This window comes from Fulvivirga lutea, from assembly GCF_017068455.1.
GTDB classification, from domain to species: domain Bacteria; phylum Bacteroidota; class Bacteroidia; order Cytophagales; family Cyclobacteriaceae; genus Fulvivirga; species Fulvivirga lutea.
The window spans coordinates 3,250,726-3,366,068 of the sequence record NZ_CP070608.1 but is presented as its reverse complement, the minus strand read 5'-3'; the positions used below and the strand labels follow the sequence as shown (position 1 = coordinate 3,366,068).

Genomic DNA, 115,343 nt, shown 5'->3' with positions numbered 1-115,343 from the left:
CCAAATATCATACCGTTGCATTACCATGAATACAAAACCTGAGTTTGACGATATATATATGGAATTAGCTGTAAATCTGGCTAAAAGATCCCATTGTATCAAACGTCATGTTGGGGCAGTGCTTACAAAAGATACACGAATCATCTCCATTGGTTATAACGGGCCACCTTCAGGCACGCACAATTGTGATATTGAGTGGCCAGAGCAGGGTTGTCCTAGAGATTCGAAAGGAGGTTGTTCATTAGCGATACATGCCGAACAAAATGCATTGTTGTATGCAGTAAAGAATAAAACAGAAGTAACAGGGGCTACCATGTATGTCACTTTAGCTCCGTGTCTGGCATGCTCAAGAATAATTTATACTATGGGTGTGAAAAAGGTTATTTACCTTAAGTCATATGCAGAATACAAAGGCATTAAAAGCGATGAAGGTGTGGATTTTCTTCTAAAATTTGGTGTGCAAGTTGAGCGCTACAAAGGGGAGTTATCCAATGTCACGCACATGATTTAGATAAAGTTCACTTCAGGCATTAGGTGTATGCCAAATTTGCTAATAACCGATTCTCTAATATCTATGGCTAATTGTTTAATCTCATCACCGCTGCCATTACCATAGTTCACTAACACAAGCGCCTGGTTTTTATGAACGCCAATATTACCGCGTTTCTCTCCTTTCCAGCCGCATTTTTCAATTAACCAACCGGCAGGAACTTTTACTTCATTTTCAGATACAACATATCCGGGTATATCCTGGTATTCAAGCTTTAACATTTCATAATCTAGCTTATCAATCGTTGGATTTTTAAAGAAGCTACCGGCATTACCTATTTTTTTAGGATCAGGCAACTTGCTTTGTCTTATTTGAATTACAGCATCACTCACATCTTTGATAGTGGGGTGGCTAATTCCATTTTGGTTTAGAATCTCTTTTATAGCACCATAACTGGTGTTTAAAGTATGTTCCTTTTTTGTGAGTTTAAAAGTAACTGATGTGATGATGTACTGCCCTTTAGCAGTATGTTTGAAAACACTTTCTCTATAACCAAACTCACATTCATCTTTTAGAAAAACTTTTTTGTCAAGTGTTTTGATATGGATAGCTTCTAGCGATTCAAATACTTCTTTTATCTCCACACCGTATGCACCTATATTTTGCATGGGGGCTGCACCCACTGTGCCTGGTATCAAAGATAGGTTCTCAATTCCACCCCAATTTTTTTCAATAGCATAGAGCACAAAATCATGCCAGATGACGCCTGCACCTACTTTAACTATCACATAATCATCAGACTCTTTAATGACATCAATACCTTCAATACTATTTTTTAAAACTAGCCCATCAAAATCTTTGGTAAGAAGTATGTTGCTACCACCGCCAAGTATGAGTAATTCTTCTTGATTATTTTGGAGGACATTTTTCAACGCTTCTTCTGATTTTACTTCTTGGAAGAATTTGGCTTTGGCCTCTAATCCAAATGTATTGTATGACTTAAGAGATGCTTCTTTAATAATTTCCACGAATACGAATTAACGAAAATGGCAACAGTTATCCTCAATAATTTCTTAAGATAAACACTATTTAATAGTTTAGGCTATGGATAAGAAAGAATGCCCTTCTTGCGCTATGGAAATTGATAAGCGTGCCAAAGAATGCCCAATTTGTGGGTATGAATTCCCTCAAACAGATCTTTGGCTGAAAATCACAGCAATACTTTTAATACTGCTATTTTTATACTTCATGATATTTTAAAAATTGTCAACTGGCATAATATCGATAAGGTTTTTTTCTAAATCTAACGGGCGATAACAATAATCAATTATTTTAGCGGCTATGCATTTTAAGTCAGCACAATTAGCCATACTGTCATTGGCTTTTTTTCTCTTTACATCAGTTAATATCTCTGCTCAGGATGTTATGGACACCAACCCGGCATCTACCAAGTGGAAACAAATTAAAACAGATGGCTTCAAAGTAATTTATCCGGAAGGTTTTGAATCGAAGGCTAATGAGGTGGCTACTATTCTTGAAACCATTAGAGAACCGGCAGCCAAAACGATGGGCGATAAGTTGCCCAAAAGAATTCCCATTATTCTTCAAACTAATAATTCGATTTCTAACGGGTTTGTCACATTAGGTCCCAGGCGATCTGAGTTTTTTACTATGCCACCTCAAGACTATAATTTCATTGGGTCCAATAAGTGGCTGCCTCTTTTGGCTGTTCATGAGTATCGACATATAGCTCAATTTAATAGAAGTAAATCGGGTGTTAATAAATTGTTTTACTATTTGTTCGGAGAAAATACTCAAGCTGCAGCAGCGGTGGTATCCGCACCAAGATGGTTTTGGGAAGGAGATGCCGTGCTTATCGAAACAGCCATGACACAAAGTGGTAGAGGGCGAATTCCCTCTTGGAATAGGGTGTTTAGAACGAATTTGCTCGAAGGCAAACGATTTAATTATAATAAGCAGCACTTACAATCCTTCAGAGACTTTGTTCCTGACCATTATCGCTTGGGTTATTATATGAATGCTCACATTCGTAATCGAACGGGTGATGCAGATATTTTTAATAAGGTTAGTAAAAGTGCTTTTAGTTTACCTTTTGTGCCATTTACTTTCTCTAATTCACTTAATAAACACACTGATAGCTTTCTTGTGAACAACTATGAAAGTATGATGGATGACATGTATGGAGTTTGGAGTGAACAAATTGCTGACTTGCAACCAACTGAACATCACGAAGTATCTCAAAGGGAGCGAAATATTTATACTGATTATGCTACACCGCAGTATTTAGAAGATGGAACAATTGTAGCCTTTAAATCTGGATTAAATGACATCGGCCAAATTGTGAGGCTCGATAAAGAAGGAAATGAATTGGACAGAGTAGTTACTGGTGTTATGAACACTACAGGTATGCTAAGTGCCGTGCAATACAAAGTGTACTGGAATGAGTATGAGTTTCATCCGCGTTGGGGGGCAAAAACCTATTCAGTAATCAAAAGTTATGATTTTGCAAGCAAGGAGCTTAACAGGGTCACCAAGAAAACCAGGTATTCTGGAGTTTCTGTTTCTCCGGATGGCTATCAGCTTGTCACCACACTAAATACAGAATCTGGTGAAAATTATCTGGTTGTATTAGATGCAATGAGCGGTAACGAAGTGAAAAGGTTCGATTTGGACCCAGCTGCTGAATATGGTATGGCAACTTGGTCAGCAGATGGGAATTCTATTGTTTCATTGAAGATCACCGATGGAGGGAAGTCGGTGATTAAAGTAAACGTTAAAAGCGGTTTAGCAACCACGTTAATTGAAGAAGGTGCTGAGAACATAGGAAACCCTGTGTTAAAGGATAATTATTTAGTCTATAGTTCTCCTTATAATGGCATTGACAACCTTTATGCGATGGACATTAATACTAATGAGAAATTCCAGATAACTAGAAGTAAGTATGGTGCATATAGTCCTGATTTAACCGATAATTCGATTGTCTATAGCAATCATTCTCTTTATGGTTTAAATACTGTTGAAATGGAATTTAACCCATCATTATGGACTCCTATTGATCAGGCCACTGATAGAAATATTGACATTTCATCGTCTTATGTGGAGCAGGAGAACAATGAACATATAATGGATGAGGTGCCAGACAAAGAACACACATCAAAGAAATACTCGAAAATGGGGCATATGTTTAACCTGCATAGCTGGGGTCCGTTTTTGAATACGGATGCTAATACCTTAAAAGCCGGATTATTTTCAAGAGATGTGTTAAGTACCACCAGAGCTTCCGTTGGCTATACCTATGATGCCGTAGATGGTACAGGATTTACTAGTGCGAATATTAGTTATCAAGGCTGGTTTCCGGTCATTGATTTGCAGTATGACTTTGGAACTAGAAGAACATCTACCTATGAGTGGGAGGAGAAAACTACGAATGTAGGGTTATCAATTCCTTTAAATCTTACCAATAATAAGTTTTTTGAGTCTCTTACATTCTCCAATTCAATTGGGATCAGGGAGATATCAAATTTTGAAAGAAGGTCAGGGACTTTGGGTGGGCGAGACAGGTTCTTTAATGTACAATTAGTTGATGAAAACGATGTTCCGCTAGACACAATTCGAGTTTATCAGGTTGATACGCGAGAATTGGATAATGGTGAAATGATATTTAATACTTTCACTGTTAGATACTCGAATTTCTTAAAGCGAAGCCCTAGAAACTTTGAAAGCCTTTGGGGGCAATCATTTGTTTTTGAGCAGAAAAATGCCATTTCTGGTGACTTTACGGGTAGTTTAACTGGGGTTAGGGCAGTATTATATTTCCCGAGTCCAATTAATTGGTTCGACAGAAACCTCTTCAAAACACACTCACTTAATTTTAGACTCGGTTATCAGAAAAGAAATGTAGATGCAGATATAAATTTATATTCTTTCCAGAATGTAATATTTAAACCTCGTGGTTATTCCTATCCCAACGAAGAAGTATTTAGAACTGTAATGACTAATTATGAATTTCCACTACTATACCCTGATTTGGCCTTAGGACCAGTCTTGAATATTAAACGAATACGACTTAATACGTTTTTTGATTTTGGAGAGGATAACGTCATAGAATATTTATATACAGCTGAGCCGTTCAATAACTTCCAGCCAAATGATTTAATTGATAGCGGTTCAGTTTCAAGTCAATACATATCCTACGGTACGGAATTAACTTTTGACATTAATTTAATGCGTTTTCCGTTGGATCTGGAAGTTGGTGTTAGATGGGTTACAACAGAGAGCAATGTGTGGAATGAAGGAGGCTCTTCCATTGAAATAATTTTTGCTGGTGTTAACTTTTAATTTATCACCCTGTTATTTTGAATAAACTCGGATTAACGTCTATTTTTGACTGCTTAAATTAGAAACTATACTATGGCCGAAGTAATAAGAATGCCCAAGATGAGTGATACCATGGAAGAAGGTGTAATAGCCTCATGGTTAGTAAAGGAAGGGGATACGGTAAAGTCTGGAGATATACTTGCAGAAGTAGAAACTGATAAAGCCACAATGGAGCTGGAGTCATATGAAGATGGAGTGCTCCTACATATTGGCGTAAAAGAAAAAGAGGCAGTTCCGGTTGATGGAGTGATTGCTATTATAGGGGAAAAAGGAGAAGATATCTCAGGGTTATTAGAAGAAGCTTCTAATGGCAGTTCTTCCGATGAAAAGAAGGAAGAAAGCAAAACTGAAGAGAATGAGAAAGAGGAAAAGGAAGAAACAGAAGAAGTTGACACATCTGATGTAAATGCTTCTCTCATCACAATGCCCAAGATGAGTGACACCATGGAAGAAGGAACTATTGCTTCATGGTTGAAAAAAGAAGGTGATAAAGTGAGCTCTGGCGATATTCTAGCCGAAGTTGAGACTGATAAGGCAACTATGGAGCTGGAGGCTTATGAAGACGGTACACTGCTTTACATTGGCATCAAAGAGGGCGAGTCAGTGCCTGTTGACGGTGTAATTGCGATTGTTGGAGAAAAAGGGGCGGACTATGAGAAGCTTTTAAAGGCACATAAATCGAAATCATCAGGTAAGGATGAGAAGAAAGATGAGCCTAAGAAAGAAGAAAAAGCAGTAACTGCTGAATCTAAATCACCCTCTCCACAGGCAGATCAGAAAAAATCAAGTGAATCCAATACCAGCTCAAATGGTAGAATTAAGGCTTCGCCATTAGCCAAAAAAATGGCCGATGAGTTGGGTTACGATATTTCAAAAATTCAAGGTTCAGGAGACAACGGCAGAATTGTTAAAAGAGATGTTGAAGATTATGAACCATCTGCACAACCTGCTAAAGGTGGAGATGAACAGCAAATCTCTATACCTGCAGTGGTAGTTGAGGAGTCTTATGAGGAGGTGAACGTTTCTCAAATGAGAAAAACAATTGCCAAGCGATTGGCCGAAAGTAAGTTTACTGCACCTCATTTCTACCTTACTATGGAAATTAACATGGATAAAGCCATGGAAGCCAGAAAAGGGATGAATGATTTTTCTCCTGTTAAGATTAGCTTCAACGACATTGTGATTAAAGCAGTAGCAGCAGCTTTAAGACAACATCCGAAAATCAATTCATCTTGGTTAGGTGATAAGATTAGATATAATAAACACATTCATATTGGTGTAGCAGTGGCTGTAGATGAAGGTTTGCTTGTTCCAGTAGTGCGTTTTGCTGATAACAAGTCATTATCACACATTTCTACAGAGGTAAAAGATTTGGCCACTAAGGCACAGAATAAACAACTTCAACCATCTGACTGGGAAGGCAATACATTTACCATTTCCAACTTAGGGATGTTTGGTATTGAGGAGTTTACAGCTATTGTTAACCCACCTGACTCCTGCATTCTTGCTGTTGGAGGTATTAAGCAAACGGCTGTTGTGAAGGATGGTCAATTAGTTCCAGGTAACGTAATGAAGGTAACGCTTTCATGCGACCATAGAGTGGTAGATGGTGCATTAGGTGCCGCATTCCTTAAAACACTGAAAGGACTACTGGAAGATCCGGTTAGAATATTGGTATAAGATAGGTTAATAAAAAGCACGCTGGTCGTGCTTTTTTCAATTATTATGGCAGATAAGAAAAAATCGTTCAAACTAAAAATCTCTCAAAACCTGGCGCAATTACTCATTGTAATGGCCGGTGTATTTCTTGGGATGTTACTGACTGAATGGAATACAACACGCAAAACTTCGAATAAAATTGAGATTATTACCGAGCAAATTAGGCTAGAAATCTTGTCCAACAAAGCATTATTGGAATCTTCAATACAGCGAAAGAATCCTTTTTGGAAGTCACTAGATACTTTGAATAAAGCTTTCTCTGAAGAAGTTTATCAAGAACCTTTTCATGCTAATTCATTTGAAAATAGATTGCCAGGGTGGAAAGGCACTGGAGGAGGTAGACTGGACGATTCTATGTATGAAACGGCTAAATTTAGTAATGTTATTCCAGAGATGGATTTTGAATTAGTCAAAGTGTTATCAAAGGCATACAACACGCAACAATTATATAACGATTTGAGCGAATATTTTATCAATCAATTTTATGCCATTAATTCGAATACCACTTATGCGGATGTACTGAGGTTAATGTGGCGGATTCGACAAGATTTAGGTGGCTACGAACTTGAGCTGCTGGAACAATATGAATTAGCACTCCAAATATTAGATGAAAAGAATGACTAAAGTAAAATCAACAACCGTCTTAGCGGTGATACATAATGGAGAAGTGGCAATTGGAGCGGATGGACAAGCTACCATGGGAAATTACGTTGCTAAGAGCAATGTAAAAAAGATTAGAAAGCTACAAGAAGGTAAGATTGTTACGGGTTTTGCTGGTTCTACGGCAGATGCTTTTACTTTGTTGGAACGGTTTGATGAAAAACTGAACGCTTATGGTGGCAATATGAAGCGCGCTGCTATTGAATTGGCAAAAGATTGGCGTATGGACCGTTATTTAAGAAAACTTGAGGCCATGCTTATAACTGCTGATAAAGATGAGTTATTAGTGATATCAGGTACCGGAGATGTTCTTGAGCCTGATAATCAAATTGCGGCCATTGGCTCTGGTTCCATGTATGCCCAGTCTGCTGCACTGGCTTTAAAAAAGCATGCTCCTGGCTTATCTGCAGAAGAAATGGTGCGCGAAAGCCTGAATATTGCTGCAGATATATGCATTTATACCAATCATAACTTAGTAATTGAAAAGATTAAGTAATAATGGCCAAAGCAACTATATACCATAATCCTAGATGCGGAAAGAGTAGAAATACACTCAAAATTCTTGAAGAAAAGAATGTAGAAAATAACGTGGTTGAGTATTTAAAAACCCCGCCAACATTCGGTGAGTTGAAATCTGTTGTTAAGAAACTTAAAATTAAGCCCGAAGAATTATTAAGAAAAGGCGAATCTGTTTTTAAAGAAAATTATAAGGGCAAATCTCTTTCTGATGATGAGTGGATTAGAGCCATGGTGGATAATCCTATCTTAATTGAAAGGCCAATCGTTATAGTAGGAGATAAGGCTGTGATAGGAAGGCCTCCAGAAAATGTGCTAGAAATTATCTAATTAGCCAAAGGTAGTTCCACTTTAAAAGTTGTTCCCACTTCAGGTTGACTAGAGCCCATTATCTTACCATCATTCGACTTTATAAACTCATTGATAAGGATAAGGCCTAGACCTATGCCTTTTTCTTTGGAAGTACCCGGTACTGATTCCAGTTTATTTTCACCTAAGATCTGATTTACTTTTTCAGCAGTCATTCCAACACCAGTATCTTCTAATAAGATAATTCCTTTTTTACCTTTTGACATAGAGCTGATTTTGATAGAGTCACCTTCTCGGCAAAATTTAATAGAATTGTTAATTAGGTTTCTAATGGCAAGCTTAATCATTTCCTTGTCACCTAACAGTTCTATCTTATTATTTCCATTTGTATACGATAAGCTAATTCCCTTTCGTTTGGCTTCAGGACTGTAGAGTTGTATTGTTTCCTCAATAATACTGTTAACAATAAACGGTTCTTTAATTATTTCGAAATTTTCGAGTTTAGTTTTAGCCCATTGTAACAAGTTATCTAGCAATTGGCTGGTGGTACTTGCCTCAATCTTAAGATATTGCATTAATTGCTGAATATCTTCATTTGACAACATACCCCCCTCAAACATACTCACTGTTGATTTAATGGAATTCAATGGGCTTCGTAAATCATGTGAAATAATAGAAAGCAATCGATCTTTGAAATGAATTACTTTTTCTAATTCATTTTTCTGTTCCTGAGTAATTTTCAAATGTTTTCTTAACTCGAGCTCATTAATCACTCTATTGCCAAGAATTCTGAGCGCTTTTTTTTGTTCTTTATTTAATTTTTTTGGTGTTTTATCAATCACACAAAGTGAGCCTAAGTTATGACCTTGCCTGGATTTTAATGGCACACCGGCATAAAAGCGTATGTTAGGATTGCCGGTTACCAGTGGGTTATTTTCAAATCGAGCATCTTTTTTGGCGTCCTCAATTTCAAATATTTCGTCATCAAGAATGGCATGTGCACAAAATGAATATTCTCTAGGTGTCTCTTTTGCATCAAGGCCTTTTTCTGCCATAAACCATTGCCTTTCTTTATCAACAAAGCTTACAAGACTAATAGGAGTATTACATATAAAAGATGCCAGATCTACAATTTCATTAAACGCAGGTTCTTCGATAGCATCTAATATATTATAATTCTGAAGGTCTTTCAGTCTTTGTTCTTCGTTTTCAGGATACGGTGCTGACATGCGTAAATCTTTATCGGGCCAATATAAGTAAAGGGTTCACCATTATAAAGTCTATAGCAGTTACTGAGGAGTTATATTGGCAGTAAATAGTGATAGAATGTTGAATGTTACTTACTCCAATCAAATGATGGTTATTTATGCGAGAACCTCAACCTTTTAATTGTAAACAAAGTAAATTTCTCTTACCAAATAGATAACATATAAAGCTATAAGAAACATTCCGGTTTTACGGTTTATCTTCCACTTACCTATTAATAGAACTACAAAAATAAATACAACGGATATTATCAATAATATCACTGATTCGATTAGGTCATTTGTTGATGTATCGATTTGCTTGTTCGTGAATAAGATTATTATAAACCAAGGCAGCCCGAGGCCAATAAGAATGTCAAAAATATTGGATCCAATAGCGTTGCTAACTGCCATGCCACCACGGCCTTGTTTTGCAACAATAACTGAAGACATCATATCTGGTATAGATGTACCTATGGCTAATACAGTTAAGGCTATGATAACTTCTGGTATGTTAAGAATATGAGATAAACCTATTGCAGATTCCACCAAAACCCAACATAATATGGCTATTGAGCCAATAGAGAAGAAAAATGTAAGCCAGTAATGCTTGGAAGAAGGAAAAATATTTTCCAGTATAATGTGTAAAGGCTTAAATATTAATCTCCAACCTTTAAGTTCTTCTTCTGGTTCGTCTTCGTCCATTGTATCGCCATCTTTGAATTTGAAGATTTTTCTACCATAGACAACCGCTAGCAGGTATAATCCATATGTACCTACCAGTATAAATCCTTCTATAGCGGATACTTCACCACTATACATTACAATGAACAATAATATAACAGCGATTAAATAGAAAATGAGATCCCTCATTACAGGTTGCCACACGAGTTTCGCACTTCTGACCATTGCTGAGGCACCAATAATAACAAGTATATTAAAGAGTGCTGAACCTACAATTGTTCCTACACCTATTGCCTCGTGATTTCCTACACGTACAAATGAAATTATGGCAACGAAGAGTTCAGGTGCACTGGAGCCAATGGCCATTAAGGTGGCGCCCGCCATTTCATGAGATAAGTTTAGTTTTTCAGCTATTTTATCCAGTGAGTTGACAAAATAGACATCGCTGATACGAGCCAACAGGTAAAATGAAGTAATCAGAGCTATTATATACCCTACTAAAATCATACGTATTAATTAAAAGCTGAAGAGCAATAAATGTTTATACATTGAATGTTTGATAAGTTATTCATTCATAGTTTGTTATGCAATAATTATTTGATAATTAACAAGGTTCACTTCGTTCTGAATTGTGGTAATAACTTATACAGAGAGTGTGAAGATTCTAAATGCTATAATGTGTTAATAGCTTCAATGATTATGTTGCAGGAGTACTTAATATCCTTGTTGCTAATATTTAATGGCGGTGCAATTCTAAAACTGTTAGGACATGATAGAAACCAAAAGCAGATAACACCTTTTTCTAAACAATAGCTCACAATTTTCGCTACTTCCTCTGCTATTTCAAATTCAAAAGCAAATAGCAACCCTTTTCTTCTGATTTCTTTGATTCTGGGGTGTTGCAATAACGTTTCAAAAAGCTGGCCTTTTTCTTCCACGGTAGAAAGTAAACGTTCTTCTTCAATTATTTCTAATGTCGCCAAAGCCGATGCACAGCAAACAGGATTGCCTCCAAAGGTTGTAATATGCCCAAGCATAGGATCATGAGTTAACGAATTCATTATTTCATAGGAAGAAATGAATGCACCTATAGGTAAACCACCACCTAGTGCTTTGGCCGAAGTAAGAATGTCCGGAACTATCCCATAATGCTCAAAGGCGAACATTTTTCCTGTTCTGCCGATACCAGACTGGATTTCATCAAATATGAGTAATGCTCCCGTTTCTGTACATTTATTTCTTAACCCTTCTAAAAATTCTTGAGTAGCTATTCTAACACCTGCATCGCCTTGAATGGGTTCTATAATAACACACGCTGTTTTGTCAGAAATTGCTTCAAGACTATTAATGTCATTGAATGTTAAAAATCTCACATCGGGCAGGAGAGGTCTAAATGCAGCCTTCTTCACCTCATTTCCAGATACACTCAAAGAGCCATGTGTACTACCATGATAAGCTCCTCGAAATGAGATTATTTCAGTACGGCCGGTATATCTTTTTGCAAGCTTAAGCGCACCTTCATTGGCTTCTGTTCCACTATTGGTAAAGTAACAACAGTTTAGATTATCAGGTAGCAGATCAACGAGTGCTTCAGCCAGCATATTCGGGGATGACTGAACATATTCGCCATACACCATCACATGCAGGTGCTTTTCTGCCTGAGCCTTTATTGCCTCAATAATTTTAGGATGACTATGTCCCACATTACTCACACCGATACCAGATATTAAATCAATGTATCTTTTACCATCTGGCCCGAATAAATAAACCCCTTCAGCTCTTTCTATATCAATTAGAAATGGCGAGCCAGTGGTTTGCGCTATGTGTTTTAGAAAGGTAGTGTGGCTGAAATTCATGCCACTAAATTAAGGTTAGAATCTGATTTAAAATACAGTAAAATCTACTCTTCGTTCTTCTTGCTTTTTATCAGCTGCTTTGGCCTCGGATGAATGTTCTTCTCCATAGCCTATTACAGAAATATGATCGTCATGCACACCCATTTGAATCATGAGTTCGCGTATTTTTTCTACACGCTTAATTGATAATGCTACATTCGCTTCAAAGTCCCCTACATGATCTGTATGACCTTCTATAAGTATATGCTTACCCTGGAGAGCGTATTCAACGGCAACTAGAAAAGGCTCCATATCAACAAAAGCGAATTCGTCTTGACCTGTTATGAAATACAAAGGTTCCAGTTTTATGGGCTTTTCTTTGTCAAAGTTTTTTAAATGCTTTTCTACTTCTTTACGCACCTTTTCGTGTTCTTCAGAAGTAGGAGCGGGCAGGTCGTTCTCTAAGAGTACAATATCTTCCACAAGATGTTTCTCTTCATCATTCATATTGTCGATATCACGACCACTGGTATTTTTGGCTACTGGCTCAGCTTTTGGTTCCGGTTTCGGCTCGGGTTTAGGTGCTGGCTTTGGCTTAGGTTTCGGCTTAGGCGCAGGAGTAGAGGCAGGAGTATCACTAGGGTCATACTCGGCCATCGGAACGGATTTACTATTTTTAGCCGAAGCTAGTACTGGAACATTTCTATTCTTCTTGCGGAACTTCTTCTTTCGTAAACGCGAACATTGCGCATCAGATGATATAGTATTGGTTGCATATCTTCTTTTATAGAAACTTCTGTTTAGCTTATTATAACTGCTATGACCGCCCCGCTGGCTTGAACACGAAGAGAAAAGCAGTGCAAGCACTGCGATCATAAACATATATAATACTGTTCTTTTCACTACAATTGTTGTTTTTAAACAATTTCTCAGTTGCAAGGATATTTCTTATCTAACAATTTATCAAACAAAATTGATCATCAAACCTACATACTACATTAATCTGAATGGTAAACTCCTCAATTTCAAAATGTTACATTAATTATACCAGATTAGAGTATTCATGGTAAAATGCTGATTTTGAGCTGTTTATTGTATTTCGAACGATAATATTAAGATAAGAATTATAGTAATATTGAACAATTCTTACATATAAGCTCAATTTTTATCTTAATTAAACGCGGTAATTTTGAACAATCGTAGTATTTTAAAAGCAGTATTTAAAAACAATAACTATGTCTGCAAGTAGATTAACGCGTTCAAAGGGAGATGCAATTTTGGCTGGCGTATGCTCTGGCCTTGCAAAGTATTTTGGTTGGGATCCTGTATTGGTAAGAATACTTTTTGTGATTCTCACGTTAGTAGGAGTAGGGTCTCCAATATTAGTGTACTTGATTTTGTGGATTGTTATGCCCTCTTATTAGTCTACATCATGTAGCTGAAGAAATTCTTCCACATTTTGCTTAACAGCTGCTGGATTACTACCGTCAAATGCAGCGGTAGCTATTGCTTTAAAGAGCTCACCAACGATCTCAGGTTTAAAACCCAGCTTCTCTGCATACACTGCAGCAACTTCCAGTTCGATATCTTCTACGATATTATCAAGGTAAATCATGTGCACTAAATGATAGATAGCCTCCATTTTTTCAATACGATTATCTAACATTTGAAATTGCATTTTATCAAACTCACCCTCAATCTTATGAAGGTCTTTTTGGGAAAGTCCTAATTGTGCACTCCACTTTAAAAGACACCCTACATATTTACTTTCAATTTTCTCCTGACTCAGGAATAATGCTAAAATGTTGAAAAAACTAAGTTTTATCGATTGAAGTTCCTCTTTGGCTAAATTCATTGTCTTTACTTATATCGGCCTACTTACAATTAACAAAATTAATTTATAAATAGTCGCAATCTATGTCAATTTTTATACTATTCTTAGAAAATCCTCTTTCTATTGCTCTTTTTATATCGTTGCAAGCTCTATTATTTTGATTCAATTTTTTTCTTGCTTGCGCTCTTAAATAATAAAGCTCTGACCTTTCAGGTCGTAAAAATATACCCCAGTTGCAATCTTTAACAACTTCTTCCATATTGTCATTATCAAATTGCAGGTGGGCTCTCGCTTTAAACATATTGTAGTAGGTCTCAGGCATTTCTTTTGGGTCAATAATAAACTCAAATGCCGCACCATAAGAACTTTCCTGAAATTTTTTAAACAGGTACCGAGCCTCATTGTAGTAATCCAATTCTTTTTCTGAGTTTCCGATTTTATTATAAAGTTCTGCGAGTTGCAGCACGAGCTGTAGGTTCTCATCATCCCGTTCTAAAACGTACTCATATATATGTGCCGCATTCTCAAGGTTGCCTAGTTTTAAATAGCACTCGGCCATCATTTTCCAATTCGCTATTCTAACCGGATTCTGAAAATCAGTAAGTACTTTAAAATCATTAATAGCTGTTGCATAGGACTGCTGATTATACTCAGTAGTAGCTACATTATTAAGTTGTTCTATAAAATCATCTTTTTTAGCTGCAAACCGATACTCTACTGGGTTATTTTTTATGAGTTCTTCTGTTAAAAGCAGGGCCGATCTATATTCTTTATTTTCAAAAAGTTGTTCGGCTCTTTTTATTTGAAATTCTATCTGTGCCTCGCGCTCCGCTTTTTCTTTAGCCTTTAATTGTTCATTTACATTTGTATAAACCAATGATAAAACGGCCATTAATGCCATCGCACCTAATGAGATAATGACATTTCGATAATAGTTCTTATCAACTTTATATACGGGAGCAGTTTTGTATTTAGGAGCTTTTCTCCAATCGAACTTCCCATATCGGTTGTATACTGTTTTCTCTTTTCTTGCAGTCGGTTGATGTTGTGTGGTATACACCTCATGCGTACGGGTTGTGTATGCAATATCCAGGTCGTGCCTTCTGCGCTTATCAGTATCTATTAAAACCTGATAGGCAGCATTTACAAGTTTGAAAAGCTCTTCAAACTCCTTATTACCACCATTTTTGTCTGGATGATATTTTAATGCTAATGCTTTATACGCTTTTTTAATTTCTTCTGATGAAGCGCGTTGATCTACTCCCAGTATTTTATAATAACTAAGCATTAACCAGTTTGACTTTTTCTAAGTTTTAGATAAAAATACACAGAAGCTGATATAACCAGAAATGAAATAAACTGTGAATGCGATACCCAGCCTTCAATAACATAGCCTCTGCTAATGTCTCCTCTAAAAATTTCAATGATTGATCTACCTATTGCATAGAGTATGAGGTAGGATATGAAAATTTGTCCGTCAAAAGATTTTTTATTTTTTAAAATCAAAAGTATCAAGCCTATAAATCCAATCATTGAGGCGCTGTATAGTTGGGTAGGATGGAGTGGAGTATTTAATGGAGCCAGGCATGCCGGATCAGTAAAGGTTACTGCTAAAGGGCCGTGCCATTCAATACCATGGCAACAGCCAGCCATAAAGCAGCCTATCCTTCCAAAGAAATGAACAATGCACGTAGTAATAGCCATAATGTCTAACATAGGAAGCACGGGAAGTCCTTTCTTCTTGAAAAAATAAAGCATTGCAGGTATGCAAAACAATAAAGAGCCATAGAATACGAACCCTTTACCTGTTAGTAGTTTAGAGAAGTTATCAGCATAATAAGAAGGGTTTTCAAAGAATAAGAATACTTTACCGCCTACAATCGCTGAAATTAATAGTAACAAAAAGAGCGAATTGATAGTATCGAAATTGGTATTATAATGCTTCCGCGTTTGGTAAGTAACATAGGTGATGCCTGCAATGGCACCAATCACAATAAAAAAACCATATGAATAGACTGTGAAAAAATCTCCTATTTCAAAAAGAACTGGGTGCATGGCAATATAAGTTAGTTAATAGTTTCTCTATACACCAAAATAAAAGTTATTTGCCAAATGTTTACATCAGGCGTTAGATACATGCTGCTGGCTACATTTTTTTTCTCGCTCATGAATGTGTTCGTGAAAATGGTGCCAGATATTCCGGCAGTGGAAATAGTATTCTTCAGATCAGTAGTTTCACTGTTTTTGAGTTTTTTCTTTTTACGGATTCAAAGTGTAAATATTTGGGGCAATAATAAAAAAGTGTTGCTGTTTCGAGGAGTAAGTGGGGCTGTTGCACTTATATTATACTTTACAACCCTGCAGTTAATACCTCTGGCAAGTGCGGTAACTATTCAGTTTTTGTCACCTATATTTTCTTCCATTTTAGGTATTTACATTGTAAAAGAGAAAGTAAAACCCTGGCAATGGATTTTCTATTTGCTTGCATTTTCTGGGGTTATTTTGGTGAAGGGCTTCGACCCTAGAATTACACCTGAGTTGTTTGCTATTGGTATTGTATCCGCTTTTTTCTCTGGGTTGGCGTATAACTTTATTAGAAAATTAAAGCAAACGGAACACCCTCTGGTTATTGTGTTTTATTTTCCATTAGTAACACTTCCGGTTACAGGAATTATATCTGCTTTTGATTGGTATATGCCACACGGAGATGAATGGTTCATCTTGCTATTGGTAGGCGTGTTTACCCAATTGGCACAGTACTTCATGACAAAGGCATATCAGGCCGAAGAACTTTCTAAAATAGCCAGCCTAAAATATTTAGGGTTGATTTATGCCTTAGGGTTCGGATATGTCTTTTTCGAGGAGACCTTCAATTTAATAACCTATTTTGGAATGACCATTATGATTGTAGGAGTGATTCTTAACGTTTGGTATAAGAATAATTTAACGAACGCAGAAATAAAAAAGGCCATCCGCTGATGAGCAGATAGCCTTAATTTATTTTTATCTATCCTGATTATGCGATTTTAGAAATCAGATCAGCTACTCTATTTGAGTATCCAGCCTCATTGTCGTACCAAGAAACAACTTTCACAAGGTTTCCGTTTACAGAAGTCATTTGAGAATCGAATATAGATGAATGTGGGTTTCCTATTATATCAGTTGAAACTATAGGATCCTCAGTATATTCTAAAATACCTTTCATTGCACCGTTAGAAGCCTCTTTCATTGCTGCATTAATTTCTTCTGCAGTAACTTCTTTCTTTAAAATACATACTAGATCAGTTAATGATCCGGTAGGAGTAGGTACACGCACAGCGTTACCATCTAGTTTTCCTTTTAAGTCTGGCAACACTAAACCTACAGCTTTAGCAGCTCCAGTAGTGGTAGGCACCATATTAATTGCTGCAGCTCTCGCTCTTCTTAAATCTTTATGCGGTGAATCCTGTAAGTTTTGATCAGATGTATATGCGTGAATAGTGGTAATAAAGCCTTTATCTATTCCGAATTTATCGTTTAATACTTTTGCGACAGGAGCAAGGCAGTTGGTAGTACAAGAAGCGTTAGACATGATTGTTTCGCTTCCAGTTAATATATCATCGTTTACACCAAGAACCACTGTAGGAATATCTCCTTTAGCTGGTGCAGAAATTACTACTTTCTTTGCGCCTGCAGTTAAATGCTTAGATGCCCCATCTTTGTCAACAAAGAAACCAGTTGATTCAAGAACAATGTCAACACCTAATGAAGACCAAGGCAAGTTAGCAGGATCTCTTTCTGCGGTTACTTTAATTGCTTTTCCGTTTACTTTAAAACCATCGGCAGTAACTTCTACAGTGCCATTGAATCTGCCATGAACAGAATCATATTTCAATAAATGCGCTAGTGTAGTTGTATCTGTAAGATCGTTGATGGCTACAACTTCTACATTGCTTTTTTCTAATAAAGCTTTGAAAGCCAATCGACCAATTCTACCAAAACCGTTTATTGCTACTTTTGTCATGTTTATAGAGGGTTATAGTTAGTCTTTAATTGAGGTCGCAAAACTACGAGATGCGGTTTCTAAAACCAATATTTTTAAATCGATTAAATAGAAAAGGACGGAATATGATCCCGTCCTTACATTTTATGTGATTTTTGATATTACTTGGAACTCATTTCTGGCATGTAAGTCCAGATCTCATCCCATTGGTCTGTAAATATTAAGTCCGCTGTTCTCCAAAAAGGCACCCATTTGTCTTCGCCATAAATTTCTTCGAATTTCTTCTTGAACCCCATATCTTTATCCAGGTCAGCCCATTTATCGAAGCCACCAACTGTAGCCATATGTCTGCCTCTTTCGCCTTGGCGAAACTGATTGTCCCAAACTGTCCAGGAGTGATCCCTGTTTAATGCTTTCTGAACGGCACTTACTTTTTCCATAAATTCCTGAGTAAGGAAACCTGTTTCATTAGATACATTACTAAAACGGACAAATAAATTTTTGGCATTCGTGTCTTTTACAACAGAGAGCTTATCATCTCTTTTCCAGTATTCTATAGAAATTAAGGACTCAACATGCATAGATACTTTTTTCCAGTCATCATCATGGGCTTTACCTTGCGGTCTATTATCTAAATCAGCAAACGTTAATGGTCCCATCATCCAAACGGTTTTCCCAGCATTGGGGCCATTGTTTATAGAGTAAACCCTTGCCTCATGTCCCTTTTTAGAATGAAAAGCATCGTTATGTGCTTTCATGGCCTGTTGAAGTTTGTCATTATCTTTCCCATTCATTTGTAGAGTGATCATTTCATACATGACATAATCCTCATTGGTTTCTTGTGAGAATGCAAAAGAAGTTACGAGGCACAGCCCCATCATTAATAATTTTTTCATAGTTCTGATTGTTTGTGTTTACCAACAATGTAGTTCTATTAAATTCAATAACCTATATAAAACTCATTAATTATCAGGCACTTACGATCAAACTATGATATTTGTAATGAGTAAATAGGAGTAAGTTTGAAAAAATATTAAAAAAAATTGAGACTAAGGTTTTGCAAAATTAAAAGGCGGTAATATATTTGCACCTCCTAAACAAAGATGGCCCGTTCGTCTAGGGGTTAGGACGCCAGGTTTTCATCCTGGTAACAGGGGTTCGATTCCCCTACGGGCTACAGCTGAAAACCCTCTTAGTGAAAGCTAAGAGGGTTTTTCATTTAATGGGAAATTTAACAAAGAAGCTGGCGCCCTGACCATGCTCACTTTCACACCAAATTTCGCCTTTCATTCCCTCTACATATTTCTTTACAATTGATAACCCCAAACCCGTTGAGGTTTCATTGCCCGTAGGTTGAGCACTCAATTTTTGATACTTACCAAAGAGCTTCTTTAAATCGCTTTTCGTCAATCCCTGGCCTTCATCTTTTACTTCTGCTAAGAAGCCTTCTTTTTCTTTGGTTAGCCTTATAAAAATGGAGCGATTGGTAGGTGAAAATTTTATGGCATTAGAAATCAAGTTTTCAAAAATCTGGTTGCAGTAGCTTTCATCCAGGGTGGTAACGGCCTTTTTTACTTTAATTTCATTTACAATCTTTAGCTGCTTTGATTCAGCTGTATGCTTAAAATTTTTAATGAGCCGTTCAAGAATCTTTACCAAATCCACTTCTTCCATTTTGAGGTTCAGTTTCTTCGATTCAATCGCTTCAGTGTCCAATATTTTGGTGATCATCGCATTCAATCGACCTACCGAGGTGCTTATTGTTTCCACAAATTGAAGGGTTTCCCCCTCCAGCTGACTCGTTAGTTTTATAAGGCTTACTAATCCTTCAATCTGATTTAAAGGACTTTTCAGGTCGTGAGCAACAATGCCTATTAAATTGTTCTTTTCATTATTTAAATTTATCAGCTCCTCATTTTTTTCAAGAATCTCGTTCTTCTGATTTTGAAGCTCTGTATGCATTTGAGTGATTCTTTCATTGGCTTCATGCAAATAATCTGCTTGATCTTCTAAGGCCTCTTTTTGAGACTCTAGTTCTCTCGTTTTCTCTTCAATTTCATCCTTTTGACGCTGCATCTCCTCATTGGCTTCAATTACCTCCTGCGCTTTTTTTGTTATCTCTTTATTCTTTTCAGCAATCTCGTCATAGGCATCCTCCAAATTATTAGCTAATACCAGTAAGTCCTTCTTCTTATATTGGAGTAGATAGTTCTCAGAGGCTATGGTTTCATTTTCTTTGGTAAGCTGCTCGATCTTCTTTAGCTGTGATTCTTGTTTTTTAATTTCTGCCAATGCTTCTTTACCAACTACCATGTTGTTTTTAAGCAATTCTTTTAGCTCACTTGTTAATTCTGACATTAACGGTGCATCCGTAGTCTTGGAAACCAAAGACAGCAATTTATTGATGCGTTCGTTGTTGGCGAGGATGCCTTCTTTAATATGTTCTGATTGAGACATTATCTTAATTTATCACTTCTTAAGATTAATTACCAGAGATAAATATATAGTTATCCAATAAGATTATTGATAATAGAACCGGGTAAGTCTAATAGGTTTATTTTTTTTCTTATGATAGAGATATACGGAAGTGGGGTGCCCTTTTTCATTGTACTTTATTTCGCGAATAATTGGTTTTTCACCGGTTTTATGAATGGTGCTTTTAATTAATTTACCTTTATCGAATTCATTATTATAGGTAATATTAATATCGCCCTCATTTTCTTCTAACATAATTTCATTGCCATATTCATCATATTTACTCCACCAGGTTTGTATCCAATTGGTGCCATTTAAACTATATTTTTTCGAGCGCTCATACAGCCTATCATCTTTATACTTATAGTTAATTAATGACAGCCGCCTGGGTTCATCCAGATATGCATAGCCTGTATATGCTTCTTCACTTACCAGCTTATCATTCTCATATGTGTAGAAGGTTTTAGATAGTACTTCCATTTCATTATCTACGTTCGATGCTTCTAGTACCTGATGTTCTGAATTGAGTTTAAATACTTGTACTGGCTGTTTTGTTCCATTGTTATGCTCGTATTTTATCACTTCAAGACCATTGGTGTCATAGCTGAAAGTGGAAGCTTTGAACTCCGGTTCAAGAATGGTGATTTGAGTAACAAGTGAGCTGTCTTTTATGGAGTTTTTGTTTTTTAAGCGGTAATCATAAATCAGTACTTCTTTGCCATATAGGTTATTTTTGATAGGAAGTAAATCGTATAATTCAGAAATGCGCTGGCTCTCTTCATTACTTTGAGCCAGGAGAATAGGAGAGAAGAGTAGCAGTATTAGAGTTTTAAGAAGTTTACTCATTCAATAGCCAAATAGCATTTATGTTCAAATTAATCTTTTTGATTGATAATTAACAGTTTTGAGGGTTTTCTTTCTATTTAGATTAATAAGATAATTAAACAAAAAAAAACGCCCATTGAACAATGGGCGTTTTACTATTAGGATTTTATTTACTATTGAAATAAAACGGTTCTATATACAGTAGTATTTACCGTAGGGATATTTGAACCAAACTTCTCATTTATAAAGTTAATTAACTCATTTGCTAGGATAGCATGACCTCTAGGGTTAGGATGAACACCGTCCGTTGAGAAAATACCTGATGGACTAAAATCAGGAGCAATATTTACACCTTCGTAAGTAATCCCCTGATCACCATCAGCTGCAGAAATAGCTGCAGAAGAAAGGGCTAGTTGGGTAGCTTCTGCAGAAGTTAATCCAGCTATGTCAGCAAACAATGGTTGAATATCATACATTTCAACTCCTGGTGTTGCTGCAGCTATACCTGCAATTACACCAGAATACGTAGCTCTGGCTGTAACTATAGCAGTTTGCTCAGCAAGGGTTAAATACCATTGATCACCACTTAAATTTCCAGTAAATACATCAAAACCTAATGGAACAGCCACACCTATAGGAGTGGGGCCAGTCATGTCTGAATCATCGCCATCTGCCTCTGTACCCAATACCGCACCTGCGGAAAGTAAAACTAATTCACCTTCTACCAACGGTCTGGATTGCTCATAAGGCATTAAAGCAGCTCTTTGCTCTGGGGTTAATCCTCCTGGTACACCTGTAATCGCATCAAAAAATGGACCTAAATCAGTTAATTCTTCATCAATTACCAAAATTGGGTTTGGTCCTTCTGAATAGCTAATTTTCCTTCGAGCGGCATCAGACGCATCATATCCTGCAAATGCAACAATTGCATCTAATGCAGCATTTACACCAGCCAGGCTAGTATTTAATTGATCTGCACTTGCTTGGTCTAACGTAATAGCATTATAAGGAACAGCTCTTAAAAATGGGATCAATAATACTGGGGGAACATTAATTACGACCCCTTTAGAACCAGTAGCAGCAAGCTGTCCAATTATACTACTGTAATCTGCAGTAAATTGTGCTTGACTATATGCATCTAATGGATCAGATCCTGTACCACCAGCCAAAGCATAACCAAGAACATCATTACTTCCAATCCATAAAGTATAGAAAGTAGGGTTTGTGGCTAGGGCATCTGCTAATATTGAAGTTGTTGAAGGATCAGTTGCAAACCTTGAGAAATAAGGATTTCCAACATCAGGGAAACCATATCCAGGGGTAATTAAACTGGCAACTCGAGCTCCCGGAACACCAAAGTTATTTAATGAACTTTTATCTCCCGTATAAGCAGTGATTAAATCACCTGGAAATGTAGGTACTGGTCCTGGAATGCTTGTATCAAGTATTGTTTTACCAGCAATAACTCCTGCTCCTATATTGGAGAATGTAGAATTGAAACCATTAACCGAGTTAATGTCAGGTTGGTTGAAATCCGCTGTTAATCCAGCGCTAACCATTTGTTGTCCAATAATATTTGGAAATGATGCCATCTGACCTTCATTATACAAGGCGCCATCCATGAAGCCGGCAGTAAGTGAGTTTCCAAGAGCTACATAATTAGTGAAATCTGCACTACCAGATACCCTATCCTCTTCAACTACCGCTGTTTCATTCAGTCTTTCTTCAATTAAGTCATCTTCTGAATCACAAGATGTGATAATCAATGAAGTGCTTAATAATCCGAAAAAAATATATCTTAATTTTTTCATTTGTATTCCTATTTATTAATTAAAGAATTGATCAAACGTGATGCTTACATAATAGATGGCACCTAACTGAGGGTTACCAAATGAAGTAGTATATCTTTCATTTGTAATATTTGAACCACCAATCTTAAGTATTGATTTTAAATTTGAAAGTTTATAACTCACTTGAGCATCAACTGTACCAAATGCAGGTACTACGCCTACACCGTAAGAAGATTCCCATAAGAAAGCGTCCTGCCATCTATAGTTTACAGAGAATCCCAATTTATCGGTAACTTTTCTGTTAGCAAACTTAATGTTGTAACGATATTCAGGTGTGTTGAATTGAGCTCTGAATCCAGCATCTCTTAATACATCGGCATCAAGTAATTCATTATAACTTACGTTAGCGGCAATTTGATAGCCTTTAGGTAATGAATATTCTGCACCTATAGCAAATCCTTGTACTTTCACGATTCTGTTAGAATTAACATCAAAACCATATCTCGCAATAGGTGTGGTGCCGTTAACTATACCAGCGGGATCAGCTGGACCAGCGTAAATTGGGGTTTGACCAGTGCTTGTATTTCCAGTAGCAGTTTGTACCAAATCTACTTCAACCACTAAATCAGAATACTCACTGTAAAAGTAAGACCCATCTATAAGTAGTTTGTTTCCAATTAATCCTTTGTAACCAATTTCTCCGGTACCCACTTTTTCAGGTTCAAAATCAAAGTCTGTCCATGCTTGCAAAGATCCAGTTCCGGCTTGAGCATTTTGTAGACTTGTTAATGTATAAACCTGATTAGTTCTAAAATTGAATTGATCAACTAAGGCCTGATTACTTCCAACCAACCTTCTTGTAACAACATCTAAATTTATATACTGGTCTTGAGTTGTTGGAATTCTAAAACCTCTTTGGAATGAAGCTCTAATGTTATGATTTCTATCAGCTCCTAAGCTGTAAACAGTTGAAATTCTTGGTGAGAACTGACCGTCAAAGTTTTCGTTTTTATCGTAACGAACTGAACCCGTTAAATCTAATCTTTCATCAAATACCGATTTTTTAACTTGTACATAACCACCCCATTCGGTCATATTAAATTCATCACCTGAATCTATGTTTTCAAGCGCAAATAATGTACCGTCAGATTTAAGGTCGTAGATTCGATAATTACCTCCTACTATTACTTCAGCAAAATCTATTTTATCCGCGAAGTTGTACATACCTTCCACCTGATAGAGACTAGTCTGATCTAAGAATTTAGCACCACCTTCAGAAATAGGGGTGTTTCTCAATCTATCGAACCTCTCTTTAAAATCAGGATCATTAACATCTAATCTTTCAGTGTTTGCTCTTGCAAATGCATGTGAGGCGTCTACTGATTGGCCAGCCGCTCTGGCTCCCGCAAAATTTGAAAAGTACTGTGGAATATAAGTTTCAACGTTTATTAATGATGCTAAAGTATTGGCTGCGTAGCTATCACCAGATTCTTCCTGCGTTGTATAAGCTCTAACGTAGAAATTAGAACCTCTTAACTCAAGTTTTCCAGTCCAAATTGAAAAATCATCTAGAACGAATCTGTCATTAGCAGTATATACCGTGCTTCCAAATCCAATATTATACTGGCCGATAAGCTCTAAATCATCATTTAATCGATAATGTAGTGCAGAACCCAATTTTAAACTTTCAGTTGTATTATCAACAAATTCTGGTTCTGTCCATCCAAGAGGAGTGAAGTTTCCAGCCTCTCCATTAGGAATTAATGGTCTAATAGCAGCAATTTGTGCTCCCAGTGCTCCACCACCTGCAATTACACCGTCAGCCACACTACCTAAATTAACTGTAGGTTCTCCATATACATTGACACCATTATACGTTCTATTTCCGTCTCTGTAACCTGGTTGTGATGGATCATATTCCGCACTTCTTTCTACAACCCCTGATGAAAAATCTCTGTAGTCAACCGCTCTAAAGTCATTCGCTCGTAAATAAGAAGCAGTTACTTTGAACGCGAACTTATTATTGAATGCTTTCGCATATCTGAAGTCATAGTTATGATACGCTGACATATCATCGTCTTCCTCGTCAATGTGGTTCACACCAAGTTTAGCAGTTGCACTAAGACCCTGATATTCGAAAGGACTTTTACTGTTCATTAAGATGATACCTTGAATAGCATTCGGTCCGTATAATGCAGAAGCCGCACCTGGCAGGATTTCAACGCTCTCAAGATCTAATTCACTAATACCTACAATGTTACCTACAGGGAAGTTCAAACCAGGCGCCTGGTTATCGATACCATCAATAAGCTGAACAGTTCTTGTATTACCGTTTGCTCCGAATCCTCTTGGGTTAATTGAGGTAAAGGTTAAACTTTGAGTTGAAACGTCTATACCTTTTAAGGTTTTGATGTTGTCATAAAAGCTTGGCGCAGCAGATTCACGAATGGCTCTGATATCCATCTTTTCGATGGTAACAGGGGATTCAAGAATGCTTTCTTCAACTCTTGAGGCAGAAACAACTACTTCTTGTCCTAATAAAGCAGCTTCTTCCATAGGTACATTTATTGTGGCACCACTTTGAGTTACTTCTACTTCTTGTGTATTAAACCCAATAAAAGAAAACACGAGAGTAAAAGGAGGGGCCATATCAACGGATAAATTGTAGTTACCATTTGGATCAGAAATAGTACCTATTACCTTTCCCTTAACTACAATGTTTACACCAGCCAGTGGGTCTCCCGAACTGCCTTCTGTCACTTGTCCTGACACAGTAGTATTCTGTGCGAGGGTAATCCCGTAAGCTCCTAGAATAAACAGGAGAAGGAATCCATACTTAGTAAAAATTTTCATCATATAATTTTTGATTTACATTAAATGAATAGAAAGTTGATTATAGTTTGTCAATTGGTTAAAAATTAAACCAACTAAATCTACAATAAAATATTGGAAATAGTAAGCATGCATACGATTTAAATGCTCAAATCGCCAGTAAATGGGAAATATGAAGGGTGGGGGTTGTACTACTGCATTCCGAATTCTTTCTTTACGTGCTCTACCAGCTTTTCGCAAAGATCATTCATCTGTTGAGACATAAATTCATCACCGGTACTGTTCAATACACTTTGAGCAAGGCCTCCTAGACAGTCAATATAAAAACGTTTCATTTCATCAACTGGCATTTCCTTGGTCCAAAGGTCCATGCGCATTGTATTTTTTTGTTCATGATCCCAAAGTGAGATACTTATAGATTTGGTTTCATCAGGATCTGAACTACCTTTTTCAGAAGCGTTCCAGGTTATTTTTTCAGGAACATTTTCATCATCTAGCTCTACGGTGAAATTTATTTCAGATTTCTTCATTGTTTAGTAATTGGGGTTTTGTAACAGGTAATTAGTAAATGGGGTGGTTAATAGTCAGAAGCAATTCTGTTAATGCTAATTAATTTTCATTTCAGGTATATCACCTTCCACTATAAGTTTACCTTCAGTGGCAGCTTTAATATCTTCAACACTTACGCCTGGCGCTCTTTCTAAAAGTTTAAAACCACCTTCAGGTAACACATCCATCACGGCCATGTCCGTTACTATTTTCTTAACACACTTTATTCCAGTTATTGGTAAGGTACATTCTTTTAAAAGCTTAGAATCCCCTGAACGGCTTTTATGTTGCATGGCAACAATTATATTTTCGGCTGATGCTACTAAATCCATGGCGCCACCCATGCCTTTTACCATTTTTCCAGGAATTTTCCAGTTGGCTATATCACCATTTTCAGAAACTTCCATAGCACCTAAAATGGTCAGGTCAACATGGCCACCTCGTATCATACCAAAACTTTCAGAAGAATTGAATAATACGGAGCCGGGCATCATACTTACTGTTTGCTTTCCGGCATTTATTAAGTCAGCATCCACATCTTCTTCAAAAGGAAATGGCCCTATGCCCAATAAACCGTTCTCAGATTGAAGAACCACATCTATTTTTTCAGGTATATAGTTAGCCACTAGTGTAGGAATACCAATTCCTAAATTAATATACCATCCATCTTGAACTTCCTGTGCTATTCTTTTAGCTATTCCAATCTTGTCTAACATTTTGTTTCGATTTGATGATTTGATGATTTGACAATTGGCCAATTTTGGCCCCATTTTTTGAAGTACTTATGATTTTCGAAAGCACTTTTATAATTGATTCAATATCACTTAATAATTCTTTGTTTGAAGGAAGATGACTAGACTTTGAACACAATTCCAGCCAGTATTGTACTTCATCACCTTCTTTAGCTGCAATTTTTAATTTATGAATAAAATCTTTTTTACTTTCTGCATTTTGTGCTTCTCGAACATTTGCACCAATACTAGTTCCTGATCTGAAAATCTGATCTGCTAGGTGGTAATTCACTTTTCTTAAGCTCTCTGAGAAATCAATAATTTTAAGAGAAAAATTGAAAGTCAATTCAACGATTAAATTTTGTCTATCATTTCTCATTTTCAAATTAATTGATTTTCAAATTACTTTTGCGTTACAGTGAGTTGTTCAATTCTCTTTTCGTAATTCTTACCTTCAAAAATTCTCTGAACGTAAATGCCCGGTGTGTGAATTTCATTTGGATTCAATTCACCAAGAGGAACTAATTCTTCCACTTCAGCAATGGTAATTTTCCCAGCTGCAGCCATCATGGGGTTAAAATTTCTGGCAGTACCTTTAAATATAAGATTTCCAGCAGAATCGCCTTTCCATGCTTTCACTAAAGAGAAATCTGCCTGAAGCCATTCTTCCATCAAATACTTTTTGCCGTGAAATTCTCTTACCTCTTTACCTTCAGCCACTTCTGTTCCGTAACCCGCAGGTGTAAAGAAGGCAGGAATTCCAGCACCTCCGGCTCTAATTCTTTCCGCCAAAGTTCCCTGAGGTATAAGGTCTACTTCCAGTTCGCCTGCAAGTAGTTGCCTTTCAAACTCTGCATTTTCTCCTACATACGAAGAAATCATCTTTTTTACCTGGCGTGTCTTTAGCATAAGCCCTATACCAAAATCATCGACACCGGCATTATTAGAAATGCACGTAAGGCCTTTAACACCAGTTTTAAGCAAAGCAGAAATGCTATTTTCTGGTATACCACAAAGGCCGAAGCCGCCTAGCATTAGAACTGCATTGTCATGAATATCTTTTACTGCTTCATCAGCATCTTTAACTACTTTATTAATCATAGTGAATCATTTAGTATAGTTAATGCAATTTTTTTATCCAGTTCAAGTTGAAATTTGAGTGACTCAATATCTTCAAACTTCTTTTCTTCCCGGATCATCTTTTTAAAAGAAACTTTTAAGCTTTCGCCATAAATATCTTTATCAAAATCAAAGATATGAACTTCTATAGTTTTTGTTTTACCGTTCACTGTTGGTCTGTAGCCTATATTCATCATTCCTTTGTATTGTGAATGATCAATATTTACCATCACAGCGTAAGAGCCATCGGCTGGTATTAATTTATGTTTAGAATCTATTTCCAAATTGGCTGTAGGAAAACCAATAATTCTCCCAATTTTTTCTCCCTTCACTACTCTTCCGGTTATTGAGTAATCACTGCCGAGTAAATCACGCGCAATGTGTACCTCACCATTGAACAATGACTGCCTTATTTTAGTAGAGCTTACACCTATATGATCAACCTCTTGCTTTGAAATTTCTTCCACATCAAAGCCATATCTGGAAGAATTCGCTTTTAATTGCTCAAATCTGCCTTCTCTATTATTTCCAAAACGATGGTCGTAGCCAATAACCAATTTTTTGGTGGCAATGGTTTCTACCAGCACTTTTTGAATAAATTCTTCCGAGCTAAGTTTTGAAAATTCCTTGGTAAATGGAATTCTAAGCAAATGATCGATACCTTGTTCTCTGAGTAGTTCGGCCTTTTCTTCAAACGTGTTGAGAAGCTTGAGAGTGGAATCATCAGGATATAAAACTAGCCGTGGGTGTGGCCAAAAGGTAATTAATACACTTTCACCATTATTTTTTCTGGCGATTTCGTTAACGCGAGCAAGAATCTTTTGATGGCCAATGTGCACACCGTCAAACGTACCGCTAGTTACAACAGCGTAGTCTAATGGTTTAAAATCTTCTAGTTTATGATAGATATTCATTTAGAAGTTAATTCTTCAATGGTTTTAGCATCACTAACATGATAATCGCCAATTCTTGTTCTTCTAAGTGAAGATAAATAAGCACCAACGCCTAATAGCTCACCAAAGTCACGAGCAATACTACGAATATAGGTGCCCTTGGAACAAACAATTCTAAATTCAATTACCTGTTCGTTACTATTTACTATCTCAAAGTCCTTTATTTCAACTTTACGAGATTTGAGTTCTACTTTTTCGCCTGCTCGAGCTCCCTTATACGCACGCTTGCCGTCCACTTTTATAGCTGAAAATGTAGGTGGAACCTGATCGATTATGCCTGTTAATTTAGTGGCAGCATTTATAAGATCTTCCCTTGTTATATGGTTGATAGGTTGTGTGTTTTCAATTTCAGTTTCAAGGTCGTAAGAGGGAGTTGTGCTACCAATAGTAAATGTTCCTGTATATTCCTTTTCCTGTGCCTGGAAACTTTCAATCTGCTTTGTTTTCTTACCAGTACACAAAATCAATAGTCCGGTAGCTAGTGGATCTAATGTGCCTGCATGTCCTATTTTTTTAACTTTCAGGTGATACCTTAGCTTTTTTACAACATCAAAAGATGTCCATTCTAATGGCTTGTCGACAAGCAATACTTCTCCGGGATCTTGTGGTGCTGCATTTGGGTCCATTAGAACAAGGTTACAGATAAAGCAATAATTGAAATTAGGATACAATAAATTGCAAAATAGATGAGCTTGCCTCGCTTAACAAGGTTAATCATCCAGGTACATGCCAGTAGACCGGATATAAAAGCAGCCAAAAACCCAAGTATCATTGGTAGAATAGCCAATGAATTGTCAGTGGCTGAAGGTGCTTCGAAGTAATCTTTCACTTTTAATAGCGTTGCACCTAAAATTGGGGGCAGAACCATTAAAAAAGAAAATTTGGCAGCTTTCTCTCTGTTTACTCCAAGTAGAAGTGCAGTTGAGATAGTAGCCCCTGATCTTGATATTCCCGGCATGATAGCTATTGCCTGTGCAATGCCGATAATGAAAGCTTTGGTGTAAGATAATTCTTTGGTTGTATTTTTAGCATAGTATGTCAGCAATAATAAAATGCCTGTTATACCGAGCATGGATGCTACTAAAACTACATTTCCTGAAAAGAAAGATTCAATCTCTTTCTCGAAGAAGAGCCCAACCACACCAACGGGTATCATCGATATTACGATCTGGATGATAAGCTTAGTATCTTCATTGAGCTTGAATTGAAATAGGCTTTTAATTAACTGCCAAATAGTATTTCTAAAAACGACAATTGTACTAAGTGCAGTCGCACCATGCACTATGATGGCAAAAAGTAGATTATTGCCTGGTTTTATATTCAACAGCAGTGCCCCTAGTTCCAAATGGCCGCTACTACTTACAGGCAGGAATTCTGTTAGACCTTGTATAATGCCTAATACAAGCGCTTCAATTGCAGACATTTACTTTTTAGGATTGTATAGAATTGCTGCTATTTCAACTAAGAATCCTAAAAATACCAAGATAGGACCCAGTGTAAGTCCGAGAAATCCAAAACCAAAAGGCTCAGAATCAGAACTCATTACAATAAACCCTACAACGAGAAGTGCAAGGCCAAAAAGCATGATTTTATAATTCTTAGTGCCAAAAGGCATTTTGTTATTTTTTTCCATTTGTTAGTAAAGTTCGTCTAATGACATTTTAAGATACTTCCTTACAGAGCGGTAAGTACTTAGCAGTCCAATTACACCGCCAATTACGAGCAGTGACATAAATAATATTAAAATTTTATCGATTTCCTGAAGCGTTTCAAGGTCTTGTATTTTGCTGTTTGCAAAATTCATTAAAGAATAGAGTAGGACAGAAGAAAGTATACCTGCCAAAATACCATTGAAAATAGACCTCATAAGAAAAGGCCTTTGAATAAACCCGGAGGTAGCCCCAACCAGTTGCATACTTCTGATTAAAAATCGCTGGGAGAATAACGCCAGTTTTATGGTATTATTAATAAGTATGATTACCACTAACAGCAAAATAACAGCGAAACCTAGTAAAAAGAGCGCAATTTTGGTCATGTTTTCATTGATTGAGTCAACCAGGTTTTCGACATAGACCACTTCAAAAACACCACTTAGCTTTTCCAGCTCTTTTTTAATTGTTTTTAGATTAGCAGTCTGTTGTTGCTCAGGAGCTATTTTTACTATGTAAGCATCTCTCAGTGGGTTCTCACCCAGAAATTCTTTAAAATCTTCTCCTGTGTCTTCTATAAATTGTTTTTCGGCCTCTTCCTTTGATATGAATGAAATCTGTACTTCATCGTTCTGCTTGGCTACATACTCTTTTGATGATAGTGTTTTAAAGACTTGTATTTTTTGATTCTGAGAAATGTCTTTGTTCAGATAGACCTGAATTTCTACATTTTCCCTTACTATTTCTGAAAGTCTGTTGGCATGTAATATAAGCAAACCAAACAGGCCAATAACAAATAGAGATAAGGTAATGCTGAAGATTACGCTAAAAGATGGGTAGCTACCTAGTTTCTTTTTCTTTCTTGATTTACTGTCTTTGTCGCCCATAATTTTAAGAAGATCAAAAGTAAGTAAATTATTCTTTCTTCTCGATTGTGAGCGGGCATAAAAAACCCCTGAATGAAAGGCGGATCATCCAGGGGTGCACACTAAATAGAAAAAACTATCTTTTTATTTTTGTCTTACAGATTCTAAACTTTTTATAAGGCTAGGTTCGTTAACTTCTTTCAACTCCTGAATCTCTTCAGAATTCTGTTTGATGTCGTAATAATTGCCTTTGTAGAACAAATAGAGAATCTTTCCTTCAGAAGAATTGAATTCCAGGATTTCATACAATCCTTTATCAAATGAGCCAAATAAGTAAAGTTTGCCTTCTTTAAGTTGATAATGGAAATCGTATTTCCTCTTACTGTCATCAACACTAATATCAATTGAAGATGGAGCTATTGAAGGCTTTTCTTCCAACCCAGATACAGGTGCTACTTCTTCGTCTGATTCTTCTTCAATTTCCAAAGGCTCAACAAGCGTAGGTTTATGTATTTCAGGTTTTCTTATTTCTGCCTGTGAAGAAGCATTCTTAGAAATGCTTTGTGTTTTGTCCAGCACTTGTTTTTCTTTTCCTGCAATTGACTCTTCTAGATTATTATCAGTTTCATCTTCAGAGTTAGCTGGAAGAAGATTTTCAATAGGCTCAGAAATTTCTTTTGGAGCCAAAATCTCCTGCGTATTCTCACTTTTCGTTAAGGTAAAATAAGAAACAGTAGCAATTAAGGCCGCTCCACTGATGATAGCGACAAGTTTTGTAACGGAAATTCCCTCAGACATACCTCCTGCACCAACGGAAACAGCATCAAGCTTAGCTTTTAATTCAGCCTTTCTTGCACTCTTGATACCTTCTATAATATCAGAATGGAAATCAAATTCCTTTTTTAGATCGGGCTCTGCGTTGAGCCTTTTAATAAACGTCTCTTTATCAACTTCACTCAACTCCCCGTCAAAGTAGGCGTTAATTAATTCTGTGTTTTTCATATATCTTAATCCAAAAAGTCTTTCTCTGAATACAGAGATTTGACCAATTCATCCAATTTTTGTTTGCACTTATATTTCTTGGTTTTAGCGGTATTAGTATTAGCAAAACCTAGTTTATCGGCAATATCTTGCATGGATAAACCATCGAAATAGTAATACATTAAAACTTTTCTGCATGTATCGCCCATTTGGTTAATACACTCATTTATTAGTTTGGCTCTTTCTTCTTTGTCATGCTCCTGATATTCAACAGAATCTTTTTCTTCAGAAGAAAGCCTCCTTTTTCTATCTAACTCTTTGCGCCAGAGATTTTGGCAAATACTATAGATATACGTACTTATTTTCGAAGTCAACGTTAAGTTTCCACTTATTGACTTTTGCCAAAATACAACAAGAGCTTCCTGGTATATATCCTTGGCCTCTTGCTCCGTGCCACTATTTTTCATGACCATTTGGGTCATCATTCTGTAATACTTTTTATACAGAATTTCCAGAGCTCGTTCATCTCCCTTACATATCTTTTCGAATATATCCTTTTCGTTCATGGAGCTCTTCGTTTTATACAATTTGTTTATTGGAGGTAACCAAGGTGTTTGAAGTGATTCTACTTTTATCGTTTAAGCGGTAAATATTCAAGATAGATTGAATTATAAGCCTTTAATTGTAACGTTCCCATGTTTGTGTTCGATAGAAAAAGCCCCAATAGCCACGCACGTACAATTTATCGTTTTCCAGCCAAATTTTACATTTATAAATCTTTCCTTCGTCTGGTTTAAGAACAGTACCTCCGGCATATTCATTTCCATCCTTTTTAAGATTTTTCATAATTTCCATACCAATCACCTTTTTATTGTAGCGAGGGTCATCGGTAGGGCATTTGTCACAAACCGGATCGGGGTCTAAACCTTCACGGTCGAATAATTTCACAATTTTACCGTAAATGGCACCGTCCTTTTCATAGATTTCAACAACGGATTTAGCTTCGCCAGTTTCATCATCAATTGTTTTCCACTTGCCAGTTACCTCAGTTTGGGCTGAAGCCGCTGAATAGCAGAATAATACAATTAAAGTGAGAGTGAGTGTGTTGATTATTTTCATAGTATTTAATCAAGTATAGATAAATATATTCAATTACCTATAAACATAAAAAGCCCCATCGATGATGAGGCTTTTAAATAATGTATTTTTCTAACTATTAGTTAGATGCTTCAGCCGTGATCTTTCTTGTTAATTTTTCAGCCTTCGGAGCATCTGTGGTTAGTTCTACTGAATTTTTTGTTGCTTCTAAAGCTTCTTTATCAGTTGTTTCACCATGACCTTTTCCGCTTATTTGACCTAAGATAGGTGCTATCACTAAGCCTACAAGGCAAGTTAACTTAATTAAGATGTTCATAGATGGACCAGATGTATCTTTGAATGGATCACCAACAGTATCACCAGTAACAGCCGCTTTGTGCGCATCAGAACCTTTGTAAGTCATTTCTCCGTTGATCATAACACCGGCTTCAAATGATTTTTTAGCATTGTCCCAAGCACCACCGGCATTATTTTGGAAGATAGCCCAAACTACACCAGAAACTGCTACACCTGCCATATAACTGCCTAAAGCTTCAGGCCCCATTACAAAACCAATTATAATTGGAGTAATGATTGTAATTGCGCCCGGCAACATCATTTCTCTTAGGGCAGCTTTAGTAGAAATTTCTACACATTTACTATAATCAGGCTTGCCCGTTCCTTCCATGATACCTGGAATTTCTTTGAACTGACGTCTTACTTCCATTACCATGTCCATGGCGGCTTTACCAACAGATTTCATAGCTAAAGCTGAAAATACAACCGGAATCATACCACCTATGAATAAAGCAGCTAATACATCAGCTTTAAATATGTTGATTCCGTCAATTCCAGTAAATGTTACATAAGCAGCAAATAATGCAAGCGCAGTAAGTGCAGCAGATGCAATAGCAAACCCTTTACCTACAGCAGCAGTAGTGTTTCCTACTGAATCAAGAATATCTGTTCTTTCTCTTACTTCAGCTGGGCATTCACTCATTTCAGCAACACCACCCGCATTATCAGCAATTGGTCCGAAAGCGTCAATAGCTAACTGCATTGCAGTAGTAGCCATCATGGCAGAAGCTGCAATAGCAACACCATAGAAACCAGCCAATTCGTACGATCCCCAGATAGCAACAGCAAATAGAATTACTGAAGAGAACGTTGAGATCATACCCGTTGCTAAACCAGCAATAATGTTAGTAGCTGCACCAGTTGAAGAGTTTTGAACGATATCCAAAACAGGTTTTTTGCCTAGAGCAGTATAATATTCAGTGAAGTATGAAATTAAGTAACCTACACCAAGACCAACAAGAGTTGCGTAGAACACATGTCTGCTTGGAATATTGAATGTTCCTTCACCAAAAAATTTCATACCAACAATAGTTTCAGGAAGCATCCAATCGATCAGAAACCAACCTGCTATTGCAGTTAATATGATAGAAGTAATATTTCCAATATTTAATGCTTTTTGAACTTCAGCTTCTTTTGCTGTATTGTCTTTTACACTTACTAAGAATGTTCCAATGATTGAGGAAATAATACCAACACCAGCGATCATGATTGGAAGTAGGATAGGGCCCATTCCATTAAACTCTTCAATTACTAGCCCTGCATCTGCCATATCTTTGATGATGTAGTTACCTAATACCATTGAGGCTAATACTGTCGCCACATAAGAACCGAAAAGGTCAGCTCCCATACCAGCAACGTCACCTACGTTATCACCTACGTTATCGGCAATAGTAGCAGGGTTTCTAGGATCATCTTCAGGAATACCAGCTTCTACCTTACCTACAAGGTCGGCACCTACGTCAGCAGCTTTGGTGTATATACCACCGCCAACACGTGCAAAAAGTGCAATTGACTCTGCGCCTAATGAGAAGCCTGCAAGTGCCTCAAGAACTACTGTCATTTCATTGTAGAATGAATCTGCACCAGTAACGAATGAAGCAACGAATATTAAAAAGAATAAGCTTAATCCTAATACAGCTAAACCAGCTACACCTAAGCCCATAACTGTTCCACCACCAAATGATACTTTTAGAGCTTGAGGAAGACTTGTTCTGGCAGCTTCTGTTGTTCTGGCGTTAGCCTCAGTAGCTATTCTCATTCCAATATTTCCGGCAACAGCTGAGAAAATAGCTCCTATTACAAAGGCAGGAACAATCATCCAACTTGTGGTATCAACAACAGTTGATATACCAAACAATGCAATTGCTGCTATAACAACGAAAACGGCAAGTAACCTGTATTCTGCACTAAGGAATGCCAAAGCACCATCCTTAATGTTTTTAGAGATTTCCTGCATTTTCTCATTTCCTGGATTTTGTTTTTTTACCCATGCCATTTTAATGAGCATGAATACGAGTCCCACAAGCGCAAGACCAATCGGTACGTAGATCAAATTATCCATTGATAATAGTTTATAAATTGTTTTGATTTTAAAATGAAAAAGGGCAAAAAGCCCCTTTGCTAAAAGCGGCACAAATATAAAATAAGAAACCTTATTTTAAAACATTCTAGGTAAAACATGCGCAATTGAAAGGCTGTTACAAAAACAGCTTTTGCAGGTTACCCCAAAGTAATTTCTTTTCAGCAACATTATTTTGAATCTCTCCCAAGCTGTTTGCTTTATGAATTTTAATGCCCGAAAGTTCGGTTAGTTGATAATTGCTTAGGTCTGGAGTACTTTCTAATGATCCAAATAAAAGCACTTTGGTGGTGTTGAATTGAGTTAATTGCTCCAGAGAACATTGATTATTCGCTAAATTAATAATAGCTACATCTGATAAAGACAAGTTTACCGCTGACAGAATTTTTAATAAAAACTCTTCATCCTGATTTGAAATATGATCTTCAGAAGGGTAGTTGACTAGAATCGTAATATGCTTATTATTTTCACCTTTATAAGATGAAGGCCATGAAATATCTTTGGTGACAGGTTCATCCGAAGTGCTGGTTTCAAGCTCTTTTTTGTATTCAGTTTCAGGTTCTTTGAGAGCTTCTTTTTGCACTTCAGGACGATCTATGATATATAGATCATCATCAAAAACGTAATTTAAAAAGGCCTTATTTTGCATTTTGCTCAAAGTCAAATAGTGATTTCAATTCATTGGCTTCATTGGGTTTCATTCTGCCTGCCAGAACTAATCTCAGCTGCCTTCTTCTTAATGCACCTGCATAGTACTCTTTTTCTTCATCAGTTTCTGGTGTAGCTTCAGGCACATCAATTGGTCTGCCGGATTGGTCTACAGCTACGAAAGTGAAATAAGCAGAGTTGCTGGCAAATTTTCTGCCGCTAGGTATATCTTCGGCTTCCACTTCAATTCTAACCTCCATAGATGAACTGAATGCTCGTGTAACTTGCGCTTTAAGGGTAACCACATTGCCTAGTTGAATGGGTTTGCCAAAAGATACATTGTCAACAGAGGCTGTTACAACTATTCTATTAGAGTGCTTTTGAGCTGCGATGGCGGAAACAATATCCATCCAATGCATCAGGCGGCCACCCATTAGATTATTTAAAGTATTTGTATCGTTGGGTAACACAAGCTCAGTCATTGTTACATATGACTCACTTACATTTTTCACCTTTTTTGCCATCATTTTATAGAATTAGTTTTTCCAGCCTTGTTCGCCAAGCAAAGGTACAAAGCTGAAATAATCGAAAGTTTCTTTTTTGATTTTTTTATCTTCTTTCTTAATGATTCTGAGCATTTTCTGCTTTTGCGAATCACCTACTGGAATAATTAAAATACCGTCTATTTTAAGTTGATTTATAAGTGCTGTTGGCACGGAAGGAGCACCTGCAGTTACAATTATCTTATCGAAAGGTGCTTGTTTTGGTAAACCCTGCGAACCATCACCAAAATAGAATTTGGGCGAATAACCCATTTTAGGAAGAAACTTTCTAGTTCGCTCGTACAGGTTTTTATTGTACTCAATTGTATGAACTTCAGCTCCCATTTCCATAAGCACACTTGCCTGGTAGCCTGAGCCGGTACCTACTTCCAAAACTTTATCCCCGGGTTGTACTTCTAATTTTTCACTTTGGAATGCAACAGTGTAAGGTTGTGAAATAGTTTGACCTTCGCCTATGGGAAATGCTTTATCCTGATAGGCGTGGCCTACAAGTGCATTATCAAAAAAGTAGTGCCGTGGTATTTTACCAATGGCATCTAAAACTTGCTGATTTGTAATGCCTTTTTCTTTGAGCACTCTTACGAGTGACCTTCTCATACCTTTGTGCTTGTAACTGTCTTCCATTCTTAATTGCGAATATATGGCATCATTAAATAAAACGACATAAAAATAAATATGCTAAAATAATTAGTTAAATAATTTGCTTAATTCTATATAATGACTCATATTGCTAATAAAATTAGCTTTATGAATTATAAACTAAGTTTAAAAAGTAAGAGACTCGTATCCGGCAAATGCCAGGTGAAGTTTGTTGTTTCTGATAGTAAAACTGACTTATTATACGGCTATGTGCTTTCGGAAGCAGGGGCCACTCTTAAAGATGTGGTAGGTAAAATTGAAACGGAAGTAAAATTAACTCAGAGTTCAGACCAGATATATCATAATCATTTATATAATTTGCATTCAAAGCAGCAGCCGAGGGATATACTTATTTTTAAAAATTAGATGACACTGATTAGCGATAATATTAAGTTTTTAAGGAAGAAAATTGGTCTTACACAAGAGCAATTTGCAGAGCGAATAGGGATTAAGCGTTCTTTGGTTGGAGCTTATGAAGAGGGAAGGGCCGATCCCAGAATAACCAATCTGATTAACATGGCTCAGGTTTTTGGTACGAGTGTGGATATTCTTATTAATAAGAATGTGATGAAGCTATCAGAGGCAGAGCTGAATACAAGCAATTATAAGCGTGGTAAGGAAGTTCTGGCAATAACAGTTGATTCTGACCAAAGAGAAAATATTGAACTAGTACCTCAGAAGGCAGCAGCAGGATATTTAAATGGATATGCAGATAGGGAATATATTGAAGAACTGCCAAAGTTTAAACTGCCCATTCTACCAGAAAATGTAACCTATCGTGCCTTTGAAATAAGTGGTGATTCAATGCTGCCTATTTTACCAGGCACAATTATTATTGGTGAGTATATTGATGATATTAGAGATATAAAAAATGGTAAAACATATGTGCTCGTAACCAAAACAGAGGGCATAGTATATAAAAGAGTATTTAACTATATAAAAGATAACGGAAAGCTATTCCTCGTTTCTGATAATAGAAATTATTCCCCTTACCAGTTAGATATTGAAGATGTTTTAGAGGTATGGGCCAGTAAGGCCTATATAAGTGTTCAGTTTCCTGATTCAAATTCTTCGAACGAAGTTTCAACAGAGCAGCTAGCTTCCATTGTACTTGATTTACAAAAAGAAATTGTGAAACTAAAAGAACAACAACCTAAGTAGTTATCCCAATTTCCTAACCATTGTCAGCTTATCTATTTTACCAGATTCAGTGAGAGTAAATTGTTTGATAAAGAATATCTCTTTAGGACATTCATATTTATCCAAATGGTTACTCAATAGTTCATTAATATGATTTTCAACTTCTTCTCCCTCTATTAGCAAAACAACTTTCTCACCTAATTTTTCATCAGGAAGCCCAGCAATAAAGAAAGACCTAGAATAGCCGGCTTCATTCAATATTGTGTTAATCTTACTTTCGAGTTGCTCAGACTGAATTTTTATTCCTCCTGAGTTTATCACATTGTCGTGTCGGCCTAACCATTCAAATTCATTTTCTGAAATGATGCTTACTACATCATTTGTGATAACATCCTTATTGTCAGTAACGGCACCATTAATAATAAGGCAACCACGATTATCCTGCCTCACTGATATATTGCTCAAAACCCTGTAGTAATTATCAAGAATAGGACTTATTTGTTTGAGAGCGATATGTGAAACGGTTTCTGTCATTCCGTAAGTTGAATAGACCTTGTTTTTCAATAAGGAAACGCTTTTTATGTCACTTTCACTTAATGGAGCCCCACCAATGATTACCTTTTCAATTAGCTCTAAATTAGGTTTAGCTGATTTAAGTAGTTCATGGATTTGCAATGGTACGAAGGCTGCAAAATGAATCTTTTCTTTAATACTCTTGAGAGGATTAGATGATGGTTCTCTGACAATCAGATTCATCTCATTAATGAGCGACCTCACGATCATCATTGTTCCTCCAATAAATTGTGGTTTGATACAAAGCAGAGCGTTTGTATGTTTTTTTAATCCCAGAAAATTAATTGTGGCAATGGCGCTAGCCTCAATCTGACTTTTTTTAATTGTAATTGTTTTGGGCTTACCTGTAGAGCCAGAAGTTTGAAATTTAAATTGTTGGATTCCTTTATTCCATGATGCTATGAATTCTTTAATGTAGGCCTCATTGTCATTTAATGGTTTGTATTTATCGAGCTCATGAATGGCAACTCTAGTACCATTAAAGTCTATAAAGTCCATTAAATGTTTTTCAAGTCTCTTTCCAGCCTGTCAATAATGAAATCCTTTACTTCCGAAGGGTGATAGGCTGCTGCTACTTTTTTAACAACTCGAAGTGTGATGTCCTTCAATTCTGGAGTAAGTACACTTTTGTGTATTTTGAATTCGTGAATAGCATCATTGTAGGCATGCTCAAGTGAGGGGTGAACCTTTTCATCTAATATTTCGAACCTACTTTCTGCTGACCAGGCATTGAATTTCAGCTCTGCTTCAATAATATCATAAAAGGCTTTTTTCTCATCCAGTTGTGTGCCATCGCCAGCTTTAGCTATTACATAGGCCAATTCTCCTATTGCTCTGTAAATTTCATTGTGCTCTAACATAACTAAATCTTTATAAGCAATATATCATTTTAACTTGTTATATGCAGCTTTAAACTCCTGCAAAATTTGTTTATCGTTTACCGAGTCGCTTTCAATTTCTAAAATTTTAGGAGTTCCGTCATCTTCCAACAGTCTCTTTATATAGTTATTGATCTTACTCTTCTTATCACAAAGGAGATACTCAATGCCAAATTCTTCAGCCAAGTGCTTCGCAGTGTTTTTCTGATTAGTTACAAAATACTCATCAACTTCTGGTGTGTTTGAAGGGCCATTAATCATTCGGAATATACCGCCTCCATGGTTATTCAGCACCAAAGCCCTAAAATTAGAATAATCGTAATTATGCCAAAAAGCATTACGATCATATAGAAAGGCCATATCTCCGCTGATTAATAAATTTATTTTGTTGGATGCCATAGAAGCTCCTATAGCCGTACTCGTACTACCATCAATACCGCTTGTCCCTCTATTACAGAAGACCGTAATATCTTTTTGGTCAGCTTTTATTCCAATAAAATTAGCATATCTAACTGCCATGCTGTTGGCTAAATGGAGGTTTACAGAGTTTGCTTGGCTCAAAACTTCTCTAATCATGGAAAACTCTGAAGGAAAAGCTTGCGGGAAGAAATTATCAATATGCCTTTGAGTTTTTCGCTCCTCTATTTGCCATATATGATAGTAATTCTCTTGCTTTTGATTTTGGAAATCTTCGCTTGATTGAGAATCTATCAGTACTTTGAGAAATTCCAATTCTTCGCCATGGATAATCCTCGTTAACGACTTATATGTATCTGCCACATCACCAGCTTGTTGAACATGCCAATGTTCATCAGGTTGGTTTTTCCTCAGCATGATTTTTAAATTCTTAGATAGTATCGACTTGCCAATGGTGATAAGTAAATCTGGCTTTAAACTCTTATCCAGACCTGATTTATCTGATGATAGAAACACATCTGAATGGGTTACTGCAGATTCAATACTGTGAATATTTGAAATAATATCGCCTACCACTGGTATTTTCAATTCCTTACTTACTTGTTCTAAGAAGCCCAGTACTTCAGGTGTATATTGATTTTGGCCACAGATAATAAGTTTTCTTTCAAATTTTAAAAGCTCATTTTTAAGAGAGTCAATCTGAGTATCGGTAAATACCGGGTTTACACTTTCACTCTTAATTATTTTTGTCTCAGGATACTCAACTGTTTCGGTAGTGTAAAGCGGCTCTCTGAATGGGAAATTAATATGAACAGGCCCTTTTGGGTATTGATTTGCTTCAATTATTCCTTCATTCACCTGACGTTGTAAGTACCATTGAGCATCTTCTGAAGATAAGTCGGCTTCAATATTATACGATCTCTTCACATGGCGTCCGTAAACATTTTCCTGGCGAATGGTTTGTCCATCAAGCTGGTCGATCCACTCGGGCGGTCTGTCAGCTGTTAATATCAGTAGTGGAATTTGCTGAAAATAGGCCTCCGCTATAGCAGGGTAGTAGTTCAATGCAGCTGATCCGGAAGTGCAAATAAGAGCAACCGGTTTGTTGAGCTGTTGTGCCATACCCATTGCCACGAATGCAGCGGCTCTTTCATCAGGTATAACTTTGCACTTGATCTTTTTGTGCCTCGCAAATGCAAGAGTTAATGGAGCACTACGAGATCCTGGTGAAATCACAGCATGTTCAATATCATGTTTTGAACATATTTCTGCTACAGAAAAAATATGTGGATAATTCAAATTGATTTAATTACGTTAAGAAGCGTATTCATTTTTAGCTCAGTTTCTTCCCATTCTTTTTCAGGGTTGGAATCTTCGGTTACACCCGCTCCGGCAAAAAAAGTAATACAGTTATCTTCAATTTTAAAACACCTTAGATTTACAAACTGAGCTGTACGACCACCAATATTAACAGGCCCAAGATAACCACTATAGAACTCTCGATCATACCCTTCCTTAGCCAACAAAAATTCCTCTGCTGCTTTTAAAGGCATACCGCAAACTGCAGAAGTAGGATGTAAAAGCTTCAACATAGTGGTACCCAACTCAGGAAAGTTTGTTTCTTTCATGTTTACGGTAAATTCCGTTTTCAAGTGAATTAGGTTGCCAGCCTTAACAGTTTTAGGTCCATGTTCATCAAACTCTCGCAACCTAATTTTTTTAAAACAATTAATAATATATCTGCTAACAAGGGCTTGCTCCTCTATTTCCTTTTGTGTCCAGGCGGTATCAGCTAATGTTTGATTTTCGTTAAACGATTGAGTTCCTGCCAACGAAACAGTTTTAAAAATATCATTCTCAACTTGAATGAGTAATTCTGGAGTGGCTCCAATCCATATTCCAGACTTTGAGGTATAGGTAAGAGAGATAAATGCTGTTGGGTAATTGCTGACAAGTTGATTAAAATACTGGCCATAGTTGAACCTCCCATCAAAAGTTATTTTTCTTGACCTTGAAGGCACTACTTTAACAAGCTTACCAGCTTTAATTTCGTTAACTGACTCCTCAACTAGTGATTTGTAATTATCTGAAGTCTCTGTGTCTGGTCGTAAATGAAATTCATTGTATTCTGTATCTTCAAAATTATGTAGATACTCAATAAACGATTCCGAACTTTTGCCCTCACAATTCACAGAAATTGCGTCAGAATTCCATTGAATGTGTAATTCTCTTTTAATAAAGACTTTTTCTTTCGAATTATTGAAAGGTGCGAATAAAAAGCCACTTTCACTCGTCTCTAAATCAATATCAGATATGAGGTTGGTCTGATTGAAATCTACTATTAAGTTGATTTCTGAAGATTTGGGTTCTTTCCAAAAAGCAAAATTGATATTTATATTCCTTAAAGCATTAATACACGCATTAATTGCCTTTTGGTAGTCAATGATAAGGTCTGTATTTAAATCTACCTGCTTCACTTCTTCTCTAAAATAGCTATTGTTATTCTAGATATACAAACAAGTTTACCCTCCTCGTTTGTTATTTTGATTTCCCATATGTGGGTAGATTTTCCAAGGTGAATGGGTGTTGTAACTCCATATACCCATCCGTCTCGGACTGATCTGATATGATTTGCATTTATCTCTAGCCCCACACAATAGTATTTATTACTATCTACACTACAATGTGCTGCAACGCTTCCAAGGGTTTCAGCAAGAACAACACTTGCTCCTCCATGTAACAGTCCATAAGGTTGATGGTGCCTGCTGTCTACGGGCATTTTGGCTTTTATAAAATCACTGCCTACCTCAACGCACTCAATATCTAAATGTTCCATTAAGGTATTTTTAGACATTGCATTAATGGATTCTACAGTTACTGAAGGATTAAATTTCATTCTTCGTCAAATATTCTATTTTTGCGCACCAAAAATAATCAGGAATTGAAGAGCAAAAAAATATATTTGGTACGCCATGGGCAAACAGACTTCAATCTGAAAGGAATTGTTCAGGGTAGTGGAGTGGACTCTTCATTAAATGATAAAGGTAGGTTACAGGCCGACCAATTTTATCGGGCCTATAAACACATTAATTTCGATAAGATTTATACGTCCTCTTTAAAGCGAAGTGTTGAATCAGTACAAAACTTCATTGATGATGGGATTCCTTATGAACAATTAAGTGGCTTAAATGAGATTAACTGGGGTACGCGTGAAGGCACGAAAGTTACTCCAGAAGAAGACGCTTATTACCATTCTGTAATAAAGGCCTGGCAGGAAGGGGATGTTACCTTACCCATTGAAGGAGGTGAGTGCCCTGAAGATGTTTTTAAAAGGCAAACTGAGGCCTTGCAGATAATAGAATCAGATAATTCTGAGACGATTTTAGTTTGCATGCATGGAAGGGCCATGAGAATTTTGTTATGCCAAATGCTTAATTACCCATTACATTGTATGGATACTTTTGGGCATTCAAATCTTTGTCTTTATGTACTCAACTACTCAGGTAGTCTCTATTCTGTAGAAGTGTTCAATAACACTAATCACTTAAAATAGTATTGATTCTGTTTAAGCCGGCCTCAGCCTTAGCATCTATACTGTTCTTATATACATGATGCTTGTACTCTAGTGCTGTTTCATAGAAATATGTAGCGCTATCTAATTGATTATTTTCCTCGAAAATGAGACCTAGCTGAAGAGCAGAATTAGGGGCAAAGTATGAATTGTTAATTCGTGGTTGTATTATAGTTTTTGAATATAGCTTTTTGGCACCTGTAATATTGCCCAACTGATGCTGTAACCGGGCATTTCTGTAAATGGCTTCGATGGAATCGCTTTTATTATAAAGCTTAAGTTCACCGAAAAGTTTAATTGCTAATTTATTGTACCCACCATCAATGGCCATTCGTAATTTGAACATGCTGAAATTAAAATTCTCATTCTCCAATAAGGTTTCTGCGTTTTTATCAGCTGTGGTTATTGCATTCATTTTGTTTAACTCATTCAATAATTCATTGGCTTTTGGTGTATTGCCCTTATGGAATTTACTGATAAGATAAAGTTTAAATAAAGCATCTTTTTTATTGGCATCGCCAAAGAAATTGGCAATAAAAATCTCATAATTCTTCTCAGCCTCTGCATATTCGGCTTTTTGAAAATAGGCCTCGGCTAATAAATAATAAGATTGTGGAAAGTGAGCATTATTACTACTTGAATTATAAATATCGATTATCTCATTCCCCTCTTTATTTTTCGATGCCAGAGCCATCGTGATCAAGGTGTTTAATTTATCTCTCTGAAAAGTATTGTTAATTTTAGTGGTCTCGCCCAATATGTAAGCCTGACTTATTAATGACAATAAAAAAGCTTCCTTGGCAACTGCTGCTTCCGATAATGATACTTTAGTTAAAAATTCTTTTCCTTCATTAATGTTCCCATTGAGTCCAGCAAGTGATAATAGCCATTGGTATTTTTCAGGTACAGAGCCGAGTAAAAGGTTTAACAATCCATAAGTTTTGTAGGCAGGTAAGAAATCTGGTGACACTTTTAGTAGTGAAGAAGAGATTCTGTAACTCTGTCTTAGCTGCCAGGCTGCATCTAGCTGATTTCCAAATTTGAAATACACCAAACTTGCTTGTAGCCGTGCGTCTGCCTCAAAATACTGATTATTAAAACTGCCCGCACCACTTTTAAATGATGCTATACTTTGATCAAAAACTTCTTCAAATTGATCTAACTCAAGAGTGTCGATCAGAAAAACAGATAAAGTATATCTGTATAAATTCAGATAATGTTGTTCTTGCGATGCAATTGAAGAGATAGGAGATAAATCACCGGAAAGTAGTCGCTGATATTGTGATAATGCCTTTTCACTAAACAGTTGTTTTGAGTTATTACTTGTGTAACCACTAATGGCAATAAAAAAAAGGCAAACCAAAACGGTTGCCTTTTTTAAATATTTATTCAATTCTTGAAATGACAAATTATGCCTTTTTTCGTCTTGATGTTCTTTTAGGCTTTTCTTGAACTTCTTCCTCTACATCAACATCTGCAAGGATTCGCCCAGAATGCTCGTCAATAACAATTTTCTTCTTCTCCTTAATCTCAGCAATTTTTTGCGGAGGGATAATGATATTGCATCCTTCTGCTGCGCCTCTCTTCACGCTTACTACTGCTAAACCATTGGATAAGTTAGCTCTCAATTTATTGTAATAAACTAAAAGCTTGTCTTCAATCTTTTTAGTAGCCTTCTCTCTGTCAGCATTAAGTTTTTGCTCTTCTTCTTGGCTGTCAGATAGAATTTCTTCTAATTCTTTCTTTTTAGAATTTAGATCTTCATTTCTTTCATTGATAAGATTTTGAAGGTCAGCAATATCTTCTTTTTTCTTTTCTATGCTCTCTCCAGCTTCTTTAATTTTCTTCTCAAGAATCTGAATCTCCAACTCCTGAAGCTCTACTTCTTTTGTAATGGCATCAAATTCTCTGTTATTTCTAACATTTTTTTGCTGCTCATTGTACTTTGCGATAAGCTTTTCAGACTCCTTTATACCAGCCTTGCTTGTGTTAATGCTTTCTTCAAGCTCTTCAAGCTCAGTATTAAAACGTGTAAGTCTTGTATTATAGCCAGTAAGTTCATCTTCTAGGTCCTGAACTTCCTCAGGTAAATCACCTCTGAGTTTTTTAAGCTGGTCTAATTTTGTGTCAATGGATTGTAATTTTACGAGTGCCTCTAGTTTTTGTGCTACAGTGTTATTTTCCATGTATTTTAAAGATAGCTAATAGGGTTTGTAACGGTGTTTGACAAATTGAGTGCAAAAGTAGTAAATTTTTCACTTAATAACTCATGAATTAATTCTTTTGTGAATTGTTCACTTTCATAGTGCCCTATATCTGCTATAACGATGTTATCTTCTGCATCAAAAAATTCGTGGTACTTAAAATCCGCAGTAATAAAGACATCAGCACCTTGTCTTTTGGCCTGTGATAAAAGAAAACTACCCGATCCTCCACAAACAGCTACTTTTTTAATTTTATCCTTTATTGATTTGGTGTGTCTCACACAACCTACTTTCATTATGCTCTTCACTTGCTTTAGAAAGTCTAAAGTAGAAATCTCCTCTTCAAGCTCACCAATCATACCTGAGCCAACTTCCTGATTAGCATTACTTATTGGCAGTATATAGTAAGCAACTTCCTCATAAGGGTGAACAGCATTTAATTTTTGTATGACTTTACGAGAATCATGTTTTGGAACAATTACTTCAATTCGAACTTCATCAACTTTTTCTGCTTTATTATTGCTACCAATAGTGGGGTTGGCTTTGTCGTTTGGAGTAAATTGACCTGTTCCTTCAGATGTAAAGGCACATTCGGAATAGTTTCCAATGTTTCCTGCTCCGGCTTCAAACAGTCCCTGCTTCACTTTGTCAGCTGATTTTTTTGGAGAATAAGTAACTAGCTTAATTAATGTATCACCTTTTGGCAAAAGAATTTCTAAATTCTGAAGACCAATCAGACTCGCTATTTTGTGATTAACACCATTAATAATGTTATCGAGGTTAGTATGTATAGCATAAATGGCGATGTTATTCTGAATTGCCTTCAGAACTGTTCTCTCTACATAGTTTTTACCAGTAATCGACTTTAAACCCTTAAAAATGATGGGATGATGGGCAATAATTAAATTAGATTTTAGGTTAATTGCTTCCTCCACAACATCTTCTGTTACATCCAAGGTAATCAAGATACCATTAACCGGGTCGTTTTGGCTACCTACCAGTAAACCACTATTGTCATAGCTTTCCTGGTAACTTAATGGTGCAATAGATTCTAAATGTGTGATAATATCTTTTATTCTAGTCATAAATCACCAATTTTGCGGCTCTTTCAAAAATAAGAAAATATAGGAGGCATAAACTTCTGTTATGAATATTTTAAAATGGATTTTGTTTCCCTTTGCCATTCTTTATGATGGTGTTACCAGATTAAGGAACTATTTGTTTGATATCGGGTACAAAAAGTCTTTTGAATTTGAGGCGAATGTCATCGGGGTAGGAAACCTTACTGTTGGAGGTACCGGTAAAAGCCCTATGGTAGAGTATTTAGTGAGACTTTTGGGCGAATCTTACACAATAGCCACTTTAAGTAGAGGCTATGGGCGAAAAACAAAGGGGTTTAGAATTGCTAACAGTAATGATAATGCTAAAACTCTAGGAGATGAGCCTTTTCAATTCTTCAACAAGTTTAAAAACATCCATGTAACTGTTGGAGAAGAAAGGGCTGTTGCAATTCCATATATACTGGCGGAGCTATCTCCAGATGTAATTTTAATGGATGATTCCTACCAACATAGATACGTTAAGCCTTCATTGAATATTATGCTTACAGATTACAATCGCCTTTTTTATAATGATCATGTATTGCCTTTAGGAAGATTGAGAGAAGCGCGGAAAGGAGCAAAAAGAGCAGATATAATTGTAGTCACAAAATGCCCTCAAGAGCTATCAGCAAATGAACGTAATTCCATAAGGGAGAAAATTGGTAACTATAGTGATAGCAAAGTGTTCTTTTCGGCTATCAAGTATTTAGATCCGGTGCCTCTAAATGAAGATTATAATAAGTTGAGTGAAAATGTTCTTCTGTTTTCCGGTCTTGCCTACAGCAAGCCATTTACCGAATATATCTCATCTAAATACAATTTAGTAGATGATATTTATTTTAACGATCATCATGAGTATTCTTCAAAAGACATGAATTTAGTTGAAGAACGGTTCAGGCAAATTCCATTCGAAGACAAATCAATTGTTACTACCGAAAAAGATATTGTGAAGTTGCTCAACGGTGAGATAAAAAGTGTAGCAGACCATTTGCCTATTTTTTATACACCCATAGAGCATTGTTTTATAGAAGATGGTGAGGTTTTTGATAAGATGGTCAAGGAATCAATTATGAAGACAGAGAATTAATCTAATTATCTAATTTTGAGCGTGCGAATTAAGCTTCTTATACTTTTAGTATTAATCGGAAATTTTGCCTTAGGTCAGAGAAAAAGGGTAATAAGTGGAGATTTTAATACTCAAGGGCGACCGCCTGCAACAACTGGTGGCATTAACTCTTCTCCTGCACCAAAAGCTGAAAGGAAAGAAGGTTCTTCCATTTTAGATGATAGTACTAAACAAGTTTATGGTCCAAAAACAACTCAATATACTTTGGAAAAAAACATAAAGTACAATAATGAAAAATGGAATGTTCTAGATACGTCTATCACAGATTTTCATAAACATCAGTTTATTGCCAAAGAACGAAACTTATATCAAAACCTAGGAAATATAGGAACTCCAATTAGTCCTATTTATCCTCAATCGCCAGATATTATTGGAGGGAGGTCTGGTTTTAATATCTATGATTTGTATTTCCAGGATCCAGAGGAAATCAAAATTTATAATACAAAATCACCATACTCAAAGTTTGGTATTATTTGGGGTGGCCAGGGCAGGTCAGTAACAGAAGCCCAATACACAAGAAATATTGATGAGCGATCCAATTTTGGATTCAACTATAGAGGCTTACTTATAGACAAGCAAATTGAGCGAGAGCGTAGGGGAGATCGTAACGTTTTAGGCACCTATTACAATGTACATGGTAATTACAGAACTAAAAATGGTAAATACTTTGTGTCGGGTAACTTCTCTAGAAATAATCATGAGGTGTCAGAATACGGAGGCATTCTTATTGACCCTGAAGACTCAACGTTTCGAACCTTTTTTAAAGAGAACAGGCAAGCCAATTTGCAAGATGCTGAAACAAGAGAACTAAGAACTAATTATCATCTATATCAGCAATACAAGCTAAATGATCAGGTTCAATTCTTCCATAGCCATGATAGATATAAGCAACTTAATGATTTTACGAATACAGCCACGCAAGGAGTAGAAACGAATGCCGATTTTTTCGGACCGGTTGCTTTAGATACAATACCAATTAAAGATCGTTCTAAAATTATTCACCGTCAGCATGAGGTGGGTGTTAAAGGAGATATTGGCAAAACCTTCTATAGCTTTTACTATAGGGGAAGAGAAGTGAACATGGACTTCAAATACATAGATGAGGGTGAGTTGGATTATGGGACCTATTATATGGAGCACTATGGTGGGTTTAATTTAAGGTTTGGAAATGATTCTCTTAGTTATATTTCTGTTGGAGGTGAGTATTTGTCGGGCGAGAATTACAAGTTAGATGCCGAAATAAGAAACAAGTGGTTCTATGCTAGTGGTAATAGCTCTAGATATTTGCCCTCCTATGTTCAGCGAGCATACTTAAGTAGACATAATAACTGGCGCAATGATTTTGAATCTACCATTAACACAAAACTTGAGTCAGGCCTTAATTTGAATTATAAAGAATTAAATTTTTCTCCATCTGTTAGTTATAATTTGATTACTGATTATGTCTACTTCCAGAAGATAGATCCGGAATTTGATTCAATTAGAAATATACAACCACAACAAGCTGGTGGAGACATCAGCATTATTAAAGCAGATGTTAAGGCATCCTACACATTCTTTAAAAGATTTGTGCTAAAAGGTCAGGTTATTTATGGTAACGTTTCCGGTTCCAGTGCAAGTGCAGTAAACGTTCCTGATTTTCTCGTTAATGCCCAATTGTTCTATACGAATATTTTGTATGATGGCAATTTGGAAATGCAGCTAGGTGTAGATTACCATCAACGTTCAGCATATTTTGCCAATGGCTATGATCCTTCAACCATGCAATATTATGTGCAAGATGATTTTGAAGTTAATTCTTATCCCTTAATTGATGTTTTTTTTAATATCAAGATCAACCGAGGTCGAGCATTTTTGAAAGTGAACAATGTGGTGGAGAGAATTAGAGGTACAGGATATTTAATCACGCCTTATTATCCCGGCCAGGAGACTATCGTTGATTTTGGAATTGACTGGATGTTATTTGATTGATATGGAGAAGCACGTACTTGGACTTGAATTGCCTACTGATCCACGTTGGGTAAACATAGCTGAAAAGAGCATTGAGGATATTTTGGTTGACCATGCTTACTGTGAACAAAAGGCGGCATCATCATGCATATCATTAATTGTTAAATTCTCTGATAAAACTGAGCTAGTTGAAATGCTTACGCCTGTTGTAGCCGAGGAGTGGAGTCATTTTGAGCGTGTTATTGAAGAGCTCACCAAACGAGGGTTCAAACTAGGTAAACAGAGAAAAGATGAATATGTGCTTCAGCTTTCGAAACTTGAAAAGAAGGGTGGTAGTCGTGAGGAACAGCTTGTTGAGAAACTACTGATAAATGCATTAATAGAAGCCAGGAGCTGCGAGCGATTCAGGCTACTTTGGAAGCATATTGCGGATGAAAGTCTTCAAAAATTCTACTATGAGTTAATGGTTAGTGAAGCCGGTCATTATAAGAATTTCCTGCAGCTAGCCAAAACGTATCTGCCTGAAGATGATGTAATGAAAAGGTGGAAAGAAATTTTAAAAGGAGAAGCTGATATTCTTGCCAATCTTGAAGTGAGAGGTGATAGGATGCATTAATCAGGTCTTCTGTTTTTTCTTTTTCGCAGCAGGAAAAAGTATATTGTTCAGAATTAAGCGATAACCTGGTGAGTTTGGATGTAGGTTTAAATCTGTAGGTTCTTCGTTTACAAGATGCTGATAGTCTTCAGGGTCATGACCTCCATAAAATGTCCAAAAGCCTTTTCCAAATACACCGTGCAAATACTTGGCTTCTTTAATTGTTTTGTTCTCGCCCATTATCACGACATCTGGCTTTATCAGATTTTTCTTATATCCGGTTGTTTGGCCATAGAAACCTTTAATAACTCTTGTATGATTTTGCGTGAGCATGGTTGGTATCGGGTCCCACTTAGCGGAGAATTCAAACAAGTTAAAATAATCGTTTTCTTCTCTCAAGCCTCGTTCGGCAAAATTGTTGTCGATATTAGAAAACTCGTACTCGTATGGGTTTTTAGATATTTTAAAGTCCTGAAATGCAAAAGTGCTATTGAAGTTTAGCTTCTGCTGCGCATGAGGATCAGCAGGATCTCCATCGTACATTCTGTCAATCATATCAATCCCTTCTCCCGCCAAAGCTATGTCGTAAGTGTCAGTGGCTGAGCACATAGCAAAAAGAAACCCTCCACCGATTACAAACTCTTTGATTCTTTTCGCAGATGCAAGTTTTAAATGAGAAACCTTACTGAACCCATGCTTTCTTGCTGATTCTTCAAATTCTCTTTGCTGCTCAATATACCATGGCATATTCTTAAATGAGCGATAGAATTTGCCATATTGTCCTGTAAAATCTTCATGGTGAAGATGCAACCAATCATATTCAGGGAGTTTGCCTTCCAACACTTCTTCATCAAAAATTACGTCATAGGGTATTTCTGCATAGGATAATACAAGTGTAACGGCATCGTCCCATGGCAATTTACTTTTTGGAGAGTACACAGCAATCTTGGGAAACTTATCTAGACGCATTACATCTGCATTGTTAGCCGGACTTGCTATTTGTTCAATTATTTGATTCGATTGAGCATCAGAAATCACCTCATAGCTCACGCCTCTTATGATCAACTCGTTTTCGAATTTTTGATAATATTTAACCATAAAGCTGCCTCCTTTGAAGTTCAGCAACCAGTCTACTTCAATATCATTTTGTAGTATCCAATACGCAATACCATACGCTTTTAGGTGGTTGGACTGCTTCTCATCCATCGGAATTAAAATGTAGCTTCCAAAGGATGAAGAGTAGATGAAAAGTGATACTAAAAGAACTAATAATTTATGCATAAGAATATTTCAACTATCTAAATTACCGATAAAACGATATTATGTCTAATTAATCAATAATTACAATGTTGAACGTGAGAAATACTTAATTTAGTTTCATAAATGTAGATTAATGAATCTTGTTGAGAATATAAAAGAAGGGCTGAAATCGATCAAGGCAAATTTATTAAGGACTGTTCTAACGGCTTTAATTGTAACACTTGGTATCACTTCATTGGTAGGAATACTTACCGCCATTGACGGTATACAATACTCCGTCACAGATTCTCTTTCCGAGCTTGGGGTAAACACATTCGATATTTACTCAAAACGAAACAGAGGAGGTAGGAGTGGAGGTATTCAGGAAAAATCGCAACCACCTCTAAAATTAAAAGAGGCGATGAGATTTATCGATAATTATGATTTTTCTACCTCTGTTAGTTTAAATACTAGCATCACAGGAGTGGCTGAAGTTAAATACGAGTCGAAGAAGACCAACCCCAATGTTTGGATCAATGGAGCGAATGAAGAGTATATAGCCCTAGAGGGATTGAATATTGAAAAAGGAAGAAACTTTTCAATTATTGAAAATCAGTATGGTACTAACGTGGCCATTATTGGTGTAGATGTAAAAGAATCAATTTTTGATGATAATGTAGATCCATTAGGTAAAGAGATTTCTTTATTGGGGAACAAGTATAGGATAATAGGTATATTGGAAGAAAGAGGTCAGATTGGTGGTGGAGGTGGCCCGGATAATTCTGTGATTATACCCATTCTAAATGCAAGTAGATTATCTTCAAATAGAGTATTAAGATACAGCATGACAGTTGGCATCAATGATCCCAGTCAAATGGAAATGGCCATGGGTGAGGCTACAGCGCTTATGCGAAAAATTCGACAAGATAAATTAGGGGAGCCTAATAGCTTTGAAATTGCAAAAAGTGAGTCCTTGGCAGATAGGCTTGAGCAAGTTACAAGTGTGATGAGGCTCGGTGGTTTTGGTATTGGGTTTATTACATTGTTGGGTGCTTCTATTGCCTTGATGAACATAATGCTTGTATCAGTTACTGAAAGAACCAGAGAAGTTGGTGTGAGGAAAGCTCTTGGTGCCACCCCGCTAAGAATCAGGCAACAGTTTATCATTGAAGCAATTGTTGTTTGTTTACTTGGGGGAATTGCAGGAGTAATTTTAGGAATTGCTATCGGAAATCTCATTTCTAAAGTAATTGGTATAGATGGTTTTGTTGTGCCATGGCTTTGGGTAATAGTTGGTCTTGTGGTTTGTATTGTAGTTGGATTAATATCCGGATATTACCCTGCAAACAAGGCAGCTAAATTAGATCCAATAGAATCCCTCAGATTCGAATAGGAAAAATACTTTTCATAATTATTCAAGATTAGCGTTATTCGCTATGTGATCATCAGAATTGTATTTATCCTATTATGTTTAAGTCCGCTTACTTCAAAGGCAGGAGAGTTGCTCATTACTGGTACTTATCAAGGTAAAGACATTTATGTGCAGAACCCATATGACAAAGAGAACAAGAAGTTCTGTACAACCGCAGTTTTTGTAAACGGCATTAAGGTTTTTGATAATCCATCAATTACAGCATTTAAAATAGATTTATCCGGGTTTAGCAAAGATGAACAAGTAACAATAAAGTTGGAATATACTGGAAACTGTACTCCAACTATTGTAAATCCTGATGCTCTTGTTTCTAAGGGTACATTCCAATTCACAAATATTAACTCTGATAATAATTCAGTCACTTGGTCTGTAGTTGGAGAAGTAAAAGGTGGTGAGTATTACTTATATCATAAACTAGCTAATAAAGACTTCATAGTTTATGATACAATCCCTTCGAGAGGAGGCGATGGCTTGATTTCATATTCCAGACAGCCAATTCATAAGCAAGGGGAAAACGTTTATAAAGTAGTTTACAACTACAAGAGTGAAAGCAAAGAGTCTTCTGAAGTACGTTTTACTGCCACTGAAAACTTCATCACATTTTATCCTCAAATAGCCACAACAAGTCTTGCGCTTTCAGACACTACTACATATGCGATTGAAAGTTTCTTTGGCAAGACAGTGAAGAAGGGTGAAGGGAAGGAGATTAATTTAACTGACTTAAAGCCTGGGAAGTACTATTTAGTAATTCAAAACCGGAAGCAACAATTCATTAAAAGATAGAAGTAACTTCAAACAAGTTACAATTAGCACTAAATTAATATTAAACAGTATTACTATATTCGTAGTAATTTACTTTTTAAGAACTCGGCTTAAACAATTAGAATTATATGTTAAAGAATATTCTTTTAATCTGCCTTATACTAGCAAGTTTCAACTCTTTCTCTCAAAACAGATTAGAATTTTATAATAACCTGGAAGAATTAATCGATGCTGATCAGCTTGAAGAATTAATTACGAAGGAGTCTGAAGTAGACCAGTTTGTTTCACCTATAGATACATTGTCGGCAGACATTTACTCCATTATTGGTGAGGCCAATTTAATACTTGGACAATACGAAAAGGCAGAGGAGTTGTATTCTAAAGCATTGAATATTCGTAGAAAATTAAACCCATTAATTTCGGTAGGTTTCAGTAATACGCTTTACAATTTAGTTGATATACATCTTGCTTTAGGAAATTACACGGAAGCTTTGAAACTATCTGAAGAGTTATTAGAAGTAGATCAGGAGCTTTACGGCCGCAAATCTATTCCATATTTTCTAACAGTTTTATTCCGAGCTGATGTACTGATAGAAACCAGTCAATATGATGATGCACTGAAGCTCCTCAACTCCCAAAGTAAACATTTAACGCATCAGTCTGACATTGCCGCATTGAATGCCAAAAAAGGAGACGTGCTATCGCTACTAGGTAATTACGATGATGCTGAGGAATTAATATCTGGTGCAATAGAGGCTTATGCGTCTTTGAACGACACACTAAATTACGCCATAACGCAGTCGGCCAAAGGACTGAATTATAAAAATATGGGTAAATACCCACAAGCTGAATACGCACTCATTGAATCTAGAAACCAGTTGAGTAGCCTACCCAATACGGATTATTTGGTTGATGGAGCTAAGAATAATTTGGCATTAGTACAGTTGGCATTAGGAAGGGAGCAGAGTGCCATTGAGATTTATGAAAACCTTAGAGTAAAAGATTCTATTGCGTTTGGTATTACCCACCCTAATTATATTACAACACTTATAAACCTTGGTGTAGCCTACGACAAAAACGATCAGTTTATCAAATCAAAGAATGTTCTTTCGAAAGCCTTAAGTCTGTGCTCCGATGTGTATGGGCCTAATAGCGAGGTTGAAGCCACTATTCTAAATAATTTAGCTAATGTTAAACGCGATTTGAAAGACTACAGTGGAGCCCTTGTTGACCTCAGAAGATCACAAAAACTGTTTGAAGAGATATTTGGTAAGAATAGTGCTCATTATGCTACTGCAACTTTCAATATTGGAAAAGTTCAGTTGATGATGAAATCAAAAGAGGCCGAAAAAACTCTTCTCGAAGCAGAGAAGTTAAGAAAAAAAGTCCTTGGCGAAAGTCATCCTAAATATGCAGAAGTTACCAACTACCTGGGAATTTTTTATTGGCAGCAAAACGACCTGAAAAAAGCCAGAAAGTACTTTGAACAAACTTTCAATAATTTCCTAAATCAAATTAAACTGTTCTTTCCTTCACTGAGTGAGGAAGAAAAAACGAAGTTTTATCTGGAAAAGCTAAAGCCTGCATTTGAGCAGTACAATACTTTGGGTGTGCAGCTAATGAAGTCAGACCCATCAGTTCTTAAGAGCATTTATAACTATCAGCTCAAAACTAAAGGTATCATTATGGCCGCTACTGAGAGGCTTCGCAAAAATATTTATAACAGCAGCGATAGTTTATTAATTAGCGACTATGAAAACTGGAAATCGTTAAAAGAGAGACTCTCTAAACTCTACTCGAATAATGACCCAAGGCAAAATTATATCGACTCAATAAATCAAGTGGCGAATGAACTAGAAAGAAGTTTGGTTAGAAGATCGTCAGATTTTGCTAAAATCTATGACAAGGAAATTCCTGATTGGAAAGCAGTTCAGAGAAAACTGAAGGATAATGAAGTAGCAGTAGAAATTATTAGATATCGAGTTTCAAACCCACAAATGGGTGGTGAATTCACAGATGAGATTAATTATCTCGCCCTTATAATCGATAATAAATCTGAATATCCTCGATCTGTGCATTTTACTCGTGGTTCCTTAATGGAAGGCAGGTATTTGAATAATTACCGGAACTCAATAAGGTATCAGATCGAAGATCAGTTTACCTATAACGAACTTTGGAAGCCATTGGAAGATCAGTTTAGAGGGTTCAAGAAAATTTATATTTCTCCGGATGGAGTGTATAATCAAGTTAATTTAAGTACCCTGGTTAATCCAGAAACTGGTAATTACCTTATTAAAGAAATTGAAATTCAGGAGGTTACAAGTACTAGAGATTTGGTAGTAGATAATAAGATGTCAGGTTCATCATCTTCCAATAAGTATTTATTTGGATTCCCAACTTATACTACTCAAGGAACAGAAATGACAGCCTCCAAAGCTGAAAGAAGTTTAAGAGGTGGTCTTAGAGGTGGTGGAGGATTCTCTGAAACAAGAGGCCTTAGAGGAGGCTTATTAAGATATATGAGAAGTGGAGAAAGTATTGCCACGCTGCCAGGCACTAAGACTGAAGTTGAAGAAATCAAAGCTATTTTAAAGCAAGGTGGAGATGATCCAACAACTCTTCTAACAGACCAGGCCAACGAGACCGCTGTGAAACAAGTGAACAACCCAGGCGTATTGCATATTGCTACTCACGGTTATTTTCTCGAAGATGTAGAGCCTCAGGAGTTTGGTGAGAGTAAACCTTATTATCAAAATCCGTTGCTCAGGGCAGGACTTATTTTGGCTGGTGCCGAGGATTTCTTACTGACAGGAACTAACCCTTTGGATAATGAAGATGGAATCTTAACAGCTTACGAAGCCATGAATATGAATTTAAATGATACTGATTTGGTAGTTTTATCTGCGTGTGAAACAGGGCTTGGCGAAGTGTCAAATGGTGAAGGTGTTTATGGTTTGCAAAGAGCGTTTAAAATTGCTGGAGCTCGATATATTGTCATGAGTATGTGGAACGTAGACGATGATGCAACTCAAAGATTAATGACGTTGTTCTATGAACAATTATCAGAAGGAAAAGAAAAGTACTATGCTTTTAGAGATGCTCAGCTTCAATTAATGAAGGAATACGAACAACCGTTTTATTGGGGGGCATTCAAGATTGTTGGTCAATAATTTGCAGCATTTCATAACAGAAACCCATAAGAATAATCTTAGCTTTGAAGCAAATAATAATGATGAGATATATTGTTAGCATAGTTTTATTGTCATTAGCTTTTCAATTTGATGCATTGGGTCAGCAATTCGGTGATCAATTAAGCGATCAGGAGATTGTTAATGTGGTGGAGTTGCCTATACTTATGGCTGATCAGGATTCTGCTTATTTAAAGGTGAGAGGTACAATTTCGGCAACGTGTAAAATGAAGGGATGTTGGATGACTATACAAGGACCTGATGAGAACGATATACGTATTACGTTTAAAGACTATGCCTTCTTTGTGCCAAAAGAAGGGATGGAAGGCAAAACTGTAACATTTGAAGGCACTGTAAAAAGAGCAGTAACTGATGTTGCTACCTTAAGGCATTTTGCACAAGATGCAGGCAAAAGCGAAGCAGAAATTCAAAGTATTATCGAACCAAAAGAAGAATATTCCTTTATAGCTTCAGGAGTGTTTATAGAAGACTGATTAATGGACTTATTAAAGAATATTCCTTCAAATATTATCAGTAAGGCCGAGAAAATTAAGGCCTTATTTTTTGATGTAGATGGTGTGCTTACTGATGGCTCTATTATATACACTAATTCTGGTGATGAAATAAAGTCGTTTAATGTAAAGGATGGCCAGATAATCAAGCATTTAAAAGAAGCTGGCATAAAAGTAGGTGCTATTACAGGACGAAGCTCCGATTTGGTGAAAAGGCGATGTGAAGAGTTAAAGCTTGATTTTTGCGTGCAAGGTGTATCCGATAAGCTGGCCGTTGTAAAGGAAAAGATGGAGGATTTCGGATTGCAGCCGGATCAAGTAGCCTACATTGGTGATGATATAATTGATTTAAAAGTAATTTTAGAAGTGGGTTTGGGTGTGGCACCTGCAAATGCACTGGATTATGTATGTGATAAGGCCGACTTCGTATCATCCAAAGATGGTGGTAAAGGAGTTTTAAGAGAAGTAGCAGATATGATACTGGCTGCTCAGGGGAAGTTTGATGATATAATGAAGAATTGTTTATAAATGGAAAAATTTTCAGATCCGGTTAGAATAACTGATTCGATAGAGCTAGGTAGTGATAAACTAGTGCTCTTTTCAGGGCCCTGCGCTGCTGAAAGCTTGGAATTATGTATTGAAGTAGGTGAACAGGTAAAGTCCATCTGCCAAAAGCTAGATATAGCCTATGTTTTCAAAGCCTCATTTGATAAAGCCAACAGAACTTCGGTTAACTCCTATAGAGGACAAGGGTTGGAAAAAGGATTAAAAATATTAGAAACAGTAAAATCTAAACTGAATGTACCTGTAGTTACAGACATTCATGAAAGCTATCAAGCCGCAGAAGTGGCAACAGTCGCTGATGTACTACAAATACCGGCATTCTTATGTCGCCAAACTGATTTACTTATTGCTGCCGCCAATACCGGAAAGATGGTAAAAGTAAAGCGAGGGCAGTTTATGGCACCTGAAGATATGCAATATGCTGTGAGCAAAGTAAAAGATTCGGGTAACCCTAATGTATGTTTAACTGAGAGGGGAGTAAGTTTTGGCTATCATAATTTGGTGGTTGATATGCGTGCGCTTCCAACAATGAGGCAATATGCACCTGTAGTTTTTGATGTCACACATAGCGTTCAGCAGCCTGGAGGTCAGGGTGGCACTTCAGGCGGCCAACGTCAATTCGCTCCATTTTTAGCAAGAGCTGCTTCAGCTGTTGGGGTAGATGGTTTCTTTATTGAATCACATCCAAATCCGTCAAAAGCGTTAAGTGATGGGCCTAATATGATTCCATTAAATGAAATGGAAGGATTTTTAAAGATGCTCAAAGAGGTTTGGACTCTTGGGCGGCAATATGTTATTTAGTAGATATTTTTTAAACTGATGATTAGATTTTTAGGCTTACTGATTATTGCTGGAGTTATTTCCTCGTGTATCTCTAATAGAAAAGTTCAATATCTACAAAAATCTGATGTAAATGTAGATGAAGTATTTACAGATTCTGTTTTGAGGTCATATTATCCTAATATTCACGAGTATAAAATACAACCCGAAGATATATTAAAAGTAAGTGTTGAAACAATTACAAATCAGGAATTTAATTTTTTCAAAACTGATTTCGACCGAAGTGTAAATCAAAATTTAATTGGAAATAACGCTCTTATTTATGGAGAGTTAGTTGATAAAAAGGGTTTTGTAGAATACCCGGTAATCGGAAAAGTCAAGGTTTCTGGGTTAACAATTTTTGAAGTTCAAGATTTATTACAAAGGCTTGCCAAAGAAAATGGACTAAAGGAACCTGTGGTAAAAGTTAGGATTCTTAATTATAGATATACTGTCTTAGGAGAAACTAATAAAGAAGGAACCTTTAATACATACAATAACAGAATTAATATGTTAGAAGCTGTTGGTATAGCTGGTGGATTTAGTGAGCTGGCTGATCGTGCAAACGTAAAATTAATAAGATATGAAGACGGTGTAATGACAGTATCCTACCTTAACTTTTTAGAAGAAGAAATTATTAACTCGCCAAAATTTTATTTGCATCAAGGTGATGTACTTATTGTGCCACCCGTTAGGCAGCGCCCTTTTCGTCTTTATTTTAGGGAAAATTATACTCTAGTGATCTCAACACTTACCTTATTTGTACTTTTACTCAATACCTTAAATTAATTCGTGTCTAATCAAATTATTCCATATAAAGAATATGAAGATAATACCTCAAGTCTTAACTACAAGAGGCTCATATCTCAGTTGTTAAGTTATTGGTACGTTATTGTGGGGTCAGTCTTAATAGCATTATCTATAGCTTATTTGAATAATAGGTATGCAGTAAGAATATATCCTGTATCGGCATCCATACTAATTAAAGAAAATCAGGAAGTTAGTGGAAATGCAGAGTTGTTGTATAATAATCCCTTAGTTGATGCTTATCGCAATTTTAATAACGAACTGTATATTATTAAATCATATCCGATTGTTGAAAATGTAATTCGGAAACTCCAATTTTCAAGTGCTATTTATCAGGAGGGTAATATTAAGGAAAGTGAACTGTATAATTCAACGCCTATAGATTTCGAATTAATTGATCATAAAGATGAATGGTGCAATGTATTTGCTTTAAATATTTTAAACGAAGTGGGTAAATATGAACTTACACCACTTGAAGACTCTAAATATAGTCAAGTACCCTTTGTTTTAATGGTAGGTGATACTGTTGAATTTTGCGGAGTGAAGTTTTATTCATATTACCGTGATACGACATATTGGCCTGGCTATACAAAAAATAAATATAAGCTGCACTTTTATGATCCGATGCAAATCACTGAAAAATATGTTACGGAATTATTCGTGGAGTCTGCAGGAAAAGAGACCTCTGTAATTAACCTAGAAATTAATGGTTCAGTAATTGAAAAGGAAAAAGATTTTCTTAATACACTAGTAGATACTTACATTGATCAAGATTTGGAAAAGAAAAGAACCGCAGCAAATAGATCTCTAGAGTTTATAGAAAGTCAATTAAAATCCATTGCTGATTCTTTGATAATTTTTGAAGCTCAATTAGAGAAATTCAAAAATACAAACACTCTTTCAGACCTTAGTGGTGAGTCAATGAGATTGCTGTTGAAGATGGAGGACTTAGAAGCACAAAAAATAGAGATTTTAGTTCATAATAATTATCTTGATTATTTAATCCAATACATAAGAGAAAGTGCGAATTTAGATCAGATTGTTTTACCTGTATCTGTTGGTGTCGATGACCCTATTTTAACTAAACTAGTAACTCAATTACTCGATATACAGCTAGCAATTAAATCGTTTGACTCAGAAGAGGCTAAAAGTAATCCAATTTATAAAACTAGATCATCCGAGCTAAATAACATACGTCAAAGTATTTTAGAGAGTGCTCAAACTCTAAAAAACACAAATGATATTCGCTTAAATAGCCTATACAAACAAATTAAAGTAATAAGTGATCAGTTAAAGGAATTGCCAAGCGCTGAAAGGAAATTGATTACAATTGAAAGAAATTATAGATTTAGTGAAAAACTACATGATTTTTTGAGTCAAAAAAGAGCAGAAGCTGGTATCACCAAAGCCTCTGCAATATCCGATATTATTATTATTAATCCTGCAAAGGAAAAACCATATGTAATATATCCTAACGTAAGACGAAATTATTTAATTGCCATTATACTTGGTTTTGGTTTGCCATTTACAATTTTTCTAGTTAGGGAATTCTTTAATAATAAGGTTCAATCGAAAGATGACATTACCACTTATGTAGATATACCAATCTCAGGACTTATAGGCCATAATTCAATTGAAAATAATTTAATAACACTAGAAAAACCGAAGTCATCTGTTTCGGAGTCATTTAGGTCACTTCGATCTAACCTTCACTTTTTTGCAAATAACAAGGAGAAAAAGGTGATAATGGTTACTAGTTCTATAAGTGGTGAAGGTAAGTCATTTACTAGTATCAACTTAGGAGTGGTAATGGCACTTTCTGGTAAGAGTACAGTTCTCGTTGGCGCAGACATGCGAAAACCTAAAATGTTCGATGACTTTGGTTTACAAAACAAATATGGTTTGAGTGACGTGTTATCCAAGTCCAAAGATTGGAGTGAGGTAATTCAAAATACCAAAATTGACGGTCTTTCATTACTCAGTGGAGGTAATATACCACCTAATCCGAGTGAAATGTTAATGTTACCTGATATGAGAGAGTTGATTGATACATTAAAAAAGAAATTTGATGTTATCATAATTGATACTCCTCCTATAGCACTGGTTACTGATGCATTTGTATTGGCCCCATTTGTTGATCATACTATATATATAACACGTCAGGGGTTTACACCTTTATCAGCAATAAAAAATATATCCGAACTCTATAAAGAGAAAAAAGTCAGAAATATTAGTATTGTTTTAAATGATATCAAGAAAAATGGTGCTGGCTATGGTGCCGGTTATGGCTACGGCTATGGCTACGGTTACGGTTATGGCTATGGCTATTATCAGGAGTAATACCTCTATTTTGAATTCAAAATTTTATATTTGAGTAATATTTTTACTCAATATGGCCTGGAAAGCAATATATACTAAATCAAGACATGAGAAAAAAGTAACAAAGCTTTTGGAATCTCTTGGGATAGAGGTGTATTGCCCATTACAAACTATTGTCAGGCAATGGAGCGACCGTAAGAAGAAGGTTAGTGAACCTGTGTTCAAGTCTTATGTATTTCTTAAGTGTGATAACGAACTTGACTATACAGTATTAAATACGAATGGAGTAGTGAGTTTTGTGAAGAGACTCGGGAAAGTTGCTTTAATTCGAGATAGTGAGATCTCAATTATAAGGGAGTTCTTGGGTAATTACGAAAATGTTGAGATAGAGAATATATCAGAATGGGAGATTGAAACACCAGTTCGTATTAAAGAAGGTCCAATGAAAGGGAAAAACGGTTTAATCTCGCACATTAAGGGTAATAAAGCCAAACTTATAATTGAAGAAATGGGCATACAAATCGTGGCCCATGTACCTATTATGACCTTGGCTAAGGATTAATTTATTTAAATTCTGAGGCCTGCTTATTCTAATCAAAATATTATTTGTCGCAATTCTCCTGTGACTCAGGAGGCGAAGCTTTACCTATTTGTAATTTCATTTAATAAAAACTACGTTGTTAGATACTTTAGTAACATCTAAAACTAGAATTAAACTGCTCTTAAAATTTTTCTTAAATACGAATAACCAGGCATATTTAAGAAACCTTGAAGTAGAGTTTGGTGTGAGTACAAATGCTATAAGGGTAGAACTGAATAAGTTTGAGGAGGCAGGTTTGCTATGTTCCAAATTTATTGGTAACAAAAAGGTATTTTCCGCTAATACTGATCATGCCTTTTTTAATGATATTCATGAAATTGTTCTTAAGTATATAGGGATTGATAAGCTAATTGAAAATGTCTTAAGGAAAATTGGAGATCTTAAAAAAGTCTATTTAATTGGTGATTATACAAATGGTAATGATGGAGGGGATATAGAATTTTTATTAGTTGGGAATAATCTTGATAGTTCGTACGTCTCAAAATTATTTACAAAAGCACAAAATGAAGTGAGTTTTAAATTGCGTTATAAATTAATGAATGAGCATGAGTTGGAGGAGGTAAGAAAGTTTGATTCAGGGTTATTAATTTGGGGACAGAAATAAATGTTATTAGAAGAGAATATTGTAGATGAAACTTCATAACAAGAAAATATTAGTGACAGGTGCCGATGGGTTTATCGGAAGTCATTTGGTTGAAAGTTTAGTAAAGGAAGGCGCCAAAGTAAGAGCTTTTTGTTTTTATAATTCATTTAATAACTGGGGATGGTTAGATACGATAGATAATGAAGATTTAAATAACATTGAAGTATTTACAGGAGATATTAGAGACCCCAATGGGGTACGCACGGCCATGAAAGATATTGAAGTTGTATTTCATTTAGCCGCTCTTATTGCAATACCATTTAGTTATCATTCACCAGATTCATATATAGATACCAATGTAAAAGGTACTCTAAATATAATACAGGCGGCTAAAGACCTTGAAGTAGAGCGTGTTCTTGTTACTTCAACATCTGAAGTGTATGGCACAGCTCAATTTGTGCCTATAACCGAAAGTCATCCGAAGCAGCCACAATCACCATATTCAGCCTCAAAAATTGGTGCCGATTGTATAGCCGATTCTTTCTTTAGAAGTTTTAATATCCCTTTGACAATCGTACGACCTTTTAATACCTATGGACCCAGACAATCTGCCAGGGCTGTAATTCCAACAATTATAACACAATTATTGGAGGGCTATGAAGAAATAAAGTTAGGTGATGTAACACCCACCAGGGATTTGCTATTTGTAAAAGACACAGTAGAGGGGTTTTTGCAAATTGCAAAAACTGAAGCTTTGATAGGTCATGAGGTAAATATAGCAACAGAATCAGAAATCTCGATTGGTGATCTAGCAAAGGAATTAATAAATCAGATTAACCCTAAAGCTAAAGTTGTAAGTGATGAACAAAGATTAAGACCTGAAAAAAGTGAGGTGTTTCGACTATATGGATCCAATAAGAAATTGATGGAATATACAAATTGGGAACAAAAGTATACACTTAAAAGTGGCTTGAAAGAAACAATCGATTGGTTTAGAAATGAAAATAATTTAACACATTATAAGGCAGATATCTACAATATTTAATTCACATGAATAGACTAAAAATTGGATATTTTGCTGATGGACCTTGGTCGCATAAAGCATTTCACTTATTGATTTCAGATGAAAATATTGAAATAGTCTTTATTGTTCCAAGAACAGATTCAACTGACGATACACTTTTTACTTTTTCTCAAAAGTATGATATTCCCTTTTTTAAAGGAGTTAAAATTAATTCTAATGATTTCCTAGAAATAGCGACTTCATATGACTGTGATCTGTTTGTTTCTATGAGTTTCGATCAGATATTTCGAGAGCGGATAATCAATCTTCCTAAATTAAAAACTATTAATTGCCATGCTGGTAAACTCCCATTTTATCGTGGGAGAAACATTTTAAACTGGGCTTTGATAAATGATGAAAAGGAATTTGGTATAACTGTTCATTATATGGATGAGGGGATAGATACAGGTGACATTATTCTACAGCGATCCTTTCCAATAACTGATAATGATGATTATTCGACATTACTGGATGTCGCACATAATGAATGTGCTTCAATTTTATATGATGCAGTTAAATTAATACAAAATAATAAAGCTGACAGAATTCAACAATCCGAAATACATCCAGAAGGTTTTTACTGTGGAAGAAGAGGACCTGGTGATGAAAATATTGATTGGAACATGACTTCAAGAGAGTTATTTAATTTTATAAGAGCGATTGCCAAGCCAGGACCAATAGCTACAGCTACCCTTGGCTATAATAAAGTCAAAATCAATCGGGCACGGTTGATTCAAGATGCACCTTGCTATATAAACACTCCAGGGCAACTTCTAAAAAAAACAAATGACGGCTTCTTGGTGAAAACGAAGGATTCTTTTATCGAAATTCTCGAAATAGAATCTAAAATTAAATTAAGAGTTGGAGATAAGTTGGAATGAGTAATAAAGTAATAATTATAGCAGAGGCTGGAGTTAATCATAATGGGGATATGTCATTAGCAAAGAAGCTAATAGAAAAAGCCTCAAAAGCAGGTGCTGATTACGTTAAATTCCAATCATTTCACGCTGAAAAACTTGTAAGTAAGGAGGCTCTCAAGGCTGAATATCAGGCTGTAAATACAAATGACGGCCATGTAACACAATTTGAGATGCTTAAAAAGCTTGAACTTTCAAATACTGATCACAAACTACTTATAGATCACTGTAATGAATGCGGAATTAAATTTCTATCTACTGCTTTTGATGTAGAAGGTATACATTATTTAAATGGATTAAATATAGATTTTTTCAAATGTCCAAGTGGTGAAATCACTAATTTCCCATATTTGAAAACTGTAGCGAAAACTGGAAAACCTGTTGTTCTTTCGACAGGAATGGCTACCCTTGATGAAGTAGAAGATGCTGTGAATGTGCTAAAAAAATATGGACAGTCTAATTCTAAAATAACTCTTCTTCATTGTAATACTGAATATCCTACTCCAATGAATGATGTCAACTTAAAAGCAATGTTGACAATGGCTCATAAACTCAACTTAAAGGTTGGATATTCTGATCATACATTGGGTATAGAAGTACCAGTTGCTGCTGTTGCCTTGGGAGCCTGTATAATTGAGAAGCATTTTACATTGGACAGAACTTTACCAGGACCTGATCATAAGGCCTCTTTGGAGCCAGAAGAATTATTTAATATGGTCCGTAGCATTAGAAATATTGAAATGGCGATTTCAAAAGATGGGTTGAAAGAGCCAAGTCCTAGTGAATTAAAAAATATATCAATAGCACGAAAAAGCATTCATCTATCTAAGGACATTGATCAAGGTATGGTTTTAGCTGAATCTGACTTAATTCCTCTTCGTCCAGGAGATGGTATATCTCCTATGTTATGGAATGAAGTTATTGGGAAAACTACTAACAAAAAGCTGAAAGCATTCACAAAAGTTAAATGGGAGGATATTCAATGAAAATTGGAATATTAACGAGCTCAAGAGCTGATTATGGAATTTATATGCCATTATTAAATGCCTTAAAAAAAGACAATTCTATTCACCTGGAGATAATTGCTTTTGGAACACATTTATCAAAATATCATGGTTATACGATTAGTGATATTAAGGAAGATGGATTTGATATTATACATAAGATTTCTACAGTTCTTGCTAATGATGATGAGACTTCCATTTCTTCAAGTTACGGACTTACCGTAATGAAATTTGCTGAATTTTATAAAGAACATTCATTTGATATAGTATTTTGTTTAGGAGATAGATTTGAAATGAGCGCAGCTGTTCAAGCTGGTATTCCTTTTGGAATTAAATATGCCCACATCCATGGTGGAGAAACTACTTTGGGTGCTATTGATAATATTTATAGACATCAGATAACATTGGCATCCTCATGGCACTTCACTACAACAGAAGTTTATGCTCAAAAGGTAAAGGAGCTTATTGGAACGAAGGAAAATGTCTTTTCAGTTGGATCGCTTAGTTTATCAGAGATTGCTGCCGTTCCTATGTTGGAAAGAGAAGAGTTCTTTGAAAAGTATAATATTCCTGATAATGAATATATTCTTACAACCTTCCATCCTGAAACAATAGACTCAGGTCATAATAAGAAATATGCCAAGATAATGTATGAAGCCCTTGAAAGTATATCCAGTAGGATAAATTTGGTAATTACTATGCCCAATGCAGATACTTATGGTTCTTTATTCAGAAATGAATTGAATCTGTTACATGAAGCTTATCCTGAAAGGATTGTATTGATAGAGAATTTTGGAAAATCAAATTATTTTTCTGCCATTAAGTATTGTAAGTTATTACTGGGCAATTCTTCAAGTGGTATAATTGAAGCTGCATCATTTGGTAAATATGTCGTAAACGTTGGTGAAAGACAGAAGGGAAGAGCTCAGAGTAAAAATATTATAAATGCTGAATTTTCTGTTGATCAAATTGTAGCATCTGTAAATAAGATTTATACTAAGGAGAATTTTAACGGTGATAATATTTACAAAAAGGAAGGCGCAGTTGAAACGATAATTCAAATAATTAAAGGATAAAATTGTGAGAAATTTTAATGACCATCTAATACTTAAAGGTAGTCAGATCCGTGAAGCCTTGACTAGGTTAAATACCTTGGCGATGGATGCCATTTTATTTGTAGTTGATGACCAAAAGAGACTAATTGGTTCTTTAACTGATGGTGATGTCAGAAGGGGATTTTTGAAGAACCTTAGTACAGAAGATAAGGTGGAGGATTTTATTCAAGCAAATCCTAAATATGTTAATAAAAACAACTACTCGCTCGAACAAATAATTGACCTGAGAGAGAATGATTTTAGAATAATTCCTGTCTTAAATGGAGAACATGAAGTTGTAAATATTATCAATTTTCGATTTCTTCAATCTTACCTACCATTAGATGCCGTTGTAATGGCAGGTGGGAAAGGGTCTCGCCTGAAGCCTTTGACAGACAGTGTTCCAAAGCCATTACTCAAAATTGGGAATAAACCTATTATGGAGTATTGCATTGAAAGGTTATCAAAATTCGGAGTTGATGATTTTTGGATATCCTTAGGATATTTAGGAGAACAATTAGAGGAATATTTTGGGGACGGTAAGAATCGAGGAATTGATATAAGATATATAAAAGAAGATAAGCCTCTAGGAACAATTGGTGCTGTAAGCAAGATCAAAGAATTTGAGCATGACTATGTTCTGGTAACAAATTCGGATATACTGACTGCTATAGACTACGAAGATTTTTTTCTGTATTTTATGGAACAAGATGCAGATATGGCAATTGCTACGATACCTTACAGCATTGACGTCCCCTATGCGGTACTTGAAACTTCTGATAATAAAATCATTTCATTTTCTGAAAAGCCTACTTATACCTTTTACTCTAATGGTGGGATATACTTAATCAAGGCTGAATTGCTTAAAAAGATTCCAATTGATACTTTCTACAACAGTACAGATTTTATGCAAAAACTGCTTCAGGAAGGGTATAAAGTAATTTCCTACCCAATGAGACAATATTGGTTGGATATAGGAAAGCCAAAAGATTTTGAAAAAGCTCAGGCAGATATTAAACATCTTAATTTGTGAATAAGATATTATTAACAACATGTGCCCGAGGTGGCTCTAAAGGGATTCCACGTAAAAACATAAAAATATTGAATGGTAAACCTTTAATTGCATATACCATTAATACAGGTTTGGAATTTGCTAAAATTCACAAAGCAGATTTTGCACTCAGTACTGATGATGATGAGATAAAGCAAGTAGCATTAGAGTATGGTTTGAAATGTGAATATAGACGCCCGGATTATTTAGCAACTGACACTTCTGGCAAGATTGATGCTATTAGAGATTTAATGGAATATGAAGAGCTCAAAAACGGCTACAAGTACGACTTTATTATTGACATGGATGTGACCTCTCCTTTAAGGAATGTTGATGATATCGTTGCAGCACTTGATATTCTTATATCTAATCCGGAAGCCTTAAATATATTCTCGGTAAGTCCAGCAAGTCGTAATCCATACTTTAATATGGTTGAACAAGGATCTGATGGATTTGTACATGTGGTAAAGAGAGGGGATCAAATAAAATCCCGGCAGCAGGCACCAATTGTTTATGACATGAATGCTTCATTTTACATATTTAGAAGAGCATATTTTGAGGAAGGTCATGTCATTAGTACTACTCCTAGATCTTTGGCATATGTAGTGCCTCACATTTGTTTTGATCTTGATGAACCACTTGATTTTGCAGTGATGGAAATAATCTTACGTGAAAATCTCCTTGATTTCAAATTGTGAAAGTTTTAATAATAGGTCTGGGTTCTATAGCATCAAAGCATATAGCTGCACTAAGAACTGTTAATGCAGAGTGTTCAATATGGGCCTTAAGGTCAAAAACCAATGCAAAGTCAAATACAGGAATTATTAATATATACGATTGGAAGGATATTCCTGATGACTTGGATTTTATAATAGTGAGTAATGTCACAAGTCAACACCTTGAAACAATTACGCAATGTCTAAAATATAAAGTCCCTTTATTTGTAGAAAAACCACCATTTAACACCTTAGATGGCACAGATGCAGTTCTCAAAAAAATCAAGGAAGTTGGGATAAGAACCTACACAGCATTCAACTTTCGATTCAACCCACTTATTAAATGGTTAAAAGAAAATTTGGAAGGAAAAAGGATAATAGAGATACAAACTTATTGTGGCTCATATTTACCTGACTGGAGACCAAGTAGAGATTATAGAAGAGTCTATAGTGCAAATAAAGATTTGGGAGGTGGAGTTCATCTGGATTTGATACATGAGCTAGATTATACTTTTTGGCTTTTTGGCACTCCAAACAAGGTAGAATCAAAAAGAAGAAAAATATCTGATTTGGAAATCAATTCTATTGATAGCGCACAGTATTGGTTGGAATATGATCGCATGAATATAACAATCAGTTTAAATTATTTCAGAAGAGATCCAAAACGTCAAATGGAAATTGTTTTTGATGATACTACCTGGATTGTAGATTTACTTCATGGTAAAATAACAGATTCAAATGGATTACTGATATTTGAAGATTTAAAAAAAGAAAATACTTATGAAAATCAAATGAAGTATTTCATTTCTCAATTACATTCAGGTAACGCCTTTATGAATGACCTTGAAGAATCTTCATGTCTATTAAAATATTGCCTTACAGAATGAAATCACTAGATAATAAAATCATAATAATAACAGGGGGGAGTGGTCTTTTAGGAAAAGCAATGGTTGATAATGTCAGAATCAAAGGAGGGGTGGCCATTAATGCTGACATAAATAATGAAACTGATATTAGCAATGGAGTAGTGAATTGTGACATTACGTCTGAAGAGAGTATCATAGGCACTGTTAATTTAATTGAGAAATGTTTTGGTAGGATTGATGGGCTGGTTAATAATGCATATCCAAGAACAGATGATTGGGGAGCCAGTTTTGAAGATATTCCACTAAAATCCTGGAAAACCAATGTTGATTGGCAAATGAATAGTTACTTCTTATTTTGCCAGCAGGTAATTAAGTCTATGAAGAAAAGTGGCGGAGGGAGTATAATAAATATTGCTTCTATATATGGAGTGGTTGGAAATGACTTTACAATTTATGAAGGGACAAGTATAGAACCACCTGCGGCATATACTGCCATAAAAGGAGGTCTAATTAATTTTAGTCGTTTTTTGGCTTCAAAATATGGGGTAGATGGAATTCGAGTAAATTGTATCTCACCAGGAGGTATTTTTGATAACCAACCGGAGAAATTTGTTGAAGCTTATGAGCGGAAAGTACCCATTAAAAGAATGGGAAATCCTGATGATATTGCACCTGTTGTTTCGTTCTTATTATCGGGTGAATCGGGGTATATCACGGGCCAAAACATTATCGTAGACGGAGGTTGGACAGCAATATGAATAATAAAATTTTATTAATTGGTGCCGGACAACTAGGGAGTAGACATTTGCAAGCTCTTGCTCAACTAACTGAACCAACTATAATATATGTTATCGATCCTAATTCAGAGAGCCTTAATTTAGCTAAGTCAAGATTTGAAGAGGTTAAAGGATCCGAATTGCATCAATGTAATTGCATTTCAAATATAGATGAAGTAAAAGATACTGAAGTTGAAGTATCCATTATAGCTACTAACTCTGCCATTCGAGCTGCTGTGGTGAAGGAGCTTCTTTCAAAACTAAAAACTAAATTCCTCATCCTTGAAAAATTCTTATTTCAGAGAATTTTAGATTATGTAGAAATCTCAAATCTGCTGGAGACAAATAATGTGACGGGCTTTGTGAACTGTCCCAGAAGAATGTTTCAATCTTATATTCAAATTAAATCAATTTTAAACCAGCATGAACCTGTTAGAATGGAGGTTATTGGTAATGAGTGGGGGCTGGCATGTAATAGTGTTCATTTTATTGATTTATTTCATTTCTTGTCAAAGTCAAAGGTAAAAAGTTGGGAAAATTCATTGGTTAAGGGTTATGTGGAAAGTAAAAGAAAAGGATATATTGAATTTTTCGGAAGTCTGGAATCAAAAACAGGTAGCCAAGATCACATTTCGATCTCATGCTTTCCTTCCGGTAAGGTTAATACGTCAGTAAGAATTTCTACTCCTTCAGTAAGATTTATTGTTAATGAAAGTCTTGGTAATGTAGTTAAGGAAATTATTGAGGATAATCAAATAATAACAAGTGAACAACCATTTGAAATGGCTTATCAGAGTGGCCTTACAAACATTGTCGTTGAGGAGTTAATTTCCTATGGTAAATGTTCTCTAACACCTTATCAGGAGTCAATGGATATCCATATACCATTTCTTAAAACAATGATAGAGCACTACAATAAAGATTTAGAAGTTAAAACAGATTTATGTCCAATCACATAGAAGTATTAATTGTAGGTGCTGGAACTATTGCAGGTGAGTATGTCAAAGTAATTGAAGCATTGGGATATCATGCAATTGTTGTAGGACGTGGACTAACTAGAGTTAAAAAATTACAGCAGGCCTATCCAAATACTAAGGTGGTTGCGGGAGGTTTAAGCAATTGGCTAATTACCAACAAACCTCCGAAGATGGCAATAATCTCCACACCTATTGATCATTTACTTGATGCAACGGTACTATTGATTAAGGCTGGAGTTAAAAACATTTTAGTGGAAAAACCGCTAACATATTCAGTAGATGAAGCTATAACCTTAAATGAACAGGCTACTAATGCTGGAGCAAATATTTATGTTGCATTTAATCGAAGAAACTATGTTTCAGTTATTAAAGCAAAGCAACTTATAAAGGAAGATGGAGGAGTTTCTTCATTCCGGTTTGATTTCACTGAAGCCATTTTTCGGATAGATCCTAAGAACTATAGTTCTCAAACCACTGAACTATGGGGTATTGCCAATAGTTCACATGTTATTGATACGGCATTTTATTTAGGAGGGAAGCCTTCTATTATTGATTGCAGACAACATGGTAATGCCATTGAATGGCATCCATCGGGTTCGATATTTACTGGTCTAGGAACTACTGAAGAAGGAATTCCTTTTACATACCATGCCGATTGGGGATGCCCTGGGAAATGGAATATTGAAATTTTGACCTCAAAACGTAAGTTGCTTTTTTCACCTATGGAACAATTGCATCAGCAGTTGGCAGGGGGATTCAAGACAGAGCTCGTTGAATTAGATTATACCAATGACATGAATTTTAAACCTGGCTTTTACCAGCAGACTAAAAACTTAATTGAAGGTAAGGAGGCTGGCATGCAGCTTAAAGAATTAGGCGAGGAACTAACAATACTTAACAAAATATTTAATTATTAGGAATGCTTAAATCACCACCTGATTTTATTATTGCTGGTGCTCCAAAGGCTGGCTCATCATTACTTTATGAACTACTTCGGCAGCACTCTGAAATTAAGATGAGTGTTGGAAAGGAGCCTAATATTTACCTAAATAATTGGGGTAATGATATTACCGAATATCAATTTGAGGGTGTTTCTTTAAATCAACTAAAAGGTGAAGCAACTGTTGGGTATTTCAATAATCGTGATGTACCACAAAGAATTTACAAAACCAATCCAAAAACAAAGCTCATATTCTGTTTAAGAAATCCAATAGATCGAACATACAGTCATTATTGGCACGGTGTAAAGGGAATGTATGAAAAGCGTAGCTGGGAGAATATAATAGAACAAGAAATAAATTTTGATGAGTATTTATTTTCCCACAGTCTCTACAATACAAACATTAATCATTTTCTAGAATATTTTTCAGTAAAAAATATTCATTTTTTCATACTTGAGGATTATGAAAGAGAAGGTGTAAGTATTCTTAATAAGACCCTCAGTTTTTTAGGAGTAAAGGATGTTAGTCACAATCTAATTCAAACCAGCGAAATTATTAACAAAGGTAAAACATATAAAAATGTTTGGCTTCAAACTTTGCTTAATTGGTTTAAAACGAATAAAAGATTTGTTCCAAAATATGTACGAAAGCAGCTTTCAAATCAGTATGATTACATTAAGAAAGCAAATGAAACTGAAATACCAAATAGCACTCTGACAGAAAAACACAGAAAAATGCTAATGAGCCTTTTTAGTGATGAAGTGAAGAAACTTTCCAAAACATTTAGCATAGAATTTTCATGGGAAGATTTTAGAAAGGTCTATTAAATGATCAGGGTATTAAAAAGTATTAACAATAGCCAAATTGCAAAATCAGGCTTTCATTATTTTATTGGTAAAATAGCTAATAAGGCTCAGGCATTCATTGCTATTCCAATATTTACCAGATTACTTACACCGGAAGATTATGGCATTGTAAGTGTTTATCTATCTATTTATTCGGTAATGATAGTTGTTTCTACATTGAATTTAACAAGTGGTATTGGCCGTTATTATTATGAAAAGGCTACGGATTTTAACCAGTTTTTAGGCGTTAATGTTCTATTTATTTGTTTTTGTGCCTTTTTATCTGGCAGTTTACTTCTGTTAGGAGCAAATCAGCTTTCACATTGGCTGCAAATTCCTGTGAATTTGTTTTATCTAATGGCTATAGCGTTATTCTTTGAATTATTTAGAACCATTTATGACCGTGTATTGATTATTACAAGGTCAAGTAAAGAGTATACTATACTTTCATCACTTACAAGCTATACAGGGTTAGGACTATCAGCAGGGCTTATAATATACTTCACAGTAGATTTATATTTTTATCGGTTAATAGGAGTTGTGGTGGCAATGATGCTTTCAGTATTTTACTCCGTATATAAACTAAGAAGGTATGTGGATTTTACTAAACTTTCCATTTCACACATAAAATATAATTTCAATTTTTCACTACCACTGTTACCATATGCTTTGAGTGGTGTACTTCTCGGCACAATTGATAGAGCCATACTTAATTCTTTAACAAATGCTACAGAAACCGGACTTTATAGTTTAGCATATAATGTCGGACTACTCTTAATGGCAGGAATTGTGGCATCCAATCAAGCATTCATTCCTAATTTTTTTGAATGGATGAATAGTGCAAATTTTTCAAAAATTAGATCCAGTCAATCAAAGATTATGCTCGTAATAACATTAATGGGCATTGGGCTGATATATTTTTCGCCTCAAATTGTTTACATTTTGGCCGACAAATCGTTTCATGGGGCAATAAACCTTATCCCTGTTATTGCTGGAGGATATTTGCTTTTTGCAGTTGCAAATTTAGGCAACCACTATTTTCAATATTATAAAAGAACTGGTGTTCTGGCTGTTGTTAATATTACGGCAGGTGTATTAAACGTTGCATTAAATTTTATTTTTATACCAGAATATGGGAAGGTGGCTGCGGCATGGACAACGTTAGTGAGTTTCTTATTTTTAGCAATTACAAATCAAATGATGCTTAAAAGTCTTTTTGGTCGAAACACATTGTCTTTAAGTATTTACAAACCATCAATAATTATTTTTTCGGTCGCTATATTAGGATATTTTTTTATTGATATAATAGATAATTCCATAATTCAATTGTTATTACTGGTCAGCATTTATATAACACTTGTTATTTTCTGTCTCAAAAAATATGGCAAATATTAAAAATTCTATTCTGAGTGATTGAAAGTACATAAGGGTGAGTGTATGGCAAGGAATCAACAAGTTTAGTTTAGATAATTTTCTACTATTCATTAATTTTTTTTGGTTTAGCAACATTACTATTGATAATGGCAGAATATTGGTTAACTGAACTGGCTCAAGAAAGATTGAGATTAGAAAGAAAACTTAACGAGTTGAACATTAATGGTGTTGGATGTGGGACAATGCTGGCACACTCATTGACATTAATGTTAGATAAAAGAACTTATCTAAAAGCAAATAAGCATAAGATTAAATTGGCCCTTCTTCTTTCTTGGGTGAAATCTAAAATTAGATATCGTGAGTCTAGAAGTATTGATCTTAAAGATAAAATAATTTGGTTTACCACAGATTTAAATGAAAAGCAATTCGGATTTATAAGGCCATTCGAAGAGGTTTTGCCTAAAAATTCTTTTTTAATTCTACATCGAAATAAAAGATTTTCTGGCCAAGGTATTTATTTGCCGGACAGAACAAGCATAGCTACAGTTAAATTAAATATTGAGGTCAATCAGGTATGGATAGGTGTTAAAGAAGTAATACATTCGGTATTGAACAAAGAATTATTGGAACTTTTAAATATAGATTTACTCAGACACCAATTTTTTCAGCAATCGAGAAGAATAATTCAATATCAATCCTTATTCGATAAAAATCTTCCGAGAGTCTTATTTACTGAATATGATCGCCAGCCAGCAACGGCTATGGCGATTGAAGTATTGAAAAAAATGAATGTGCCTACTTTTACCTTTGTTCATGGTTCTGTCTATCCACTGGATAGTTATGTGCCAATTATTGCAGACTATTGCTTTTGCTGGGGAGATTCTCAACGTGATATATTTAAGAAGTTTGGTGAATTAGGTTCAAAACTAATCGTAGGTGGTAATCCAAAGTTTAGTAACAAAATATATTCTGATACCAATTCTGTAAAAGACAAACTGGGAATAAAGCATTCTCAAAAAGTGTTAGTTCTTGCTACAAATCACATCACTGAGAAATTAGAATTAGCTGAATCATTTGTAGATGCAATAGAAAAAAGTGACTCTTCATGGATTGGGTTAATTAAAATTCATCCAATCGAGAGAATGGATGAATATATTTATTTGACTGAGAAAAATAAGCGCATTAAAATCGTCAAAGATGAAATTAGTCTTGATGAAACTATAGCAGTTTCTGACATATGTGCGATACATAATTCTAATTTCGGTTTTGATGTGCTTTTGAAAAATAAACCTCTTTTAATATTTAAGCCAATTACACAGGATTGTGGAATCGGGCAAAGTTTTGTTGATAAAGCTGGTGTTCCTTTAATCAAATCATCAAATGAACTGGTCTATTATTTGAATAAATATGGTAATGAACCCATAGTAAATTCTTTTCAAAGAGACCGATATATAAAAAATAATTGTGCCTTTGCGGGTAATAATAGCGCAACTAAAGTCCTTGAAATCATTACTAATATGGGTCTTTAATTCATTACAATATAAACTAATTACATTTGATTTGCATTGTACCACATATTCTTTCTAAATCAATTATTAATATTGTTTCTGACGCTTCAAACATTAGATTAATTACGTTTAACTATTTGATATGGGCATATTACATTTCTAAAATATCTAAATGGCAATGGCCAGTGAACTATTCACTTCAAATTGGATTCAACCATGCGATTGATAAAGCCATAAAAGATAAAAAAGTAACTGAAGGGGGTGTTTTGTTGGTAATTGCAGGTATGAAGCTGAGCAAAAAAAATGAAATGTTACTTAAAGCAACTAATACGCTCAAAATTTTATGGTACACAGATTCAGTTTCAAGAGCAATGGGTATTCAGCATCAAGAAGCAGTTTTTGAAGAGGTTTGGTATCATGATGGGGGAGACTTCGAAAATTCAAATCACAGTGGAAAAAAATGGGTACCATATGGATTTGATTCAACCATCTACTTTCAAAATCAAAGCGTAAATAAGGATATCGATATTTTATTCACTGGTTACTTGAAACAACCACAGTATAAAACAAGATTAGAATATCTTGAATTACTGATGAATTCAGATTTAGTTAAAAATAATAATGTAGTTGCTGCTGTTACTACTCAAGACTTGAACTTGAGGGAGAAAATAAAAAACTCGGGAATAAAGTATACAGGAAGATTGCCCGAAAATGAATACGCTGCTTATATTAAAAGAGCAAAAATTGTAATTAACATTCTTCAGAATGATGGAATTATGCCTATCAATCCTTTGTTTTTTGCTATTCCCAATGCCGGTAGTATTCAAATTATTGATAAAAGGCCATATTTAAATCTTTGGCTGGTTTCAAAGAAACACTTTCTCGAAACCACCCCAGCAAATTTCATTGAATTAATACAAATGATTTTAGAGGATAAAATAGTCCTTGACATAGAAAGTGCACGGGGAGAGGCGAAAAAACACTCATTTCAAAGCTTGTTAAGCCCTTATTTAAATTAACTTTTTTGCCAATTTATTTGTTCTACTTTAGAAAAATATTGTAACTATCTATTTACCAGCTTTTTGGTTACTTTTGTATAGTAATTTCCATTAATATAGGAAGCTATTGAACAGACAATAATTGAAATGAAAATAAGATCGAAATTTCTAGTGTTATTTTATGTGCTTAGTATAGCATGTACCTATGAATCTATTGGGCAGACTTTTCCTTCGGCTCACTCTCTACTCACTGGAGATTTTGTATTTAGTGGGTTTACAAACTCAGCATCTACTGCATATCCAACTTCAATGCGAGGATATACTCTCTCTAGTGGATTCATCGATGAAGGTGGCGATTATACAAGCTCTAATATGTCTAACAGGTCATTGAGAGCTAACTCTTCAAGCCTCACAAATTTTACAATAAGAAATGAGGGTGCAAATGGTATTAGTATTTTCGATGCTCACAATGCAAGCTCGGCTAACCTTGGAGCAATTATTGTTTCTTTAAATACAACAGGAATATCAGATGTTGTGGTATCATGGACAGGAAGAACAATCTATTCAAGAAGCAACAGGCAGTTTGGAATAAGAATCCAGTATAGAGTTGGAAATACCGGTCCGTTCATAGATTTGTCAGAAGAGTATTCTTCGACTCTTTCATCAACCCCAGCCGCACCTCAACAATTTAATACAGTGTTACCAGTTGGCGCAAATGATCAGACAACAGTTCAAGTGCGTTGGCTTTATATAGGAAAAGTTACAGGAGCAACTCTGGCTGATAGACTTGCTATTGATGAAATTTCCATTACTGGTTCTACTGCATCAGGGATCACCTTAAATGAATGTGGCACAACAATTAGTGCAGGTAATGTAGACATGTCATTTACCGAGTTGCAAGGTGCTGAAAGGTATGAAGTAGAACTATCTGGTGGTAATTTAGGTGTCGATACATACAGTAACTTTCCTTCAACCGGGAAATACAATTTGAACTGGCCATTCTATTATCAGAATGCTCCGTTAGAATATAACCAATCGTACTCTGTCAGAATCAGACCTGTGGATGCAGGGTTGAATCCTGTAGGGGATTGGGGGGCTCCTTGTTCTATTACCACACCTGCTGAAATACCTGCGCCCCAATTACAACCACAGTTTTGTGGCTCAACACTTGGAAGTATTAAAGACGCTGTTCAGTCTGAATATGTGCCGTTTGCCACTAATTATAGATACGAGTTATCTGGTGGGAATATAGTGGGGACGGTTACAAAAGAGACTGGGGTAAAAAATATGACTGTTATATTTTCATCACTCCCTGACTTTACCCATGGAGAAACTTACAATGTTAGAGTTCAAGCTTTTGTAAATGGAGTTTGGGGCGAGTATGGCAGTGTATGTCAACTAACAACAGATAATACACCAGCACCACTCCAAATCAGACCCATTTCTTGCGGTGCTACTTTAACTAATTGGACTGATCTTATTCAGGCTGATAGAGGAGGGCCTGCTACTCAACAATGGCAATTTCAAGTCTTTAGAAATAAATCCGGAGGTGGAGTAACCATTGTTGAAACTATTTTAAAGTCAACTAATACTTTTCGCTTGTCTGAACTTGCTGCTTATTCAAACCTGTTTTTACAAGAAAACACCAATTATTTTGTAAGGGTCAGAGGATATTACAATGGAATAGCTGGTGCTTATGGGGATTTGTGTACAATAACTACCCCTTCATCTGCTCCAGAAAATTCGGGCTCCATTATTGAACTCTTTTCATGGCAATGCGGGACAACAATTTCAAATAGTACAGCTATATATAGTACAATTCCGGATGTGAATTATGACGGAATTGAATTTAGGTTTAGAACATCTGGTGATTTGACTCCTGTTGAATCAATAGTTTCAGCAGACAATAAAATTAGATTGAGTGAATTGACTTTATTAAGTCCAAATACCACTTATAGTGTAGATGTTAGGACAGTTATTCAAACTGGTGTTTTATATGGTAATTATTCATCAATATGTAACATTACAACAGAAGCAGTTGCTGCTTCAAGAAACACTACTAACGAGAATTTGACTTCAAGAGAGTTTACAAGTGAAGATAAAAACTTTAATACTTCGGATTGGTCTGTTGAAGTTCAGAATAAAGAATCTCTGATGCTAGATATTGATGATTTTGTAAATGAAGAAAATAGGAATGTGATCAATATTTATCCTAACCCTTTTACTGATGTTATTAACGTTGAATACAATAGAGAATTGACTTCGGTTCAAATTCTAGACTTTAATGGTCGAGAAATGGATATTGATAAAACTGTTGTAAATAATAGATTAATATTAAACACTGCTAATCTTTCAAGTGGTTATTATTTCATCAGAACATTTAATGGTGAAGGAGTTAAAACCACGAGATTACTGAAAGAATGAGATCTATTAATCACGGAGTGGCAATTAATTACGTTGAATGATATTAATGATTATCAATGCATGCGTAAATAAGATATTTCTTTGATGAAATAATAATTATTTATTCGGAGTGTATCTAATCATAAATTTTAATTTAGCATCACGATAGAAACAATTGATTGGTTTTCACTAGTTATGTCCAAGTTCTTGTAATAGTCTAAGTATTAATTATTAACACTCAATTATATTTTCTTATCCAGTTTGTTTTTACTTTTTAAATTTTGTTAATGTAGATTAGCCTTGAAAATCTAATAATAAGAATGTAGTACTGGAATAATCTGACTTATTTAATTGATTCCTAACTAGAGACTATCAAATATTAGCTAAAAGAGTATTTAATAATTAAACATTTTATTCAATATTAGAATAAATGTCCATTGTATTAAGTTTATATCTATTCTTATTTCTTTTTGTGGCTAACTTGGATTTTGCTGGATTTAATACAGTGAATCAAATTATTCTATGGGTGATTTCTCCTATTGTTACCCTTTTAATATTTCATAAAAATAATCACCGTATAAAGGATATACCTAAAGAGTACTTTTTTTATGGCTCAATGCTAATAATATCGATACTAGGCTATTTTATAAGTAAAGATGTTGATGGTTTTATTAGATATTATAGAGTGCTATTTACAAATAGTATATTAATGGTAATAATATTTCTTGCCATAAGAGATGTTTATGACTTAAGAAAGGTACTTTATTCTATTGCCATATCTTGCATTATGGTAGTTCTATTTAGTTTTTATATCGAATCACCCAATTTAAATGATGAGTATTTTCGAATGGCTGGCTTAATGGGAAACGCAAATGGAACAGCTATTATAGCAAGAATTGGAATGATGATCATAATACTCATATGGGTATTAAATTATCACCCAAAAAATATAGTTCTTAAATCAGTACTTTTAATCAGTTTTTTTCTATTGTATTTGGGTATAATAGTGACAGCATCAAGGGCAAATTTTTTATTTGCATCTCTTATATTTCCATTTATCATTTTCAATAGTAAAAAATTAGGTGTACCAACAAAGATTTTACTTGGTCTCATTTTATCAATCGTTGTGTTCTATTTTTACTCAGAATACTTTACTGAATTAGTGATTTATCGTAGACTAACAGACAATTCAGGATATCTTGTTGAACTGGAAGAAGAGAATAGGTTTAGGTATATGTTATTGGCATTAGAGACTTTTTTTGAATACCCAGTAGTAGGCATAGGTCTAAATCAATTCAGATATATATCAGGAGGTAAGATATCTCATACCGACCTACTAGATATAGCAGTGCAATTAGGATTTCTAGGAGTATTAGCTTACGGTGGAATGTACTTTAATCTTTTTAAGAGAATGATTCGAAATTTAAAATATCTAACGAATCGCTTGAGTAATATTAACAGATGGCTACTGTTTTTTTTGATATCTGAATTTAGTTTTGGATTGTTTGGAACAAATTGGTTTTTTCAAATACATATGATTTTTCTTTCCGTATTGATTACAATAACATTGCTAATTAAAAGAAATCCAGTTCAAATATTAAATCAAATAATAGCCGATGGCCCTTCATCAACTAGATGAAAATGATTATCATTTCTGGGATGAATACGTTAGAAACCATCCAGAAGGCACTATTTTTCATACTTCTAAGTGGCTTCAATCCCATCGAGGAGATCTTGTCGTATTAGTTGAGAAAAAGGCAAACAGAATACTAGGTGGTGTGGCGTTTATTGTAAAAAACAGGTTTGGAGTAAAAGGAATACACAATCTTCCTTATACTCCATTTAGAGGCCCACTTTTTGGAGATATAAATTCTAAAAAGCATTTTAAAAGTCATTCAAAAAAAGCAGATTTTATTGAACAAGTTACCAATAAACTGAAGTACGGACATGTTGAGTTTCTCCTATCCACAAATGATTTCAATACTTTGCCATATAAATGGAGTGGATTCACAGACCAAAGGTTGGTTACATATCAAATAAATGATATAGCTAATTATTCAATAAACAATGTAACATCAAACAAAAGAAGAGAAATCGAGGGATTTCTAAATTTAATGGAAAATGGAGAAATTGAACTTTTGATTAATCAGGAATTGGAAATGATACTTGAACTTCAGAAGGAAACTGGCGCCCGATCTGGGTTTAATCCTATGACTCATATCCTGAAGGATTTACTTAGTTCAATTTCTGGAAATTATTTTTCACTTGGTTTGAAATCAAAAAAATACGGGTTATTTAGCGGAGGTATTTTTCCGTTTGACAATCACACTGTATACAATTTAATTAATGGCTCAAAAAGAATAGATCATCCTGTCTATAAAAATGCAAATGCTTGTTTAGTGTATCATGCCATTTTAATGGCAAAAGAGAAGAATAAAAAATTTGATTTTGAGGGCAGTTCAATTAAAGGTGTAGAGCAATTCTATCGAATGATGGGTGGGGTTCAACATACGAGATTTCGTGTGTTGAAAAGTAAAAATCCTTTCTATTTTGGATTAAGAGCATTTCAACAATGGAGTCAAGAAATAAAATAAAGGTATGTCATGTAACGAGCATGCATACCTGGGATGACGACAGGATATTTGAGCGAGCCTGTGTTGGGTTGGTAGGAGAACAGTTCGATGTTTGTTTGATATCGACACCTATTGCTTTAAATAAAACATCTGAAGAAGGCATTAATTACGATAATAGGGATGAAAAATATGGAGTGAATCTAATCTGGATTAAGAAAAGAACTGGAATTCTCAGGAGACTATTAAGCTCTAGAGAAGCTATTAAAAGAGCTTTAGAAATAAAGCCAGATATAATTCATTTTCATGACCCTGATATGCTCCCTTGGGTTTGGTTTTACTCTTTTAATTTTTCCGGTAAAATTATTTACGACATTCACGAAAACTATTGTGCTAGAATAGATAAATTAAGAATGCCGGTTTTTATTCGACAAACCATAATGAATTTATTTAGATGGTTTGAAATAAAAGTCATAAATAAAACGGGAGGGTATGTTACCACAACCGATACTATGAAATTGTTATATAAAAAAAGTCGAAAGCCAGGAATTGCTATAAGTAACGTACCATATGTTTCTAGACTACCAACAGCTAATGGAATAGCCAAGCATGATAATATTACAATTATTACAAGTGGAACTAATTCTAAAGCAAGGAATTGTAATCAGACTATTGAAGCAATACCACTTGTTCTAAAAAAGAAACCTGAAGTAAAATTCAAATTTGTTGGTAAATATAGTCCTGAAAATTATAAACAAGAACTGGTTAAATTAGCTCATAATATTGGTGTTGAGCATGCCGTTGAATTTGAAGGTATGAAACCTTGGTTGGAAAATTTTGAAAGAGTGGCCATGTGTCATATTGGATGTGTTTTTTATGAAAACAACCTTAATAATAAGGTTACAATTCCAAATAGACTATTTGAATACATGGCTATGGAATTGGCTGTAATAGGTGAGGATTTTCCAGAAGTTAAGAAGGTCATAGATAAGGGTAACTGCGGAGTAGTAGTTGATTCGAGCCAACCAGAGTCAATTGCCGAAGGTATTTTGTCAATTATAGAATCGACTAGCACCAAACAATTAGGGGAAAATGGAAGAAATGCGGTTAGGGATTTCTATAATTTTGAAGTCGAATTAGACAAATTGGTAAACTACTATTATCAACTACTAAGGGTCAATAATTAAGTATCAAATGGGTCATTTAAGACGATTTTTATTTCAGCAAGCGGTCTTTGTTGAAAAACTTCTTAACAAAGAGGTGAAATTGGCACATGATCTGTTGCAAAAAGCTAATAGTACAATTGATAAGGAAGGTATTCAGGAATTACAAAATGAAGCTTTTCTGAAACTCATTGATTTTGTTTATTACAATAATAATTATTACCGATCTCTGTTTAATGAACATGGTCTGTTGCCTGAGTCCTTTCAGGATATTAAAGATTTAAGCAAAATTCCATTATTAACAAAAGATATCATTAAGTCCAAAAGGGATCAACTATTAACACCCTCAATCCCTGACGCAGAATGTCTTACAAGAACTTCAGGAGGAACTACTGGTGAACCAATTTACATAGATGTAAATAAACAAGCCAGAATTAATGAGTTGTACTTTTATTACAGAGGGCTGAACTGGATGGGTTGGAAGCCTGGCGATACAATGGTTAAATTTTTTGGTGGTAGTCTAAGTAAGAATAATTACCCTACCCTAAAAAGTAGAATTAAAAGATGGGTTTCAGGTGAGGTATTTATCCCGGCATTTGACTTAAATTCTGATACTGCACCTGAAATATTGCAGTTAATTAAAAACCAAGGCCCATGTTTTATGCAAGGCTATGTGTCCTCAATATATACACTTGCTCTTCATGCAAAACAGCTTAATTTCAAAGGGCTTAAAATAAAAGGAGCGTTTACTACAGCAGAACAATTACCTCAGGATCAAGCAGAATTAATTAGAGAGGTATTTCAATGCGATGTTAAAGGATTTTATGGATGTTCGGAGATGAACTGTCTTGGTTTTCAAAAAGATATGGATGGGCCTTATATTATTCCAGATGAGATTCTTAAAATAAATGAGACAACACATCCGGAAACAGGAATCGAACATAGTTTTCTTCTTACATCACTTTATAATTATAGAACTCCTTTGATCAACTATTTGAATGGAGATAATGGCTCTTTAGGTAATAGCGACCCTAAATATTCTACTATAGATGAATTGTATGGTCGCACTGGAGATTTATTTGTAAGAAGAAATGGAAGCTATATATCATCAATTGTGGCTACGCAAACGATGCAGATTACAGAACTTACTCATAAAATAAAACGATATCAGTTAGTACAGAATGATTATGATAAGGTTGAATTCAAATATCAACTTTTTGATGAGGCGGAATTAGGTGAAGATGAATTACAAAAAATTCTTGTTATGTATAAAGAAAGACTTGGAGATGAGTTTGTTATAACCCCCTTGTTAACAGAGAATTTCATAAGCAGTAAAAATAAGAAGCATAGATTGATGATTAATTTAATGAGTAATAAGTAAACATATGAGTGCTGTGATTAATTTTATTAAAGGATATTATCGTTGGGCGGCTACATTTTCAAAAGTAGTTAGGAGGGAAGCTCAAACATTAACAGCTATGCCATTAACTGCTAGAATTAAAATGTGGTGTGGAGGCTTCTTTAGTGCAGCATATTACAGGTATGAATTTTATAAGGGCGAAAATAAACCCAATGAATATGTAAGTGACTATCAGGAGAATTTGAGGGCCTCGAGAATTAATTCAAGAAGTTCAAAAGTGTATGTTGATGATAAAATTATGTTTCCTTTATTTTTTGGCAAATTTTGTCCTGTAGTATACAATTATGCATTCATTAATAACGGTTTAGTTATACCACAAACGGATGAGTTTAAAATTAGCGATATAGATGACGTACTTCACCTTATCAAATCTGGTCAAGATGTTGTGGTAAAACCAGCATATGGTTCAAGAGGAGGACAAGTACATACTATCTCTAATCAATCAACCGTAGGGTTTATTTGGAATGGGCAACCTTGCTCAGATGATGAACTAAAGGAGGAACTACCAAAGCTGGATTTAAATATCATTTGTCCTTTAATTAAGCAAGCTTCTTACTCTCGTGAGTTCTATCCAAGAACAACTAATACCGTAAGGATATTGACAATGGTAGATCCAATAACAAATCAAGCATTTATTGCTCATGCGGTACAAAGAATTGGGACAGAACATTCCTATCCTGTGGATAATTTTGCTGTTGGAGGAATCACGTGTAATATTGATATCCCATCAGGGAAAATTGGAAAAGGCTCCTATATAATTCCTACAGAAAGCAGGAAAAATTGGTATACTAAACACCCAGAAACAGGTGTACAAATTGAAGGTGTTCAAATTCCAAATTGGGAAAAAATAAAAGATGGGATTGTGAATTTAGCCAATTCAGTATCGTTTCTTAAAGTTATTGGTTGGGACATCGTAGTTCTTGATAATGAAGTAGGTTATGTAATGCTAGAAGGAAATAATGCACCCTGCTACAAAGTACATCAACTGCATGGTGGATTTTTAAAAGATGAACGCATTTTAAAATTTATGAAAGCTTACAAAGTGATATAATTAATGGGTGCATTTTTAGTTGCCAAGAGGGGTTATAAAGATTTAAGAATTGATAAAGTAAAGTTTTTGTTCCAACGATTTGGAATGAAAAATTTTGATTGTCTAGAATTTAAAGATCATATTGTATTGGTATGGGATAAAGAATTGTCCAAGGATAAACATCAAATTAATATAGACGGACATCATTTGATTGTTGCGGGGACACCAATTTATAAAGGATGTAGTACATTAAGCGAATCTCTTCATGCGATACTAAATGATCTAAGAAGTAATTCTTGGGATTATAGAAATGTACGCGGTTCATTTGCTTTTCTATATTCACCTGACGGAAGTTATTTGTCCCTATATATGGATCAGGCGGGGATATTTAATGTATACTTTGATCTTCATCATAATGTAATTTCAACTTCATTTTTGGCTACTATTTTTGGTTTGAGTGAAAATGTTGAATTAAATAGAAATGCATTAATTGAAGTTTTAACCACAGGTAGACTAATAGGTCCAGATACGCTAGTAGATAATGTTAATAGGGTTGAACTTCATATTCATGACCAAATAGGTAATATTAATATCACGAAAGATAAGACCTTATTGTCTATTGGGCATGAAAATTTTAAAAACCTTAGTGAGGCATTGGAATATGAAATTGAATCGGTAGATAGGTTTTTCAAAGACACAAAATCATTTGCAAATAATCAAGGCGTTGATACTGGTATTTCAAGTGGTCATGATAGCAGGATGATTCTTATTTATCTTTTAAGGAATTTAAAAAAGCAAAAAATCCAATTACATACTTATTGGAGGAAAACTAAAGATACAGAACTTGACATTGCAGAAAAAGTTGCCAAAGCTGCTGAATTAGATTTAAAGTGTATTCCAATAAAACATCATTTCGAAAAATCAAATGAAGAAATGGCTTCCAATTTAGAAGAAGCTTTATTGTATTATGATGGTCATGTGAGAATGCATTGTTATTTTACTGAAGAGTACAACACAAGAGAACACAGGTTGAAGATTTTAGATGATAAAAGACTTGGAATGAATGGAGTAGGTGGTGAGCAATATCGAAATGAATGGCACATGGAAAGTAATAAATGGTCATTGACCTATTTTATTCGCTATTATTTATGCTATCATCTTGCTGGTAGATGTTTCACTAATAAAAGTGAAGAGGAAAATTATTTTAATTATTTGGAAAAGAAAATCCGCACACGGTTAGATATAGAAAAAGGCAGAAATTACATTACTCGTTTAGAAATGAGTCAATATTGTAACGAAGTTTATGTTCCAAGTTTGATGGGAGCAAGAACGAATGCTGAAAATAAAATAAGCCATTTTGTAACACCATTTGTAGACCGGCAATTGATACAAGATTCATATAAAGCAATTCCTTATCACGGATTGTCTTACTTTTTCCAACAATCAATAATAAGAAAGTTAAATAAAAAGTTAGCAGATGTTATTAGTGGTTACGGTTATTCCTTCAGTAGTGGAGAACCATTTGTTGAAAAACTTAAATATATAATAAAGGAGATTACACCTAAAAATATTTATCAAAATAGACTTGATAAAAAATTCACCTCGAAGGGTAATGAAGATTTCATGAAATTCATGAATGAATTCTTAATAATAAGAGAAGGTGTTGAGTTATTAAGAGCTTATAAGTTGCCCATAGATGAATTCAAATTAACAAGTCGTCCAGATTTAATGCCAGTTTATATTAGTCTATCATATTTGATTTTATACCTTAAAAAAGTGAATAAATTAGTTTAATAATAATAAATAATTGAAGGATGTTTCATTACATATATTATTGCTTGTTGGAGGGTATCCAACAAACGAAAATTTAGCAAGGTGTGTTTTTAATCAACGGGGAGCAAAAGAATTATCCAAGCACCATAAAGTAACTGTCGTTTTTCTAAGAGCATGGCGACCAGGCCTTAAAATTCTTCAAAGATTTGACGAGTCAACACATGAAGTCATTCAACTAAGGTTGCCATTTTTACCAAGTTCTAATAAAATGAAGGTAAAGGTATTTTCAAAAATTGGAGCTGTTATTCTTCGGAACCTGCTAAAAAAGATTGATATTATTCACTCAATAGGAGCCAACTCTATGAGTTTAATTGGCTCAAACTGGACCGCAAAATTTGGAAATAAACATGTTGCACAAATAATTGGCTCTGATGTAAACTCTGTACTGCCAGTTATAATGAATCAAAATTACGTAAAACCATGGATAAACAATGTTCATGGAATTTCAGCAAATAGTGAAGCACTTAAATTAGCCTTTAGTAAGCTCTACCCGAACTTCGAGGCGCCTGTGGAAGTCATTTATAGAGGAGTTGATACAAGTCGTTTTAAACCTAGCAGTAAGAATAAAGAAAAAGTAGATATTCTGTTTCTAGGTGGGCTTCCGGATTATAAAGATTTACCATTTGGTAGAGATACAAAAGGCGGACTTACTTTAATGAAAATTTGGAGTTCAATTGAAGATAAAGCCTTTAGAAGTAAGGCAAGGTTGTTATTTGGAGGTCCTGAAAGTGATATAAAAGAAGTCCATGATTGGGTGGGCAGTTTGAAATATAAAGAAACAGTTAAATTAATAGGTCATCTTAACCCTGAGGAAGCTAAATCATGTTTGGCTAAATCAAACGTTGTAATACTTCCTAGTAAAGAGGAAGGAATGCCAAATGTTGGAGTAGAGGCATTGGCTTCGGGATGTGCAATTATTGCTACTGATGTTGGAGGCCTGCCAGAATTGATTGATCAAGGTAGAAACGGGTACATTTATAAATTAGAAGACATTGATGGAATGACTAAAGGACTGATTGATATTATACAAAATCGAGATAATTTGGCCAATATAGTTGATTATTCAAGAAATAAAGCAATTTCTTTATTTGATAAATCTCAATACGGCTACAAACTTACAGAGCTTTACAAAAGCCTTTGAAATTTTATCAGTTTATCTAAAAAATCTAATATTAATTTTCATGTGCGGAATTTGTGGGGTAGTTAAATTGAATAATGAAGCCAGTATTGACCTTGTGTATTCAACAAAGGTTATGACTGATTATTTGCATCATAGAGGACCAGATGACTGGGGTATTAATACAAATGCGGGCACTACACTTATACATGATAAGATAGTTCAACTAAATGCAGATATTCCTTCTTTTGCATTAGGACATAAAAGACTTTCAATTATTGACCTAACACCATTAGGTCATCAGCCGATGTCTGATGAGGAGAATGGATTAACCATAGTTTTTAATGGCGAAATCTATAATTACATTGAATTACGAGAAGAATTGAAAGGTAAGTACAATTTCAAAACTAATACTGACACTGAAGTTTTACTGGCAGCTTATCAAATATTTGGTTCTCAAATGCTTCGTTTTCTTGATGGAATGTTCGCATTTGCAATTTTAGATATTCACAATCGCAAGCTATTTGGAGCAAGAGACAATAGTGGAATAAAGCCTTTCTATTATCATTATTCATTTGAAAATGGTTTATGGTTTGCCTCTGAACCAAAAGCAATTTGTAAGGGACTTGGCATGAAAGGTACACCTAATCACAGCATACTATCCGAATTTTTGGTTCTTGGTGTTTCTGACCATGATGAAAATACATTCTATGATGAAATAAGACAATTGCCTCCAGCTCATTATTTAGAATTAGATATTAACTCTGGCAAATGTACCACACATCAATATTGGAAACCTCCCGTTATAAGTGAACCGGAATTAGGCCAAAATTTATCAGAACAATATATATCTATACTACATACTGCTGTATCAAGGCAGTTGAGGTCAGACGTACCCGTTGGGTCAAGCTTATCAGGTGGTATTGATTCATCAGCAATTGTAAGTACTGTGGGCGAGCTACTTGGTCAAAAATCCTCAGACTATAAAACCCTTACATTTTCTTTTCCCGGATTCAAAAATGACGAAAGTGTTTTGGCTAAACAGGTCGCTGCAAAAGCGGGATTATCTTGGGTGCCAGTTGAGCCTACATTAGATACTCTTCAAACTGATTTAGAGCAAATGGTGGAGAGAATGACCGAGCCTTTTAGTACACTCTCAATGTTTGCACAATATAAGGTAATGGAGGCGGCAAAGAAACAAGGCCTGATTGTGATGCTTGATGGGCAGGGAGGAGACGAAGTGTATTTGGGATATCCACGTGTTGTTCAACGTGTGATATTTCATTATTTAAAACAAGGAAAAATTGGAAAATCAGTTCATGAACTTATTAAACTTCATGAAAATCTTTCGCTTTCATATAATAATATGCTATTGGGAAATGCATATTTTAATTCCAAGGCAATTGCGTTTACTCGTAAAAAAGCGATTTTCTCAAGATACTTAAATACTGATTTAATTCAGTCTGTACGTCCCGATTTACTTGATGATTATTTTGCAGGTAAAGATATTTATTCCAAGCAAAATGATGAGTTGATGAAATATTTGTTACCTAGGTTATTAAGGTTTGCCGATCGCAATTCAATGGCGTTTAGTATTGAACAAAGGGTACCTCATTTATCGAGATTAATACTCGATTTCAACCTAAGTCTACCTGTGGAGTATAGAATTCAAGATGGATGGTCCAAGTATATTGTCAGAAAAAGTTTGGAAGGCCGAATCCCTAATGAAATATTATGGAGTAAAGTTAAGAGAGGATTTGATATTCCTCAATCATATTGGGTTGAACAATTGTCCGATTACCTAGTAGAAAGAGTAGCTTCAAATGATGAAATTTCGACTTTATTTAATAAAAAAAGTATATTGCAAGACTTAAAAACCCCTTCCAAACAGGGGTCTTATTATTTGTGGAGAGCAGTTTCTGCTATTTTGTGGATTGATAATCTTTAATTGGAAAGGGAAATGCATTTAGTAATTGTAGCAGGGGCACGCCCAAATTTTATGAAGGTAGCTCCAATTATTAAGGAGATTAAAAAGAGAGCAGGAGTGGGATATTCTTTGATTCATACTGGTCAACATTACGATAAAGAAATGAGCAATCAGTTTTTTGATGAATTAGGAATACCAGAACCAAATGTTAACCTAGGAGCTGGTGGAGGTAGTCAAGCTGAACAGACCGCGGCAATCATGATTGGTTTTGAGAAATATATTACGAATAGCGAATTATTTATTGATTGTGTTATTGTAGTAGGGGATGTAACCTCAACACTTGCATGCACTATTGTGGCTAAGAAGTTAAACATAAAAGTAGCGCATGTAGAAGGTGGAATACGTTCAGGAGATATGACAATGCCGGAGGAAATAAATAGAATGGTAACAGATAGCATCTCTGATTATTTTTTCACTACATCCAGAATAGCAAATGAAAATTTATCCAAATCAGGGGTTAGCAAGGAGCGAGTTTTTTTTGTAGGAAATACAATGATCGATACGCTGTTGTCAAATTTGGAAAAGCTGAAACAACCTGCAATTTGGAAAAATGAGGGATTGAAAAATAAAAAGTATGTTGTCCTAACAATGCACCGCCCTTCTAATGTCGATGACGGTAGTCAATTTAAATTACTGATTGAACTTATTATTAATCACCTGGAGTCAACCAAAATTATATTTCCAGTTCATCCAAGAACTAAAAAAGTACTGGATGAATTAAATATTAATAGTGATAACTTAATTATTTCCAGACCATTAGGTTATCTAGAATTTAATTATTTGGTAAAAAACGCAATGGCTGTAATTACGGATTCAGGTGGAATTACCGAAGAAGCTACAGTATTGGGAATACCTTGTATAACATTAAGAAATTCCACAGAAAGGCCTGAAACTTGTGATGTTGGAACGAATGAATTAGCTGGTACTGATACCAATAAAATTATTGTTTTATTAGATAGGCTGAAATCAGGGAAATGGAAAAAAGGAGGGATACCTGAGCTTTGGGATGGTAAAACTGCTGAAAGAATAATTGATAACTTGGAAAGTGTCCTTAAATGAAAATAATTGTTTCTCATGATGTTGATCACCTTTACTGGAGTGAACATTGGAAGGATACATTTATTCCAGGATTGATAAGAAGAACACTACTAGAATGGAGTAAAAATTCTATTACTTTTTCTGAAGTTAAAAGAAGGCTCAACTTCAATGAAACTCTTAATCAGTTAGAATCATTAGCTGATTTCAATTCGAAGTACAATGTAAAAGCTACATTTTTCTTTGGTATGAGAAAGGGTTTGAATTTGTCTTATCACTATAAAAGAACTCTTCCGTATATTAAAATGCTAAATGCTCGAGGGTTCCATGTAGGACTGCATGGACAAGCAGTTGACAAGGTTGAGGAGTTTGAACTTGAAAAAAGAAACTTTTTTAAGTTAACAGGTAATGATCCACATGGTATTAGGAATCACTATTTGAGGTTAAATGATAGGACATTATCGCTAATGGCTAAATATGGATATTTGTATGATTCGACAGACTATGGATTAAAGCCACCCTATAAAATAGGAGAGCTTTGGGAGTTCCCTATTCAATCTATGGATGGAAGGGAATTGAAAGAGTTTGAAAAAAGCAGCGGATATAGGAATATGTTGGATTATACAATTATGAAATTAACAAAGGCTCAAAAAAATGATTTACCCTTTTTCGTCATTAATTTCCATGATATATATTTTAATGAAGGGTACCCTAAATTTTATTATTGGTACAAGGATTTAATAACCTGTTTAGTAAAGGATGGTCATGTGTTTGTGAATTTTGAAGAGGCAATTACGGAGCTAAATGGTCAAGGATAAGAGGAAATTGAGCAATGTTTGGTTAATAAGTCAACATACTTATTCGCCATCAATGAATGCAGGTACACGTCATTATGGGATGGGCAAAGAGCTATTTAAAAATGGGGTAAGACTAAATATTTTTACCTCAAGTTTCAATCATAAAAAATTAGAAGAAACTCAAAAATTTGGTTTTTTTAAAATTTTTAAAAAAGAGGAAATTGATGGGGTGAATTTTATTTGGATAAGAACTTTGAAATATAAAAAAAATGATGGTTTACTGCGTGTGTTAAGTATGTTTTTGTTTTCTTTCTCTACGTTCTTTTTATGTCTTTTTAGTAGAAAATTTGGATCACCAGATGTCATTATGGCTTCTACTCCTACTTTAGTCCCTGCGTTCTTTGCTTCTATTTTGTCCAAATTAAAAAGAAGACCATTTATATTGGAAATAAGAGATTTATGGCCTGAGACAATAGTTAAATTTCACCCTGAAAAACAAGGACATATACTTATTAAATTGTTTTATAAGTTAGAATTATTTTGTCTTCATAAAGCTGATAGGATTGCAGGACTATTACCCGGTATACCAAACTACCTAGATAAACTAGACTTAAACCTTAAGAAAAAGTTTTTTTGGCTTCCAAATGGTGTAGAGTCCGATATATTAGATGTTTCATTAAATACCAATTCAGAAGTTAAAAAAATAGTTTATGCAGGTGCCTTGTCAAAAGCCAACGCTATGGAATCGATTATTAACACTGCTGATATATTGAAAAATAGTGGGCTGGAATTCCATATTTATGGAAATGGAATGGAAAAGGCCGACCTTTTAGACTTGGCCAAAAGGAAAAATCTAAATCATATTTATTTTCATGAACCAGTTCCTAAAAAAGAAGTTTTTAATGTGATTTCTGATGCTGATATTCTTATTGCTTCATTAAAGGATACAGATCTTTATGAGTATGGTATTAGTTTAAATAAAATTTATGATTATATGGCAATAGGCAAGCCTGTTGTATTCGGAGTCAGAGCTTTTAACAATCCAATATCGGAAGCAAGGGCTGGTGTATCTGTGCGTCCTGAAAACGCAGAAGAAATGGCAGATGGGATTAAGGAAATAGTGTCTATGACAATTGAGCAAAGAAATGAAATGTCAATTAGAGCTAGGCATTATATTTCTAAAGGCCATACTTTTGAAATATTGGGAAGCAGATTAATGAAAGAGTTAAAGAGACTAGTTTAGTGAAGAATGTTTTTATTATTGGAGCAGGTCGTTCAGGTACTAATTTACTGAGAGACATACTTTGCCATTTTGAAGGTGTTGTGACCTGGCCATGTGATGAAATAAATTATATCTGGAAACACGGCAATAAAAAAACAGTCACAGATGAGTTGGGTGTAGAACATGCGAGACCTGAAGTAAAGAAATATTTACAAAATGAATTTGAAAAGTTCAGCTCTTCCAATAATGCGTCAATTTTAGTTGAAAAGACATGCGCCAATAGTCTTAGGGTGCCTTTTATCAATGAGATATTTCCTGAAGGAAAGTATATTCTATTGCTTAGAAATGGTCTTGATGTCACAGCTTCAGCATTGAAAAGATGGAAAGCACCACTAGATATCCCTTATATTTATAAAAAAGCAAAATGGATACCTAAGATAGATATACCATATTATGCATTTAATTATTTTACAAATAGATTGAAAAAAGTATTTTCTAAGAGCAAGTCATTAGCATTTTGGGGTCCAAAATATAAGGACATGGCCGCTGATTTGTCCTCAAGAAGTCTCGAGGAAGTTTGTGCTTTGCAATGGAGTAGATGTGTTGAAAAGTCTATAACAGATTTAGAAAATCTTGGATCAGATAAGTATATTAAAGTTTATTATGAAAATTTAGTTTCAGAACCAATTTCTGAAGTTAAACGCATAATTGAATTCATGGAACTTAATATATCGTATGTTGATTTAGTAAGCGCATGTGATTGTGTATCAACTAATAGTTTGAGTAAAGGAAATAAGGAATTAACAATTGATTCACAGCAAAAAATCAGGGAAATAGTTGATCCAATAATTAAAAAACACTTTTTATGAGTCCGGCACAAAGGATTGTTAAAAGGCTATTTGATATTACATTTTCCTTAATTGGACTTTTGTTGTTTGGTTGGCTTATTATGTTCCTTTACATCATTGCAGCGTTTGATACTAAACTATCTGGTTTCTTTATTCAGGAAAGAATAGGCATACATGGTCGAATTGTGAGAATAATCAAGTTACGAACTATGCGAAATATTCCTGAGATCAAGACCTCTATTACCACTGCAAATGACCCACGCATCTCACGATTTGGAAAGGTATTCAGAAAACTCAAATTGGATGAATTGCCTCAATTGATCAACGTCCTTAAAGGCGATATGAGTTTTGTTGGACCACGACCAGATATTCCCGGTTATGCGGATAAACTCGAAGGGCGGGACAGGGAAATACTAAATATAAGGCCTGGTATAACAGGTCCAGCATCATTATTTTTTAGGTTTGAAGAAGGGTTGTTGAGTAATCATGAAAACCCTGATGTATTTAATGACAGCATTATTTGGCCTAAAAAAGTTGAGCTTAATAGAGAGTATGTAACTAATTACTCCCTTTTAAGGGACATCTATTATATTTTTGTCACCATACTAGGTATAGATATTTATAAAAATAAAAGAGAAGCAGAGTTTGAATATTCTATTGTTTAAAGTCTAAAATGTATAGAAGAGTTATCAAAAGGATCTTTGATTATACTTTAGCAAGTTTAATTTTTGTTACACTATTCATGCCTTTATACATGATTTTGTTGATGTATTGGCAGGGTAATCCCTTATTTCGTCAATTCAGAGCTGGAAAATTAGGACAACCATTTCAGATATATAAATTTAAATCTATGCATGACGTAGAGAATATAGAAAATAAGGATGAAAAAACGAGAGTAACTAAAATTGGCAAAATTCTTAGAAAAAGTTCATTGGATGAAGTGCCACAGGTACTTAATATTTTTGCTGGACATATGACTTTTATAGGGCCACGACCATTATTGATAGAATATCTAGATTTATATAATAATATTCAAATGAGAAGGCATGATATTCTTCCAGGCATTACAGGATGGGCACAGGTAAACGGGAGGGATAAGATAAGTTGGCGCAAAAAATTTGAATTGGACATTTATTATGTCAATAATCAGTCTTTTTGGCTTGATTTAAAAATTTTGTTAATGACACTTTATAGACTCATTAGTAGACCAAAGGAGGCGGGTTTGAATTTTCAAAAATTTACAGGGAATAATTAAATATATGAATGAAAGAATTTACCTATCATCTCCACATCTGGGAAAAGAGGAAATTGTATTTATAAAAAAAGCTTTCTCAGAAAACTGGGTTGCTCCATTAGGACCAAATGTTGATGGCTTTGAAGGTGACATTTGTAAGTATACAGGTATTAAAAATTGTGCCGCATTAACATCTGGCACATCTGCAATTCATTTAGCCCTGATTATGCTAGGAGTGGAAGAGGGAGATGAGGTACTGGCATCAAGTTTTACATTCTCGGCTACCATTAATCCAATAGTATATCAAAAAGCGAATCCTGTTTTGATAGAAAGTGAGTCTGATACGTGGAATATGTCACCTGAATTTTTGGAGGAAGCGATAAATGATCGTCTTAATAAAGGAAAAAAGTTAAAGGCAATTATTCCGGTACATTTGTATGGTATGCCTTCTAAAATTGAAGAAATTAAAGCTATTGCTAACGAATATGAAATTCCAGTAATTGAAGATGCCGCTGAGGCACTTGGTTCAGAATATAAAGGAAAGAAATTAGGTACTTTTGGTGACATTGGAGTTTTTTCATTTAACGGAAATAAAATAATTACAACTTCTGGTGGTGGAGCTTTGGTATCAAATAATGATCAATATGTGAGCAAGGCTCGTTTTTTAGCTACACAAGCAAGAGATAGTGCTGCCCATTATGAGCATAGTCAAATTGGTTATAATTACAGAATGAGCAATGTAAGTGCAGGCATAGGAAGGGGTCAAATGTTAGTATTGCCAGAATGGATCATTAAAAGAAGAAGTATATTCGAATCATATAAAAATGAATTAAGTGATATTGATGGAATTTCATTTTTAGATGAACCCAATCCTGATTTTTTTTCTAACCGTTGGCTTACAACAATACTTGTTGATCCAGCGAAAACGAAAGGCCTTTCTAGAGAAGATTTACGTCTAGCATGTGAAATAGAAAATATTGAGACCAGACCCTTATGGAAGCCTATGCATTTGCAGCCGATATTTAAAGACTGTCCATACTATGGAAATAGTCTTTCAGAGCGACTTTTTGATCAAGGTTTATGTTTACCTTCTGGTTCTAACATGACAGGTGAACAGCTTGATAGAGTGCTATGTCTTATAAAAAAGAAATTAGGTAAATAGAATGAAGAAAATTCAAATGGTTGACTTAATTAGTCAATACAATGGTATAAAGACTGAAATAGATTCTGCCATTCAAGAAGTTTTGGATTCTGCAAGCTATATAAATGGATATCAGGTAAGCCAGTTTGCTGCTAATTTGGCAGAATACCTAAATGTAAAGCATGTCATTCCTTGTGGTAATGGTACAGACGCAATTCAAATAGCTTTGATGGCTCTTGACCTTAAGCCTGGTGATGAAGTAATTGTTCCGGTACATACTTATGTAGCAACTGCAGAAGCAATAGCACTTCTTAAGTTGAAACCTGTATTTGTAGATGTTAATGAAGATGACTTTACTCTAAATGTTAATTATTTAAATAAAGTCTTAACCTCAAAAACAAAGGCGATTGTACCAGTTCATCTTTATGGTCAATGCGCAAATATGCAACCTATAATGTCATTTGCCAGTGCAAATAAAATTGCCGTCATTGAAGATGCTGCCCAAGCTATTGGAGCTGATTTTATATCTAAATATAAAGAAAATCAAAAGGCAGGAACAATTGGTGATATTGGGACCACCTCTTTTTTTCCTTCAAAGAATTTAGGTTGTTTTGGAGATGGCGGAGCTCTTCTCACAAATAATAAAGAACTTGCAGAAAAATGTAAACTAATCGCAAATCATGGTCAGAAGAAAAAATATCATCATGATATCATTGGGTGTAATTCAAGATTGGATACCCTTCAAGCTGCTATATTAGATGTTAAGCTTAAGTATCTTGATGATTATATAAAGAAACGTCAAGAAGTAGCAAATAAATATGATGAAGAATTTTGTGATATTGATGGAATAAGTATTCCTTTTAGGTCAGAACATTCTACGCATGTCTTTCATCAGTACACTATAAGAATTGAAAAGAACAGAGACTTGATAAAAAAGAAACTCGCTGAGGCGGGTATTCCAACAATGATTTATTACCCAATTCCACTTCACCTTCAAAGAGCATATATACAAGAAGATAAAGGTAATGGTACCTTTCCCGTTACTGAAAGACTATCAGCTACTGTGTTATCTTTACCCATACATACTGAAATGGTAGAAGAAGAACAGAAGTATATTATTGAAAATTTTATAAAGATTTTAACTCAAATTAATGGATAGTAATTTTTTCCATCATGAAACCGCCATTATTGATGAGCCTTGTCAAATAGGAGAGGGAACTAAAATATGGCACTTTTCTCATATTATGTCTAACTGTACTATCGGAATGAATTGTAACATCGGTCAAAATGTGGTAGTATCACCAGATGTTATTCTAGGCAATAATGTTAAAATTCAGAATAACGTATCAGTATATACAGGGGTGATATGCGAGGATGATGTATTTCTGGGCCCATCTATGGTTTTTACTAATGTTGTTAATCCAAGAAGTGCAGTTAACAGAAGGCGGGAATTTTTAAGAACATGGGTAAAGAAAGGAGTATCGATTGGTGCCAATGCTACAATTGTTTGTGGGGTAACATTAGGTGAATATTGCTTTATTGGTGCTGGTGCAGTTGTTACAAAAGATGTGCCTTCTTATGCGTTAGTAATTGGCAATCCAGCCAAACAAAGTGGTTGGATGAGTCAGTATGGTCATAAACTTATATTTGATAATGACAACAAATCATTCTGTCCTGAATCCGGTGATGAATATATATTAAAAGATAATGCTGTAAATAAAATATGAGTGAAATGAAAAACTTTGCCTTAATCGGAGCCGCAGGTTATATAGCACCAAGACACTTTAAGGCGATAAGAGAAACTAAAAATAATCTTGTTGCGTCATTAGATGTTTTTGATAGCGTTGGGGTTATAGACAGTTATTTTCCTAATTCTGATTTTTTCACTGAATTTGAAAGATTTGATCGGCATTTAGACAAATTAAGGAGGAACAATGTTTTAATTGATTATTTAACCGTTTGTTCACCGAACTACCTACATGATTCTCATATAAGATTTGGGCTTAGAAATGGTGCAAATGTAATTTGTGAAAAACCTCTTGTACTAAATCCATGGAATTTAGATGCACTTGAAGAAATTGAGAATGAATCCGGGAAAAGGATATTCAATATTTTACAATTAAGACATCATCCATCTATGATTGCACTGAAAGAAAATGTGAATAAGTCAGGAAAGGATAAATTTGATGTTACTCTTACCTACATAACCTCTCGTGGAAATTGGTATTATACAAGTTGGAAGGGTGAGGAGTCTAAATCTGGAGGAATTGCCACAAACATAGGCATTCACTTTTTTGATATTTTAGGATGGATTTTTGGTGATATTGAAGACTGTAAAGTACATGTCCATTCACATGATAGGGCAGCTGGATTTCTAGAATTTAAAAGAGCAAGAGTCAAATGGTTCTTAAGCATAAATAGTGAACATTTACCAAGTCAGGCAATCGATAAGAATTTAAAGACATTTAGAACTTTGACTATTGACGGTGAAAGTATCGAATTTAGCCAAGGGTTTACAGAATTACATACTGTGAGCTATTCTAAAATATTAGAAAATGAGGGTTTTGGAATAAATGAGGCTAGAAAGGCAGTAGAGTTAACTCATGAAATTAGAAACTTTACTCCTATTGGGCTGATAAATGATTATCATGAAATGGCAAAATTCAAATTAACAACGCACCCATTTAAGTTAAAAAAGTGATCAAAAAATTCATAAGTCAGATAAAAATTCAACCGCGATGGTTGATAATTTCATTAGACATCATCATTGTGTCTATATCTACATTTTTGGGTTTTTTGCTAAGGTTTAATTTTGAGTTTAATGAGCTTCAAGAATTTAATTATGTACCTGGAATTATTGTAAATACACTATTTGCATTAATTACAATTACAATAACCAAAAGTTATGCTGGTATAATTAGATACACGGGTATAATAGATGGTATTAGATTGTTAAAGTCACTTTTTATCACCCTCTTACTGACGACATTTTCAAATTTAATATACTTTTATTTTTTTGAGTATAATTATATTCCAAATTCCGTCATTTTCATTTCCTTTTTGGCGTCTTTCCTATTCATGTTTTCTTATAGACTCCTAATCAAAAGTGTATTTATATACTATGGAGCTACAATAAAGAGAAAAACTAGCATTGCTATTTATGGTGCAGGTCAGATGGGTCTTATTACTAAACATCTGGTGGATGATGACCAAAAATCGGAGTACAAAATAGCTGCTTTTTTCGAAGATGATGCCACAAAGGTAGGGAAAGAAATAAATGGATCAATTATATATTCCTTCGCTAGTTTAAATGAGATAAAGGAAAAATATAATATTAAAGAACTCATTATCGCCATCAATAATATTTCAATAAAACGCAAAAATGAGATTGTTGATAAATGTCTAGTTAATGATATAAAAGTTCGAAAAGTTCCAGATTTAAATTCTTGGGTTAAAGGTGAGCTGAGTATAAATCAAATTAGAGAAATTGACATAAATGAATTATTAGAGAGAGATTCTATTAGTTTAAATAATCAAGATCTTATTGATCAATTAAAAAACAAAGTGATTTGTATTACTGGAGGAGCTGGTTCAATTGGAAGTGAGTTAGTGCGCCAATTATTGGCATATAATCCTAAAAAATTAATAATTATAGATCAGGCGGAATCCGATTTATTTGAATTAATTAACGAGCTGAACTCTGATATCATTTCTTATCACATCGCAGATATCACAAATGAACTACGGATTTCTGCAATTTTTGAAACATATAACCCGGAAATAGTTTACCATACAGCTGCTTATAAACATGTCCCATTAATGGAGAATAATCCTTTTGAGGCAATTATTTGTAATGTATTTGGAACACAAACTGTTGCGAAACTCTCAATAAAATATAACGTGGAGAGATTTGTGATGGTATCAACTGATAAGGCTGTTAATCCAACAAATATTATGGGAGCTTCTAAAAGAATAGCCGAAATGTATGTTCAGTCATTGGATGCACATCATTCTACAGCATTTATAACAACAAGATTTGGGAACGTATTAGGATCCAATGGTTCGGTAATACCTTTTTTTAAAAAACAAATTAAAAAGGGAGGCCCTATAACAGTAACACATCCAGAAATTACGAGGTATTTTATGACAATTAGTGAAGCTTGTGAGTTGATTTTAGAAGCGGGATGTATGGGGAAAGGGGGTGAGATATTTATTTTTGATATGGGAGAATCTGTAAAAATTGTGGACTTGGCTAAAAAAATGATAAAACTATCAGGCTTTGAGCCATTTAAGGATATTGATATAGTTTATACTGGTCTAAGAAATGGAGAGAAATTATTTGAAGAATTACTTATTAAAGGTGAGAATAATTTACCTACTCATCATCCTAAAATAATGATAGCTAGTACGAATGTTCCTAATCATGAATCCATTAGCAAAGATATCGATCAATTGCTTTACTTTTCTAACAGAAATGAAGAATTCAATATGGTATCTATGATGAAAAAACTAGTGCCTGAATACAAAAGTAATAGTTCTATTTATCAAGTATTAGACAAATAAGAATATCATCTTTTCCTTCTTTTTCCGGGTCTTCCTGATTTCAATTTAGCACTACTTAATAAGTCAGCAGGTAAATAGAACTCAACTTTAATATTCATTAAAAAATAATTATCATTTTTTTCAGAATTGCCTCTAATTCTTCCTGCCTCTCTTGGTGTACCGCTTAGATTTCTATCGGCTAAAGCCGCATCTACTGGATCCCTAAAGGATGAATTATCAATATAATTGGTACTAACATCATCAATGTAGTCAGTAAAAGTTTGTCTAAAACCTCCTTCTATTGCTAAATTCCAAAAAGGGTTAACCTTAATTCTAACGCCCAATCCGTATGGTATTACTAAAGTAACTCTACTATAGCTCACTCCCTCGGTAGCTATTGGCTGAAGAGCATACTTTTTTCCATCCAGCTCAGCTGTTGGATTAAAATACAGCAAACCTAATCCTGCAAATCCATACAGATTGAAACTTGGTCTTTGATAGTACCTACTTCCATTACTAGTGAATGCCTGATATATTCCAACCACATTGAATTCAAAGTTATTTGATTGAAATGATAAATTCCTTTCAATTTTATTCTCATCTGATGAATTCTTATCACTTCCCTCAAGTTGAAACCACTGTATTTCAGCGCGAGCTCCAAAATTACCGTTAAAGAAGTAGGAAAGTCCAACATTTAAGTGAGGTTTAAAATCAAAATACTCACCATCATCTTTCAAATCACCAAAATATGTAGATGTACCAGAGCCTACACTGGCAATGAAATCTCTACCTCTCCTATAGTTAAAAAAACTCTGTCCTACTAAGTCAGAAGAAAAACCCAATAAGAATAACCCTATAATAAAATTTAACCTCATATGCTATAAATCAGTTTCAAGATACGAATTTTGTATCTTTTCCTAAAATTTATATTCAAATATAGGCCTAAAAGACCTTTTTAAATCCCATAAACAAAAAAACCGCTTAAATAAAGCGGTTTGTGCACCCGGAAGGATTCCCTGCCTGCCGATTACAATGTGCGCCTGGAAGGATTCGAACCCTCAACCCCCAGAGCCGAAATCTGGTATTCTATCCAGTTGAACTACAGACGCAGAATTAGAATTTATCAATTCTAATATACTCTTATTTTCGGCATTCAGGCGGGGAACCCTCAACCTCCAGAGCCGAAATCTGGTATTCCCTGTCTGCCGACAGGCAGGTATCCAGTTGAACTACGGATGCTATTTAAACTTATTTTAATACTTCACTTACTTTTGAAGCGGCATCTTTCAATAATATGGCTGATGCAACCTTCAGCCCTGACTCTTCAATGATTTTAGCACCTTCTTCTGCATTAGTACCTTGAAGTCTTACAATAATTGGAATATCAATATTGCCTATTTTCTTGTAGGCTTCAACAACACCATTCGCAACTCTATCACATCTAACAATACCACCAAATATGTTAATTAGTATAGCTTTAACACTAGTATCTTTTAAAATGATTCTAAACCCGGCTTCTACAGTTTCAGCATTGGCACCACCACCTACATCAAGAAAGTTAGCAGGCTCACCACCTGAAAGTTTAATGATATCCATTGTTGCCATGGCCAAACCAGCTCCGTTTACCATACACCCAACGTTGCCATCTAACTTCACATAACTCAAGCCAGACTTTCCAGCTTCTACTTCTGCCGGATCTTCTTCACTTATATCTCTTAGCTCTACAAGATCCTTATGTCTAAATAAAGCATTATCATCTAAGTTTACTTTTGCATCAACTGCTAGAATTTTATCATCTGAAGTTTTCAGCACAGGATTAATTTCAAACATTGAAGAATCTGTTGCTTCATATGCTTTGTATAAGGAATGAATAAACTTTACCATTTCTTTAAAAGCATTACCTTCCAACCCTAATGCAAAAGCTACCTTTCTTGCCTGGAATGACTGTAATCCAACAGAAGGATCGATCCATTCTTTAATAATTTTTTCTGGAGTATTTGCTGCAACCTCTTCAATGTCCATTCCGCCCTCAGTAGAAGCCATGATTACGTTGCATCCCTTTGCTCTATCAAGCAAAATACTCATATAATATTCTTTCGGTTCTGAGTCTCCCGGGTAGTATACATCTTCAGCAATTAAAAGCTTGTTTACTTTCTTACCTTCTTCACCAGTTTGATGGGTAACCAAAGTACCATTAATGATGTCTTTCGCCTTAGGGGCAACTTCATCAATTGATTTGGCAAGAACAACACCATTTGATCCTGTTTCTTTAATCTTTCCTTTTCCACGACCACCTGCATGTATTTGAGCCTTTAATACATACCAGCTAGTACCAGTCTCTTTATTCAATTCCTTAGCAGCTGCTAGTGCCTTTTCAGGATTATCTGCCACGATGCCTCTTTGGATATTTACACCGTAATTTTTTAGTATGTCTTTAGCTTGATATTCGTGTATGTTCATGCCTTAAAATTTTTGCACGAAAGTAGTTCTTTTGGCCTTATATTTCAAGAATTGAGACGGATTAATAGTGGCTTTTAGTAAGTTTGAGCTTCATCGTTATTTTGAAGTATTCATATGCTGGTAGCAAAAGATATTCATAAGTCTTACGGAGATCTTGAGGTTTTGAAAGGAGTCGATTTTGAAGTGAAGAGAAATGAAGTAGTTTCAATTACTGGGGCTTCCGGAGCAGGCAAAAGCACTTTACTTCATATTTTGGGCACTTTGGATATTCCAGATAAAGGGATTGTAACAATTAATGATGAAAATGTATTAAAGCTGAACTCAACAAAAAAGGCCAATTTTAGAAATACGCACATTGGGTTTATATTTCAATTTCATAACCTACTTCCTGAATTTAATGCGCTCGAGAATGTTTGTATTCCGGCATTAATTAAAGGTGAATCACTAAAAGGTGCTGAAAAGAGAGCAAGTGAACTATTGGAAAAGTTGGGAGTAGGAGGTAGAGCTAAGCATAAACCATCGGAATTAAGTGGAGGAGAGCAACAACGCGTATCGGTTGCTCGTGCTTTAATTAACAACCCGTCTATAATTTTTGCTGATGAGCCAAGCGGAAATCTAGATTCGAAAAATGCCGAACAGTTGCATGATTTGTTCTTTAAGCTGCGGGAGGAGTTAAATCAAACTTTTGTAATTGTTACTCATAACAATTCCCTTGCTCAAATGGCAGATAGAAAGTTAGAAATGCAAGATGGTATCTTTATTTAGTTTTCAATGCCTTAATGGCATTTTCAATATGTGCTTTATACCCAAAAAGACTATCAAAAGCATATTGAATTTTTAAGTCCGAATCTAACAAATATGTTATTCTTTTAGGGATGTTCAATACGGGTATGAGTGCATCATAGAGTTTACAAACATCACCACTTTGATCAGAAAGTAACTCAAAATTAAGATTGTGTTTCTCTTTAAATTTTTTGTGACTTGACACTGAATCCCTACTGATTCCTACCACTTTCACATCTAATTCTTGTAATTCATCGTGATGGTCTCTAAAAGAACATGCTTCTTTCGTACACCCTGGAGTAAAATTCTTCGGATAAAAATATAATACTAAGGGGCTACCTTTTTGATCTTCTAACTTGAATACACTTCCATTACTCGAAGGAAGAGAGAACCTGGGGGCTTTGCTACCTAATTTAAGCGCCATTAGTGAACTAGTATTTCTTCAGGTTCTGAAATATGAACTGTTCCGTCAGCTAAAATATGATCAAGTTTAATAACCTTTGTTTCATTAATTAAAATTGGGTCATATTTTGCGCTAATTCGAATATAATTGTCAGTATAACCGTGAATCTGACCATTTTCAATGTCTTCCTCAAATAACACTTCACGTTGCTTACCAAGTTGTGACTCGTAAAAGAATCTTCTTTTTTTATCAGAAAGATTACGAAGCATTTTCGATCTTTCATTACGTTTTTTCATAGGTACAATACCAGCCATCTCAGTAGCCGATGTATTTGCTCTTTCAGAGTATGAGAAGACATGCAAATAAGAGATATCCAGTTCATTTAAGTACTTATAAGTTAATTGAAACTCTTCGTCAGATTCTCCTGGAAAACCTACTATTACATCTACACCAATACAACAATCTGGCATCAGTTCTTTTATTTTGGTAATTCTGGACGTATATAATTCTGTTAGATACCTTCTTTTCATTTTCTTCAGAAGATTATCTGAACCTGATTGGAGTGGTATGTGAAAGTGCGGAACAAATTTATTTGATTGAGCTACAAACTCGATAATTTCATCTGTGAGTAGATTTGGTTCAATAGATGAAATACGGATTCTCTCTAACCCATCGACTTTATCTAATTCTTTAACTAAATCAATGAATCGGTCTTGTCTTTTTCCATCTCTGATGCCAAAATCGCCCGTATTTACGCCAGTTAGAACAATTTCTTTCACCCCACTTGCTACAATATCATTGGCATTTTTAATAACATTTTCAATGGTGTCACTTCTACTGCCTCCACGTGCCATGGGTATGGTGCAAAATGTGCAGCTATAATCGCATCCATCTTGAACTTTTAAAAAAGTACGTGTCCGGTCATTAATAGAATATGACTTATGGAAGATATTTGCTTCCTCTACATCAGAAGCTATTATTTTAGTTTGTTTTTCTCTAATAAAACCATCCAATAAATCTATGAGTTGAAATTTTTCAGCGGCACCTAATACAGCATCTACACCAGGAATTTCAGATATTTCTTTTGGTTTTAGTTGTGCGTAGCAACCGATGATTGCAACATATGCATCAGGTGAAATTTTTCGTGCCTCTTTTACCACTTTGCGACACTTTTTATCTGCATTTTCTGTAACAGAACACGTATTGATAATGAAAATATCTGGCTGATCTGAGAACTCTACCTTTAGATAGCCTCTTTCTTCAAACATTCTTGAAATCGAAGAGGTCTCTGAAAAATTAAGTTTACAACCAAGTGTATAGAATGCCACTTTTTTCATAGGGTGGCAAAATTAAGAAAATTGTATGTAACGGAGTGTTATTGCGGCAGATTACCTCTTCCTTTTCTTTATCTTGAGCGTACTCTTACCTTTTCGAGCATTTTTGAAGTCAACTCCAATACCATATCTAATAACTAATGCCAATACACGATAATTGGCCCTTAAGTTGTCATTAACTTGAAAATCATTGACAGGCACTGAACCATCTTTCGCTCCTAAGAATGTTTGACCTAACGTGAATCGCAGCTCAGCCTCCACTTTTTGAGATTTAATTATCTGGTTATCAATTCCAATTCCAAAATCAATTCCAAATAACCAGCGATTGCCATCTCTTATGTAGTTATATTCGAAATCACCTGGACCATCCTCAAACTTAACTTTATAGTCTAAATCTACAGTGGCATCTATGGTACCTTTGCCACTTAACCAATAATTGATATTCGGGCCTATATTCAAAAACCACTTACCTTCTAATCCTTTAATGAGAGTTAAATTAAACTCTTTTCGAAGTAAAAAATTGAGTTCAATAAAATTGTAAGAAGCGTTATTGACAACATCTTGCCCGTTAAAATTACTTTCTAAGTTTCGGCCTTTTCTCGAAAAAAATCCTTCGACAGACCATGCGAAATCATTTTCTAGCGGGAACAAGATATAGGCTCCAGCTCGGTAACCCAGTTTAATCTTAGAATCATACTCATCTCTGTCATCTTTATCTTCAAAAGACACAGTGTAAGCTTGTGGACCTGCGAGTAAACCGATGTCAAATTTTTGAGCATTTAGTTGAATACTAAATGCGATAAAAAACAGTGCGAAAAGCTTAAAAATTCTAGTGCTCACCTAAATTATTCGAATGCTTAAATATAATTTAAACTAAAAAAATAGTATATTCCAAACGGATATGTGTCTCAAGTTCATGCAATTAAGTTCTTTTTTGACAGTTTTGTAATGAATGACGAATGTTATTTTCAAAATTCATTTTTTAAACTAATGTCTTAATGTTTTTTAGACTACTTATATTGTGCTGTTCGATATTTTGGGTCTTCAGCATTCAAACCAGCCTTGCTCAAGATAATAGTAATTTCTCACACTATTTCATGAACCCATATACTATAAACCCCTCTTATGCAGGAACTGATGGTAGGCCTTCATTATTTTTAACATACAGAATGCAATGGTTAGATATTGAAGGGGCTCCCAAAATAGCAAATGCCTCTTTTCACACACCTATAGGAAATAAAATAGGTTTTGGGTTGAATATTACCAACGCAGAACGTGGGCCTTTAAATACTACTTCAGCATATTTGTCTAATTCAGTAGGAATTTCTCTCTCGGATAAATTCGTATTGAGGTTTGGGGCTTCGTTTGGAGCAGCATCGAATACAGTAGATACCGATGTGCTGGCTAATGTTGATCCAAATATTTTGATTGATATTGATCCGTTAGCCGAAGATAATTTATTCCTTATTGGTAATGCAGGTTTATCCTTACAAGCCAAATATTTCAATTTTGGGGTTTCCATTCCTAACATTTTTAGTGATGAGTTGGTAACAACTGAATCATTTAGTCAGGGAGAAATTAGTCCGCTAGAGAATTTGCTAATCTTTGCTAGTAATCGTTTTTACTTCTCCAAGAAGAAAAAACACATGTTTGAACCTTATCTTTTGTATAGATATAGCGATGTGCTGCCTCCTTTAATAGAGGGCACAGGAATCATTACATTGAATCATACGGTATGGTTTGGTGGATCTTACAGACAAGATTTTGGAATTTCTGCTCTTGCAGGCTTCAAGTTTAATAAGACTTTTGGTTTGGGTTATTCATATAGTATTCAAAATAGTGACGATAATGAAATAAACAGTCCTACGCATGAGATTCAGCTTAATTTATTGCTGGGGGGTAAAAAGAAAGACCGTTTTGTGTACTCTTTTGTTGATTCTGAATTACCGAAGCCAAAGTCTAAAAGACAATTAGCCTTAGAAGAACGAAGAAAACAACTTGAAGAGCAGCGTAAGTTAGAAGAGCAACGTAGGCAGCTTGAAGCGGAAGAGAAAGCTAAAGAAGAAGAAAGGCTTGCACAAGAAAGGGCTGAAAACGAAGCAAAATCAGCTGAAGAAAGAGAGGCAAGGGAACTGGCTGAGAGAGAAGCCCGTGAAAAAGCAGTAAAGGAAGCTCAAGAAAAGGCTAATCAAATAGCAAAAGAAAATGCAGCTAAGAATAATGAAAAGGCTGTTACTGAACCAATAGTGGAAGATGAAATTCAGAAACAACCAGAAAAACCAATGACGGAAACAGTTGTAGAGGAAAAAGTTCAGAGAGAAGAAGATAAGCCTATTCAAGAACCTATTATTGAAAATAAACCTACACCTAAAGTAAAAGAGAACAAACCTGTAAACCCTGCGCAAAATCTTGTTGAGAGATATACTACAGAGGATAGGGTAGTTGTAAAGAGAGGTGGTCATCTGCTTGAATTACAAAGTGGAGAGTACGTAATTGTAGGCGTATTTGGTAGTTATGAGCATGCAGAAAAGTATTCTGATGACTTATTCTTTAGAGGTTACCAATCGAAGTTTGGATATATTACTCAAGAGGGATATTGGTATGTTTATGTTCATCAGGGAGATGTTATAGAAGATGCTCGAGCTAAACGAGATGAACTGAGAAGAAAACAAATTTTCTCAAAAGCTTGGGTACTAACAGTTCAATAAAATGCGAAACACTTTTTTATTATTTTTCATAATTACTTCTACTATCGCCATTGCACAGCCAACTGTTAGCAATATTGATCCGGAAACGACTTATCCCGGAGGTGAAGTGGTAATATCTGGATCTGGATTTGGAACAAATGCCGCAGATGTGCGTGTGTGGTTTGGAGGTGTTCTTGCTCAGAATATTGTTAGCGTTTCAAATACTTCAATAGTTGTTGAGGCGCCAGCTGCTGCACCAAATGCGCCTGTTTCTGTAAGCAGAACGAGTACTGGTTTAAGTGGAGTGAGTAGACAATTGTTTTACATCTCTTATTCGGGAGCAAGTTTTGATGTTAATGATCTTGAACCAGAAATCGCTCTTTTAAATAACGGAACTGAAAACTTTGATATTTGCGGTTGTGATTTTGATGGAGACGGTAAAGTTGACTTAGCGTCTACTCAAAGAAATGGCACTTTTGTGAATATATTACGTAACAACAGTAATGTAGGTGCTATTTCATTTGAGTTATCGACAATTGACATCAGTACTCCAGCAACAAGCATTGGGTGCACTGATCTAGATGGTGATGGCAAGCAAGATTTGTATATGTCGAGAGAAGGGAGTAATACGAACCAGTTATATTTGTTTCGTAATTTATCTACCATTGGTAATATATCTTTTGGAGGAAGAATTATTGTTAATCTTTTAACAAATGATCCAACTGGATCCCCATATCAAGCCGTTAAGGTAGAGCATGGTGATTTAAATGGAGATGGGAAGCCTGATCTTGTAGTTACGAATGGTAATGCAGAGCAACGACTTATTAATATAGTTGAGAATAATAGTACTGTTGGAAATATTTCATTTGAAACCGCATTAATCTTTGAGCTTGATATTCAAGATACCAGTGGTGGTATATCAATACAAGATTTAGATAATGACGGACTTTTAGATTTAGCGATGACCAGAAATCAAGCTTCAAACTTCTTCGTATATCGAAATTTAGGAGGCGGTGGCTTTAATTTTGGGTCTCCTATTGAGTTGACAACTGGTGGTGAAACTATAATTAATGTTACTGCTGCGGACCTCAATGGAGATGGTTTTAAAGAATTAATTGTAACTGAAACACTTAAAAGTAATGTTTTAATCTATGAAAATACTTCTTCACCGGGTACGATTTCATATGCAAATGCTGCTGCATTTACAGTTGGAACAGGAGCTAAGCCAAACTCGGGTCCTTGGGTTGCACGGGGAGCTGATATGAATGGTGATGGCCTTTTAGACTTAGTTGTAGCAGATCGTGGAGAGGAGTCATATTCTGTATTATTAAATCAGGGTTCATTGAATTTTACTGCAATAAATAATACTACACCTTATGCAAATAGAAATATGTATACCGGTGATTTAGATGGTGATGCTAAACCTGATTTGGCTTTTACTGCATTGGAAATTCCAAGTGGTAATTTTTCACTACAAATCATTCGTAATTCTAATTGCTTTCAGCCAACAATTTTAAATGAACAACCTTTGGCTATTTGTGCGGGGCAAACTTTAACGTTGGAGACGCAAAACTCACCGGGCACTACTTATAGTTGGACGCTTAATTCAGGTGATTTAGGTTTGTCCACTAGCAGCATCGATATAACTACATTTGGAACCTATGAAGTAACTGCTGTTTCTGAAGGTGGTAGTTGCACAAATACAGCCTCAATCAATGTATCTGACGGGTCAGGTACAATACCAACTGACCCAGTAGCTACAAACGATGGTCCTGCGTGTACAGGGTCTACAGTTACTCTTTCTGTAGATAATCAGGCAGGTGCAACATACAGTTGGGTTGGGCCCAATGGCTTTACATCAACAGATCAGAATCCCGTTATTTCTAACCTGACATTAGAAGATGCAGGCCTTTATGAAGTTACTGTTAAAGTTGGGGACTGTCTAAGTAGTTCAGTCACAACGGAAGTATTGATAAATACTGCACCTAGTTTTAGTTTGAGTGCCTCAGGTGCTACAACTGTTTGTCAGGGCTCTGCAGTATCCCTTTCCACGCAAAATAGAGCCGGATTTACCTATCAGTGGCTAAGGGATGGTGCTGATGCGGGCGGTTCTTCTCCAACCTTTTCAGCTAACACAAGTGGTGTTTATCAAGTTAGAATCACTGAGAATAGTACCAGCTGCGAGGTATTTACCAACGAAGTGAATGTGCTTGTTTTGTCTGCACCAGTTGCTTCCTTTGATTTTAATACTCCAATCTGTACGGGAATTGACGCTACTTTTACAAACACATCTACAGTTGACCCTAATGCTACAGTAGTATATTCATGGGATTTTGGTGATGGTTCTCCGGTAAATACGACTGATGCGATTCGAATTTTTACCACTTCGGGTAGTTATGATATTACTTTATCCATTCAATATACAGGAGTAACAGGCTGTACTTCCAATACCACAAATACGATTAATGTAGTTGACGCAGTTCCTGTTAATATAACGGCACCTGATAACACTATATGCGAAGGTGAAACAATTGATTTAACAGCAGATGGTACATTTAGCTCTATAACGTGGGGCAATGGCGAAACAACTGAAGTAATTTCTGTCTCAACAGCAGGCACATATAGCGTTGTTGCTTTGGATAATAATGATTGTGAATCGACAGATCAGATAACGATAGTACAGGGAGAAGTGCCAGCTGTTCTTGCTTTTGCCAATGATACTCAGGGTTCCATAACCATCTCTCGCGGTACTGAAGTACAATTATTAGCTACAGAAGCAGACAGTTATAGCTGGTCGCCAACTGATTTTTTATCAGACCCTTCGGTTGCCAACCCTATTTCTACTCCAACATCAAACATAACTTACACAGTAATGGGAGCTATAACTGGTGGATGTATTGGTACAGCAACTGTAGAAATCATAGTGGGTCAATCTGCGGAAGAAATAGATGTTGAACATATAGCGGCATTTAATCCTGATAATAGCAATGATCCAACATGGAGAATAGAAAGATCAGAAAATTATCCGGAGTGCACAATTAGTGTTTTTGATGAGAGAGGAAGCTTGGTTTTTAGAAAATTAGGGTACAATAACGATTGGGACGGTACTTACGAAGGAACACCATTACCTGAAGGTGTATATTATTTCGTTTTCAGTTGCCCAGCTGTAAAACCTTACACGGGTACCGTAATGTTGGTTAGATAATGGTTACAAATCGCTGAAAATCAGCATTAAGTATGAGTTGTCTTCGTGACCGAATTTAATTTAGTTTACAACTTATTTCTATTATATTTATCTTATGATCCAGGCTTTTCGCAAATGCTTTTTCCTTACATTCCTGTTGATATCATTTTCTGCTTTTGGGCAGGAGGCATGTAATAACGGAGTTGATGATGATGGTGATGGCTTGGTAGATTGTGCAGATGGAGATTGTCAGTTTGCAGCCACCATTGAAAAGGGTTGTAATTGTGATGATGGGATTGATAATGATGGCGATGGAAATATCGATAATACCGATAGTGATTGTGCGAGTTTTTATGGCTTAGAGTTTATAGGTGATGATCAAAGTTGTAGTGCACTTGATGGTGGAGGCGGTGGAACCGGAGCATTTGATTTTGTAGGTCCTCCTGCAGAATCCGGTCAGAATACAGTAGATACACAGTCAAAAATTGCAGTGGGTGATATGAACTGCGATGGTATTCCAGATGTGGTCACCACTTCAAAATGGAATCAGTCATTAAGAATAATTGCTACTTCTGACAATCAACCTGACGGCTCAGATAGGGGTGATGTGATTCAAGATTATAAAACTCCTGGTAAAAAGATATTTCCTACAGGCAATTGGTTTTTTGAACAGGAAATACTCATTGCTGATATAGACGGAGTTTGTCCTCCTGAGATTTTTACCATCGCCAGTAAAAGAAAAAATGCCAACCAAGCACCGGAAGAGTTTGTTCTACTTGGCTTTAGAGCTAACCCTTCACCAAGTAATGGAGACTTAGTACCCTTATTTGATGCAGTTTCTCTTGGTCCTGATAGGCCAGGTTCTTTAGGAATAGCTGATTTTGATTGCGATGGTGATGCAGAAATATTTTTGAAAGACCAGATTTATAACGCTGCAACTGGCGAATTGCTATTAGACGGAAACATTGGCGATTGGGATACTGAGGTGAATGGAGGCCCTGTTGTAGCTGATATTATACCAGGTGGAAATCTAGAAATGGTTGTCGGTAATGAGTTATGGAGTATCCCTGCACTTACCGATGGTGTAACTCAAACACCAACATTGATTGCTGATATGAACACGATTGACCCTACACAGCAATGGTTTCCGAAAGAAATATTTGATAATAAGGAATATGGATTTGATAATTTTAGTTCCACTTCTATAGCTGATGTTAATGGAGATGGGAACCTAGATGTTGTTATGTCAGGTGCTCTCAATTCCTCAACAGGCAAGACGGCTGTTTTCTTTTGGGATATCACAAACAATACAGTAGATCATTATATAGTAGCCGACCCAATTTATGCAAATGGTTGGCCATTTGGTACTAGTAGGGTGAATCTTGGTGATGTGGATGGAGATGGCAAACTTGAATTAAGCTTTGTTGCAGGTAATCAATTAGTAGTACTGGAGGAATCTGGAGGGATTCTCGGAGACGATCCCAGTGACCCTTCCGGCAATACGGATGCAAATGGCCATGCAGTAAAATGGATTCGAACAATTAATGACAGTTTATCTGGTATCATATCAACCACAGTTTATGATTTTGATAATGATGGAAATCCCGAATTAGTTTATAGAGACTCTCAAGAGTTAGTGGTAATTGATGGTCGTGACGGTGTAACAGTTTTATGGTCAGTAACATGTTATTCTCACACATTTACGGAAGGTCCGGTAATTGCCGATGTTGATGGAGATTCTAATACAGATTTATGTGTTCCCTGTAATACAACCAACACTTTTGATATCAATGACCCTATCCAACAACAAGCTTTAGGAGAATTAAGATGTTTCT

General features: G+C 35.3%; 107 protein-coding genes and 2 tRNA genes (1 of these 109 running past the window's edge). 64 read left to right on the top strand and 45 right to left on the bottom strand.

From position 1 onward, the window contains the following. Positions 1-25 precede the first annotated feature (25 nt). Positions 26-511 (top strand): deoxycytidylate deaminase, encoded by a 486-nt coding sequence (locus tag JR347_RS14965; protein WP_205721395.1) that lies wholly within the window; start codon positions 26-28, stop codon positions 509-511. Here JR347_RS14965 and murB read toward each other — a convergent pair. Continuing rightward, on the bottom strand, positions 508-1,518 hold the full coding sequence (murB, locus tag JR347_RS14960; protein WP_205721394.1) for a UDP-N-acetylmuramate dehydrogenase: 1,011 nt from the start codon (positions 1,516-1,518) through the stop codon (positions 508-510). The genes JR347_RS14965 and murB overlap by 4 nt on opposite strands. A gap of 76 nt (positions 1,519-1,594) precedes the next feature. Between murB and JR347_RS14955 the strand changes: the two genes are divergently transcribed. From JR347_RS14955 to arsC, 6 genes are all read left to right on the top strand, one after another. Then, a complete protein-coding gene (locus JR347_RS14955) occupies positions 1,595-1,750 on the top strand; it encodes a zinc ribbon domain-containing protein (protein WP_205721393.1) in 156 nt (51 codons plus the stop codon). Between the two features lie 81 nt (positions 1,751-1,831). Next, the gene (locus JR347_RS14950) at positions 1,832-4,849 is read left to right on the top strand and encodes a TolB-like translocation protein (RefSeq protein WP_205721392.1); all 3,018 of its coding nucleotides are present in this window, start codon (positions 1,832-1,834) and stop codon (positions 4,847-4,849) included. 72 nt (positions 4,850-4,921) lie between these two features. After that, a complete protein-coding gene (locus tag JR347_RS14945) occupies positions 4,922-6,568 on the top strand; it encodes a pyruvate dehydrogenase complex dihydrolipoamide acetyltransferase (protein ID WP_205721391.1) in 1,647 nt (548 codons plus the stop codon). A 45-nt stretch (positions 6,569-6,613) separates the two neighbouring features. Next, positions 6,614-7,231 (top strand): hypothetical protein, encoded by a 618-nt coding sequence (locus JR347_RS14940; RefSeq protein ID WP_205721390.1) that lies wholly within the window; start codon positions 6,614-6,616, stop codon positions 7,229-7,231. After that, positions 7,224-7,763 (top strand): ATP-dependent protease subunit HslV, encoded by a 540-nt coding sequence (hslV, locus tag JR347_RS14935; RefSeq protein ID WP_205721389.1) that lies wholly within the window; start codon positions 7,224-7,226, stop codon positions 7,761-7,763. The genes JR347_RS14940 and hslV overlap by 8 nt, the downstream gene beginning before the upstream one ends. A gap of 2 nt (positions 7,764-7,765) precedes the next feature. Next, positions 7,766-8,113, top strand: a complete 348-nt coding sequence (gene arsC, locus JR347_RS14930) for an arsenate reductase (glutaredoxin) (protein ID WP_205721388.1) — start codon at positions 7,766-7,768, stop codon at positions 8,111-8,113. Here arsC and JR347_RS14925 read toward each other — a convergent pair. The 4 genes from JR347_RS14925 to JR347_RS14910 all read right to left on the bottom strand — a co-directional run bounded on the left by JR347_RS14925 (position 8,110) and on the right by JR347_RS14910 (position 12,758). Further along, positions 8,110-9,321: a GAF domain-containing sensor histidine kinase gene (locus tag JR347_RS14925; RefSeq protein ID WP_205721387.1), complete on the bottom strand. Its 1,212-nt coding sequence runs from the start codon at positions 9,319-9,321 to the stop codon at positions 8,110-8,112. The genes arsC and JR347_RS14925 overlap by 4 nt on opposite strands. Before the next feature lie 156 nt (positions 9,322-9,477). Further along, complete coding sequence (locus JR347_RS14920; RefSeq protein ID WP_205721386.1) at positions 9,478-10,527, bottom strand: calcium/sodium antiporter; 1,050 nt, start codon at positions 10,525-10,527, stop codon at positions 9,478-9,480. 164 nt (positions 10,528-10,691) lie between these two features. Continuing rightward, positions 10,692-11,876, bottom strand: coding sequence for an aspartate aminotransferase family protein (locus JR347_RS14915; RefSeq protein ID WP_205721385.1), 1,185 nt, complete (start codon positions 11,874-11,876; stop codon positions 10,692-10,694). Between the two features lie 27 nt (positions 11,877-11,903). Continuing rightward, positions 11,904-12,758 (bottom strand): OmpA family protein, encoded by an 855-nt coding sequence (locus tag JR347_RS14910; RefSeq protein ID WP_205721384.1) that lies wholly within the window; start codon positions 12,756-12,758, stop codon positions 11,904-11,906. Between the two features lie 332 nt (positions 12,759-13,090). Here JR347_RS14910 and JR347_RS14905 point away from each other — a divergent pair, with 332 nt between their 5' ends. After that, positions 13,091-13,279 carry a PspC domain-containing protein gene (locus tag JR347_RS14905; protein ID WP_205721383.1) on the top strand — a complete coding sequence of 63 codons (189 nt, stop codon included), beginning with the start codon at positions 13,091-13,093 and terminating at the stop codon, positions 13,277-13,279. Here the strand turns inward: JR347_RS14905 and JR347_RS14900 are convergent. From JR347_RS14900 to JR347_RS14890, 3 genes are read right to left on the bottom strand one after another with little or no spacing between them, the layout of a single operon-like run. Then, entirely contained in the window at positions 13,276-13,710 is a 435-nt protein-coding gene (locus JR347_RS14900) for a hypothetical protein (protein ID WP_205721382.1), read from the bottom strand. The two genes, JR347_RS14905 and JR347_RS14900, sit on opposite strands and share 4 nt — an antisense overlap. Before the next feature lie 43 nt (positions 13,711-13,753). Then, the gene (locus JR347_RS14895; RefSeq protein WP_205721381.1) at positions 13,754-14,977 is read right to left on the bottom strand and encodes a tetratricopeptide repeat protein; all 1,224 of its coding nucleotides are present in this window, start codon (positions 14,975-14,977) and stop codon (positions 13,754-13,756) included. Then, a complete protein-coding gene (locus JR347_RS14890) occupies positions 14,977-15,744 on the bottom strand; it encodes a prolipoprotein diacylglyceryl transferase (protein ID WP_205721380.1) in 768 nt (255 codons plus the stop codon). Before JR347_RS14890 ends, JR347_RS14895 begins: the two co-directional genes overlap by 1 nt. A gap of 57 nt (positions 15,745-15,801) precedes the next feature. Here JR347_RS14890 and JR347_RS14885 point away from each other — a divergent pair, with 57 nt between their 5' ends. Then, entirely contained in the window at positions 15,802-16,668 is an 867-nt protein-coding gene (locus JR347_RS14885; RefSeq protein ID WP_235689689.1) for a DMT family transporter, read from the top strand. Positions 16,669-16,705: 37 nt separating this feature from the next. Here JR347_RS14885 and gap read toward each other — a convergent pair whose 3' ends face one another. Both gap and JR347_RS14875 read right to left on the bottom strand, forming a co-directional pair. Then, entirely contained in the window at positions 16,706-17,692 is a 987-nt protein-coding gene (gene gap / locus JR347_RS14880; protein ID WP_394369427.1) for a type I glyceraldehyde-3-phosphate dehydrogenase, read from the bottom strand. Between the two features lie 140 nt (positions 17,693-17,832). Next, positions 17,833-18,567, bottom strand: coding sequence for a hypothetical protein (locus JR347_RS14875; RefSeq protein WP_205721379.1), 735 nt, complete (start codon positions 18,565-18,567; stop codon positions 17,833-17,835). A 209-nt stretch (positions 18,568-18,776) separates the two neighbouring features. On the opposite strand from JR347_RS14875, the gene JR347_RS14870 reads away from it, so the two are divergent. After that, positions 18,777-18,848 (top strand) — tRNA-Glu (locus JR347_RS14870). 38 nt (positions 18,849-18,886) lie between these two features. Here the strand turns inward: JR347_RS14870 and JR347_RS14865 are convergent. The 20 genes from JR347_RS14865 to JR347_RS14770 form a co-directional block, all read right to left on the bottom strand. Beyond that, the gene (locus JR347_RS14865) at positions 18,887-20,128 is read right to left on the bottom strand and encodes a sensor histidine kinase (RefSeq protein ID WP_205721378.1); all 1,242 of its coding nucleotides are present in this window, start codon (positions 20,126-20,128) and stop codon (positions 18,887-18,889) included. 63 nt (positions 20,129-20,191) lie between these two features. Continuing rightward, complete coding sequence (locus tag JR347_RS14860; RefSeq protein ID WP_205721377.1) at positions 20,192-20,992, bottom strand: hypothetical protein; 801 nt, start codon at positions 20,990-20,992, stop codon at positions 20,192-20,194. Between the two features lie 152 nt (positions 20,993-21,144). Continuing rightward, positions 21,145-22,782, bottom strand: a complete 1,638-nt coding sequence (locus JR347_RS14855; protein ID WP_205721376.1) for an SGNH/GDSL hydrolase family protein — start codon at positions 22,780-22,782, stop codon at positions 21,145-21,147. Positions 22,783-22,797: 15 nt separating this feature from the next. After that, positions 22,798-25,617 carry a TonB-dependent receptor gene (locus tag JR347_RS14850; protein ID WP_235689688.1) on the bottom strand — a complete coding sequence of 940 codons (2,820 nt, stop codon included), beginning with the start codon at positions 25,615-25,617 and terminating at the stop codon, positions 22,798-22,800. A 167-nt stretch (positions 25,618-25,784) separates the two neighbouring features. Further along, the gene (gldC, locus tag JR347_RS14845) at positions 25,785-26,123 is read right to left on the bottom strand and encodes a gliding motility protein GldC (RefSeq protein ID WP_205721375.1); all 339 of its coding nucleotides are present in this window, start codon (positions 26,121-26,123) and stop codon (positions 25,785-25,787) included. 75 nt (positions 26,124-26,198) lie between these two features. Next, on the bottom strand, positions 26,199-26,858 hold the full coding sequence (locus JR347_RS14840) for a 3-oxoacid CoA-transferase subunit B (protein WP_205721374.1): 660 nt from the start codon (positions 26,856-26,858) through the stop codon (positions 26,199-26,201). Continuing rightward, the gene (locus tag JR347_RS14835) at positions 26,833-27,252 is read right to left on the bottom strand and encodes a four helix bundle protein (protein WP_205721373.1); all 420 of its coding nucleotides are present in this window, start codon (positions 27,250-27,252) and stop codon (positions 26,833-26,835) included. The genes JR347_RS14840 and JR347_RS14835 overlap by 26 nt, the downstream gene beginning before the upstream one ends. Positions 27,253-27,275: 23 nt before the next feature. Further along, positions 27,276-27,974: a CoA transferase subunit A gene (locus JR347_RS14830; RefSeq protein WP_205721372.1), complete on the bottom strand. Its 699-nt coding sequence runs from the start codon at positions 27,972-27,974 to the stop codon at positions 27,276-27,278. Continuing rightward, a complete protein-coding gene (locus tag JR347_RS14825; RefSeq protein WP_205721371.1) occupies positions 27,971-28,906 on the bottom strand; it encodes a bifunctional riboflavin kinase/FAD synthetase in 936 nt (311 codons plus the stop codon). The genes JR347_RS14830 and JR347_RS14825 overlap by 4 nt, the downstream gene beginning before the upstream one ends. Then, positions 28,903-29,571 carry a tRNA pseudouridine(55) synthase TruB gene (truB, locus tag JR347_RS14820; RefSeq protein WP_205721370.1) on the bottom strand — a complete coding sequence of 223 codons (669 nt, stop codon included), beginning with the start codon at positions 29,569-29,571 and terminating at the stop codon, positions 28,903-28,905. The genes JR347_RS14825 and truB overlap by 4 nt, the downstream gene beginning before the upstream one ends. Continuing rightward, positions 29,571-30,368 (bottom strand): undecaprenyl-diphosphatase UppP, encoded by a 798-nt coding sequence (gene uppP, locus JR347_RS14815; RefSeq protein ID WP_205721369.1) that lies wholly within the window; start codon positions 30,366-30,368, stop codon positions 29,571-29,573. Before uppP ends, truB begins: the two co-directional genes overlap by 1 nt. Continuing rightward, the gene (locus tag JR347_RS14810) at positions 30,369-30,578 is read right to left on the bottom strand and encodes a DUF3098 domain-containing protein (RefSeq protein WP_205721368.1); all 210 of its coding nucleotides are present in this window, start codon (positions 30,576-30,578) and stop codon (positions 30,369-30,371) included. Between the two features lie 3 nt (positions 30,579-30,581). Continuing rightward, the gene (locus JR347_RS14805) at positions 30,582-31,481 is read right to left on the bottom strand and encodes a cell division protein FtsX (protein WP_205721367.1); all 900 of its coding nucleotides are present in this window, start codon (positions 31,479-31,481) and stop codon (positions 30,582-30,584) included. 123 nt (positions 31,482-31,604) lie between these two features. Then, the gene (locus JR347_RS14800) at positions 31,605-32,462 is read right to left on the bottom strand and encodes an anti-sigma factor (RefSeq protein WP_205721366.1); all 858 of its coding nucleotides are present in this window, start codon (positions 32,460-32,462) and stop codon (positions 31,605-31,607) included. A 5-nt stretch (positions 32,463-32,467) separates the two neighbouring features. After that, positions 32,468-33,007, bottom strand: coding sequence for an RNA polymerase sigma factor (locus JR347_RS14795; protein ID WP_205721365.1), 540 nt, complete (start codon positions 33,005-33,007; stop codon positions 32,468-32,470). A 112-nt stretch (positions 33,008-33,119) separates the two neighbouring features. Next, complete coding sequence (locus tag JR347_RS14790) at positions 33,120-33,560, bottom strand: DUF2147 domain-containing protein (RefSeq protein WP_205721364.1); 441 nt, start codon at positions 33,558-33,560, stop codon at positions 33,120-33,122. 97 nt (positions 33,561-33,657) lie between these two features. After that, positions 33,658-35,937 (bottom strand): sodium-translocating pyrophosphatase, encoded by a 2,280-nt coding sequence (locus tag JR347_RS14785; protein WP_205721363.1) that lies wholly within the window; start codon positions 35,935-35,937, stop codon positions 33,658-33,660. A gap of 136 nt (positions 35,938-36,073) precedes the next feature. Next, positions 36,074-36,604, bottom strand: a complete 531-nt coding sequence (locus JR347_RS14780; protein ID WP_205721362.1) for a DNA polymerase III subunit psi — start codon at positions 36,602-36,604, stop codon at positions 36,074-36,076. Further along, positions 36,594-37,127, bottom strand: coding sequence for an acyl-CoA thioesterase (locus JR347_RS14775; protein WP_205723926.1), 534 nt, complete (start codon positions 37,125-37,127; stop codon positions 36,594-36,596). The genes JR347_RS14780 and JR347_RS14775 overlap by 11 nt, the downstream gene beginning before the upstream one ends. A 12-nt stretch (positions 37,128-37,139) precedes the next feature. Next, positions 37,140-37,790, bottom strand: a complete 651-nt coding sequence (locus JR347_RS14770; protein ID WP_205721361.1) for a protein-L-isoaspartate(D-aspartate) O-methyltransferase — start codon at positions 37,788-37,790, stop codon at positions 37,140-37,142. Between the two features lie 123 nt (positions 37,791-37,913). Between JR347_RS14770 and JR347_RS14765 the strand changes: the two genes are divergently transcribed. Next, the gene (locus tag JR347_RS14765) at positions 37,914-38,171 is read left to right on the top strand and encodes a hypothetical protein (RefSeq protein ID WP_205721360.1); all 258 of its coding nucleotides are present in this window, start codon (positions 37,914-37,916) and stop codon (positions 38,169-38,171) included. Then, positions 38,172-38,966 (top strand): XRE family transcriptional regulator, encoded by a 795-nt coding sequence (locus JR347_RS14760; protein WP_205721359.1) that lies wholly within the window; start codon positions 38,172-38,174, stop codon positions 38,964-38,966. On the opposite strand, the gene JR347_RS14755 is transcribed toward JR347_RS14760, so the two are convergent. Genes JR347_RS14755 through JR347_RS14735 form a run of 5 tightly spaced genes read right to left on the bottom strand, consistent with a single transcriptional unit; the run spans position 38,967 to position 43,709 of the window. After that, positions 38,967-40,016 carry an AMP-binding protein gene (locus tag JR347_RS14755; protein WP_205721358.1) on the bottom strand — a complete coding sequence of 350 codons (1,050 nt, stop codon included), beginning with the start codon at positions 40,014-40,016 and terminating at the stop codon, positions 38,967-38,969. It abuts the gene before it with no gap. Then, a complete protein-coding gene (locus JR347_RS14750) occupies positions 40,016-40,378 on the bottom strand; it encodes a hypothetical protein (RefSeq protein ID WP_205721357.1) in 363 nt (120 codons plus the stop codon). Before JR347_RS14750 ends, JR347_RS14755 begins: the two co-directional genes overlap by 1 nt. A gap of 24 nt (positions 40,379-40,402) precedes the next feature. Beyond that, entirely contained in the window at positions 40,403-42,112 is a 1,710-nt protein-coding gene (gene menD / locus JR347_RS14745) for a 2-succinyl-5-enolpyruvyl-6-hydroxy-3-cyclohexene-1-carboxylic-acid synthase (protein ID WP_205721356.1), read from the bottom strand. Next, complete coding sequence (locus tag JR347_RS14740; protein WP_205721355.1) at positions 42,109-43,290, bottom strand: isochorismate synthase; 1,182 nt, start codon at positions 43,288-43,290, stop codon at positions 42,109-42,111. Before JR347_RS14740 ends, menD begins: the two co-directional genes overlap by 4 nt. Then, complete coding sequence (locus JR347_RS14735) at positions 43,287-43,709, bottom strand: hotdog fold thioesterase (protein WP_205721354.1); 423 nt, start codon at positions 43,707-43,709, stop codon at positions 43,287-43,289. Before JR347_RS14735 ends, JR347_RS14740 begins: the two co-directional genes overlap by 4 nt. Positions 43,710-43,754: 45 nt before the next feature. On the opposite strand from JR347_RS14735, the gene JR347_RS14730 reads away from it, so the two are divergent. Beyond that, positions 43,755-44,366, top strand: coding sequence for a histidine phosphatase family protein (locus JR347_RS14730; RefSeq protein ID WP_205721353.1), 612 nt, complete (start codon positions 43,755-43,757; stop codon positions 44,364-44,366). Here the strand turns inward: JR347_RS14730 and JR347_RS14725 are convergent. Genes JR347_RS14725 through JR347_RS14715 form a run of 3 tightly spaced genes read right to left on the bottom strand, consistent with a single transcriptional unit; the run spans position 44,350 to position 47,673 of the window. Next, entirely contained in the window at positions 44,350-45,777 is a 1,428-nt protein-coding gene (locus JR347_RS14725) for a tetratricopeptide repeat protein (RefSeq protein WP_205721352.1), read from the bottom strand. The two genes, JR347_RS14730 and JR347_RS14725, sit on opposite strands and share 17 nt — an antisense overlap. 16 nt (positions 45,778-45,793) lie before the next feature. Beyond that, positions 45,794-46,570: a zinc ribbon domain-containing protein gene (locus tag JR347_RS14720; protein ID WP_205721351.1), complete on the bottom strand. Its 777-nt coding sequence runs from the start codon at positions 46,568-46,570 to the stop codon at positions 45,794-45,796. Between the two features lie 5 nt (positions 46,571-46,575). Beyond that, positions 46,576-47,673, bottom strand: a complete 1,098-nt coding sequence (locus tag JR347_RS14715; protein WP_205721350.1) for a Nif3-like dinuclear metal center hexameric protein — start codon at positions 47,671-47,673, stop codon at positions 46,576-46,578. A gap of 61 nt (positions 47,674-47,734) precedes the next feature. On the opposite strand from JR347_RS14715, the gene lpxK reads away from it, so the two are divergent. The 3 genes from lpxK to miaE are packed head-to-tail and all read left to right on the top strand — an operon-like array spanning position 47,735 to position 51,380. Then, complete coding sequence (lpxK, locus tag JR347_RS14710; protein WP_205721349.1) at positions 47,735-48,775, top strand: tetraacyldisaccharide 4'-kinase; 1,041 nt, start codon at positions 47,735-47,737, stop codon at positions 48,773-48,775. 21 nt (positions 48,776-48,796) lie between these two features. Beyond that, on the top strand, positions 48,797-50,785 hold the full coding sequence (locus JR347_RS14705) for a putative porin (protein WP_205721348.1): 1,989 nt from the start codon (positions 48,797-48,799) through the stop codon (positions 50,783-50,785). Position 50,786: 1 nt separating this feature from the next. Continuing rightward, positions 50,787-51,380 (top strand): tRNA-(ms[2]io[6]A)-hydroxylase, encoded by a 594-nt coding sequence (gene miaE / locus JR347_RS14700; protein ID WP_205721347.1) that lies wholly within the window; start codon positions 50,787-50,789, stop codon positions 51,378-51,380. Here the strand turns inward: miaE and JR347_RS14695 are convergent, their stop codons facing one another. After that, positions 51,381-52,640: an asparagine synthetase B gene (locus JR347_RS14695; protein ID WP_205721346.1), complete on the bottom strand. Its 1,260-nt coding sequence runs from the start codon at positions 52,638-52,640 to the stop codon at positions 51,381-51,383. It lies immediately after the preceding gene. Between the two features lie 112 nt (positions 52,641-52,752). Between JR347_RS14695 and JR347_RS14690 the strand changes: the two genes are divergently transcribed. From JR347_RS14690 to JR347_RS14475, 44 genes are all read left to right on the top strand, one after another. Beyond that, positions 52,753-53,991 (top strand): ABC transporter permease, encoded by a 1,239-nt coding sequence (locus JR347_RS14690; RefSeq protein ID WP_205721345.1) that lies wholly within the window; start codon positions 52,753-52,755, stop codon positions 53,989-53,991. A 45-nt stretch (positions 53,992-54,036) separates the two neighbouring features. Beyond that, positions 54,037-54,813 carry a hypothetical protein gene (locus JR347_RS14685; RefSeq protein WP_205721344.1) on the top strand — a complete coding sequence of 259 codons (777 nt, stop codon included), beginning with the start codon at positions 54,037-54,039 and terminating at the stop codon, positions 54,811-54,813. Between the two features lie 107 nt (positions 54,814-54,920). Next, the gene (locus tag JR347_RS14680; protein ID WP_205721343.1) at positions 54,921-57,962 is read left to right on the top strand and encodes a CHAT domain-containing tetratricopeptide repeat protein; all 3,042 of its coding nucleotides are present in this window, start codon (positions 54,921-54,923) and stop codon (positions 57,960-57,962) included. A gap of 59 nt (positions 57,963-58,021) precedes the next feature. Then, entirely contained in the window at positions 58,022-58,474 is a 453-nt protein-coding gene (locus JR347_RS14675; RefSeq protein ID WP_205721342.1) for a DUF4920 domain-containing protein, read from the top strand. Between the two features lie 3 nt (positions 58,475-58,477). Continuing rightward, positions 58,478-59,020 (top strand): KdsC family phosphatase, encoded by a 543-nt coding sequence (locus JR347_RS14670; protein WP_205721341.1) that lies wholly within the window; start codon positions 58,478-58,480, stop codon positions 59,018-59,020. Beyond that, a complete protein-coding gene (gene kdsA, locus JR347_RS14665; protein WP_205721340.1) occupies positions 59,021-59,857 on the top strand; it encodes a 3-deoxy-8-phosphooctulonate synthase in 837 nt (278 codons plus the stop codon). 18 nt (positions 59,858-59,875) lie between these two features. Next, positions 59,876-60,664, top strand: a complete 789-nt coding sequence (locus JR347_RS14660; protein ID WP_205721339.1) for a polysaccharide biosynthesis/export family protein — start codon at positions 59,876-59,878, stop codon at positions 60,662-60,664. Positions 60,665-60,667: 3 nt separating this feature from the next. Then, positions 60,668-63,022, top strand: coding sequence for an exopolysaccharide transport family protein (locus JR347_RS14655; protein WP_205721338.1), 2,355 nt, complete (start codon positions 60,668-60,670; stop codon positions 63,020-63,022). Positions 63,023-63,074: 52 nt separating this feature from the next. After that, positions 63,075-63,563: a UpxY family transcription antiterminator gene (locus JR347_RS14650; RefSeq protein WP_205721337.1), complete on the top strand. Its 489-nt coding sequence runs from the start codon at positions 63,075-63,077 to the stop codon at positions 63,561-63,563. 115 nt (positions 63,564-63,678) lie between these two features. Further along, the gene (locus JR347_RS14645) at positions 63,679-64,206 is read left to right on the top strand and encodes an ArsR family transcriptional regulator (protein WP_205721336.1); all 528 of its coding nucleotides are present in this window, start codon (positions 63,679-63,681) and stop codon (positions 64,204-64,206) included. Positions 64,207-64,231: 25 nt separating this feature from the next. Next, complete coding sequence (locus tag JR347_RS14640; RefSeq protein WP_205721335.1) at positions 64,232-65,230, top strand: NAD-dependent 4,6-dehydratase LegB; 999 nt, start codon at positions 64,232-64,234, stop codon at positions 65,228-65,230. Between the two features lie 5 nt (positions 65,231-65,235). Beyond that, complete coding sequence (locus JR347_RS14635; protein WP_205721334.1) at positions 65,236-66,129, top strand: methionyl-tRNA formyltransferase; 894 nt, start codon at positions 65,236-65,238, stop codon at positions 66,127-66,129. Then, positions 66,126-67,151: an N-acetylneuraminate synthase gene (gene neuB, locus JR347_RS14630; RefSeq protein ID WP_205721333.1), complete on the top strand. Its 1,026-nt coding sequence runs from the start codon at positions 66,126-66,128 to the stop codon at positions 67,149-67,151. The genes JR347_RS14635 and neuB overlap by 4 nt, the downstream gene beginning before the upstream one ends. Next, positions 67,148-68,245, top strand: coding sequence for a UDP-N-acetylglucosamine 2-epimerase (gene neuC / locus JR347_RS14625; RefSeq protein WP_205721332.1), 1,098 nt, complete (start codon positions 67,148-67,150; stop codon positions 68,243-68,245). The genes neuB and neuC overlap by 4 nt, the downstream gene beginning before the upstream one ends. A 4-nt stretch (positions 68,246-68,249) precedes the next feature. Further along, positions 68,250-69,296 (top strand): nucleotidyltransferase family protein, encoded by a 1,047-nt coding sequence (locus tag JR347_RS14620; protein WP_205721331.1) that lies wholly within the window; start codon positions 68,250-68,252, stop codon positions 69,294-69,296. Then, entirely contained in the window at positions 69,293-70,012 is a 720-nt protein-coding gene (locus JR347_RS14615) for an acylneuraminate cytidylyltransferase family protein (protein ID WP_205721330.1), read from the top strand. The genes JR347_RS14620 and JR347_RS14615 overlap by 4 nt, the downstream gene beginning before the upstream one ends. Then, positions 70,009-70,917 carry a Gfo/Idh/MocA family protein gene (locus JR347_RS14610; protein WP_205721329.1) on the top strand — a complete coding sequence of 303 codons (909 nt, stop codon included), beginning with the start codon at positions 70,009-70,011 and terminating at the stop codon, positions 70,915-70,917. Before JR347_RS14615 ends, JR347_RS14610 begins: the two co-directional genes overlap by 4 nt. Continuing rightward, a complete protein-coding gene (locus tag JR347_RS14605; protein WP_205721328.1) occupies positions 70,914-71,654 on the top strand; it encodes an SDR family oxidoreductase in 741 nt (246 codons plus the stop codon). The genes JR347_RS14610 and JR347_RS14605 overlap by 4 nt, the downstream gene beginning before the upstream one ends. Beyond that, the gene (locus JR347_RS14600; RefSeq protein ID WP_205721327.1) at positions 71,651-72,631 is read left to right on the top strand and encodes a Gfo/Idh/MocA family oxidoreductase; all 981 of its coding nucleotides are present in this window, start codon (positions 71,651-71,653) and stop codon (positions 72,629-72,631) included. The genes JR347_RS14605 and JR347_RS14600 overlap by 4 nt, the downstream gene beginning before the upstream one ends. Continuing rightward, the gene (locus tag JR347_RS14595) at positions 72,616-73,566 is read left to right on the top strand and encodes a Gfo/Idh/MocA family protein (RefSeq protein WP_205721326.1); all 951 of its coding nucleotides are present in this window, start codon (positions 72,616-72,618) and stop codon (positions 73,564-73,566) included. The genes JR347_RS14600 and JR347_RS14595 overlap by 16 nt, the downstream gene beginning before the upstream one ends. Positions 73,567-73,568: 2 nt before the next feature. Beyond that, positions 73,569-74,417, top strand: a complete 849-nt coding sequence (locus JR347_RS14590) for a sulfotransferase domain-containing protein (RefSeq protein WP_205721325.1) — start codon at positions 73,569-73,571, stop codon at positions 74,415-74,417. Further along, complete coding sequence (locus JR347_RS14585) at positions 74,418-75,830, top strand: lipopolysaccharide biosynthesis protein (RefSeq protein ID WP_205721324.1); 1,413 nt, start codon at positions 74,418-74,420, stop codon at positions 75,828-75,830. It abuts the gene before it with no gap. 125 nt (positions 75,831-75,955) lie between these two features. Next, the gene (locus tag JR347_RS14580) at positions 75,956-77,338 is read left to right on the top strand and encodes a CDP-glycerol glycerophosphotransferase family protein (RefSeq protein ID WP_205721323.1); all 1,383 of its coding nucleotides are present in this window, start codon (positions 75,956-75,958) and stop codon (positions 77,336-77,338) included. Positions 77,339-77,364: 26 nt separating this feature from the next. Continuing rightward, positions 77,365-78,336 (top strand): CgeB family protein, encoded by a 972-nt coding sequence (locus tag JR347_RS14575; protein WP_205721322.1) that lies wholly within the window; start codon positions 77,365-77,367, stop codon positions 78,334-78,336. 126 nt (positions 78,337-78,462) lie between these two features. Then, positions 78,463-80,739 (top strand): T9SS type A sorting domain-containing protein, encoded by a 2,277-nt coding sequence (locus JR347_RS14570; protein ID WP_205721321.1) that lies wholly within the window; start codon positions 78,463-78,465, stop codon positions 80,737-80,739. A 409-nt stretch (positions 80,740-81,148) separates the two neighbouring features. After that, on the top strand, positions 81,149-82,357 hold the full coding sequence (locus JR347_RS14565) for an O-antigen ligase family protein (protein ID WP_205721320.1): 1,209 nt from the start codon (positions 81,149-81,151) through the stop codon (positions 82,355-82,357). Beyond that, positions 82,335-83,312: a hypothetical protein gene (locus JR347_RS14560; protein WP_205721319.1), complete on the top strand. Its 978-nt coding sequence runs from the start codon at positions 82,335-82,337 to the stop codon at positions 83,310-83,312. Before JR347_RS14565 ends, JR347_RS14560 begins: the two co-directional genes overlap by 23 nt. A 68-nt stretch (positions 83,313-83,380) precedes the next feature. Then, complete coding sequence (locus JR347_RS14555; protein WP_205721318.1) at positions 83,381-84,475, top strand: glycosyltransferase; 1,095 nt, start codon at positions 83,381-83,383, stop codon at positions 84,473-84,475. Positions 84,476-84,482: 7 nt separating this feature from the next. Next, on the top strand, positions 84,483-85,832 hold the full coding sequence (locus JR347_RS14550) for a phenylacetate--CoA ligase family protein (RefSeq protein ID WP_205721317.1): 1,350 nt from the start codon (positions 84,483-84,485) through the stop codon (positions 85,830-85,832). 4 nt (positions 85,833-85,836) lie between these two features. Next, on the top strand, positions 85,837-86,922 hold the full coding sequence (locus JR347_RS14545; protein WP_205721316.1) for a sugar-transfer associated ATP-grasp domain-containing protein: 1,086 nt from the start codon (positions 85,837-85,839) through the stop codon (positions 86,920-86,922). A gap of 3 nt (positions 86,923-86,925) precedes the next feature. Continuing rightward, entirely contained in the window at positions 86,926-88,695 is a 1,770-nt protein-coding gene (locus JR347_RS14540; RefSeq protein WP_205721315.1) for an asparagine synthetase B family protein, read from the top strand. A gap of 13 nt (positions 88,696-88,708) precedes the next feature. After that, positions 88,709-89,875 (top strand): glycosyltransferase family 4 protein, encoded by a 1,167-nt coding sequence (locus JR347_RS14535; RefSeq protein ID WP_205721314.1) that lies wholly within the window; start codon positions 88,709-88,711, stop codon positions 89,873-89,875. Next, entirely contained in the window at positions 89,790-91,799 is a 2,010-nt protein-coding gene (gene asnB, locus JR347_RS14530) for an asparagine synthase (glutamine-hydrolyzing) (protein WP_205721313.1), read from the top strand. The genes JR347_RS14535 and asnB overlap by 86 nt, the downstream gene beginning before the upstream one ends. A gap of 12 nt (positions 91,800-91,811) precedes the next feature. Then, on the top strand, positions 91,812-92,897 hold the full coding sequence (wecB, locus tag JR347_RS14525; RefSeq protein ID WP_205721312.1) for a non-hydrolyzing UDP-N-acetylglucosamine 2-epimerase: 1,086 nt from the start codon (positions 91,812-91,814) through the stop codon (positions 92,895-92,897). Further along, a complete protein-coding gene (locus JR347_RS14520) occupies positions 92,894-93,691 on the top strand; it encodes a polysaccharide deacetylase family protein (RefSeq protein ID WP_205721311.1) in 798 nt (265 codons plus the stop codon). Before wecB ends, JR347_RS14520 begins: the two co-directional genes overlap by 4 nt. 52 nt (positions 93,692-93,743) lie before the next feature. Beyond that, entirely contained in the window at positions 93,744-94,913 is a 1,170-nt protein-coding gene (locus tag JR347_RS14515; protein ID WP_205721310.1) for a glycosyltransferase family 4 protein, read from the top strand. Next, complete coding sequence (locus JR347_RS14510; protein WP_205721309.1) at positions 94,913-95,761, top strand: sulfotransferase family protein; 849 nt, start codon at positions 94,913-94,915, stop codon at positions 95,759-95,761. The genes JR347_RS14515 and JR347_RS14510 overlap by 1 nt, the downstream gene beginning before the upstream one ends. Further along, entirely contained in the window at positions 95,758-96,405 is a 648-nt protein-coding gene (locus JR347_RS14505) for a sugar transferase (RefSeq protein WP_205721308.1), read from the top strand. The genes JR347_RS14510 and JR347_RS14505 overlap by 4 nt, the downstream gene beginning before the upstream one ends. A gap of 8 nt (positions 96,406-96,413) precedes the next feature. Further along, positions 96,414-96,995 carry a sugar transferase gene (locus JR347_RS14500; protein ID WP_205721307.1) on the top strand — a complete coding sequence of 194 codons (582 nt, stop codon included), beginning with the start codon at positions 96,414-96,416 and terminating at the stop codon, positions 96,993-96,995. 4 nt (positions 96,996-96,999) lie between these two features. Further along, positions 97,000-98,136 carry a DegT/DnrJ/EryC1/StrS family aminotransferase gene (locus tag JR347_RS14495; protein WP_205721306.1) on the top strand — a complete coding sequence of 379 codons (1,137 nt, stop codon included), beginning with the start codon at positions 97,000-97,002 and terminating at the stop codon, positions 98,134-98,136. Between the two features lies 1 nt (position 98,137). Then, complete coding sequence (locus tag JR347_RS14490) at positions 98,138-99,274, top strand: DegT/DnrJ/EryC1/StrS family aminotransferase (protein ID WP_205721305.1); 1,137 nt, start codon at positions 98,138-98,140, stop codon at positions 99,272-99,274. After that, positions 99,267-99,842: an acyltransferase gene (locus JR347_RS14485; RefSeq protein WP_205721304.1), complete on the top strand. Its 576-nt coding sequence runs from the start codon at positions 99,267-99,269 to the stop codon at positions 99,840-99,842. Before JR347_RS14490 ends, JR347_RS14485 begins: the two co-directional genes overlap by 8 nt. Continuing rightward, entirely contained in the window at positions 99,839-100,816 is a 978-nt protein-coding gene (locus JR347_RS14480; protein ID WP_317192603.1) for a Gfo/Idh/MocA family protein, read from the top strand. Before JR347_RS14485 ends, JR347_RS14480 begins: the two co-directional genes overlap by 4 nt. A gap of 68 nt (positions 100,817-100,884) precedes the next feature. Next, a complete protein-coding gene (locus JR347_RS14475; RefSeq protein ID WP_235689686.1) occupies positions 100,885-102,678 on the top strand; it encodes a polysaccharide biosynthesis protein in 1,794 nt (597 codons plus the stop codon). A gap of 5 nt (positions 102,679-102,683) precedes the next feature. Here the strand turns inward: JR347_RS14475 and JR347_RS14470 are convergent, their stop codons facing one another. The 3 genes from JR347_RS14470 to sucC all read right to left on the bottom strand — a co-directional run bounded on the left by JR347_RS14470 (position 102,684) and on the right by sucC (position 105,117). Further along, on the bottom strand, positions 102,684-103,532 hold the full coding sequence (locus tag JR347_RS14470; protein ID WP_205721302.1) for a DUF6089 family protein: 849 nt from the start codon (positions 103,530-103,532) through the stop codon (positions 102,684-102,686). 160 nt (positions 103,533-103,692) lie between these two features. Next, positions 103,693-103,766, bottom strand: a tRNA-Arg gene (locus JR347_RS14465). Positions 103,767-103,905: 139 nt separating this feature from the next. Continuing rightward, complete coding sequence (sucC, locus tag JR347_RS14460) at positions 103,906-105,117, bottom strand: ADP-forming succinate--CoA ligase subunit beta (protein WP_205721301.1); 1,212 nt, start codon at positions 105,115-105,117, stop codon at positions 103,906-103,908. Between the two features lie 114 nt (positions 105,118-105,231). Here sucC and JR347_RS14455 point away from each other — a divergent pair, with 114 nt between their 5' ends. Beyond that, a complete protein-coding gene (locus JR347_RS14455) occupies positions 105,232-105,882 on the top strand; it encodes an ABC transporter ATP-binding protein (protein WP_205721300.1) in 651 nt (216 codons plus the stop codon). Here JR347_RS14455 and JR347_RS14450 read toward each other — a convergent pair. From JR347_RS14450 to JR347_RS14440, 3 genes are read right to left on the bottom strand one after another with little or no spacing between them, the layout of a single operon-like run. After that, positions 105,875-106,324, bottom strand: a complete 450-nt coding sequence (locus JR347_RS14450; RefSeq protein ID WP_205721299.1) for a peroxiredoxin — start codon at positions 106,322-106,324, stop codon at positions 105,875-105,877. The genes JR347_RS14455 and JR347_RS14450 overlap by 8 nt on opposite strands. Further along, a complete protein-coding gene (gene mtaB / locus JR347_RS14445; protein WP_205721298.1) occupies positions 106,324-107,640 on the bottom strand; it encodes a tRNA (N(6)-L-threonylcarbamoyladenosine(37)-C(2))-methylthiotransferase MtaB in 1,317 nt (438 codons plus the stop codon). Before mtaB ends, JR347_RS14450 begins: the two co-directional genes overlap by 1 nt. Positions 107,641-107,691: 51 nt before the next feature. Further along, complete coding sequence (locus tag JR347_RS14440; protein WP_205721297.1) at positions 107,692-108,477, bottom strand: porin family protein; 786 nt, start codon at positions 108,475-108,477, stop codon at positions 107,692-107,694. Between the two features lie 158 nt (positions 108,478-108,635). Between JR347_RS14440 and JR347_RS14435 the strand changes: the two genes are divergently transcribed. The 3 genes from JR347_RS14435 to JR347_RS14425 form a co-directional block, all read left to right on the top strand. Continuing rightward, complete coding sequence (locus JR347_RS14435) at positions 108,636-110,345, top strand: PorP/SprF family type IX secretion system membrane protein (protein WP_205721296.1); 1,710 nt, start codon at positions 108,636-108,638, stop codon at positions 110,343-110,345. A gap of 1 nt (position 110,346) precedes the next feature. Continuing rightward, entirely contained in the window at positions 110,347-113,529 is a 3,183-nt protein-coding gene (locus JR347_RS14430; protein WP_205721295.1) for an FG-GAP-like repeat-containing protein, read from the top strand. A gap of 94 nt (positions 113,530-113,623) precedes the next feature. Further along, on the top strand, positions 113,624-115,343 hold the 5' portion of the coding sequence (locus JR347_RS14425) for a T9SS type B sorting domain-containing protein (protein WP_205721294.1). 14,531 nt of this gene lie beyond the right edge of the window; the window shows 1,720 of its 16,251 coding nt (coding positions 1-1,720); its start codon is at positions 113,624-113,626; its stop codon lies beyond the right edge, outside the window.

What these genes read in the sequence shown, in the direction of transcription:
- JR347_RS14965 (WP_205721395.1), top strand. Translation starts at nt 26, where the DNA reads ATGAATACAAAACCTGAGTTTGACGATATATATATGGAATTAGCTGTA.
- JR347_RS14955 (WP_205721393.1), top strand. Translation starts at nt 1,595, where the DNA reads ATGGATAAGAAAGAATGCCCTTCTTGCGCTATGGAAATTGATAAGCGT.
- JR347_RS14950 (WP_205721392.1), top strand. Translation starts at nt 1,832, where the DNA reads ATGCATTTTAAGTCAGCACAATTAGCCATACTGTCATTGGCTTTTTTT.
- JR347_RS14945 (WP_205721391.1), top strand. Translation starts at nt 4,922, where the DNA reads ATGGCCGAAGTAATAAGAATGCCCAAGATGAGTGATACCATGGAAGAA.
- JR347_RS14940 (WP_205721390.1), top strand. Translation starts at nt 6,614, where the DNA reads ATGGCAGATAAGAAAAAATCGTTCAAACTAAAAATCTCTCAAAACCTG.
- hslV (WP_205721389.1), top strand. Translation starts at nt 7,224, where the DNA reads ATGACTAAAGTAAAATCAACAACCGTCTTAGCGGTGATACATAATGGA.
- arsC (WP_205721388.1), top strand. Translation starts at nt 7,766, where the DNA reads ATGGCCAAAGCAACTATATACCATAATCCTAGATGCGGAAAGAGTAGA.
- JR347_RS14925 (WP_205721387.1), bottom strand. Translation starts at nt 9,321, where the DNA reads ATGTCAGCACCGTATCCTGAAAACGAAGAACAAAGACTGAAAGACCTT.
- JR347_RS14920 (WP_205721386.1), bottom strand. Translation starts at nt 10,527, where the DNA reads ATGATTTTAGTAGGGTATATAATAGCTCTGATTACTTCATTTTACCTG.
- JR347_RS14915 (WP_205721385.1), bottom strand. Translation starts at nt 11,876, where the DNA reads ATGAATTTCAGCCACACTACCTTTCTAAAACACATAGCGCAAACCACT.
- JR347_RS14905 (WP_205721383.1), top strand. Translation starts at nt 13,091, where the DNA reads ATGTCTGCAAGTAGATTAACGCGTTCAAAGGGAGATGCAATTTTGGCT.
- JR347_RS14900 (WP_205721382.1), bottom strand. Translation starts at nt 13,710, where the DNA reads ATGAATTTAGCCAAAGAGGAACTTCAATCGATAAAACTTAGTTTTTTC.
- JR347_RS14895 (WP_205721381.1), bottom strand. Translation starts at nt 14,977, where the DNA reads ATGCTTAGTTATTATAAAATACTGGGAGTAGATCAACGCGCTTCATCA.
- JR347_RS14890 (WP_205721380.1), bottom strand. Translation starts at nt 15,744, where the DNA reads ATGCACCCAGTTCTTTTTGAAATAGGAGATTTTTTCACAGTCTATTCA.
- JR347_RS14885 (WP_235689689.1), top strand. Translation starts at nt 15,802, where the DNA reads ATGTTTACATCAGGCGTTAGATACATGCTGCTGGCTACATTTTTTTTC.
- gap (WP_394369427.1), bottom strand. Translation starts at nt 17,692, where the DNA reads ATGACAAAAGTAGCAATAAACGGTTTTGGTAGAATTGGTCGATTGGCT.
- JR347_RS14875 (WP_205721379.1), bottom strand. Translation starts at nt 18,567, where the DNA reads ATGAAAAAATTATTAATGATGGGGCTGTGCCTCGTAACTTCTTTTGCA.
- JR347_RS14865 (WP_205721378.1), bottom strand. Translation starts at nt 20,128, where the DNA reads ATGTCTCAATCAGAACATATTAAAGAAGGCATCCTCGCCAACAACGAA.
- JR347_RS14860 (WP_205721377.1), bottom strand. Translation starts at nt 20,992, where the DNA reads ATGAGTAAACTTCTTAAAACTCTAATACTGCTACTCTTCTCTCCTATT.
- JR347_RS14855 (WP_205721376.1), bottom strand. Translation starts at nt 22,782, where the DNA reads ATGAAAAAATTAAGATATATTTTTTTCGGATTATTAAGCACTTCATTG.
- JR347_RS14850 (WP_235689688.1), bottom strand. Translation starts at nt 25,617, where the DNA reads ATGATGAAAATTTTTACTAAGTATGGATTCCTTCTCCTGTTTATTCTA.
- gldC (WP_205721375.1), bottom strand. Translation starts at nt 26,123, where the DNA reads ATGAAGAAATCTGAAATAAATTTCACCGTAGAGCTAGATGATGAAAAT.
- JR347_RS14840 (WP_205721374.1), bottom strand. Translation starts at nt 26,858, where the DNA reads ATGTTAGACAAGATTGGAATAGCTAAAAGAATAGCACAGGAAGTTCAA.
- JR347_RS14835 (WP_205721373.1), bottom strand. Translation starts at nt 27,252, where the DNA reads ATGAGAAATGATAGACAAAATTTAATCGTTGAATTGACTTTCAATTTT.
- JR347_RS14830 (WP_205721372.1), bottom strand. Translation starts at nt 27,974, where the DNA reads ATGATTAATAAAGTAGTTAAAGATGCTGATGAAGCAGTAAAAGATATT.
- JR347_RS14825 (WP_205721371.1), bottom strand. Translation starts at nt 28,906, where the DNA reads ATGAATATCTATCATAAACTAGAAGATTTTAAACCATTAGACTACGCT.
- truB (WP_205721370.1), bottom strand. Translation starts at nt 29,571, where the DNA reads ATGGACCCAAATGCAGCACCACAAGATCCCGGAGAAGTATTGCTTGTC.
- uppP (WP_205721369.1), bottom strand. Translation starts at nt 30,368, where the DNA reads ATGTCTGCAATTGAAGCGCTTGTATTAGGCATTATACAAGGTCTAACA.
- JR347_RS14810 (WP_205721368.1), bottom strand. Translation starts at nt 30,578, where the DNA reads ATGGAAAAAAATAACAAAATGCCTTTTGGCACTAAGAATTATAAAATC.
- JR347_RS14805 (WP_205721367.1), bottom strand. Translation starts at nt 31,481, where the DNA reads ATGGGCGACAAAGACAGTAAATCAAGAAAGAAAAAGAAACTAGGTAGC.
- JR347_RS14800 (WP_205721366.1), bottom strand. Translation starts at nt 32,462, where the DNA reads ATGAAAAACACAGAATTAATTAACGCCTACTTTGACGGGGAGTTGAGT.
- JR347_RS14795 (WP_205721365.1), bottom strand. Translation starts at nt 33,007, where the DNA reads ATGAACGAAAAGGATATATTCGAAAAGATATGTAAGGGAGATGAACGA.
- JR347_RS14790 (WP_205721364.1), bottom strand. Translation starts at nt 33,560, where the DNA reads ATGAAAATAATCAACACACTCACTCTCACTTTAATTGTATTATTCTGC.
- JR347_RS14785 (WP_205721363.1), bottom strand. Translation starts at nt 35,937, where the DNA reads ATGGATAATTTGATCTACGTACCGATTGGTCTTGCGCTTGTGGGACTC.
- JR347_RS14780 (WP_205721362.1), bottom strand. Translation starts at nt 36,604, where the DNA reads ATGCAAAATAAGGCCTTTTTAAATTACGTTTTTGATGATGATCTATAT.
- JR347_RS14775 (WP_205723926.1), bottom strand. Translation starts at nt 37,127, where the DNA reads ATGGCAAAAAAGGTGAAAAATGTAAGTGAGTCATATGTAACAATGACT.
- JR347_RS14770 (WP_205721361.1), bottom strand. Translation starts at nt 37,790, where the DNA reads ATGGAAGACAGTTACAAGCACAAAGGTATGAGAAGGTCACTCGTAAGA.
- JR347_RS14765 (WP_205721360.1), top strand. Translation starts at nt 37,914, where the DNA reads ATGAATTATAAACTAAGTTTAAAAAGTAAGAGACTCGTATCCGGCAAA.
- JR347_RS14760 (WP_205721359.1), top strand. Translation starts at nt 38,172, where the DNA reads ATGACACTGATTAGCGATAATATTAAGTTTTTAAGGAAGAAAATTGGT.
- JR347_RS14755 (WP_205721358.1), bottom strand. Translation starts at nt 40,016, where the DNA reads ATGGACTTTATAGACTTTAATGGTACTAGAGTTGCCATTCATGAGCTC.
- JR347_RS14750 (WP_205721357.1), bottom strand. Translation starts at nt 40,378, where the DNA reads ATGTTAGAGCACAATGAAATTTACAGAGCAATAGGAGAATTGGCCTAT.
- JR347_RS14735 (WP_205721354.1), bottom strand. Translation starts at nt 43,709, where the DNA reads ATGAAATTTAATCCTTCAGTAACTGTAGAATCCATTAATGCAATGTCT.
- JR347_RS14720 (WP_205721351.1), bottom strand. Translation starts at nt 46,570, where the DNA reads ATGGAAAATAACACTGTAGCACAAAAACTAGAGGCACTCGTAAAATTA.
- JR347_RS14715 (WP_205721350.1), bottom strand. Translation starts at nt 47,673, where the DNA reads ATGACTAGAATAAAAGATATTATCACACATTTAGAATCTATTGCACCA.
- lpxK (WP_205721349.1), top strand. Translation starts at nt 47,735, where the DNA reads ATGAATATTTTAAAATGGATTTTGTTTCCCTTTGCCATTCTTTATGAT.
- miaE (WP_205721347.1), top strand. Translation starts at nt 50,787, where the DNA reads ATGGAGAAGCACGTACTTGGACTTGAATTGCCTACTGATCCACGTTGG.
- JR347_RS14695 (WP_205721346.1), bottom strand. Translation starts at nt 52,640, where the DNA reads ATGCATAAATTATTAGTTCTTTTAGTATCACTTTTCATCTACTCTTCA.
- JR347_RS14690 (WP_205721345.1), top strand. Translation starts at nt 52,753, where the DNA reads ATGAATCTTGTTGAGAATATAAAAGAAGGGCTGAAATCGATCAAGGCA.
- JR347_RS14680 (WP_205721343.1), top strand. Translation starts at nt 54,921, where the DNA reads ATGTTAAAGAATATTCTTTTAATCTGCCTTATACTAGCAAGTTTCAAC.
- JR347_RS14675 (WP_205721342.1), top strand. Translation starts at nt 58,022, where the DNA reads ATGATGAGATATATTGTTAGCATAGTTTTATTGTCATTAGCTTTTCAA.
- JR347_RS14670 (WP_205721341.1), top strand. Translation starts at nt 58,478, where the DNA reads ATGGACTTATTAAAGAATATTCCTTCAAATATTATCAGTAAGGCCGAG.
- kdsA (WP_205721340.1), top strand. Translation starts at nt 59,021, where the DNA reads ATGGAAAAATTTTCAGATCCGGTTAGAATAACTGATTCGATAGAGCTA.
- JR347_RS14660 (WP_205721339.1), top strand. Translation starts at nt 59,876, where the DNA reads ATGATTAGATTTTTAGGCTTACTGATTATTGCTGGAGTTATTTCCTCG.
- JR347_RS14650 (WP_205721337.1), top strand. Translation starts at nt 63,075, where the DNA reads ATGGCCTGGAAAGCAATATATACTAAATCAAGACATGAGAAAAAAGTA.
- JR347_RS14640 (WP_205721335.1), top strand. Translation starts at nt 64,232, where the DNA reads ATGAAACTTCATAACAAGAAAATATTAGTGACAGGTGCCGATGGGTTT.
- JR347_RS14635 (WP_205721334.1), top strand. Translation starts at nt 65,236, where the DNA reads ATGAATAGACTAAAAATTGGATATTTTGCTGATGGACCTTGGTCGCAT.
- neuB (WP_205721333.1), top strand. Translation starts at nt 66,126, where the DNA reads ATGAGTAATAAAGTAATAATTATAGCAGAGGCTGGAGTTAATCATAAT.
- neuC (WP_205721332.1), top strand. Translation starts at nt 67,148, where the DNA reads ATGAAAATTGGAATATTAACGAGCTCAAGAGCTGATTATGGAATTTAT.
- JR347_RS14605 (WP_205721328.1), top strand. Translation starts at nt 70,914, where the DNA reads ATGAAATCACTAGATAATAAAATCATAATAATAACAGGGGGGAGTGGT.
- JR347_RS14600 (WP_205721327.1), top strand. Translation starts at nt 71,651, where the DNA reads ATGAATAATAAAATTTTATTAATTGGTGCCGGACAACTAGGGAGTAGA.
- JR347_RS14595 (WP_205721326.1), top strand. Translation starts at nt 72,616, where the DNA reads ATGTCCAATCACATAGAAGTATTAATTGTAGGTGCTGGAACTATTGCA.
- JR347_RS14590 (WP_205721325.1), top strand. Translation starts at nt 73,569, where the DNA reads ATGCTTAAATCACCACCTGATTTTATTATTGCTGGTGCTCCAAAGGCT.
- JR347_RS14585 (WP_205721324.1), top strand. Translation starts at nt 74,418, where the DNA reads ATGATCAGGGTATTAAAAAGTATTAACAATAGCCAAATTGCAAAATCA.
- JR347_RS14580 (WP_205721323.1), top strand. Translation starts at nt 75,956, where the DNA reads ATGGCAGAATATTGGTTAACTGAACTGGCTCAAGAAAGATTGAGATTA.
- JR347_RS14570 (WP_205721321.1), top strand. Translation starts at nt 78,463, where the DNA reads ATGAAAATAAGATCGAAATTTCTAGTGTTATTTTATGTGCTTAGTATA.
- JR347_RS14565 (WP_205721320.1), top strand. Translation starts at nt 81,149, where the DNA reads ATGTCCATTGTATTAAGTTTATATCTATTCTTATTTCTTTTTGTGGCT.
- JR347_RS14560 (WP_205721319.1), top strand. Translation starts at nt 82,335, where the DNA reads ATGGCCCTTCATCAACTAGATGAAAATGATTATCATTTCTGGGATGAA.
- JR347_RS14550 (WP_205721317.1), top strand. Translation starts at nt 84,483, where the DNA reads ATGGGTCATTTAAGACGATTTTTATTTCAGCAAGCGGTCTTTGTTGAA.
- JR347_RS14545 (WP_205721316.1), top strand. Translation starts at nt 85,837, where the DNA reads ATGAGTGCTGTGATTAATTTTATTAAAGGATATTATCGTTGGGCGGCT.
- JR347_RS14540 (WP_205721315.1), top strand. Translation starts at nt 86,926, where the DNA reads ATGGGTGCATTTTTAGTTGCCAAGAGGGGTTATAAAGATTTAAGAATT.
- wecB (WP_205721312.1), top strand. Translation starts at nt 91,812, where the DNA reads ATGCATTTAGTAATTGTAGCAGGGGCACGCCCAAATTTTATGAAGGTA.
- JR347_RS14520 (WP_205721311.1), top strand. Translation starts at nt 92,894, where the DNA reads ATGAAAATAATTGTTTCTCATGATGTTGATCACCTTTACTGGAGTGAA.
- JR347_RS14515 (WP_205721310.1), top strand. Translation starts at nt 93,744, where the DNA reads ATGAATGCAGGTACACGTCATTATGGGATGGGCAAAGAGCTATTTAAA.
- JR347_RS14505 (WP_205721308.1), top strand. Translation starts at nt 95,758, where the DNA reads ATGAGTCCGGCACAAAGGATTGTTAAAAGGCTATTTGATATTACATTT.
- JR347_RS14500 (WP_205721307.1), top strand. Translation starts at nt 96,414, where the DNA reads ATGTATAGAAGAGTTATCAAAAGGATCTTTGATTATACTTTAGCAAGT.
- JR347_RS14495 (WP_205721306.1), top strand. Translation starts at nt 97,000, where the DNA reads ATGAATGAAAGAATTTACCTATCATCTCCACATCTGGGAAAAGAGGAA.
- JR347_RS14490 (WP_205721305.1), top strand. Translation starts at nt 98,138, where the DNA reads ATGAAGAAAATTCAAATGGTTGACTTAATTAGTCAATACAATGGTATA.
- JR347_RS14485 (WP_205721304.1), top strand. Translation starts at nt 99,267, where the DNA reads ATGGATAGTAATTTTTTCCATCATGAAACCGCCATTATTGATGAGCCT.
- JR347_RS14480 (WP_317192603.1), top strand. Translation starts at nt 99,839, where the DNA reads ATGAGTGAAATGAAAAACTTTGCCTTAATCGGAGCCGCAGGTTATATA.
- JR347_RS14470 (WP_205721302.1), bottom strand. Translation starts at nt 103,532, where the DNA reads ATGAGGTTAAATTTTATTATAGGGTTATTCTTATTGGGTTTTTCTTCT.
- sucC (WP_205721301.1), bottom strand. Translation starts at nt 105,117, where the DNA reads ATGAACATACACGAATATCAAGCTAAAGACATACTAAAAAATTACGGT.
- JR347_RS14455 (WP_205721300.1), top strand. Translation starts at nt 105,232, where the DNA reads ATGCTGGTAGCAAAAGATATTCATAAGTCTTACGGAGATCTTGAGGTT.
- JR347_RS14450 (WP_205721299.1), bottom strand. Translation starts at nt 106,324, where the DNA reads ATGGCGCTTAAATTAGGTAGCAAAGCCCCCAGGTTCTCTCTTCCTTCG.
- mtaB (WP_205721298.1), bottom strand. Translation starts at nt 107,640, where the DNA reads ATGAAAAAAGTGGCATTCTATACACTTGGTTGTAAACTTAATTTTTCA.
- JR347_RS14435 (WP_205721296.1), top strand. Translation starts at nt 108,636, where the DNA reads ATGTTTTTTAGACTACTTATATTGTGCTGTTCGATATTTTGGGTCTTC.
- JR347_RS14430 (WP_205721295.1), top strand. Translation starts at nt 110,347, where the DNA reads ATGCGAAACACTTTTTTATTATTTTTCATAATTACTTCTACTATCGCC.